This is a genomic window from Paenibacillus sp. NPDC056579, assembly GCF_042793215.1.
In the GTDB taxonomy this organism is placed as follows: domain Bacteria; phylum Bacillota; class Bacilli; order Paenibacillales; family NBRC-103111; genus Paenibacillus_S.
Map to the genome: position 1 here is coordinate 1 of NZ_JBHTVD010000002.1, position 115,343 is coordinate 115,343.

At 51.8% G+C, this 115,343-nt stretch carries 98 protein-coding genes, 2 tRNA genes and 2 riboswitches (1 of these 102 running past the window's edge); of the genes, 80 read left to right on the forward strand and 20 right to left on the reverse strand.

Going from position 1 to position 115,343, the window contains the following annotated elements:
* Nucleotides 1-622: 622 nt before the first annotated feature.
* The 4 genes from ACFQ88_RS07585 (at nucleotide 623) to phnE (ACFQ88_RS07600) (ending at nucleotide 3,967) form a co-directional block, all read left to right on the forward strand.
* Nucleotides 623-1,426: a lipid II flippase Amj family protein gene (locus ACFQ88_RS07585; RefSeq protein ID WP_239632392.1), complete on the forward strand. Its 804-nt coding sequence runs from the start codon at nucleotides 623-625 to the stop codon at nucleotides 1,424-1,426.
* A gap of 191 nt (nucleotides 1,427-1,617) precedes the next feature.
* Nucleotides 1,618-2,388: a phosphonate ABC transporter ATP-binding protein gene (gene phnC / locus ACFQ88_RS07590; protein ID WP_379453700.1), complete on the forward strand. Its 771-nt coding sequence runs from the start codon at nucleotides 1,618-1,620 to the stop codon at nucleotides 2,386-2,388.
* Complete coding sequence (gene phnE, locus ACFQ88_RS07595) at nucleotides 2,388-3,179, forward strand: phosphonate ABC transporter, permease protein PhnE (RefSeq protein WP_379453701.1); 792 nt, start codon at nucleotides 2,388-2,390, stop codon at nucleotides 3,177-3,179. The genes phnC and phnE (ACFQ88_RS07595) overlap by 1 nt, the downstream gene beginning before the upstream one ends.
* The gene (gene phnE / locus ACFQ88_RS07600; protein ID WP_379453702.1) at nucleotides 3,176-3,967 is read left to right on the forward strand and encodes a phosphonate ABC transporter, permease protein PhnE; all 792 of its coding nucleotides are present in this window, start codon (nucleotides 3,176-3,178) and stop codon (nucleotides 3,965-3,967) included. The genes phnE (ACFQ88_RS07595) and phnE (ACFQ88_RS07600) overlap by 4 nt, the downstream gene beginning before the upstream one ends.
* A gap of 226 nt (nucleotides 3,968-4,193) precedes the next feature.
* Here the strand turns inward: phnE (ACFQ88_RS07600) and ACFQ88_RS07605 are convergent, their stop codons facing one another.
* Nucleotides 4,194-5,153, reverse strand: a complete 960-nt coding sequence (locus ACFQ88_RS07605) for a phosphate/phosphite/phosphonate ABC transporter substrate-binding protein (protein ID WP_379453703.1) — start codon at nucleotides 5,151-5,153, stop codon at nucleotides 4,194-4,196.
* A 210-nt stretch (nucleotides 5,154-5,363) separates the two neighbouring features.
* Here ACFQ88_RS07605 and ACFQ88_RS07610 point away from each other — a divergent pair, with 210 nt between their 5' ends.
* On the forward strand, nucleotides 5,364-6,947 hold the full coding sequence (locus ACFQ88_RS07610; protein WP_379453704.1) for a bifunctional metallophosphatase/5'-nucleotidase: 1,584 nt from the start codon (nucleotides 5,364-5,366) through the stop codon (nucleotides 6,945-6,947).
* Nucleotides 6,948-7,485: 538 nt separating this feature from the next.
* Here the strand turns inward: ACFQ88_RS07610 and ACFQ88_RS07615 are convergent.
* Nucleotides 7,486-8,097, reverse strand: a complete 612-nt coding sequence (locus ACFQ88_RS07615) for a histidine phosphatase family protein (RefSeq protein ID WP_379453705.1) — start codon at nucleotides 8,095-8,097, stop codon at nucleotides 7,486-7,488.
* Nucleotides 8,098-8,468: 371 nt separating this feature from the next.
* On the opposite strand from ACFQ88_RS07615, the gene ACFQ88_RS07620 reads away from it, so the two are divergent.
* The 10 genes from ACFQ88_RS07620 to ACFQ88_RS07665 all read left to right on the forward strand — a co-directional run bounded on the left by ACFQ88_RS07620 (nucleotide 8,469) and on the right by ACFQ88_RS07665 (nucleotide 20,466).
* A complete protein-coding gene (locus tag ACFQ88_RS07620) occupies nucleotides 8,469-10,760 on the forward strand; it encodes a chondroitinase-B domain-containing protein (protein ID WP_379453706.1) in 2,292 nt (763 codons plus the stop codon).
* A gap of 311 nt (nucleotides 10,761-11,071) precedes the next feature.
* Entirely contained in the window at nucleotides 11,072-12,187 is a 1,116-nt protein-coding gene (hisC, locus tag ACFQ88_RS07625) for a histidinol-phosphate transaminase (protein ID WP_379453707.1), read from the forward strand.
* A gap of 125 nt (nucleotides 12,188-12,312) precedes the next feature.
* Entirely contained in the window at nucleotides 12,313-13,101 is a 789-nt protein-coding gene (locus ACFQ88_RS07630; RefSeq protein WP_379453708.1) for an alpha/beta hydrolase, read from the forward strand.
* A 3-nt stretch (nucleotides 13,102-13,104) separates the two neighbouring features.
* Complete coding sequence (locus ACFQ88_RS07635) at nucleotides 13,105-13,236, forward strand: hypothetical protein (protein ID WP_379453709.1); 132 nt, start codon at nucleotides 13,105-13,107, stop codon at nucleotides 13,234-13,236.
* Between the two features lie 332 nt (nucleotides 13,237-13,568).
* Complete coding sequence (locus ACFQ88_RS07640; RefSeq protein ID WP_379453710.1) at nucleotides 13,569-15,110, forward strand: spore germination protein; 1,542 nt, start codon at nucleotides 13,569-13,571, stop codon at nucleotides 15,108-15,110.
* A complete protein-coding gene (locus ACFQ88_RS07645; RefSeq protein ID WP_379453711.1) occupies nucleotides 15,107-16,207 on the forward strand; it encodes a GerAB/ArcD/ProY family transporter in 1,101 nt (366 codons plus the stop codon). Before ACFQ88_RS07640 ends, ACFQ88_RS07645 begins: the two co-directional genes overlap by 4 nt.
* On the forward strand, nucleotides 16,204-17,325 hold the full coding sequence (locus ACFQ88_RS07650) for a Ger(x)C family spore germination protein (protein ID WP_379453712.1): 1,122 nt from the start codon (nucleotides 16,204-16,206) through the stop codon (nucleotides 17,323-17,325). Before ACFQ88_RS07645 ends, ACFQ88_RS07650 begins: the two co-directional genes overlap by 4 nt.
* Nucleotides 17,326-17,361: 36 nt before the next feature.
* Nucleotides 17,362-18,462: a GerAB/ArcD/ProY family transporter gene (locus ACFQ88_RS07655; RefSeq protein ID WP_379453713.1), complete on the forward strand. Its 1,101-nt coding sequence runs from the start codon at nucleotides 17,362-17,364 to the stop codon at nucleotides 18,460-18,462.
* Nucleotides 18,459-19,574 carry a Ger(x)C family spore germination protein gene (locus ACFQ88_RS07660; protein WP_379453714.1) on the forward strand — a complete coding sequence of 372 codons (1,116 nt, stop codon included), beginning with the start codon at nucleotides 18,459-18,461 and terminating at the stop codon, nucleotides 19,572-19,574. Before ACFQ88_RS07655 ends, ACFQ88_RS07660 begins: the two co-directional genes overlap by 4 nt.
* A 604-nt stretch (nucleotides 19,575-20,178) precedes the next feature.
* Nucleotides 20,179-20,466: a CD3324 family protein gene (locus tag ACFQ88_RS07665; protein WP_239632427.1), complete on the forward strand. Its 288-nt coding sequence runs from the start codon at nucleotides 20,179-20,181 to the stop codon at nucleotides 20,464-20,466.
* Nucleotides 20,467-20,671: 205 nt separating this feature from the next.
* Here ACFQ88_RS07665 and ACFQ88_RS07670 read toward each other — a convergent pair whose 3' ends face one another.
* Together ACFQ88_RS07670 and ACFQ88_RS07675 are read right to left on the reverse strand one after the other, a co-directional pair.
* Nucleotides 20,672-21,433 carry a sulfite exporter TauE/SafE family protein gene (locus ACFQ88_RS07670; RefSeq protein ID WP_379453715.1) on the reverse strand — a complete coding sequence of 254 codons (762 nt, stop codon included), beginning with the start codon at nucleotides 21,431-21,433 and terminating at the stop codon, nucleotides 20,672-20,674.
* 451 nt (nucleotides 21,434-21,884) lie between these two features.
* Nucleotides 21,885-22,025, reverse strand: a complete 141-nt coding sequence (locus ACFQ88_RS07675) for an N-acetylmuramoyl-L-alanine amidase (RefSeq protein WP_239632432.1) — start codon at nucleotides 22,023-22,025, stop codon at nucleotides 21,885-21,887.
* Between the two features lie 141 nt (nucleotides 22,026-22,166).
* On the opposite strand from ACFQ88_RS07675, the gene ACFQ88_RS07680 reads away from it, so the two are divergent.
* A complete protein-coding gene (locus tag ACFQ88_RS07680) occupies nucleotides 22,167-22,544 on the forward strand; it encodes a gamma-glutamylcyclotransferase family protein (protein ID WP_379453716.1) in 378 nt (125 codons plus the stop codon).
* Between the two features lie 8 nt (nucleotides 22,545-22,552).
* Here ACFQ88_RS07680 and ACFQ88_RS07685 read toward each other — a convergent pair whose 3' ends face one another.
* Nucleotides 22,553-22,933 (reverse strand): hypothetical protein, encoded by a 381-nt coding sequence (locus ACFQ88_RS07685; RefSeq protein ID WP_239632436.1) that lies wholly within the window; start codon nucleotides 22,931-22,933, stop codon nucleotides 22,553-22,555.
* Nucleotides 22,934-23,146: 213 nt separating this feature from the next.
* On the opposite strand from ACFQ88_RS07685, the gene ACFQ88_RS07690 reads away from it, so the two are divergent.
* Both ACFQ88_RS07690 and ACFQ88_RS07695 read left to right on the forward strand, forming a co-directional pair.
* Complete coding sequence (locus tag ACFQ88_RS07690; RefSeq protein ID WP_379453717.1) at nucleotides 23,147-23,527, forward strand: response regulator; 381 nt, start codon at nucleotides 23,147-23,149, stop codon at nucleotides 23,525-23,527.
* Nucleotides 23,528-23,570: 43 nt separating this feature from the next.
* Entirely contained in the window at nucleotides 23,571-25,295 is a 1,725-nt protein-coding gene (locus tag ACFQ88_RS07695) for a diguanylate cyclase (protein ID WP_379453718.1), read from the forward strand.
* A gap of 111 nt (nucleotides 25,296-25,406) precedes the next feature.
* Here the strand turns inward: ACFQ88_RS07695 and ACFQ88_RS07700 are convergent, their stop codons facing one another.
* Both ACFQ88_RS07700 and ACFQ88_RS07705 read right to left on the reverse strand, forming a co-directional pair.
* A complete protein-coding gene (locus ACFQ88_RS07700; RefSeq protein WP_239632442.1) occupies nucleotides 25,407-26,447 on the reverse strand; it encodes a ribonucleotide-diphosphate reductase subunit beta in 1,041 nt (346 codons plus the stop codon).
* Between the two features lie 442 nt (nucleotides 26,448-26,889).
* Nucleotides 26,890-29,115, reverse strand: a complete 2,226-nt coding sequence (locus tag ACFQ88_RS07705; RefSeq protein WP_239632445.1) for a ribonucleoside-diphosphate reductase subunit alpha — start codon at nucleotides 29,113-29,115, stop codon at nucleotides 26,890-26,892.
* 507 nt (nucleotides 29,116-29,622) lie between these two features.
* On the opposite strand from ACFQ88_RS07705, the gene ACFQ88_RS07710 reads away from it, so the two are divergent.
* The 3 genes from ACFQ88_RS07710 (at nucleotide 29,623) to gluQRS (ending at nucleotide 31,266) form a co-directional block, all read left to right on the forward strand.
* Nucleotides 29,623-30,063, forward strand: coding sequence for an HAD domain-containing protein (locus tag ACFQ88_RS07710; RefSeq protein ID WP_379453719.1), 441 nt, complete (start codon nucleotides 29,623-29,625; stop codon nucleotides 30,061-30,063).
* Nucleotides 30,064-30,134: 71 nt separating this feature from the next.
* A tRNA-Asp gene (locus tag ACFQ88_RS07715) sits at nucleotides 30,135-30,211 on the forward strand.
* Between the two features lie 92 nt (nucleotides 30,212-30,303).
* Nucleotides 30,304-31,266, forward strand: coding sequence for a tRNA glutamyl-Q(34) synthetase GluQRS (gene gluQRS / locus ACFQ88_RS07720; protein WP_379453720.1), 963 nt, complete (start codon nucleotides 30,304-30,306; stop codon nucleotides 31,264-31,266).
* A gap of 109 nt (nucleotides 31,267-31,375) precedes the next feature.
* Here the strand turns inward: gluQRS and ACFQ88_RS07725 are convergent, their stop codons facing one another.
* Entirely contained in the window at nucleotides 31,376-32,173 is a 798-nt protein-coding gene (locus ACFQ88_RS07725) for a DUF2935 domain-containing protein (RefSeq protein WP_379453721.1), read from the reverse strand.
* Between the two features lie 165 nt (nucleotides 32,174-32,338).
* Between ACFQ88_RS07725 and ACFQ88_RS07730 the strand changes: the two genes are divergently transcribed.
* From ACFQ88_RS07730 to ACFQ88_RS07745, 4 genes are all read left to right on the forward strand, one after another.
* Nucleotides 32,339-32,956 (forward strand): class I SAM-dependent methyltransferase, encoded by a 618-nt coding sequence (locus ACFQ88_RS07730; RefSeq protein ID WP_379453722.1) that lies wholly within the window; start codon nucleotides 32,339-32,341, stop codon nucleotides 32,954-32,956.
* Between the two features lie 511 nt (nucleotides 32,957-33,467).
* Nucleotides 33,468-34,031: a nickel-responsive transcriptional regulator NikR gene (gene nikR, locus ACFQ88_RS07735; protein WP_379453723.1), complete on the forward strand. Its 564-nt coding sequence runs from the start codon at nucleotides 33,468-33,470 to the stop codon at nucleotides 34,029-34,031.
* 33 nt (nucleotides 34,032-34,064) lie between these two features.
* A complete protein-coding gene (locus ACFQ88_RS07740) occupies nucleotides 34,065-34,472 on the forward strand; it encodes a DUF2203 domain-containing protein (RefSeq protein ID WP_379453724.1) in 408 nt (135 codons plus the stop codon).
* A 35-nt stretch (nucleotides 34,473-34,507) separates the two neighbouring features.
* Nucleotides 34,508-36,190: a copper resistance CopC/CopD family protein gene (locus ACFQ88_RS07745; protein ID WP_379453725.1), complete on the forward strand. Its 1,683-nt coding sequence runs from the start codon at nucleotides 34,508-34,510 to the stop codon at nucleotides 36,188-36,190.
* A gap of 70 nt (nucleotides 36,191-36,260) precedes the next feature.
* On the opposite strand, the gene ACFQ88_RS07750 is transcribed toward ACFQ88_RS07745, so the two are convergent.
* Nucleotides 36,261-37,454, reverse strand: a complete 1,194-nt coding sequence (locus ACFQ88_RS07750) for an MFS transporter (protein ID WP_379453726.1) — start codon at nucleotides 37,452-37,454, stop codon at nucleotides 36,261-36,263.
* 143 nt (nucleotides 37,455-37,597) lie between these two features.
* Nucleotides 37,598-38,518: an aldo/keto reductase gene (locus tag ACFQ88_RS07755; protein ID WP_379453727.1), complete on the reverse strand. Its 921-nt coding sequence runs from the start codon at nucleotides 38,516-38,518 to the stop codon at nucleotides 37,598-37,600.
* A 158-nt stretch (nucleotides 38,519-38,676) separates the two neighbouring features.
* On the opposite strand from ACFQ88_RS07755, the gene ACFQ88_RS07760 reads away from it, so the two are divergent.
* From ACFQ88_RS07760 to ACFQ88_RS07795, 8 genes are all read left to right on the forward strand, one after another.
* Nucleotides 38,677-39,159: a hypothetical protein gene (locus ACFQ88_RS07760; RefSeq protein WP_379453728.1), complete on the forward strand. Its 483-nt coding sequence runs from the start codon at nucleotides 38,677-38,679 to the stop codon at nucleotides 39,157-39,159.
* An 89-nt stretch (nucleotides 39,160-39,248) separates the two neighbouring features.
* Complete coding sequence (lepB, locus tag ACFQ88_RS07765) at nucleotides 39,249-39,773, forward strand: signal peptidase I (RefSeq protein ID WP_239632466.1); 525 nt, start codon at nucleotides 39,249-39,251, stop codon at nucleotides 39,771-39,773.
* Nucleotides 39,774-39,916: 143 nt separating this feature from the next.
* A complete protein-coding gene (locus ACFQ88_RS07770) occupies nucleotides 39,917-40,429 on the forward strand; it encodes a DUF402 domain-containing protein (RefSeq protein ID WP_379453729.1) in 513 nt (170 codons plus the stop codon).
* 77 nt (nucleotides 40,430-40,506) lie between these two features.
* Nucleotides 40,507-40,577, forward strand: a tRNA-Gly gene (locus ACFQ88_RS07775).
* 368 nt (nucleotides 40,578-40,945) lie between these two features.
* Nucleotides 40,946-41,959, forward strand: coding sequence for a hypothetical protein (locus ACFQ88_RS07780; RefSeq protein WP_379453730.1), 1,014 nt, complete (start codon nucleotides 40,946-40,948; stop codon nucleotides 41,957-41,959).
* Nucleotides 41,960-42,412: 453 nt separating this feature from the next.
* Nucleotides 42,413-42,964, forward strand: a complete 552-nt coding sequence (locus ACFQ88_RS07785; protein WP_379453731.1) for a hypothetical protein — start codon at nucleotides 42,413-42,415, stop codon at nucleotides 42,962-42,964.
* Nucleotides 42,964-43,524, forward strand: a complete 561-nt coding sequence (locus ACFQ88_RS07790; RefSeq protein ID WP_379453732.1) for a HupE/UreJ family protein — start codon at nucleotides 42,964-42,966, stop codon at nucleotides 43,522-43,524. The genes ACFQ88_RS07785 and ACFQ88_RS07790 overlap by 1 nt, the downstream gene beginning before the upstream one ends.
* Before the next feature lie 557 nt (nucleotides 43,525-44,081).
* Entirely contained in the window at nucleotides 44,082-49,364 is a 5,283-nt protein-coding gene (locus tag ACFQ88_RS07795) for a cadherin-like beta sandwich domain-containing protein (RefSeq protein ID WP_379453733.1), read from the forward strand.
* 65 nt (nucleotides 49,365-49,429) lie between these two features.
* On the opposite strand, the gene ACFQ88_RS07800 is transcribed toward ACFQ88_RS07795, so the two are convergent.
* Together ACFQ88_RS07800 and ACFQ88_RS07805 are read right to left on the reverse strand one after the other, a co-directional pair.
* Entirely contained in the window at nucleotides 49,430-50,302 is an 873-nt protein-coding gene (locus ACFQ88_RS07800; RefSeq protein ID WP_379453734.1) for a TIGR03943 family putative permease subunit, read from the reverse strand.
* Between the two features lie 24 nt (nucleotides 50,303-50,326).
* Nucleotides 50,327-51,256 carry a permease gene (locus tag ACFQ88_RS07805; RefSeq protein WP_379453735.1) on the reverse strand — a complete coding sequence of 310 codons (930 nt, stop codon included), beginning with the start codon at nucleotides 51,254-51,256 and terminating at the stop codon, nucleotides 50,327-50,329.
* 443 nt (nucleotides 51,257-51,699) lie between these two features.
* On the opposite strand from ACFQ88_RS07805, the gene ACFQ88_RS07810 reads away from it, so the two are divergent.
* The 11 genes from ACFQ88_RS07810 to ACFQ88_RS07860 all read left to right on the forward strand — a co-directional run bounded on the left by ACFQ88_RS07810 (nucleotide 51,700) and on the right by ACFQ88_RS07860 (nucleotide 63,887).
* A complete protein-coding gene (locus ACFQ88_RS07810) occupies nucleotides 51,700-53,790 on the forward strand; it encodes a TerD family protein (RefSeq protein WP_379453736.1) in 2,091 nt (696 codons plus the stop codon).
* A gap of 414 nt (nucleotides 53,791-54,204) precedes the next feature.
* Nucleotides 54,205-55,470 (forward strand): class I SAM-dependent methyltransferase, encoded by a 1,266-nt coding sequence (locus tag ACFQ88_RS07815; RefSeq protein WP_379453737.1) that lies wholly within the window; start codon nucleotides 54,205-54,207, stop codon nucleotides 55,468-55,470.
* A 2-nt stretch (nucleotides 55,471-55,472) separates the two neighbouring features.
* The gene (locus ACFQ88_RS07820; RefSeq protein WP_379453738.1) at nucleotides 55,473-58,061 is read left to right on the forward strand and encodes a metallophosphoesterase; all 2,589 of its coding nucleotides are present in this window, start codon (nucleotides 55,473-55,475) and stop codon (nucleotides 58,059-58,061) included.
* 35 nt (nucleotides 58,062-58,096) lie between these two features.
* A complete protein-coding gene (locus ACFQ88_RS07825) occupies nucleotides 58,097-58,678 on the forward strand; it encodes an RNA 2'-phosphotransferase (protein ID WP_379453739.1) in 582 nt (193 codons plus the stop codon).
* Nucleotides 58,671-59,468 carry a TatD family hydrolase gene (locus ACFQ88_RS07830; RefSeq protein ID WP_379453740.1) on the forward strand — a complete coding sequence of 266 codons (798 nt, stop codon included), beginning with the start codon at nucleotides 58,671-58,673 and terminating at the stop codon, nucleotides 59,466-59,468. The genes ACFQ88_RS07825 and ACFQ88_RS07830 overlap by 8 nt, the downstream gene beginning before the upstream one ends.
* A 36-nt stretch (nucleotides 59,469-59,504) precedes the next feature.
* Nucleotides 59,505-60,731: an RtcB family protein gene (locus ACFQ88_RS07835; RefSeq protein ID WP_379453741.1), complete on the forward strand. Its 1,227-nt coding sequence runs from the start codon at nucleotides 59,505-59,507 to the stop codon at nucleotides 60,729-60,731.
* A gap of 98 nt (nucleotides 60,732-60,829) precedes the next feature.
* Entirely contained in the window at nucleotides 60,830-61,567 is a 738-nt protein-coding gene (locus tag ACFQ88_RS07840) for a tRNA(His) guanylyltransferase Thg1 family protein (RefSeq protein WP_379453742.1), read from the forward strand.
* Between the two features lie 2 nt (nucleotides 61,568-61,569).
* Nucleotides 61,570-62,013 carry an AAA family ATPase gene (locus ACFQ88_RS07845; RefSeq protein WP_379453743.1) on the forward strand — a complete coding sequence of 148 codons (444 nt, stop codon included), beginning with the start codon at nucleotides 61,570-61,572 and terminating at the stop codon, nucleotides 62,011-62,013.
* 616 nt (nucleotides 62,014-62,629) lie between these two features.
* Nucleotides 62,630-62,803 carry a hypothetical protein gene (locus tag ACFQ88_RS07850; RefSeq protein ID WP_239632500.1) on the forward strand — a complete coding sequence of 58 codons (174 nt, stop codon included), beginning with the start codon at nucleotides 62,630-62,632 and terminating at the stop codon, nucleotides 62,801-62,803.
* A 72-nt stretch (nucleotides 62,804-62,875) separates the two neighbouring features.
* Entirely contained in the window at nucleotides 62,876-63,337 is a 462-nt protein-coding gene (gene lspA, locus ACFQ88_RS07855; protein ID WP_239632502.1) for a signal peptidase II, read from the forward strand.
* A 34-nt stretch (nucleotides 63,338-63,371) separates the two neighbouring features.
* Nucleotides 63,372-63,887, forward strand: a complete 516-nt coding sequence (locus ACFQ88_RS07860) for a hypothetical protein (protein WP_379453744.1) — start codon at nucleotides 63,372-63,374, stop codon at nucleotides 63,885-63,887.
* A 27-nt stretch (nucleotides 63,888-63,914) separates the two neighbouring features.
* Here the strand turns inward: ACFQ88_RS07860 and ACFQ88_RS07865 are convergent, their stop codons facing one another.
* Entirely contained in the window at nucleotides 63,915-64,601 is a 687-nt protein-coding gene (locus ACFQ88_RS07865; protein WP_239632506.1) for a helix-turn-helix domain-containing protein, read from the reverse strand.
* Nucleotides 64,602-64,830: 229 nt separating this feature from the next.
* Nucleotides 64,831-66,531 carry a methyl-accepting chemotaxis protein gene (locus ACFQ88_RS07870; protein ID WP_379453745.1) on the reverse strand — a complete coding sequence of 567 codons (1,701 nt, stop codon included), beginning with the start codon at nucleotides 66,529-66,531 and terminating at the stop codon, nucleotides 64,831-64,833.
* A gap of 683 nt (nucleotides 66,532-67,214) precedes the next feature.
* Between ACFQ88_RS07870 and pheS the strand changes: the two genes are divergently transcribed.
* From pheS to ACFQ88_RS07890, 4 genes are all read left to right on the forward strand, one after another.
* Nucleotides 67,215-68,249: a phenylalanine--tRNA ligase subunit alpha gene (pheS, locus tag ACFQ88_RS07875; RefSeq protein WP_239632509.1), complete on the forward strand. Its 1,035-nt coding sequence runs from the start codon at nucleotides 67,215-67,217 to the stop codon at nucleotides 68,247-68,249.
* A 22-nt stretch (nucleotides 68,250-68,271) separates the two neighbouring features.
* Nucleotides 68,272-70,719: a phenylalanine--tRNA ligase subunit beta gene (gene pheT, locus ACFQ88_RS07880; RefSeq protein ID WP_379453746.1), complete on the forward strand. Its 2,448-nt coding sequence runs from the start codon at nucleotides 68,272-68,274 to the stop codon at nucleotides 70,717-70,719.
* Nucleotides 70,720-70,935: 216 nt separating this feature from the next.
* Nucleotides 70,936-75,459 (forward strand): hypothetical protein, encoded by a 4,524-nt coding sequence (locus ACFQ88_RS07885; RefSeq protein ID WP_379453747.1) that lies wholly within the window; start codon nucleotides 70,936-70,938, stop codon nucleotides 75,457-75,459.
* A 23-nt stretch (nucleotides 75,460-75,482) separates the two neighbouring features.
* Nucleotides 75,483-76,034 carry a CvpA family protein gene (locus ACFQ88_RS07890; RefSeq protein ID WP_379453748.1) on the forward strand — a complete coding sequence of 184 codons (552 nt, stop codon included), beginning with the start codon at nucleotides 75,483-75,485 and terminating at the stop codon, nucleotides 76,032-76,034.
* 76 nt (nucleotides 76,035-76,110) lie between these two features.
* On the opposite strand, the gene ACFQ88_RS07895 is transcribed toward ACFQ88_RS07890, so the two are convergent.
* Both ACFQ88_RS07895 and ACFQ88_RS07900 read right to left on the reverse strand, forming a co-directional pair.
* Complete coding sequence (locus ACFQ88_RS07895) at nucleotides 76,111-76,506, reverse strand: cytochrome c oxidase subunit II (RefSeq protein ID WP_239632517.1); 396 nt, start codon at nucleotides 76,504-76,506, stop codon at nucleotides 76,111-76,113.
* A gap of 319 nt (nucleotides 76,507-76,825) precedes the next feature.
* A complete protein-coding gene (locus tag ACFQ88_RS07900; RefSeq protein WP_239632519.1) occupies nucleotides 76,826-77,182 on the reverse strand; it encodes a phage holin family protein in 357 nt (118 codons plus the stop codon).
* A gap of 285 nt (nucleotides 77,183-77,467) precedes the next feature.
* Between ACFQ88_RS07900 and ACFQ88_RS07905 the strand changes: the two genes are divergently transcribed.
* The 29 genes from ACFQ88_RS07905 to ACFQ88_RS08045 all read left to right on the forward strand — a co-directional run bounded on the left by ACFQ88_RS07905 (nucleotide 77,468) and on the right by ACFQ88_RS08045 (nucleotide 108,663).
* The gene (locus ACFQ88_RS07905; RefSeq protein ID WP_379453749.1) at nucleotides 77,468-79,834 is read left to right on the forward strand and encodes an endonuclease MutS2; all 2,367 of its coding nucleotides are present in this window, start codon (nucleotides 77,468-77,470) and stop codon (nucleotides 79,832-79,834) included.
* A gap of 133 nt (nucleotides 79,835-79,967) precedes the next feature.
* Nucleotides 79,968-80,645 (forward strand): PspA/IM30 family protein, encoded by a 678-nt coding sequence (locus ACFQ88_RS07910; protein ID WP_239632523.1) that lies wholly within the window; start codon nucleotides 79,968-79,970, stop codon nucleotides 80,643-80,645.
* 124 nt (nucleotides 80,646-80,769) lie between these two features.
* On the forward strand, nucleotides 80,770-81,189 hold the full coding sequence (locus ACFQ88_RS07915; RefSeq protein WP_239632525.1) for a DUF350 domain-containing protein: 420 nt from the start codon (nucleotides 80,770-80,772) through the stop codon (nucleotides 81,187-81,189).
* A gap of 143 nt (nucleotides 81,190-81,332) precedes the next feature.
* Nucleotides 81,333-81,848: a hypothetical protein gene (locus tag ACFQ88_RS07920; RefSeq protein WP_239632527.1), complete on the forward strand. Its 516-nt coding sequence runs from the start codon at nucleotides 81,333-81,335 to the stop codon at nucleotides 81,846-81,848.
* A gap of 125 nt (nucleotides 81,849-81,973) precedes the next feature.
* Complete coding sequence (locus ACFQ88_RS07925; protein WP_379453750.1) at nucleotides 81,974-83,293, forward strand: MFS transporter; 1,320 nt, start codon at nucleotides 81,974-81,976, stop codon at nucleotides 83,291-83,293.
* 160 nt (nucleotides 83,294-83,453) lie between these two features.
* The gene (cysK, locus tag ACFQ88_RS07930; RefSeq protein ID WP_239632531.1) at nucleotides 83,454-84,383 is read left to right on the forward strand and encodes a cysteine synthase A; all 930 of its coding nucleotides are present in this window, start codon (nucleotides 83,454-83,456) and stop codon (nucleotides 84,381-84,383) included.
* Between the two features lie 814 nt (nucleotides 84,384-85,197).
* Entirely contained in the window at nucleotides 85,198-85,479 is a 282-nt protein-coding gene (locus ACFQ88_RS07935) for a hypothetical protein (RefSeq protein ID WP_239632533.1), read from the forward strand.
* Nucleotides 85,480-85,779: 300 nt separating this feature from the next.
* Complete coding sequence (locus ACFQ88_RS07940; protein WP_239632535.1) at nucleotides 85,780-86,271, forward strand: Lrp/AsnC family transcriptional regulator; 492 nt, start codon at nucleotides 85,780-85,782, stop codon at nucleotides 86,269-86,271.
* A 13-nt stretch (nucleotides 86,272-86,284) separates the two neighbouring features.
* Complete coding sequence (locus tag ACFQ88_RS07945; protein WP_275590456.1) at nucleotides 86,285-87,478, forward strand: aminotransferase class I/II-fold pyridoxal phosphate-dependent enzyme; 1,194 nt, start codon at nucleotides 86,285-86,287, stop codon at nucleotides 87,476-87,478.
* A 127-nt stretch (nucleotides 87,479-87,605) separates the two neighbouring features.
* Entirely contained in the window at nucleotides 87,606-87,872 is a 267-nt protein-coding gene (locus ACFQ88_RS07950; protein WP_239632537.1) for an aspartyl-phosphate phosphatase Spo0E family protein, read from the forward strand.
* A gap of 159 nt (nucleotides 87,873-88,031) precedes the next feature.
* Nucleotides 88,032-88,568 carry a hypothetical protein gene (locus ACFQ88_RS07955; protein WP_239632539.1) on the forward strand — a complete coding sequence of 179 codons (537 nt, stop codon included), beginning with the start codon at nucleotides 88,032-88,034 and terminating at the stop codon, nucleotides 88,566-88,568.
* Between the two features lie 54 nt (nucleotides 88,569-88,622).
* Nucleotides 88,623-88,821, forward strand: a riboswitch (cobalamin riboswitch).
* 219 nt (nucleotides 88,822-89,040) lie between these two features.
* Complete coding sequence (locus ACFQ88_RS07960; protein WP_379453751.1) at nucleotides 89,041-90,075, forward strand: ABC transporter substrate-binding protein; 1,035 nt, start codon at nucleotides 89,041-89,043, stop codon at nucleotides 90,073-90,075.
* 1 nt (nucleotide 90,076) lies between these two features.
* On the forward strand, nucleotides 90,077-91,114 hold the full coding sequence (locus ACFQ88_RS07965; RefSeq protein WP_379453752.1) for a FecCD family ABC transporter permease: 1,038 nt from the start codon (nucleotides 90,077-90,079) through the stop codon (nucleotides 91,112-91,114).
* A gap of 69 nt (nucleotides 91,115-91,183) precedes the next feature.
* Nucleotides 91,184-92,026, forward strand: a complete 843-nt coding sequence (locus ACFQ88_RS07970) for an ABC transporter ATP-binding protein (RefSeq protein ID WP_379453753.1) — start codon at nucleotides 91,184-91,186, stop codon at nucleotides 92,024-92,026.
* Nucleotides 92,019-93,080 (forward strand): nicotinate-nucleotide--dimethylbenzimidazole phosphoribosyltransferase, encoded by a 1,062-nt coding sequence (cobT, locus tag ACFQ88_RS07975; RefSeq protein ID WP_379453754.1) that lies wholly within the window; start codon nucleotides 92,019-92,021, stop codon nucleotides 93,078-93,080. Before ACFQ88_RS07970 ends, cobT begins: the two co-directional genes overlap by 8 nt.
* A 19-nt stretch (nucleotides 93,081-93,099) precedes the next feature.
* On the forward strand, nucleotides 93,100-93,699 hold the full coding sequence (gene cobU / locus ACFQ88_RS07980) for a bifunctional adenosylcobinamide kinase/adenosylcobinamide-phosphate guanylyltransferase (RefSeq protein WP_379453755.1): 600 nt from the start codon (nucleotides 93,100-93,102) through the stop codon (nucleotides 93,697-93,699).
* Between the two features lie 34 nt (nucleotides 93,700-93,733).
* The gene (gene cbiB / locus ACFQ88_RS07985) at nucleotides 93,734-94,723 is read left to right on the forward strand and encodes an adenosylcobinamide-phosphate synthase CbiB (protein ID WP_379453756.1); all 990 of its coding nucleotides are present in this window, start codon (nucleotides 93,734-93,736) and stop codon (nucleotides 94,721-94,723) included.
* A complete protein-coding gene (gene cobS, locus ACFQ88_RS07990) occupies nucleotides 94,696-95,529 on the forward strand; it encodes an adenosylcobinamide-GDP ribazoletransferase (protein WP_379453757.1) in 834 nt (277 codons plus the stop codon). The genes cbiB and cobS overlap by 28 nt, the downstream gene beginning before the upstream one ends.
* Before the next feature lie 84 nt (nucleotides 95,530-95,613).
* Nucleotides 95,614-98,508, forward strand: coding sequence for a cobyric acid synthase (locus ACFQ88_RS07995; RefSeq protein WP_379453758.1), 2,895 nt, complete (start codon nucleotides 95,614-95,616; stop codon nucleotides 98,506-98,508).
* On the forward strand, nucleotides 98,505-99,071 hold the full coding sequence (locus tag ACFQ88_RS08000) for a cob(I)yrinic acid a,c-diamide adenosyltransferase (protein WP_239632555.1): 567 nt from the start codon (nucleotides 98,505-98,507) through the stop codon (nucleotides 99,069-99,071). The genes ACFQ88_RS07995 and ACFQ88_RS08000 overlap by 4 nt, the downstream gene beginning before the upstream one ends.
* Complete coding sequence (locus ACFQ88_RS08005; RefSeq protein ID WP_379453759.1) at nucleotides 99,068-100,084, forward strand: RluA family pseudouridine synthase; 1,017 nt, start codon at nucleotides 99,068-99,070, stop codon at nucleotides 100,082-100,084. Before ACFQ88_RS08000 ends, ACFQ88_RS08005 begins: the two co-directional genes overlap by 4 nt.
* A 301-nt stretch (nucleotides 100,085-100,385) precedes the next feature.
* Entirely contained in the window at nucleotides 100,386-100,751 is a 366-nt protein-coding gene (locus ACFQ88_RS08010; RefSeq protein WP_379453760.1) for an arsenate reductase family protein, read from the forward strand.
* Nucleotides 100,752-100,814: 63 nt separating this feature from the next.
* Nucleotides 100,815-101,852 carry a site-2 protease family protein gene (locus tag ACFQ88_RS08015; RefSeq protein ID WP_379454351.1) on the forward strand — a complete coding sequence of 346 codons (1,038 nt, stop codon included), beginning with the start codon at nucleotides 100,815-100,817 and terminating at the stop codon, nucleotides 101,850-101,852.
* A gap of 65 nt (nucleotides 101,853-101,917) precedes the next feature.
* Complete coding sequence (locus ACFQ88_RS08020; RefSeq protein ID WP_379454352.1) at nucleotides 101,918-103,102, forward strand: aminotransferase class I/II-fold pyridoxal phosphate-dependent enzyme; 1,185 nt, start codon at nucleotides 101,918-101,920, stop codon at nucleotides 103,100-103,102.
* Between the two features lie 733 nt (nucleotides 103,103-103,835).
* Entirely contained in the window at nucleotides 103,836-104,918 is a 1,083-nt protein-coding gene (locus tag ACFQ88_RS08025) for a Gfo/Idh/MocA family protein (protein WP_239632561.1), read from the forward strand.
* Nucleotides 104,919-104,977: 59 nt separating this feature from the next.
* Nucleotides 104,978-106,000 (forward strand): Gfo/Idh/MocA family protein, encoded by a 1,023-nt coding sequence (locus tag ACFQ88_RS08030; protein ID WP_379453761.1) that lies wholly within the window; start codon nucleotides 104,978-104,980, stop codon nucleotides 105,998-106,000.
* Between the two features lie 148 nt (nucleotides 106,001-106,148).
* Nucleotides 106,149-107,087 carry an AraC family transcriptional regulator gene (locus ACFQ88_RS08035; RefSeq protein ID WP_379454353.1) on the forward strand — a complete coding sequence of 313 codons (939 nt, stop codon included), beginning with the start codon at nucleotides 106,149-106,151 and terminating at the stop codon, nucleotides 107,085-107,087.
* A 180-nt stretch (nucleotides 107,088-107,267) separates the two neighbouring features.
* A complete protein-coding gene (locus ACFQ88_RS08040; RefSeq protein ID WP_379453762.1) occupies nucleotides 107,268-108,149 on the forward strand; it encodes a 5'-3' exonuclease in 882 nt (293 codons plus the stop codon).
* 196 nt (nucleotides 108,150-108,345) lie between these two features.
* Nucleotides 108,346-108,663, forward strand: coding sequence for a cupin domain-containing protein (locus tag ACFQ88_RS08045; protein ID WP_239632568.1), 318 nt, complete (start codon nucleotides 108,346-108,348; stop codon nucleotides 108,661-108,663).
* 97 nt (nucleotides 108,664-108,760) lie between these two features.
* Here ACFQ88_RS08045 and ACFQ88_RS08050 read toward each other — a convergent pair whose 3' ends face one another.
* Nucleotides 108,761-109,054: a DUF3055 domain-containing protein gene (locus ACFQ88_RS08050; RefSeq protein ID WP_239632570.1), complete on the reverse strand. Its 294-nt coding sequence runs from the start codon at nucleotides 109,052-109,054 to the stop codon at nucleotides 108,761-108,763.
* 218 nt (nucleotides 109,055-109,272) lie between these two features.
* Here ACFQ88_RS08050 and ilvD point away from each other — a divergent pair, with 218 nt between their 5' ends.
* Nucleotides 109,273-110,958 carry a dihydroxy-acid dehydratase gene (gene ilvD / locus ACFQ88_RS08055; RefSeq protein WP_239632572.1) on the forward strand — a complete coding sequence of 562 codons (1,686 nt, stop codon included), beginning with the start codon at nucleotides 109,273-109,275 and terminating at the stop codon, nucleotides 110,956-110,958.
* 77 nt (nucleotides 110,959-111,035) lie between these two features.
* Here the strand turns inward: ilvD and ACFQ88_RS08060 are convergent, their stop codons facing one another.
* The gene (locus ACFQ88_RS08060) at nucleotides 111,036-111,347 is read right to left on the reverse strand and encodes a hypothetical protein (RefSeq protein ID WP_239632575.1); all 312 of its coding nucleotides are present in this window, start codon (nucleotides 111,345-111,347) and stop codon (nucleotides 111,036-111,038) included.
* 203 nt (nucleotides 111,348-111,550) lie between these two features.
* Between ACFQ88_RS08060 and ACFQ88_RS08065 the strand changes: the two genes are divergently transcribed.
* Nucleotides 111,551-112,567, forward strand: a complete 1,017-nt coding sequence (locus ACFQ88_RS08065) for an HRDC domain-containing protein (RefSeq protein WP_379453763.1) — start codon at nucleotides 111,551-111,553, stop codon at nucleotides 112,565-112,567.
* Nucleotides 112,568-112,753: 186 nt separating this feature from the next.
* On the opposite strand, the gene ACFQ88_RS08070 is transcribed toward ACFQ88_RS08065, so the two are convergent.
* Both ACFQ88_RS08070 and corA read right to left on the reverse strand, forming a co-directional pair.
* Entirely contained in the window at nucleotides 112,754-113,185 is a 432-nt protein-coding gene (locus ACFQ88_RS08070; protein ID WP_239632579.1) for a universal stress protein, read from the reverse strand.
* 154 nt (nucleotides 113,186-113,339) lie between these two features.
* Complete coding sequence (corA, locus tag ACFQ88_RS08075; protein ID WP_239632581.1) at nucleotides 113,340-114,275, reverse strand: magnesium/cobalt transporter CorA; 936 nt, start codon at nucleotides 114,273-114,275, stop codon at nucleotides 113,340-113,342.
* 555 nt (nucleotides 114,276-114,830) lie between these two features.
* A riboswitch (SAM riboswitch) is annotated at nucleotides 114,831-114,978 on the forward strand.
* A 117-nt stretch (nucleotides 114,979-115,095) separates the two neighbouring features.
* Here corA and metA point away from each other — a divergent pair.
* Nucleotides 115,096-115,343: the 5' end (the start) of a homoserine O-acetyltransferase MetA gene (gene metA, locus ACFQ88_RS08080; protein WP_239632583.1), read on the forward strand. 679 nt of this gene lie beyond the right edge of the window; only the first 248 of its 927 coding nucleotides appear in the window; it begins with the start codon at nucleotides 115,096-115,098; the stop codon falls past the right edge of the window.

Sequence of the window (115,343 nt, forward strand, 5' to 3'; positions counted from 1 at the left end):
AACGAAAATCCTCGTAAAATGCTGGAAAGAACAGCTATTCTACGATAGGCGTGAGTTATCTCAAGAACTTTCCGGAATTAGGGGGCCTAACCGAATTCTGCTACATTTGATGGGGAAATCACCCAATAGCGGATCCTATGTCCGATAGCACGCACGGAATGCCCCTTTTTGAGGAAATAACGGATGCTGTGTCCGTTACGCTTGAAGTAGTTGTTTGGAGTTTCGATCTCCATGGCAGACAGGTTATGCAGACTTAGAAGAAAGTGATGCAGACTCAGCAGAAAGTGATGTTGAATCCGACTACGCTATTATATTCGATTCGGAACGAATCGAGTTCGTGAGCCATTTGCGGTCCAAGTCACAAGTGCTCAAGGCTTCTTCGAAAAAGGTTCCACGAATGATTTCCGGCTGCCGAATTTATGCTCACAGAATAATGGTTGCCGGCTGCAGACTTAAGGGTCACAGAGGCATAGTTTCCGTGCGGAAGCACAGCGCATAGGATGAATAGGAGGTTGATCGTGTTGAACGATTGGAATCGGGAAAAAGCAATCCGGCTCTCCAGTCAGCCGCCGCTAAGTTTATATGCCTCCAGAGCCTTCTTCTATGGGGCGGTGACAAGCGGATGACGGATAAAGTGATTTGGGTCGCCGTGCTGACCCTTGTTATTCATGCGGTGGAGACATTGTCTTATGCGCTCCGTTTGGCCGGAGTGCGGACAGGCAAGCTGGCCGTAGCTTTGTCGCTTACAGGGATTGTAGTCCTCTTGTCGCGGACATCCAATCTCGTCCAAGGGCCGATGATGGGCAGCGTCATCGACCAGGCTAAGCGCGATCCGAGCGTATCGCTGGAGGCGCAAATGCACGTAATGATCGCCGGGGCGTCGCTTGGCACTTTGCTTGCGATCGTCCTGTTCCCGACGGCGGTGCGCATCTCGGCCAAAATGATTACGCGGCTCGAGGTTACCGGCTCGCTGCCGAAGCTCGTCCGCGATTCGGTGTCCATTCGCAGCCTGAAATATGCCGGCCGGCAGTTCAAGCTGCCGACCTGGTCGATGCTGTCTCGCTTGCGCGTCGGCGGTGTACCTAAACGGCTGATGCTGCTGAATATGCTCATTACCGGGATTTACACCGTCGGGGTGCTGTCCGCGCTCTACGCCTCCTTCCTGATGCCGGAGTACAGCATTGCCGCCTCCCAATCGTCGGGACTGGTCAACGGCATCGCCACGATTCTGATGACGATGCTGGTCGACCCGCAAATCGCACTGCTGACCGACAGGGCGATGAACGGGCAAGCGAGCATGAGCTCGATCAGCAAAATGTATGGCTGGCTCATGTTTTCCCGATTTTGCGGCACATGGCTTGCACAGCTCCTGCTTGTCCCGTGTACGCTTTTGATCCAATGGCTCGTCCCGCTTGTATCGCAATAATTCCAATACATAGCACGTCGTATTTGCCGTTCTCTCCATCCAGGGGGGCGGCTTTTTTGGCGAATTCATAAAAATGGATGCATTATATTAAGCTTTTATGAAAACCCTTGTAAAAAAGGAAATAGGAAATTTATGTCGAATTTTAAGGAGTAAAGATAGTCATTTTATACCAGAGGAGAACGTCGTTACCTATGATCCAATTTCAAAATGTTTCAAAGGTGTACCCCAATGGAACCATTGGTCTGAAACATATTAACCTGACTATTCATCCGGGTGAATTCGTCGTCATAGTCGGGCTGTCCGGAGCGGGTAAATCGACGCTGCTGCGGTCCATGAACCGGCTGCATGAGATTACCGACGGTCAAATACTGATCGACGGCAGGTCGATTACGAATGCGCGCGGTGCCGAGCTTCGGCGGATGCGCCGCGATATCGGCATGATTTTCCAAAGCTTTAATCTCGTCAAGCGTGTCAGCGTATTGCGCAACGTATTGTCCGGCCGGGTCGGCTACCATTCGACGTTACGCACGCTGCTCGGGATGTTCCCGAAAGAGGATATCGAGCTGTGCATGAAGGCGCTGGAGCGGGTAAATATTCGAGAGAAAGCTTATTCCCGTGCGGATGAGCTGTCCGGCGGACAACAGCAGCGTGTCTCGATAGCCCGGGCGCTCGCACAGGAAGCGAAAATCATTTTGGCCGATGAGCCGGTAGCCTCGCTTGACCCGTTGACGACGAGACAAGTTATGGACGATTTGAAACGAATCAATCAGGATCTGGGCATTACGACTGTCGTGAATCTTCACTTTATCGACTTGGCAAGAGAATATGCCACAAGAATTATTGGTTTGCGCGCCGGTGAAGTCGTATTTGACGGTCCGGTGGCCGAGGCGACGGACGAGAAATTCTCCGAAATATACGGCAGGGCCATCAAGAAGGACGAGCTGCTTGGGAGGGAAGACTGATGTCATCCGAGCAAGGGCTTAAGCCGCTGCGCAAGCCATCCCATACCAAATCGTACATGTCGACGCTGCTGATTATCGTCCTGCTCTGGTGGAGCGCGGTTAAGACGAATGCAACGATCGCCCAGCTGATCATCGGCTTACCTGAGATGGGCAAGCTGCTCGTCGAGATGGTACCGCCCGACTGGAGCTATATTGACGTCGTATGGAAGCCGATGATGCAGACGGTGCAGATGGCGGTCATCGGGACGACCGTCGGCGGTATAGTCGCTATTCCGGTAGCGCTGCTGGCCGCAGGCAACGTAACGCGTTCTCCCTGGATTTATCATCCGACACGGATTATTTTGAATCTGATTCGAGCGATTCCTGAGCTGCTTTATGCAGCCTTATTTGTTGCGATGTATGGAATTGGGTCAATGCCAGGTGTACTTGCATTATCTTTCTTCGCGTTTGGGCTGATTGCAAAATTAACTTACGAATCGATTGAAACTATTGACCCTGGTCCGCTTGAAGCAATGACGGCCGTAGGGGCAAACAAATGGCAGTGGATTCATTTTGGCGTCGTTCCCCAGGTTACGGCTCAATATATGGCCTATTTCCTTTACACATTCGAAGTCAATATACGGGCGGCGACGGTGCTGGGGCTGGTCGGTGCCGGCGGGATCGGCTTGTTCCTCGACCGGGCATTGCAGCAATTCCGTTATGATCGTGCGTCGTTAATTATTATATTGACGCTGGCAATCGTACTGATTATCGACTATATCAGCACGAAAGTAAGGGAGAGGCTGCTATGACAAATCCTTTAATGAAAAAACCGTTCCGTATCCGTTTTTGGCTGGTCACGGTTATTATCCTTGCCATCTATGTTTGGTCCATTGTCGGGCTCAATTTTGAAGGTTTAACAGAAAATGCCGGCCGTGATACCATGGCTATTTTGCGAGGCCTAGCTCATCCGGACTGGGGGTATGTATACCTTCCTGAAGGTGAGGATTTGCTTAGAGGGCTGCTGGAGACGCTGGCGATCTCCATCCTGGGTACCTTTATTTCCGCGTTGCTGTGCATTCCGTTCGCATTTTGGGCTGCCAATAATATGAGCCGATTCAAATGGGTTTCAGGCTCGGGCAAGCTTCTGCTAAGCTTGATCCGTACGTTTCCGGAAATCATTATGGCGATCATCTTTATTAAAGCGGTCGGTCCGGGGGCTTATGCAGGGGTACTGGCCTTGGGGCTTCATTCTATCGGGATGCTCGGCAAGCTGTATTCGGAAGCCATCGAGAGCTTGGATCTGGGGCCAACGGAAGCGTTGGTTGCGTGTGGAGGCAATCGGCTGCAGGTGCTCTGGTTTGCGGTTATCCCGCAAGTTCTTCCCTACTTTTTATCCTTTGCAATGTATCGATTTGAAATTAATGTTCGCTCCGCCTCAACTCTTGGTTTAGTAGGAGCCGGCGGGATCGGTACGCCGCTTGTTTTCGCCTTGGAAGCAAGAGGATGGGACCGCGTCAGCATCATTCTGATCGGAATTATCGTGATGGTTACGATCATCGACTACATTTCCGCGGCGATCCGCAAGCGGCTGGTGTAATCATCGATTGAGAGAACTTCTCACTAGCAAAGAGAAACAAAATCATAAAAAAACCGTCTCGTAAGCTGAATTCGGGCCAATCACAGCACCCTATTCAGTAAGGGACGGTTTTTTATTTAAGGGTACGGAAGCAGCTGTTTATCGGACCAGGACGGTTCTACAAACTGAGATGCACTTATCCCAACCCCAAAACAAAGCCACCCGGTTCACGGGTGGCTTTCATATATTATTGACCGACCAATTTGGAGTACTCACGTACAACGTCGAACTTCTTGTCGTCGGATTTCATGTATCCGCGGTGCGAGTATACGTCGAAAATGATTTTCGCGCCTTCCGGATCTTTACCGATATCGATGAACGCTTGCGCAATTTTATCTCTCCACGCTTGGTCCATATCGTTACGAACGGTAATTGTGTCGTTAGGGATCGGAGCAGTGAAAGCAAGCACCTTCGTTTTGGAGAATACGTCCGGTACATCCTTCACTACCGTGTTACGAGCGTCTTGGAAGATAGCGGCAGCGTCCACTTGGCCGTTAAGAACCGCGAGAACCCCTTTATCGTGCCCTTTTACTTCAATGCCGGTAACGTCCTTCTCAGGGTCAACGCCGGCTTTCTTCATTTCGCTTGCCGGCCATACGTAGCCTGCGGAAGAAGTAACGCCTTGCCAAGCGATTTTCTTGCCTTTCAAATCTTTAATATCTTTAATCGGCGAATCAGCTTTTACGATGATCATTGCTTTGTAGAAGTCCACGAGATCTTTCGTGTCTTTGCCTGTTGCATCCTCGATGCCGAAGCGTTGCGCTTGAAGCAGCAGGTCTGCCGCCTTCTTCTCGTCATGCGCCAGCACATAGGCGTTCGGAGGCAGGAAGCCTACGTCCACTTGCTTGGAGGCCATAGCTTCGATAACGGTGTTGTAGTTGGTCGATACGGATACTTTAACCGGAATGTTAAGCTTGTCCCCTAGCAGCTTCTCAAGCGGCTTAGCTTTTGCTTCCAGCGTTTCAGCGCTTTGGGAAGGAACGAATTGAACTCTCAATTCTTTAGGCACGAACCCTTTGGCAGCCGTTTCTTTCTTGTCTCCAGGCGCCGGAGCAGCCGGTGTAGGCTCGGGTTTCTTGGCACAGCCCGCTGCAATTCCCGCGGATAGCAACAGCGTTAAACTGATAGCTGTCATTTTTTTGAACATTCTTTTTGACCTCCAGTTAATATTGGAATTTATTTCTTTTTATACTATAGCACAGAATACATGGAGCAACAGTAAAAAAAATGTTAAGGAGCACCGCGAAGTTCATAAAAAATGTTAATTTTATGCCGTAATTGATTGCATGATTGTATTTTTGATATAGTGAAAACAATCTAAACTTGAAAAAAATGGCGAACGGAGCTGATTCCTGTCATGACGAACCGTCAAAGCTGCACGATCACAATTTTGGAGACAAGCGATCTTCACGGGTCGATGCTGCCTATCCAGTATGCGAACAATGCCCCGACCGAAAGCGGCTTTGCCAAAATAGCCCGGCTGATTGAACGGGAACGCAGCGTTAACGAGCATGTCCTTTTTATAGATAACGGCGATTTGATTCAAGGAACACCTCTGGCTTATCATCATGCCAAGAAGAACGACAAGGCGCCGAATCCGATGATCGCCTGCCTGAACGAAATGAAGTGCGACGCGGCGGTAATAGGCAATCACGAATTCAATTACGGCCTTCCTTTTTTGCACAAAGCAATACAGGAGTCGAGCTTTCCGTGGCTCAGCGCCAACATTGTCGATGCCGAGAGCGGCGAGCCGTTTTTCGGGCGTCCCTACCGTATGTTGGAGTTTCCGGAAGGAGTGCGGGTAGCGATATTGGGGCTGACGACACATTATATCCCGAATTGGGAGAAGCCGGAGCATATTGCAGGCTTGCGGTTTGAGGATGCGTTCGAGTCGGCTAAGCGGTGGGTCGCCTACATCAGAGAGCAGGAACGGCCGGATGTCATGATCGTTTCCTATCATGGAGGCTTCGAGAGGGATTTGGTCACAGGAGAAGCGATAGAGCCGCTAACGCGCGAGAATGTCGGATATGCGCTTTGCGCCGATATCGAAGGGATAGACGTGCTATTAACCGGTCACCAGCATCGAACGATTGCCGATTGCTTCATCCATGGGGTGGCGGTGCTTCAGCCGGGGAGCCAAGGATCCTTCCTCGGAAAAATGCAACTTCGCCTGGAGAAGAAGGAGGAGCGCTGGGAGATTGTGCAAGTCGAATCCGGGCTGCTGTCGCCGGTTGGGATGGAGCCGGTCGAAGCCATTACGGAGCTCGTAGCCCCGCATGAGAAGCTGACGCAGGAGTGGCTGGACAGCCCGATCGGCAAGCTGCTTGGCGATATGAGGATTACGGATGCGATGCAGGTGAGACTGAAGGAGCACCCTCTGATCGAGTTCATCAACCGGGTGCAGATGGACTTGTCCGGAGCCCCTATATCCAATACGGCTCTGTTTGATAATGTGTCTCCGGGCTTTCCGTCCGATATTACGATGCGCGATATTGTATCGAACTATATTTATCCGAACACGCTTCAGGTGATTCGAATAAGCGGGCAGGATATCAAGGATGCGCTGGAGCGCTCAGCCTCTTATTTCGAAACGTACGACGGGGGAGAAGTGAAGGTACATCCTTCCTTCAACGAGCCGAAGCCTCAGCATTACAACTACGATATGTGGGAAGGCATCGAGTATAAGCTCGACATTTCCCGGCCACCCGGCGAACGGGTCGTGTTCCTGCAAATTCAAGGCAAGCCGCTCGACAGGCAAGCGCAGTACGATGTCGTTATGAACAACTACCGTGCGGCCGGCGGCGGCAACTACACGATGTTTCAAGGGAAGCCGATCGTGAAGGATATTCCGACGGACATGGCGGAGCTGCTTGCTACTTATATAATGGAAAAGGGAACGATCGAAGCCGAGCTCAATTCGAACTGGGAAGTGATCTGGTAGGTCAAGGTTTACGGCTAACTCAGCCTGTGAAATGAAAAAGCTGGTGCATTTAATGCGCCAGCTTTTTCATTGGAGTAGGGCGATTACTTGCGTCTTTTCAGAAGAGTTAATTCGCTATGAACTAAACGGTGGGTCGGGTTAAGGTTTCCTCTCGCCGTTTTCCCAAAAACGCCAAGCAATGCGCTGCCAAGGACTCTAATTCTGACTTCAAATTGAAACACGCTGGAGTTCAGGTCGGTAGCTATGAAATTTGATGATCCTGGCGGGACAGTGAGAAGTCGGTTGCTAATCAGTCTTTTGCTTCCGTTTAACTGGAATACCAGAACTCTTACTCTCACGTTCTTGGTGCGACTGTTGTTTAACACTTTTGTAAAGACCGTCGTTGAACGATTGTTTGCCTGGTTCTCAAGTGGACCGGTTGAATACACTTTGATGCATGCCATTGTACATCGCTCCTTCATTTTGATAGGTACAATACAAGAGATGCAAGAGGATGTCTCTTTGATTGGACAAAGCATCTGGTATTATCGCCGGAATATTAACTGTCCTTCGTATGCAAATGGCGGGTATCGGCAAAGCTAACCCATTCAAATATCCTGCCCTTACAGCGTATCTCCGTTATAGAGCACTCTGCGATCAAGTGGCTTTGCTCCGCAATAAAATGAGGATGTTTAAGATACAATTCCTCCTCGCAGAACACATTGACCAAAAAATCGGTTATCAGCCCGCCGTGAGTTACGACGATCAAGTGATCCTCCGGATATCGCTCGGAAAGCTCCGACAGGCAGGAAGACAACCGTTCGCCTGCCTTCCTCGCAGAGTCGCCGACCGGCGGGGAGTAGTCGCGGTCCTGGGTGCACCGCTCCCACATCGCAACAAACGCCTCGAACGATTGTCCCGGCAAATCTCCCCAGTTAGCCCGCTCCCGCAGACGACGATCCTCTGAAACGGTAAGGTTTGTTGCTTCAGCAATCAACGCAGCCGTTAGCTTCGCTCTTCTCAGCGGACTGCTGACGATATGCTGTATGGGCAATTGGCGAAATCGCTCAGCCGTCTTCCGTGCCTGCTGTACGCCCTCGAGGGTTAGACCGACGTCCTGTGACCCCTTTTCTTTTATGGCATGTCTGACAAGGTAAAAAGTTGTGCTCATTATACCGGCTCCCGTCTTTTTCATGATGTAGTTCCAAAACTAATTTGATTATTATTAAATTTAAAAATCATCTAACTAGATAATACACTATTTTCCAATTGCTTAAAAGCTCCTGTTCATAACGACTCCTCATGTAGTGAATAATCGACAAATAGATCGGAGATTTGACTATGTCCATCTATCGTCAAGATGTCGTATATTAAAAGACAAGCTATGTTTTAGCGTATATCTTGAGCCATTCCATATTGCAACAGTTGTAAACGCTCCCATCGGAAGGCAAAAGGTATGATCCACCGCGAGCCCGATATGAACAAGGAAGGGCTCCAAGCTTCCTTATTACAACAATCATGTGCGAAAGGTTGGGATTGATTATGCGTAAAAAGGTTTTTCGCGTTCTCCAGTGCGTTTGCGTGGGGACCATGCTGCTGCCTGCAGGCATGGCGGCCGCTTCGGAGTCGACCGCTCCGGTTCAAACGGCTGCTTTGGTAAGCGCTTCATCGGATGCTTCCGTGCAGCAGGACAATGCCGTTCGTGTCACAACAACGGCCGAATTGACAGCCGCCATCAGCGCAGCCACGGCGGGAACGACGATTGTGCTTGCCGACGGGGTTTATTCACATACCGGCGCCTTCAGCATTAGCGGCAAGAACGGGACGCCGTCCGCCCCGATTACGATTAAGGCCGAAAACCAAGGCCAGGCTGAACTGACGGCACGCGCCGGGTTTAACATCAGCAATTCCTCTTATATCGTCATTCAGGGCTTCAAATTTACGGGAACGGCGATCGCCGTCAATATGAACAACAGCAACAACATCCGCGTTACCCGCAATACGTTCGCCATGGCCGTCGTTAATAATCCTGCAGGGTGGAAGTGGGTTCAGTTCGGGGGCAACAACAGCCATCATAACCGGATCGATCATAATGAGTTCGGCCCACGCGGAGATTTGGGTCAAATGATCGCCTTCCAGAACGGCGTCATGTCCCAATATGATGTAATCGAATACAACTACTTCCATGATGCGGCGCCTCAGACGACCAACGGAGGCGAGACGATTCGCGTAGGCTTGTCCGGATCGTCCATGAGCAACGGATATACCACAATCCAATATAATTTGTTCGTCAACTTAGACAGCGATCCGGAAGTCATTTCCGTGAAAAGCGGCAACAATACGGTTCGCTACAACACGTTCATTAACAATAAAGGGCAAGTAACCGCCCGTCACGGACATGCGAACAGCTATTACGGCAACTATTTCTTCCGTGTCGATGGAAAGTCGGGCGTAGGCGGCTTGCGTATTTACGCGAATGACCAAAAAATTTACAACAACTATTTCGAGAATATATCCGGTGCGATTCATATCGACGGCGGCGATTACGATGCCGGGCCGGACGGCAGCAATTACGACTCCAGCGTGCTGGCGAAGCATTGGCGCGTGTACCGGGCTCAAGTGACGAACAATACGATGGTGAATGCATCCAACGGCATCGTTGTCGGGAAGAGCTATACGTACGCGCCGGTCGACAGCGTAGTAGCGAACAATTTGGTGGTAGGATCCGGCGGTCCGCTGTACAGCGAGGTTAAGACGTCGAACACGTTCTTCGAAGGAAATATCGGCTACGGCGGAACGCTGGACAACGTCACGCGGGCTACATACGAAATACGCGAAGCGGATCCGCTGTTCGTGACTCTAGGCGGCTTGCAAAAGCTGTCTGCCGGCAGTCCGGCAATCAATACAGGAACCGGCAGCTATCCGTTCCTGAACGAGGATATGGACGGTCAGCCTCGGGATGCAATAGACGTCGGCGCTGACGAGTATTCGACGGCTCCGGCGCTCCGCCAGCCGCTTACTCCTGCCGATGTAGGTCCGAATGCTGTGACCGCGATCAAACCTCAAGCAGCGGGCAAAGACATCGCAGAATGGTATAACGGCAGCGTGAACGTTGCGCTCAGTGCGATGAATACGGAGTCTGGAACCGGGTCTATTGAATACCGGCTGAACGGCCAGCAGGCGTGGGCATCCTATACAGGACCGCTCTCCATTACTCAGGAAGGCAAGCATACGATTGCTTACCGGTATACCAACGAAGAGGGTCTCACGGAGCCTGAGGGCTCGGTGCAAATCCAAATCGATAAAACGAAGCCAACCTATCAATTGACATTGAACGGGAAGCCTTATGCATCGTCGTTAAGCTTTGCCGACACGGATACGCTGAACGTGCAGCTTCAGGCACAGGACGGATTGTCGGGACTGGCCAAGCAAAGCTTTACGGTTCTTGGAGCCACCTACGAAACCCAGGCGACCATTCCGCTGACAGCCCGGATCGGCCAGCAATCGATAAACGTAGACATTGCCGATAAGGCGGGTAATGTGACAGCACAAACTTTAAGCTTCCAGGTGACGCCGACTCTAGCTTCTTTATCGGGACTGGTCGAAGGGTATGCCGCTTCCGGAGAGTTGACAGGCTCTCTGGTTCCTCAACTGACGAACAGCCTGAAGCAGGCTCAGCATCATTATGATAAAGGCTCCATCGAGCAGGCGATCCAATTCGTTGATGACAACTTCCTGAAGCATCTTAACAACAAGGACGATCAGATCACCGCCGCAGCCAAGCAAGTGCTGCAAAATTATGCGCAGGCTTTGGTCGCCTTCTGGTCTAAATAATAAAAAAAAGAGTCGTGCCGTTAGCGGTACGGCTCTTTTTCGTGTGCCGGCTGCCCGTGACAGCCAGAAGATGGCCTCTCTGATGTCCTTGGGCGTAATGTGCACTTCCCTACCATGAGGCTGTAGGAAGACATCGGTTCTTATCTGTTGCCCTAAGGATAGGGCAGCGGTCTATCAGACATCGAATAGAGAATCTGCTATTTGCTAATTTTCAAGTGGGGATTTTAACGATTTAATACTTTACTTAATTAATGCATTAGTGTAATATCGAATTATCGTAATAAAGTACCAACGAAGGGGTGTTTTCACCAATGAGTCCAAACGAATCACAAGTACAAGCACGTCAAGCTCTGAAAAACTTGAAGCCGTATTCCCCGGGCAAGCCGACGTGGGAGGTGCAGCAGGAGCTCGGAATCGAGAAGGTCGTCAAGCTGGCGTCGAACGAAAATCCGCTTGGAGCCTCGCCTAAAGCTGTCGAAGCGCTCCTCGCCTACTTGCCGGAAATTCACCGTTATCCCGATGCGGCTACGAAAGGGCTGAACGAGGCTATCGCTGCGCAGCTGAATCTGCAATCCGATCAGCTTATTGTGACGAATGGAGCGGATGAGCTGATCAAGCTCGTCGCGGAAGCCTATCTCGATAAGGGCGATGAGATTGTAATTCCTCATCCGACATTCAGCGAATACGAGTTCGGCGGTCATTTGATGGGGGCTACGCCGGTCTTGGTTTCGTTTGACGATCAGTTCCGTTATGATGTGGATCGGCTGCTGGCAGCCGTAACGGAGCGGACGAAGATTGTATACTTATGCTCTCCTAATAATCCGACGGGGACTTACTTGCCGAAAGCCGATCTGCAGCGTCTCCTGGACCGTTTGCCGAAACGGGTGCTTGTAATGTTCGACGCCGCCTACAGCCATTACGCTTCGGCCGAAGATTATTCCGACGGGCTGGAGTACGTTCGGCAGGGATATCCTGTCATTGTGCTCCAGACGTTTTCGAAAATTTACGGGCTGGCCGGCATTCGGGTCGGCTTCGGCGCCGCGTCGCCGGACATTATCCGAACGATTTTGCAGGTGAAGGAGCCCTTTAACGTTAACGCGCTTGCGCAAGCTGCAGCAACAGCGGCCATTACAGACACGGAGCATGTGCAGGAATCCCGGAAGGTCAACGAGGAAGGCCGGGAGCAGCTGTATGAAGCATTCCGCAGGCTGGGGCTGAAGTTTACGGAGAGCATGAGCAATTTCATCTTGCTCGAGCTCGGTCCCGATGCCGGTAATTTGTATCAGCGGCTTATGGCGCAAGGAGTCATTGTCCGGTATGGCACCGGCTGGGGATTGCCGGAGCATATTCGCGTTACCGTAGGAACAAGAGAGGAAAACGAGTTTTTGATCGAATGTCTGGAATCGCTTCTCGTCCAGCAGGCTTAAACAGCTAGGTGTGAGGAGAAAAAAGATTGATTTTTCCAAACATTTCTTCAAGTATAACCCGGTGTATAGTATGATTTAAGCATGTACTCTTTTGCTTATTTTCATATCTATAGGAGGAATGCAGGATGAGTTTAGTATTATGGCCTGACGGCACGCCGAATGCTTTGGGGAACGAAGCGGAGGATGTACCGACGCTCGTGCCTTACCTTGTGGAAGGCGCTGAGCCTTCCGCAGCAATAATTGTATGCCCTGGCGGGGGCTATGCGCGTAGAGCGCAGCATGAGGGGGAGCCGGTTGCCCAGTGGCTGAATTCGCTCGGCATCTCCGCGTTCGTCGTTCATTACCGGGTGGCGCCGTACCGTCATCCGAACCCGCTGTCCGATGCGCAGCGCGCCATTCGTACGGTGCGCAGCCGTGCCGCCGAATGGAACGTGGATCCCGGCCGCGTAGGTATTCTCGGCTTCTCTGCAGGCGGCCACGCCGCTTCTTCCGCCGGTACGCATTTTGATTCGGGACGCCCTGACGCGGAGGACCCGATCGAACGCCAAAGCAGCCGTCCGGATCTGCTCGTGCTTTGTTATCCAGTCATCAGCTTCGGCGAATATGCCCATAAGGGATCGCTTAACAACTTGTTGGGCGAAGAGCCGGATGCGGCGCTCGTTGAGCTGATGTCGAACGAAAAGCAGGTGACGGAGCTGACTCCGCCTACATTTTTGTGGCATACGGCGGACGATGCCTCCGTTCCGGTGGAGAACAGTCTGCTGTTTGCTTCGGCGCTCAGCCGCAACAAGGTTCCGTTCGAGCTCCATGTATTCGAGAGCGGCCGTCACGGATTGGGCTTGGCTGCCGAACAGCCCGGCGTCAAAGCATGGACGGATGTATGCGCGTCCTGGTTTTGCCAGCGCGGATTTTAGCCGATGAACCGCAGCTACATCCGGGACCGGCTGGAACCCGCCGGGGCGGACGATCGAATAGCCTTGGCTCAAGCGGGATTGCCGAGACGCAGACCGGCAATGACCCGCTGGCTTTTCCCGGGAGCTGGCAGCTGATAGCCGAACGCAGATACGGCTGTTTGACCCTGAAATGGGAGAGGCCGTCGCTGCTGCAGGCCGGAGACCGGGTGCGCTTCGAGCGGTACCAGAAACAGAATTTATTTGTTTGTCTGTCCCCCTCAATAATTCCAAGGACGGTGCCTTTCACGGCACCGTCCTTTTTGACGATTGCGGCCTCTGCGGCCGGATGGAATACCTTCATCTTCCTCCCTTTTTGCCTATCTCCAAAAATCTCCGCAGCTGCCCGGATCTGCTAGCAGAACGAATAATTTTCCAATGAATTGGCATAGTAACCGTATGTCGAATTCTGAGATGGAATGGGATGGTCTATGGGCTTTCTGAGAAAATGGCTCACAGGGCTTATGCATAAAAGCCCGATTCAACAGCAAATCCAACAGCAGCCACAGCCGAACCTGATTAGCGGCGACCTGTCCCAAAATGTACTGAGCATTCGGGATATTTTCCGCGATACTCCCGATCTCATTGTGCGTCATCTCATTATTAAACAGACCGGCCAAAGAGCCGCACTCGTTTATTTGGAAGGATTAACGGACAAAAATTCGATCACAAACAACGTCCTCGATCCCCTTCAGCTTCAAACGGGGAGCAGTACGTCCGATCTGCCCGTCACAGTCGGCTCCGTAACGGAAATTACCGGCATTAACGATATCGAGCATGCGATACTGCACGGCCTTAGCGTGCTTATTATCAATGAAAGCACCGTAGCATACAGCTATGATACGCAAGGATGGCCGCAAAGGGCGATAGAGGACCCGCAGATCGAATCCTCGCTGAAAGGCGGACATCAAGGGTTCGTCGAAACGGCTTCGCAAAATATTGCTCTTATTCGCCGTTACATTCCCGATCGCGAGCTGAAAATGAAAAGCATCATCGTCGGACGGAGAGGCAAAACATCCGTTATCATCATGTATTTGGAGGATGTGGCGCATCCTGAGGTACTGCAGGAGCTGTATGACCGGATCAAGCTGCTCGATGTCGATGCCATATTAAATTCGGGAGAGCTGGAAGGGTTTATCGAGGATAACCCGTTTTCGCCGTTCCCGCAATTTATCTCCACGGAGCGCCCCGATGCGGTTGCATCGCAAATTTTGCAAGGGAGACTCGCCATTGTCGTCGATCGCTCTCCTGCCGTCCTGGTAGGTCCGGCGTCGTTTACATCGTTCTTTCAAAGCGTTGACGATTACAGCACACGATGGCTGGTCGCATCGTTCAACCGACTAATGCGGTTTATGGCTTTTCTGCTTGCGATCTGTCTTCCTTCGTTATATATTGCGGCCATTTCGTTTAATTACGAGGTGATCCCCGTAAAGCTAATCTTGTCTATTGGCGAGTCGAGGGAGCGCGTTCCGTTTCCGCCTTTTGTAGAGGCATTGCTCATGGAGATCACGCTGGAGATGCTTAGAGAAGCAGGTGTCCGGCTTCCGTCGCCGATTGGCCAAACGGTCGGCATCGTTGGAGGTATCGTCATAGGGCAAGCGGCCGTGCAGGCAGGAATCGTAAGCAATATCATGGTTATCGTTGTAGCCTCAACGGCCATTGCTTCCTTTATTATCCCGAATTACGACATGGCTTCGGCGATCCGCCTGCTGCGCTTCCCGATGATGCTGATGGCGTGGATGTTCGGCATCGTAGGGATTGTCATCGGACTGATGACCCTGATCGGGCACCTGATTGCACTGGAATCGCTCGGGACGCCTTACGGCAGTCCTTTTGCGCCGGTCCGCTTTTCCGATCTGAAGGATACAATCTTTCGTTTTCCGATATGGAAAATGACGAAGCGTCCTGTTAGTGCGCGGGCTACGCAAATGAGGCGGCAAGGCTCTAATCGGCCTAGGGGTGACGGCAAATGAAAAAGTATGCTCACAACGAAGTTACTTTTTTGCAATATATTTTCCTCATTCACGGTGCGCAGGTAGGCGTCGGACAGCTGTCTCTGCCGCGTATACTGGCGGAAAAGGGCGGTACGGACGGCTGGATAGCGCTGCTGATCGGTTGGGCCATCTCCCTGACGGCAGGCCTGTGTTTGATTCAGGCGGCGAAACGGTATCCGCAAGGAACTTTACTCGATCTGATGACGCATTGCTTTGGCAAAGCCGTCGGCAAGCTGACAGCCGTCATCTTCGCCATGATCTACATTGTCGGGGCAGCAGCGAATATGGTAGCGGCGGCTCTCATTATCAAGAGTTGGATTTTGCCGAATACTCCGCTCTATATTATTTTGCTGCTGTTCGCCTTGCCGTCCTTTCTCATTGCTAGAAACGGCTTTCGGATATTGGGCCGCTATGCGGAGTTCGTGTTTTTCTCATCGCTTCCGGTCATGCTGTTTTTGCTGATCCCGTCGCTCGAAGGCAATTGGCTTTATTTGCTGCCGCTGTTCAAGGATGGCTGGGGGCCGATATTGACGGCTGTGCAGCCGACGGCCTATTCATTTTTGGGCTTTGAGGTGGCGTTCTTTTTCTATCCGTTTTTACAAAAAAAACAATGGGCAGCAGCTGGAATCGTCATTGCCAATACGTTGTCATTGATCGTATTTTTGTATATTACGCTTGTGTGCTTCTTATACTTCAGTCCGGATGAAATAACGAATTACAACCAGCCTACGATCAATGTGTTGAAGTCCATCGAATTCCGTTTTGTCGAAAGGCTTGAAATCGTCTTTTTGTCCGCTTACCTGTTCGCCATATCAACTACCTGGCTTCCTTTTATCAGCTGCTACACGTACATTGTCGGGTGGTTGTTGAACAAGCAAAACGATTCCGTCTATGTTGCGCTATTCTTGCTTTCACTCGTTGCGGTCGCCTTCGCTTTCGATCCATCGTTTTCGACGAATGAGGAATGGATCAAAAGGATCAGCCAAGCCGGGTTGGTCTATGCATTGGCGTTACCCGTATGCCTTGCGGTCTACATAAAGCTTCGCGACCATGTTCAGAGGAGGCTCGGCAGATGAAGCGTTTCTTACCGATACTGCTCGGGCTTATTGCAGCGGCTATGCTCCTGGTTTCAGGCTGCGGCGACCGGCGCGATCTTGAGGATTTGACCGTGATCCTTATGACGGGAATCGATCTGGATGAAAAAGGAAATTTGCTCATCTATGAATCGAGCCCCGTATTCAGCCGGGAAGCCAAAGATAAGGAAGAGGAGTATGGTATCAAGGCATTGACACTCCGTCAAGCAAGGGTAAAGATGGATGCGGTTGTAAGCGCGCTATCGGTAGGAGGCAAAACTCAGCTGGTGCTGTTAAGCAAAAAGCTCCTGGAGCAGAAGGATTGGTTCCGGCTGTTCGATTCTTCCTTCCGCGATGCGAAAAACAGTATCAATGCAAGAGTGGTCGCAGTAGACGGACCGGTAGCGGAAGTCATCAAATTTTATCCTAGAGACAAGCCTCGTCTTCCGCTCCATTTGGTGAAGCTGATAGATACGAGCGCGCGGAGAAACTTAACCGTCAAAACGACGATGCAGGAGCTTCAGCGGCAAATGACGGATAAAGGATTGACTCCCTACATAACGGAGATCCGCAAAGAGAAGGAGATTAAGCTGAACGGAACGGCTCTTCTGAATGAGCAGGGGAACTATGTTACGCGTCTCGAGCCTCAGGAAAATATGCTGCTGCGCATGCTGCAAGGGCAGGGCAAGGGGGAAATGCCAATGACGGTTTCTATCCCGGACATACAGAGTACAGGACCCATTAAACTGAATGAGCTCAGCTTCGCGGTACGGAAGGTATCGACGAAGGTGAAGACGGGCTGGCAGGAAGACCGGTTCTCGTTTCAACTGGCGGTGAACCTGTCGGTAGTGCTGACCGAGAAGGCGATTCCACCGGGAGAGAAGCTGGATGAACAGGAGCTGGAGCGTATCATACAAGAACAGATGCAGAACCAGCTGACGGCTTTTGTTCATAAAATTCAGAAGCTGCGAATCGATCCGTTCGGGCTGGGCAATTATGCAAGAGCCTACCAATACGATCATTGGTCCAAGATAAAGGAGCGATGGGGCGAAGCGTTTGCCGAGTCCCGGGTCAACATTGCTTTGAAGGTGCGGATCAAGGATCTGGGGCCAATCAAGTAACACAGCATACCATGCAGCTAGATAGAGGTGGCTCATTTGAGGAAATACACTTATAACGAGATCACGTTCATGCAATATATAATGCTCATCCATGGCGCCCAGCTGGGTGTCGGTATTTTACAGCTTCCAAGGGAGCTGGCCGAAAAAGCCGGTACCGACGGCTGGATATCGATCGTCTTGGGCTGGGCAATGTCGATTGTTGCAAGCTTGATCATTATTCGGATCATGCAAAAAAATCCTGACGCCACGCTGCTCGATGCATTTGGTGTCTATTTCGGGAAATGGGGAAAAATCGGCGGCGGCGTGATCCTGATCGCCTATTTCGGCTTCCTGACGTTCATCATTATGGCGAGATCGCTACTGTTTATAAAAACATGGATATTGCCGAGAACTCCGGATGTTATGATTATGCTGCTGTTTGCCATTCCGACTTATCTTATCGCCAGAAACGGACTTCGCGTGCTGGGGCGGTACGCCGAGCTTACGTTTTATTTATTTCTTTCGATGGCATTTGTGTTTTTTATTCCATGGGGGGAAGCGCACTGGCATTATTTGCTTCCAGTCGTTAAAGAGGGGTGGAAGCCGATCCTGCTGGCAGCACAAACGACAGTCGTGTCCTTCCTCGGATTCGAGGTCGCCTTTTTCTTGTACCCCTTTTTGCAAAAAAAGCATTTGGCGCCGGCAGGAATTGTCATTGCCAACACGATATCGATGTGCATTTTTTTGTTAATTACCATATCGTGCTTCACCTTCTTCAGTCCGGAAGGAATCTTATGGTTCATGCAGCCTACGCTTAATCTGCTAAAAGTGGTGGAGTTTCAGTTCATTGAACGTTTGGAAATCGTGCTGCTGGCCTTTTATTTGTTTGTTGTGTTTCGCGTATGGGCCTCGTACTTGTTCTGGACCGTATATTGCACGACACAGCTGCGGGGAAAGGAGGACCATCGGCTGGATTTGAAGCTGTATTTACTCGGGATGGTGCTGTATCCTCTGATTTTTAATTTTACGTTCACCCAAAACGATAATTTGCAAAAATTATACGGTATGCTTGGCATTATATTCGCATTTGTGCTTCCGGTTGTTCTGTGGCTGTACACCTGCGGGTATGATTACGTCCAAAGAAGGAGAACGGGATGATGCGGCGTGTAGGGATGATCGTCTGTATGCTGGCCGCGCTAGTATTAACAGGCTGCAGCGACAGGTTGAATGTAGAGGACTTGACGCTGAGCTTGATGCTGGGAATTGATCTGGACAAGGATAATCAGCTGGTTTATTTTCTTTCGAGCCCAGTCTTCAACAAAGAAGCGGCCATCAAGTCGGAGGAGATTGCCGTCCATTCCGAGACGCTGTATCAAGCTAGAAGCAAGTTTGATCTGACGAGCACGGGACTCACGATCGGGGGCAAGATTCAGGTTCTGCTGCTCGGAAAGTCGCTGCTGCAGCATGAGGATTGGTTTCCCCTGATCGATATCGTTTACCGGAATGCCAAGGTTGCGGTCAATGCCAGAGTCGTCGTCGTAGACGGTCCGGTCGCGGACATTATCAACTTCCATCCGTCGGACAAGCCGCGTCTTTCCCTGCACATATTGAAGCTGATCGATACGGCGGATCAAAGAAATATTACGTTGAAAACGACGCTGCAGGAGCTGCACCGGCAAATGTTCGAGAAAGGCGTCACCCCTTCGATGTCGGAAATCAAAAAGGAGAAGGCCGTTGAAGTTATGGGGACGGCGCTGCTTAACGAACGGGGAAAGTATGTAGACAAGCTCATGCTGCAGGAAAGCGCGCTGCTGAAAATACTCCAGCATAAGGAGCTGGATGAAATGATGTTTACGATAGCGATTCCTGAGAAGGACGAGCTGGACGTGATTCCCGACAACAAGCTCACTCTTACTCCTAGCACAGTGAAGACGCTGATTAAGCCGTCGTATTCGCAGGGCCGGTTTCGCTTCGATATTACGGTCAACATTCTTTATAGCTTGACGGAACGGCTGTTTCCATTTAATGTGAAGGAAGAAAGGCCGAAGCTGGAGCGATGGATTAATGAACAGATGGAGCAGCAATTCCATAGTATATTTGACAAAATGCAGAAGCATCGAATCGATCCGGTAGGGCTCGGTCTCTATGCCAGAGCGTATGAATACCAGCATTGGAAAGAGGTTCAGGATCATTGGGGCGACGCCTTGGCCGACGCCGTTATTAACATCAAAGTCAAAACCGAAATCAAGAGCATGGGTCCGATAAAATAACAAATAAGTAGGCAGCGCAGGTGACGATCGTTGTCCGCCGGCCGAAGATGAAATTTATCCCTTGGATGAAAGTGGACAGGAGAGATTCATTATAATGATTCTTTCGCTTGAGAATCAGCTGTAAAAAGAAGTAAAATAAATTTCGTAGCAGGCCAGCTAACACTCAAAGAAAGGAGTGATCGCAGCAATGATTACGAAACCTGAGGTGGTCTCTGCGTAAGCAGAGGCTCCATAACAAAGGGGAGGCCTTCAAGCCTCCCTCTACTTTTCAAAAATCACGAATAGACACGATGAGCTAACATAAGGTATAATCAATTAGGAAGTAATTGGATCATGACACTTAGACGAAAGGAGTGGCTTCGATGAGCACAACAACTAATAAAGGGTTTTGGCTGAACTGAATAAGCATTTTCCCACCCTCACCTGACGTCATTGACATGAACCATGACATATAGTATGGCACCCAGGCACGAGTCGGTAGATCGTGTTTTTTTGTTTTCATGGATGACCCTAACGTTAAAACTCTTAGGAGGTGTAAAGATGAAAATGCTTATCTCTTTCACGGCGGCGCTTGCAACTAATGCACGGAAGGAGGATTTCATCGATGGGTTACAAAAACGGAAAGGATATTCTTCCCCCTAGCCTGCTTAAGCAGCTGCAGGACTACATCCAGGGCGAGATTATCTATATCCCGAAGAAGGAACAAACCCGCGCAGGCTGGGGTGAAAATAACGGTACACGGTTAACGATCCAGCGGCGCAATCACGAAATATATCGGCTCTACGAGAACGGTTCGAGCGTTCACGAGCTGATTCAACAATACCATCTGTCCGAGGACAGCATTCGCAAAATTATCGTAAAAACCCGTGTAGCCGTTGCCCGTCAGCTTTAAGCTGAGGGGACGGTCCATGGGTTCCATATAAACGAGCGGTCGATCCGCTATGAAAAAACCTCGCTGGAGGTTTTTTTCTTTTCCGCCGGGTCAGATGGACCGCCTACATACCCTATGCATCGGCGACAGCCCAAGGTCGCTGGATTGCGTACTTGCCGTGCGTTCCAGGCTCTAGCAGGAGGGAGTCGCCGTCCGGACGCCGGGATCAGATCAGCTTGAAGCCGCTGATTAAGATGATGGCGGCCATAATCGTCCGCAGCGGTTTGGCGGGCAGCTTCGCGGATAATCCGCTGCCGACGAGGACGCCGGGAATGGAACCGGCCAGCAGATTAAAGGCCAAGCCGTAATCGATATTCCCGAAGCCGGCATGCATCAGGCCCGCTGCGCTTACCAGAAGGAACGCATGGGCGATATCCGTGCCGACCAGCTCGGCGGCTCTCAAGCGGAAGAAGAACATCATCGCCAGTGCAAAAAGCGACCCCGAGCCGATTGAGGTCAGCCCGACGATAAAGCCTAGCAGGATGCCGATGCCGATCGTCATCCATCGTTTCTCTTCCATCGGCTTCTCCTGCCAGCGGTTGCTGTCGAGCCGTCCGATCCATTGCTTGGCGATGCTCAAAATGGCTACGATGATAAGGACGATGCCGAGCGTATGCTTCACGATCGTCTCTTGAATGCTATGCAGCGGCGGATACAGCTCAAGCAGCAAAATAGCCGCTACGGCGCTCGGGATACTGCCGAAGGCTAAATATTTGGTCAACGTAAAGTTGATCGTCTTTTGACGGTAATGCTGAAAACTCCCGAACAGCTTCGTTACGGAGTTATAAAATAAATCGGTGGCAACGGCAACGGTCGGCTGAATTCCTAACAACACGAGAAGAGGCGTCAGCAATGCCGCTCCTCCAACACCGGTTAACCCGACAAGAAGGCCGACGAACAGCCCCATAATAGCAATGCTCCAGTCCATGTATTCCACCCCATGCATTCGTATGCTCTGAAAGTCTATTTGCTTTATTATAAAACCAAGTAAGATTATCGGCAATATGTGTTTTTGGATTTTGCCATATTTTTTTCCAGAACTACTATATGAGGGCGAATGACCATAGGTGAATCACATTCATAGATGGATTCGTGCCGGGAACAACGCCAAATAACCCGCGGAAGCGTTACGCAGGAGGAAATGGCGTCAGAAAGCTGAATTAAGCGAAAGCCGGACTGAATTTGGACAAGCCTTGCCCACAAAAAAAACGGCTTCCGTGAAGCCGGTACAGGCTGTCGACAAAACCGGTTAACCCTGAAGTACCCGCCATTGAAAATCTCAATAGCTTCCAGAGAGGGATACCTCAACGGAGCTTGAAGATGAATTCAAACTATGTTTACTCGACAAGCCCCCGGCTTCCTTGAAGCCGAAGCGGCTCTTATTCCTCCGGTTGACCGGATGCTTTGCGAAGCTCATTGGCCAAACGATGAAACTCGGCTTGAGCTTCTTCCGAATCGGTACAGCCGTAGGCGGCGGATAAAAACAAAATGATTTTGTTAGCGTCTTCCGGACTTAACATTCGGAGCATCTCCCTTCGGGATGGTATGATGGTTTGGTACAAGCTGTAGCAAATGCTTGATGTAGTGTATCCTATGCACGATGCTGGCTGCCGGCCACGGCGGCCGTGGTGTTCAGCAGCTGGTAAAGGGAGGTGAAGCGGATGATTTGCGTCTTTGTATATGGCACCTTGCTGACGGGCGAGGTCAATCATCAAATCGCCGCTCCGTATTTGCGCCATGTGGAGCCGGGAGCGGTTTGCGGCAGGCTCTATGATTTCGGACCTTATCCCGGGCTTGTCCTGGAAGGGGAAGAGCGTATTGAAGGCGAGTGGTTTCAGTTGGATGACGAAGCGCTCGTTCATCTCGATGCGTTGGAGGAATACTACGGACCGGGCCAGTCGAACGACTACGAACGGGTATGGGTCCGTGATGCTCTGAGGCCGGAGCGGGAAGGCTGGATCTATGTATGGAACGACTCTCGTGGATGCGCTCCGATACGTGAAGGCTCATGGCGCGCCTATGTAAAGAAGAAAAGCTAACCTGGTGGTTAAGCTCTCCTAGATCGGCTCCAATCGTCCTGCTCCGATTTTTTTATAATTTCGATCATCCGGGAAACGACGGCCTGAACGTCCTCAACCCCATACACTTCCTGCAGCTGTTCATACGTTAAGTCAGCGTGCAGCAGGTTGCGCCGGACGGTCGTCTCTTTGTACCAGGCTTCGGTAACGGCGAACAGCCCGTCTTTTTGCAGCCATGCCTCATAATAGCAAATATCCTCTTTATTGTGCAGCTTCATCGTCATATAACAGGCCGAGATGGGGATTCGCGGATCGGAAATTCTTTGGTTGATCACCGAACCGGCAGCAACAGGCTGACCGAAGGAAACGTGTTTCGACACTTTTTTTATGATAGGGTCTAAATTATCCAAGGAAGCTTTCATCGCCTTTCCATAGTTCTAAATGACTAACTTTTCTAAATATTATCTAAAGATGATGAACGGATTTATTGTAACATAGTTCCTTGTGCGGATAAATCATCGTTTTTGATTTTGCCACAGGCTTGGGATCAAATTTTCCACCGAATGAGGTCGGAAAATGGTATAATGGAGCAAATTGTCAACGGACTTAAGGAGAATACTACGATGGCCAACTACCGTGTTTTATTAGCCGACGATGAGATGGCGCTGCGATTTTTACTAACGGAAACGTTATCCGATGAAGGATACGACATTACGGAGGCGGAAGACGGCAAAGAGGCGCTGAATGAAATTCGGAACCAACGTTACGATTTGATTATTCTTGACTATATGATGCCGGAATTGACCGGGGTGGAAGTATGCGAATGGCTGCGAAATCACGACAATCCGAATCGGCAGGTTCCGGTGATTCTGTTGACGGCCAAAGCGCTGGAAAAAGACCGCGAGCGGGCGAAGGCTGCCGGTGTCAGCACCTATATCGTGAAGCCGTTCAGTCCGCTCCAGCTGGTGGATACGGTTCAGAAGCTGATAGAAGAAGGGCAATAATCGAACTTCTTTATATATATTGAAACGACTGGAAGTGAAAGGTTTGCGTCAATTAACACCTGAGGATCGCTTGCAAAAGGAAGCCAGACTGATGAAGGAGGGGCGTAAGCGCTATGTGGAAGAGCTGCGAAAGCAGCTGACGGAGCTGAGCGGGCTGCTGGCAGAAGAACAGACGGATCGCTTGCTCGACACGGCAAACCGGATCTACCGGATTGTGCATACGATAAAAGGAAGCGCACCGATGTTCGAGTTTACACGGATCGGAGCGGTGGCCGAAAAGCTGGTAAAGGACTGGGAATGGACGCAGGTATCCGGTGTATGGACAGCGGAGCATACGGCATCCCGGTTTTACCGGTCGGCACTGGAAGGAACGCCTTCCATAAGCCAGCTGAAGCGGGAGCTCGAGCTGTATCAGCAGGAGCTGGAGCTGGACGAGCATCAGGAGCAGTACGGGAAGCAAACGCTTGCCTCGTCGGGAAGCCGGCTGCTGATTATTGATGACGACGAGGTGCTTCGCGCTTATCTCGTCCGCAGGCTGAAGCTGGAGGGCTATGACGTTGACGACGCAGCGGATGTGGAGACAGGACAGAGGCTGCTTCGCGAGCATAACTACGATCTTATTACACTGGACCTCATGATGCATCCGCAGTCGGGGTACGAGCTGTTCGAATTCGTGAAGGAAGACCCGACCCTGAAATGGATCCCGTTAGTGGTGCTTTCAGGCAGAAATGATCTTCAGGACAAGGTACGCTGCTTCTATTTGGGAGCCGACGATTTCGTTACGAAGCCGTTCCAATATGAAGAATTGAGCGCCCGCATTTACAGCCTGCTGAAACGAACGAAAAATTTTGAACAAATGGCTTTTCGCGACCCGTTGACGGGGATTTATAACCGGCGGTTTTTCGATCATCAGATTCAGGTGGAGCTGCAGCGGACCCGCCGTTATCCAGCCCCGATCTCAATGGTGTTTATAGATATTGACCGGTTCAAAAAAATCAACGACACGTACGGTCACCATGTCGGCGATTTGGTGCTGCAGGGACTTGCCCATCTGCTGCAAAAGCATGTCCGGTCCACCGACTTGATCGCGCGCTTCGGCGGCGAAGAATTCGTCGTCGTGCTGCCCGGCAGCACGGAGCAGGATGCGGTCAAATCGATCGATGCGATATTGCAGCTTGCCCAGACGGAGCCTGTAGCGCAGTTTGAGGGGCAGCCTTTCTATATTACGTTCTCGGCCGGGGTGGCCGGATGGACGGAAGGCTTGACGGTTGAGGATTGGATCAAGCGCGCGGATGACGCGATGTATGCAGCCAAACAGAGCGGCCGCAACCGGGTGCTCTTGTACGCTCAAGAGATGGATCAAAGCGAGAGTACGCCGGCAGATACGGCGGAGCGGAACCTCACGGTGCTGATCGCCGATGACGACCGGATCCTGCGCTCGATTCTCGTTTCCAAGCTGCAGCATTTGCCGGTAACGTTCCTTGAAGCCGAAGACGGCGAGGAAGCGTTCCGTTTGATTACGGAGCAGCAGGTTCATCTGTGTATATTGGACGGAGTGATGCCGAATTTGGATGGCCTGGATATGCTGGAAAAATTGCACCGAGAGGTGGGCAAGCCTTCCGACCTGAACATTTTGATGCTGTCCGGACGCAATCGGGACGACGACTTGTCGAGAGGCCATGCACTAGGAGTCGACACGTTTATGCATAAGCCGTTTTCGATGGTTGAACTGGAGTTTAAAGTGAAGCAGCTGCTTCAGCTGACCTAAAATGAGCAAGACCCCCTGTTCCGATGGGAATCAGGGGGTCTTGCTATATGCGGAGCAGGGTTACCCCACAGTACTAAACTTGGAGTTGGGGGTACCCTGCTCGTATGCTTCTTACAGATCGTCCCAGTTCATGTTGGACGATTTGCTGTAGTTGGTTACTTTTTGCTCGAAGAAGTCGGTTTTCATGCTGTTCATGTTGCTGAACGTCTCGACCCATTTCATCGGATGATCGACGATCTCCGGATACAAAATATCGAGGCCAAGCTTTCTCAGACGCTCGTTGGACAAATATTTGATGTACTGTTCGATAATTTCGTTGCTGAGGCCGTTGATATTGTTGTTCGTAATGTATTGGCCCCATTCGACTTCATGCTGCACCGCCGTCTTCATCATTTGGCGAAGCTCTTCAATGAGCTCATCCGTGAAGACTTCCGGATTTTCTTTGCGGATTTCCCGGAAAATATTTTGGAACAACGCCAGATGAGTCAGCTCGTCGCGCTGGATATATTTAATCTCGGATACGGTTCCGAGCATTTTGCCTTGACGTCCCAAAGCGTAGAAGAAGCTGAAGCCGCTGTAGAAGTAAATGCCTTCCAGAATATAGTTGGCCATGATCGTCTTCATCAGGTTCGGCGTAGAAGGATCCTCGATGAAGTTCTCGTACAAGTCGGTAATGAACCGGTTGCGGCGAAGCAAATGCTTGTCCTCGCGCCATTGATTGTAAATATCGTCGCGGACCTCGGCGGATACGACGCTATCCAAAATGTAAGAGTAGCTTTGGCTGTGCACCGCTTCCTGGAACGTTTGCACGGTCAGGCACAGGTTCACTTCGGGAGCCGTGATGTACTCGTTAATGTTCGGCAGGTTGGCCGTTTGGAGCGAGTCCAGGAAGATAAGGAAGCTGATGATTTTGTCGTAGCTTTGGCGCTCCTCCGGCGACAGGAACTTGTAGTCCTTCGCGTCTTGAGCCAGCGGAATTTCTTCCGGAATCCAGAAGTTGTTCATCATAGTACGGTACATTTTCGTAGCCCAATCGTACTTCACGTTGTTCAGCTCGATCAGGTTCGTCGTATTGCCGCCGATCATGCGGCGTTTGCCCCAGTCACGGTCCCCGTGTTCGTTAAACAGTTTTTTCTTTTGCAATTGATCCATTGGAAGGCTACCCCCTAAATCCCCCTGCAAGGGGGACCTCATGGGGCTTTGCCCCCTGGCCCCCTTATCAGTGGGAGTTACTTGTTTTCGGTTCTGAGCGCTTACGTGCCCCGGATATCGGTTCCGGCTTATAGCCTTTGCTTTGTATCCGGGGCACACGCTTCACGTTTGATGCGATGGTTCGTTCAGTGTCAGGTTGGTGGAGCTGGGCGCTTACGCAAGTGCTAGACTCATTTGCTCCGGCAAATGAGAAGGGGCACCTGCACGCTTAACGTCTTGAGGGTGAGCGCGAGAAGAGGGGCAGATCGCTTATGCTGCTGCCCCTAAAAACCGAACCCTCAGACAGATTGCTTCGCTCCTGCCCAACCCTTGCTTCAGCTTTGCTGACAAAGACAGAATCCCTATATAAGTACTTCATTATCATGGTTAAAAAATGATGTGATTATGCCGAGCAGCTTACGCAATCTTCCACTTCAAGGCTCTTGTTCCGCACGTAGTAAACGGTTTTCAAGCCGTTCTTCCAAGCCGCCATGTAGAGCTCCAGGAACTCTTTTGCAGACAGCTCAGGCGTAATATACAGGTTGAACGATTGAGCCTGGTCGATATGGCGCTGGCGGGCGCCTGCCGCTTTGATGCTCCAATGCTGGTCGATACGGTGAGCTTCCTTGTAGAACCACATCGTCTCGGCATTCAGATTCGGAGCGGTTTGCGGGATCACCGCATTTTTCTTCTCTTCCACGAAAAACTTGTTGAAGATAGGATCGATCCCCGCCGTAGAGCCTGCGATGAGCGAAGTGGAAGCGGTAGGAGCGATAGCGAACATCCAGCCGTTGCGGACGCCATGCTTGGCTACCTGCTCTTTCAGCTCCAGCCATTCCGGGCTGTTGTAGCCGCGCGCTTCGAAGTAAGCGCCGGTCTGCCATTCGCTGCCCTCGAACAGCTTGAATGCGCCTTTTTCCTTCGCAATTTCCATGGAGGCTTTGATCGCATAGAAGTTCATCCACTCATAAACCTCATCGGCTTTGGCTACATGCTCATCGGACTCCCATTGAATTTTCAGCTGGGCGAGCATTTGATGATAACCGCTGGAGCCGAGGCCGACAGCGCGATACTTTTTATTCGTAATTTCCGCTTGCGGAATCGGATAGTAGTTCAGATCGATTACGTTGTCCATCATGCGCATTTGGGTTGTTACTACGCGCTCGATGTCTTCTTTCGTATACACGCGTCCCAGGTTGGTGGAAGACAGGTTGCACACGACGAAATCGCCGCTCTTCACCTGGTTGGTAATAATGCCGTCCTCATGGTGAGTTTGGATCAGCTCGGTCGGGCTCATGTTCTGGCAAATTTCCGTGCACAGGTTGGAGCAGTAGACCATGCCCGCATGCTTGTTCGGGTTGGCGCGGTTCACTGTATCGCGGAAGAACAGGAACGGCGTACCGGTTTCGAACGAGCTTGTCATGATGCGCTTCATAATATCGATCGCCGGAATTTCCTCTTTGGAAATTTTGTCGTCGTTCACGCACTCCCAGTAGCGGCGCTCCCATTCCTCGCCCCAGCTGTCCTCGATGGAGTAGCCTTTTGCTTTGCGAACTTCATGAGGATCGAACAAATACCACGTTCCTCTTTCTTCTACGGTTTTCATGAACAGATCCGGAATGCATACACCAGGGAAAATATCGTGGGCTTTCATCCGGTCGTCGCCGTTGTTCGTCTTCAGGTTGAGGAAATCGAGAATGTCTTTATGCCATACATCCAAGTATACGGCTACCGCACCGGAGCGAACGCCCAGCTGGTCAACGGCGATAGCAGTATTGTTGTAGTTTTTAATCCATGGCACGACGCCGCCGGCAACGCCTTTGTATCCGCGAATATTGGATCCGCGGCTGCGCACCTTGCCTACATAAATGCCCATGCCGCCGCCGTGCTTGGAAACTTGAGCGAAGCTTTGGTCTACATTGTAGATGCCCCACAGGTTATCAGGCACCGTATCGATGAAGCAGCTCGACAGCTGGTGAAGCGGCTTGCGGGCATTGGCCAGCGTAGGCGTAGCAACGGTCATTTCCAGGCTGCTCAGCACATCGTAGAATTGCTTGGCCCATTTCAGCTTGTCCTCTTCCTTCATCGCCAAATGCATGGCGACACCCATGAACAGCTCTTGAGGCAGCTCGAGCACTTCCTTATCCAGGCCGCGGATCAAATAACGGTCGGATAAGGTCTTGAGTCCGATATAATTTAACAGATAGTCGCGTTCCGGTTTAATATAAGCACCCAGCTCTTGAATTTCTTCTTTGGAGTAATGCTCTACTATGTATTTGCCGTAAAGCCCCATATCCGTCAAGTAAGTGATAAGAGAGTACAGGTCGCCGTAGCCGAAATGTCCGTATTTGCGGTTCGTGCGGGCTTCCTTATACAAATCGTAGCTGAGCAGCTTTGCAGCGACGTACTGCCAGTTCGGTTGCTCCACGCTTGTCTTCTCCACAGCAACCTGGATCAGCAGACGTTGAATTTCTTTAGTGGAAATTCCGTTGCGGAACAGCGGCAGCAATGCGGTTTCCAGCTCCAGCGGATCGCACTCCGGGTACGTTTCGCAAGCGAAATCGATAACCTTTTTCATTTTGGAAAAAACAAGCTCTTCCTTGGTTCCGTCTCTCTTTACGATAATCATCTAAAACCTGCTCCTTTATAAGAAAAGATGGGAAATAAAAGCACATTGAAGAAGCATGCAGTCCTGCTCGAATGTGTCGAGCGCATGCCGTCCGTTGAAGTATGCTCTATGGTTGTTCATCGGTTCGTCGAATTACTGCGGCGCAAGCCGTAATGTCTATCATATCAGAAATCCGCGAATAATGTCATATGGAAATCATGTGTCCACAAGATCTAGTTGTCTTTGAAGATGTAAATTGAATTTAACTCAATATATGGTGTCTGTCAATCTATTAATTATTCGACAAAACGCACGTCAGCGAACGAGATTCGGACCATTTTTAGCGTTGAAATATAATGTAAGCAAGGTACACGGGGCTTCCCGGGCTTCAGGCTTCGTTCGCTCCTCAACGGATCACTTTTGATTGCTTTGCGAAAATGGTTCTTTATACCCAATTTGTGCTGAGTAGTGATATTATTTTAGGTAATAGGCGGGTTACTAGGGGATAGAGCGAGAGGAGAATGAATCATGAAGGTCATTTTTTTGGATATCGATGGGGTGCTGGTTACCACACGACATCTTGTCCAAAGTAAACGATATTTCGGACATGAGTTTGACCAAACGTGCGTCGAGAATCTTAATGCCATAGTAAAGTCAACGGATTCGCGCATCGTAGTAACCTCCTCTTGGAGGGAAGGCAGGACGCTGAAGCAGCTGCAATCTATTTTTGAAATCAACGGAGTTCGCCATGTGGTTGGAATGACTCCCCTTATTGAAGGTGTAATCCGCGGGCAAGAAATTCGGAGCTATATGGATCATGCCAAGGGTACGGAGTTGGAAGTAGAGCAATTTGTTATCATAGACGATGAAGAAGAAATGGGGGACTTGCAGCCGTATTTACTTGAAACCGAGTTTCAAACAGGCATCACGAGCCTAATTAGAGATAAAGCCATAAAAAAACTGATATGAGAGAATATGGCTTGTCAGATGTCTTATCATCGTGGTATTATTATCCTTGTGTATTAAAACATTTTAAGTGTGGAGCCGTGGTGTAGAGGCCTAACATGCCTGCCTGTCACGCAGGAGACCGCGGGTTCGAATCCCGTCGGCTCCGCCATTTATGCCCATTCGAAATATCTTTCATATACTTGGAGAACACGAGCAGATCTATTGTCTGCTCTTTTTGTATTCTTTAAGGAGCGTGTGAGGATGACTCGACGAGGAAGATTTGCCCCGACACCATCCGGATTGATGCATATCGGCAATGCGTTCACCGCCCTGGCTTCATGGCTGCAAATGCGGCAAGCCGGCGGCGAATTCGTGCTGCGAATCGAGGATATAGATATAGCCCGCTCGCGTCCCGAGTATGCCGAGAAGCTGCAGGACGATTTGCTGTGGCTCGGCATCGACTGGGATGAAGGTCCACGGATCGGCGGGAGCTGCGCGCCTTATGAGCAGAGCCTGCGGCAGCACTTGTACCGGGAAGCGCTGGATACGTTGCACAGTGCAGGGTGGCTGTATCCGTGCTATTGCAGCCGAAGCGAGCTCGCTTCGATAGGCAACGCCCCGCACGGCCTGGCATCGGAAGGCGCCGCATACCACGGCGGCTGCCGCTCGCTCTCGCCGGAGGAGCGGCAGGCGAGGGCAGCGAAGAAGACACCCGCCCTGCGGTTCATCATGCCGACTCATGCGATTGGCTTCCATGATATGCTCGCGGGACCGCATACTTATGAAGGAGATGCGCTTAGCGACTTTGTCGTCAAACGCGCGGACGGCATGTTCAGCTACCAGCTTGCCGTGACGGTCGACGATGCCGCCATGGGCATCACCGACGTGCTGCGCGGAGCCGACCTGCTGGACTCGACGCCAAGGCAGCTTGCGCTGTACGAAGCACTCGGGCTGAAGGCGCCGAGTTTCGCCCATGTCCCGCTGCTGGTCGATGCAAGCGGCCAGCGGTTGTCCAAGCGCGATAAGGCGCTGACTCTTGTTTCCCTGCGCGACACAGGAGTCACACCCGAGCGGCTTGTCGGCGCGTTCGCCTATTTGGCGGGCTGGACGGACCGGCCGGAGCCGTTAACCGCCCGCGAGCTGATCCCGTGCTTCGGTCTCATCCGCACGGCTGCCGACGGACTGACGACCGATCAGGTTCAGCGTCTGCTTGCGGTCGGGTAAGCATTATCACCGGCAAAACAGAAAAGAGCCGCGGCAATTGCGCCACGGCTATTTTGTATGTCCTTCTTGGCTTGGCTCTGGCTCGTATCGATGAAAATAAGTGAATAGGCTAGCCTTCGGTTCTTGGCTTCGCCGGATCGCAATTCGGATCGGGAATTAAACCAAGCTGGGCCAGCTTGGTAAGATAGTAACACTCCTCCCGCATCATATGGTCAGGAATAAGCGGACTTATACTGTCAAGGACTTCGGCTGACAATTCCAGTTCCTCAAGCTCCTGCAAAAAGGCCACAAAAAGCTTCATTTCAATATTTACGTCCGTGTGGAACTTCCGAAAAGCAGGGAAATTTTGCAGCTGTGTTCTCATATAACCGGCCATCTCGATGCTTTTTAAATAAAACAGATTAAAATGAATCTCGAACTGTGCACTTTTTTCAAGCAACCGGCTCTCGACCGCATCCAAATTGCTTGAGATGGAGGCGGCATGACCGGATGCATCCAACAGCCATAGCAAGTCGTGATGAATGGCATCGTAACGAGGAACAGGCCTTCCGGATACCAGTTCATTCAGAATGCGCAAATATTCCTCCAACTCGTTAAGCATATGATTCATAAACGTTGGCGTCAGCCCAATGGTAAGTTTGCCGGCCAGCATTCGTTTTAGCAAATCTAATTTAAACATCCGGAGTTGATTGGTTAGAACAAGAGCCTGCTGATTCAGCGTCATCAGCTCTCCTTCGGTTAACGAGCGCCGGGAATACTCCAGCAATATGTCGAAGGATTGCTTGAATTGCTGTGCCGTCTGAATAGATTGCGTTTCCTTGGGAGAGAGTGCGTTCCAGATGAAGCTGCTGTGGTCTCCTAATATTTGCAGCCAAAAACGGTGCTCGAATAATGCATCCTGAACCATAGACATACCTCCTCCATGTTCAATGTAAAAGTATGAGGGTGCAAACGGATATATACCTTCTCAAGAGACCGAAAGTGGGCTGCCCAGATATTGCAGCTTCGGAAGGAATCTTCAAAGAAATGGCGAATATATGTTCTTATATACCTGTTGAGGAGGAATCATCGGATGAACAACGAAACGAAAGCCAGCTTAGCCAAAGCCTACGATGCGGATGCAGCGAAAAGAGCAGCTGTGGTTCCCGCCGAATGGAAGGTGCAGGAGAGGGAGCGGTTCATAAGCAAGCTGCGCGAGGAGGGGAAGACGGCCGTGCTGGAAATCGGTGCAGGGACGGGAAAGGACAGCGAATATTTCCGTTCCGAAGGGTTCAGCATCACCTGCATCGATTTGTCCGAAGAGATGGTGAAGCACTGCAAGGCCAAGGGGCTGGATGCGGCCGTAATGGATTTTTACAACCTCCAATTTCCTGACCGGTCCTTCGACGCCGTCTACGCCCTGAACTGCCTGCTGCATGTTCCGAAGGCGGAGCTGGGTCAAGTGCTCGACGAAATCAAAAGAGTAATGAAAGAAGACGGATTGCTGTACATGGGGGTGTACGGAGGCAAGGACTCGGAAGAAATATGGGAGGACGACTGGTGCGAGCCGAAGCGGCTGTTCAGCATGTATACGGACGAATCCGTCCAGGAGGCTGTCCGCGTTCATATGGATATCGAATATTTTCAGACGGTTCCGTTGGAAACGGGTAAGCCGCATTTTCAATCACTACACTTGAGAAAGGTTAAGTAAGCCCGCACCGGGACGTGCCACAGCTATAGGCCATGCAGTGGCATGCTTGTAGCTGTAGCTCCCTTTAAACTTATTGCTGCAAGCTAATACTGTCACTTCCTGCGATTGAGGGACAGAAGGCACTCTCCTCGAGCACATCAAGCCCCTCATTGCCTTCTCTATATGACTCCCTGCATCCATAATATTTGCGCTTCCTCCGCCTGTCTCTTCTTCCTGTCCCGAGTAAGCCACGATACAACCGTTTTCTCCTGACATTTGAACGTTTAAAAGAAGGTTCCCTTCCTTCAGCTCGAATTGGCCCCAAATCAGTCAGCACACAAGCTTGGGACAGCTCCTATCCGTCCACAGAACTTGATTAAGCAAGCATACATCTTGGTTTGCCCTCCGAGAGTTTGACATTACGGTGAAAAGTTTGGTTAGGGTCTGCCGAGTATGCTACATTAAAGAAAAGTACATTGATTACGGCAAGCCAAATGGGATCCATGCCTGTAAACAAGAAGGGGGACCGAGTATGACTGAAAAAGATTCCCTTGTCCGGTTCGGTATTTCGATGCCGCAATCGTTAATAGAGCAGTTCGACGCCATGCTGGAGGAGCAAGGATACGACAACCGTTCCGAGGCGATTCGGGACTTGGTCAGGAAGGCGCTTCTGGCTCCGGCCCAGATTCGTCCCGAGCAGTATGCTGCAGGAACGATCGTGATGGTGTATGACCACCATGTGAGCGATTTGCCTATCGTGCTTACGGAGCTGCAGCATGACTATCACCAGGAAATCAATTCTTCGCTTCATATTCATTTGAATCATCAGCAATGTCTGGAGGTTATCGTCGTCCGGGGAATCGTTCAACGGTTAAGAGAGCTTCAGCAGCGCATTCAAGTATTGAAAGGCGTTGCCTACGCCGAGCTATCCGTTACCCATTTCGACGTTAACGGCCAAGACGGGCATCATACGGACCATCATCACGGTCATACGCATACACATTCGCTTCCGCACTCACACACGCATGAGCATCATCACGAAACCTCGCATCGGCATGCTGACGATGCTGACGCCAACAACGCCAACGGCAAATAAAATACGATCGATCGGATGGTAACGGAGGTATCCATGAGCAAAACGTACTATACATTGGAAGAAGCCAATGCCATGCTCCCTGTTGTCAAACAGGAATTGGAGAAGCTGCAGGAGATCAAACGCCAGTTCCGCGACAAGTACGAGGAGCTGTACCAATTGAAAGCTTTTCACAAGCAAAACGGCATGCTCGTAGAGGGAGATCCTTATTTTACGCTGGAATGCGAAATGGATTTTTTGCAGGTGGAAGGCAATACGATACTGCAGAGCTTTGAATTGAAGGGCGTGCAATTAAAAGATATAGACAGCGGACTCATTGATTTTCCATCGATCCGGGACGGGCAGGAAGTGCTTCTGTGCTGGCGTCAGGGAGAAGCGAGCATAGAGCATTATCACGGATTGTACGACGGCTTTGCCGGCAGAAAGCGGATTAAGGGAGAGTAGCTGCTCCCCGTTATGTTGAGGAGGATTTTACGTCCATGAGTAACACGTTCACAGCCGAGGGGAGTCGGCTAACTAGGATACAGAGACAATGGTTCATTCGTTTGCTCTGCTGCTTGATTTTGCTTGCCGGAATGATTGGAGCTGTGTTTCCGCACGGAGTATCGGCACATGCGGGCTTGCTGCAGTCGGTTCCTGCCGCTAACGATGAATTGAAGGACCCGCCGGATAAGATCGTCCTGACTTTTAACGAGAGACTGGAAGAAGGCGTCTTCTATATAAAGGTGTTCGACAGCAGCAAGAAGCAGGTCACGAACGACAAGGCACAGATGAGCGCCGATCGCTTGAGTGTAGAGCTGAAGCTGCCGCAGCTCGGCAAAGGAAGCTATATCGTTACTTATCATGTCATCTCGGCGGACGGCCACCCTGTGGAAGGGACGTACTTGTTCGCGGTCGGGCAAAGCTTAAGCCAACAGCCGGTCGAATCGTCGCCGATCATGGAGCATATGCATCCGCAGGGCTCTGGTTTATCTACCGGTCTCGGCTTTGTAGACATTTTGCAGTATATTTCGCGGATTTTATACTACATCTTCATGCTCGCGTTTACCGGGTGGCTGCTGTGGATGCGCTTTGGCAAGAGCAGTCTGAACGCAAGCGCCGAGACCAAGGTCCGGGAGCGCGGAACCCAGCTGCAGCAGGGCTATTTACTCGCCTTTCTATTCTTCATGTTTACGCACTTGTTTGCTCTTATCGGCGACGGGGGAACAGACGCATTCATCACTACGATTACAAAGACCAGCATAGGGTATGTGTGGCTGGCGTCTCTTGCTCTGTCGCTGCTTAGCTTCGTTATGCTGCACCGTTCGATAGGATTGGATTTGCTGTGGGTCGTTCTCATCTGGCTGACCAAAAGCTTCAACGGTCATGCGGCGGCCTTTCAGCCGTTGAAGCAGACTATTCTGCTTGACGTGATCCACTTGGGTGCTGCGGCGATATGGGTAGGCGGCGTGCTGATGCTGCTTTATTTGTGGAGTACGGATAAAGCGGCGGGGAAAGCTTTCTTTCCGCGGTTTTCCGGCGCAGCCTTTGCATCCATCGTCCTGCTTACGGCGTCAGGAATATTGACGACTTTCGTCTTTTTGCCGAATATCGAATATGTGCTGGAAACGAATTGGGGTAAGCTGCTGCTGGTCAAATCCGGACTTGTCGTCCTGGTAGTTCTGACGGCAGGAACACTGCGATGGTTGTTCCGCAAACGCGAGGACAGCATCAAGAGCCTGCTGCGAATCGACGCCTTGCTGGCGCTGCTCATCGCCGGGATTGTAGGGGTGTTCACCTATATGACGCCGCTTCCGGCCAATACGCCGCTGAACTGGCACGACATGGGCGAAACGATCCATATGACGACGCAAATTTCTCCGACTACACCTGGGGTGAATGATTTTACCGTCAAAGTATGGCTTCCGGAGAAGCTGGGCAAGCCGAAGCAGGTTATATTGAAGCTTCAGGATGACAAAGCGCCGGACATCGCGCCTCTAGAGGTGCCGCTGGTCTATACGGAGGATAACGTCGTAGAAGATAATTTCGGCGGCTTGAAGAAGCATACGTACAAAGCGCGCGGACCGTATTTGCCGTACCCTGGGTATTGGAATATCGAGGTGCGCGTCATGGACAGCAACGACGATGAAAAAGTATATAAAAAGCAAATTCGCGTATTTTAGCGAATAACAAAAATAACCCCAATCGGACTTTGATTAGATGTCCGGCTGGGGTTTTGTTGTACGGCCAGGCTTATCCGTTAGCCGATTTGGCTCCTTGCAGCTGGGCGGGCTGCTCTTGAGCCTCCGTCTCCTTGGACGCCCGGTATGTGAAATAGAAGAAGACGCGGCTCACGGCAATGATGATGAAGCAGCCCCACAACGGGAGGAACGATACCAAGGCTCCGGCTATGAGCGCACCGGCGGCGTTCCCCGCATTCATGACGAGCTGGAAATCGGAGAAGTAAGCCATCTCCTTGCGATGCTTGGAGGCTTCGTTCATCATGATCGTCTGCGATGCAACCTCATGAACGGCCAGACAGAACCCGACCCAGCCCTGGATGACGACGAGCAGCCAGAACGATTGAACAAACCCATAAGGCAGCACGGCCAGAGCCATCCCGATAACCGCGGTGCCGTACACCTTCAGAAGGCCGAACCGTTCCATGCAGCGGCGGGCGACAGGCAGCAGCAGCGTCGAGACGATACCTGCGATGATGACGAAATAGGCGATTTGCGAGTTGGTCAGCTTCAGTACGTTGACATGATAAATGACGAACAGCGGAGCGACCATGGCGATCCCGACATTGTTCAGTCCCATCCACCACGTTTTTCGGTCGCATTCCTGAAGCGGCTTCATCCAAGTCAGGCGGATCGGCTTCTTTTCCCGCGGTGCCAGCTCTGCAATGAGCGACATGCCGGCGAAGGTAGCGAGACAGCCTACGAGCATCGAGAACACGTAGTTTTTCGGAAACATCCAGTCGAAAGCGTCCAAATAATAGCCGATGCCGAAGCTCCCGAAGGTGACGATCACAATGCCGATAATTTTATTATTGCTAAAAATTTTGGGGAATTCGTCCGGCGCGACCCATTTGCGCATAATAGCCGGCTGCTGCGCTCCCGTTATCATGACGGCTACGGCATTGATACACCAGAAAAACAGCAGGAACGGGATAGGATGTGGCAGCAGCGCGGCAAAAGCCATGCAGAGGAAGGCCGCCTGGCGGACGTAGCCGCTAACGAGAAAAACGCCTCTGGTTACAGGCAGCTGTCGAGTAAGAAAGGCCAACGACAATGCGCAGAACAGAGGCGGAAGAGAGTTCGATAAGGCGATTTCAAAATTGCTCGCTCCGAGACGAGCGATAAGTACTTGGAGAAAAGTAAAGAAACTGACGCTTTTCATATTTTGCAGAGCCGCGTCCATGTAAATTCGTGTCGTAAGCTTCATCGGTTTCAAGACCTTTCCTTTAGCTAGCTGTGATGGGTGAACCCCGCTTTGATGCGTTCACGAACTAGCATACCGCAACACTGCAACCGAATAACATGGACGGTTCTGTCTAAAAACATGGATTTTTTTGCTTTGCCTAAAGCCTACTCTTTCCAGCTTTGCTTGTGCAGGTCGGACACAAATTCCGCCGCCGCTGCGTTCGAGATTACCTGCTCAGGGCTCTTGCAGCCCGGAATGACCGACGTTACGGCGGGATGCTTCAAGCACCAGGCCAACGCCCACGTAGCCATGTCCATGCCTTCAGGCACTTCGTTCTCGCGGATGCGCGCCGTTTCCTCCAGCTTGGCGATCGTTTGCTCCTTGTCGTGGCGGTTGCGCACATCGTTATCCGGGAATACGGCGCCCGGCTTGTATTTGCCGCTCAAATAGCCGCTCGCCAGCGGAACGCGCGCCAATACGCCCAAATCCTGCTCCTCGCAGGAAGGAAAAACCCGCTCTTCAGGGCGGCGGTCGAGACGGTTATAGACGACCTGAATCGCTTGGGAATTGACTTTCGTCGAAGCCGCGGTCTGATGGAGATTATCGTTGCTTCCGATCGATGTGCCCAGATGGCGGATTTTGCCCGCTTGCACCTGCTTGTCGAGCAGCGTCCACAGCTCGTCCTGATCGAACGCTTCGTCCGAGCCCGAATGGAACTGATACAGATCGATATAGTCGGTTTTCAAAGCCTTCAAGGACGCTTCCAGCTGGGTTAACACTTCCTGAGGCGACCAATGCTGCGTGCGCTCCTGATGACCGTGAAAATGATGCCCGAATTTCGTGGCAATAACCCAGTCCTCACGGCGTTTGCGTGCAACATAGTTCCCGATCAAGGATTCCGATGTATGGTCGCCGTAGCATTCAGCCGTGTCGATCAAATTGATGCCGGAATCTTTGGCTTGATCGAGAATCGCGTCCGCTTCCTCCTGCGTGAACGCCTTACCCCATTCTCCTCCGAACTGCCACGTGCCGACCCCGATCACAGAAACCTTCATATTCGTTTTGCCTAATCTGCGGTATTTCACATGAATCCCTCCCCGGAAATGGTTGCCTATCTCTTTCATATTAACGATAACACCGCAACGATGTCAAAAGAGCCCATTTGAATTCTCACTATAAGATGGAATAAAATAGGGCAAGCGGAACCAAATTAGGTATAAGGCAATTTAGGAGGTACTACGGTATGATGAAATTATTTTTGCGAGGGCCAGTGCTCATCCTTATCATCGCGGCTTTGGCATTGACTGCCTGCAATAAAGGCAATTCAGCGAATACGGGGAATCCGGCTGATGCCAAGCCGAACGATGCCGCGGCAATGACTGCGACGACCCTCCAGGGCGATTCGCCTCATTGGCGTGTCAAGCTGAACTATACGCCCAAGGGGAACAACAAGTTTCAGGAAGTTGTGGTCATAGAAAATAAGCTGGACGAGAACCTCGAAGAAGTAACGGTAACCATTGTCCGCAAAAACGGGGAAACCCAGAAAAACGATCTAGCCGAACCGTCGGTCATGAAACCGGGAGCATCCTTCACTCTGCAAAATATAAACGAGGTCGCAAGCTGGAAGGATACGGACCAGGTCCAAGTCGAATGGAAAGCCGATGGTCGCAGAACCAAAGAATATTTGACGGTTGACAATAAAACTGCAGCCGCGCCTGCCAAGTAGCGGGATTGTAAAAATTTTATGTTGCTTTAATCTTTCTTTTGCCGAATTGATGTAGAGTGGACAAAGAGACGGCAAAAGGAGCTGAAGAGATGCAACGAGTGAAACGGTGGATCAAAGAGTGGGTCCCTACCTTGGCAATCGCTGTGGTTGTCAGCTTTACGTTCAATACCTATGTGGCGCAAGGCATGAAAGTGCCGACAGGTTCGATGCTGCCTACAATCCAGCTGGAAGATAAAATATTGGTGGAGAAAATGGTCAAGCTGACCGATTTTCAATTCGGCGATGTCGTCGTATTTTACCCGCCTCTTCCGGATCAGGCCGATCAACGCTTCGTCAAGCGGTTAATCGGGTTGCCTGGAGATACGATTGAAATCAAGGACGGCACGCTGATCCGCAACGGGCAGAAGGTAGACGAGCCTTATGTGCAAGAGCCTATGAGCTACACGTTCGGTCCTGTAACGGTTCCTGAAGATAACTATTTCTTCCTGGGAGACAACCGAAACGATAGTCTCGATTCCCACCTATGGCCGACGCCGTTTGTGGACAAAAGCCAGCTTGTCGGGAAAGTACTGTTCCGCTACTACCCGTTCAATCATATAGGCAGCTTGGACTAATAGACGGTATGCGCAGACAGAGCGAAAAAACGAAGCACTTCCTGCCGGTAAGAGCACCGCGGGAGGTGTTTTTTGGTATAATGAACCAGTATGGTTGGTTAGAAGAAAGGCGTTATTAAGAGCGAGTTGCGAGGATGGGATGCATGGAGTCGAATCAGATACTTACGATCCAATCATTGAAGTACGGGGATCGTCTGCACTATGAATGGAACACTCGGCTGTTGGAGAGGACCGGGGAGCATTTATTTGTGTTAAGCGAAGCCGGACGGCAGTTGAAGCATTACACCAGGGGCAAAACATTTACAATGAACAACTGGACGATTGAGTTCTTTTCCTTCCATTCCTGGTTTACGGTCAGCGCGGAAGTGATTAATGGCCAAATCAAGCAGTATTACTGCAACATCAACCAGCCGGCCAAGGCTAACGGGGATGTGGTCTCGTTCGTCGATCTCGATCTGGATCTTATTTATAGAAACGGAGAGTGGAAAGTGGTCGACGAGGACGAGTTTGCGCTTCATTCGGTGCAGCTCGGTTACCCCGACGAGTTGATCCGCAGGGCCAGAGAAGAGCTGGAAAGCTTGCAGCGCCGGATTGCGGCCGAGCAGTTCCCGTTCGACGGCACGATAGAGCGATTTATTCCGCTGATCCCGGTGTAACAGGGGATTTCCTCTGGACAATGCCGGGGGAGAGGAATATAATGGGAAGTATCCGCTGAAACGGCGGAAGCGCTTGCGCGGGTGTAGTTCAATGGCAGAACTCCAGCTTCCCAAGCTGGTGGCGTGGGTTCGATTCCCATCACCCGCTTATGAGAAAAACCCTTGGATATCAAGGGTTTTTCTTTTTGTTGAAGTATTGACTGCGGTCTGTTTTTTTCCTCCAAAGTCGAAATGGGGACAAAATTTTTTTGGGGGGGGAATTGACCAAAACGATCCGCAGTTCATGTTAGTCTAGAATAATTATTGCAGTACTTTCAGTAAAAGCCATCGATGCCGTTTTTCTGCCGCCCGATATCTAATAATCTCACCGGTTCGGGCTATTTCTGACCTCTGAATTTTTCATATACGATACTATATTTACAATTTAAGTAAGTAAATGTTTAAACAATCCATGTAATATTTTGTAATATGCTTATTGATAATTTCAGAAATAAGCTAAGAGGAGATTAAAAAGAGATGTTAACAAAAAATGGTGTGATCAGAGTTTTGTTAGGTATGCTACTAGTATTTACATTTTTTTCCCATTCCTCAAACGTATTTGCAGCAACTGTTGGACAACAACTTATTTCACCAGAATCCGGTTGGCAGAGATTTGATGATAAGGATCCCCGTATAAGCTACTGTGGAACTTGGTCCTCATACGCAAATGGGGATAATTTATATAACGGGAGTTCAAATTACACTAGTACTGTGAACGATTGTGCTTTTTTTTCTTTTAGTGGGACCAAAGTGCGGCTAATTGCAGATACTTTTGATAATAAGACCAGAACAGCACAAATAACTATTGATGGAATTAAGGAAACTTTTAGTGAAAATATGATGATAAAAGGTTCTACTTTAGTTTACGAGAAAACAGGTTTGTCCGATGGAATTCACAATGTCAGTATTCAACTGATCAATAATGACGGAATGCTAACTATCGATGCAATTGATATTGAATCTACAGGATCTCTAATAGAAAGTAATAGCGGATTACGCTTAAATGCAACATCAAGCAATAATAATGTGGTACTTACATGGGGAGGTTTACAAGGTGCTACCGGATACGAAATCCACAAATCAACAACACAAGGAGGGCCATACAATAAAGTTACCACCGTTTCAGGTACAACTTATACTCTAGAAAAGAATGCGGTTGGAGTTGAATACTTTATTATTAAAGCAATTGGGGTAAATTGTATTTCGAATGAAGTAAGATCAGACTCGACATCACCAGATCCTATCGCGAACCGAGCACTTCTAACTATTACTTTCAACACAGGACTAGAAAAAGAGTATGATCTAAGCATGAAAGAAGTTAATGAATTTATTAGTTGGTACGAAGGAAGGGCAACTAGTATTGGTACAGTTTCTTACGCAATAGATCAACATAAAAACAATATTGGGCCATTCTCAAGTAGAAAAGATTATGTTATTTTCGATAAAATTTTAACGTTCGAGGTAGATGAGTATATTACAGAAGCCAGATAGTCTTCAAGGTGGATGCCTCTCGTAAAAGTTTTGTTCGATTAAGGTTTAGAAACACCAATCAAACCAAGCTTACAACTTGGAACGATTGGCGTTTTTTTTGCATTGAGCATGGTCCACATACCCAAATTTACTAAAAATATATATTCAATTAACAATGGACGAACAAAACGAAATTACAATACAAGAAAATACTATATAAAACAATGAAACAAATAATATTTTGATTGTTTTACATTGTTTTCTTTGAGGGGGAATATCATCCATATCGTGATGGCAATAGCAGAACGAGCTGATAATTATGCAAAACAGGAGCACAACCACATGAAACAATGGATAACAGGAAGATCATGGATATTTGTGTCATTACTAGCCTGGCTGCTTCTTCTTCCTAGTGGGGCAACGGCCCACGGGCCGTCTTTTGGGTATTCGCATATAACACTCCAAGAGGACGGGATGCGCTACGAACTGCTGCTTCTGCCGGACGAAATGAGCCCGCTTCTAAATCTCGATGTAGATCAGGACGGTTCATTCACAATCGAGGAAGCCAAGCAAAAGGAATCCGAATTGAAGGAGTTCGTGTCGCGAGGACTGTCCGTCAAAGCGGACGGAGCCGAGTTGCAGGCGAAGCTTGGATCTATGGAAATGATTGAGCAAGGGTTAGGAATTCCGATGATTAAGCTGAACTTTGACTACAATTTTGGGAAGGAAGTCAAGGAGCTGGCCATCAAGTACAATCTTTTGTTCACGAACGTCAGTCCGACACATCACAACTTTGCTACGATTACTTCGCTGGACGGTTCGACGAGCGAGCATGATTTTGACAGAAGTCATCCAATGTTAAAGCTGTATATGGATCCTCATAGTCCACAAGCAATCGTTGATCGGATGATCAAGATACCTTCATGGATCTTGCTCGTTTCGCTGTTGCTGCTGATTGCAGCGATTCTACTGGCAGTCCGGGGATTGTATCTGAAAAAAATGAAAACAAAAAGGAGAAGAAAATAATGGAAGTAGCAATTCCGGATTGGCTGTTTACATTTGGAAGTTATATTGCCTATGGGATGGAGCATCTGTTCACAGGGTACGATCATCTGTTATTCCTATTAGGCTTGGTCATTGTGCGTCTGAAGTGGAGTGAATATTTGAAAATCATCACTTCCTTCACGGTCGGACACAGTATCACTTTGGCTTTGGCAGCACTCGGAATCGTCCAGATCCCCGGGGCCATCATTGAGCCTTTAATTGCACTAAGCATTGTTTTTGTGGCAGTAGAAAATATGCTGCGCAAAGAGCATAAATGGCGCTGGCTGATTACGGCATGCTTCGGACTTATTCATGGCTTCGGATTCGCGGGAGTGCTGGAGGGCAGATTTTCAGGGAATGTTGCTCTTCCGTTGTTCTCCTTTAATCTAGGCATTGAGCTGGGACAGCTGGCTATTTTCCTTGTTCTTTTGCCAATTATCACTAAAATCGGGCGCACCCGCTGGAATGCTCCTACGGTCTATGGCATATCGGGCATCATCGGTTTGTTCGGTATTTATTGGTTCCTCGAGCGCGTGGTATAAGGCTTCATCTTAGTAGACTTCCCCTTCTTGTTTGCCATACCGTTGACTGCCGGCCAGCAGCATTGACGCTGCCTGTCGTTGTCGCCCCCACGATTCCGGCGATACCGAATTAGTCTCTATGCCGGCAGTCACACACAGCTGCCCCGTCCCCTATTTCTAGTCGCTTTCGCCTCCAATTTTACGCAAAGGATTGTTCGTTAATTGAACTCTTTTGCAGCTTCCTTTCCTATGCAAATGCTTACAATGGTTTGTCCGTCGGTTCTATCGCTGCCCTATAATTCGTACTCGACTTTACTTTACATATTTTAAGGTTAGTTTCGTGATGTTTACAAAATCATTAGATTGAATTAACATTCCGCAAACAAACCACGAATAAAATGCAATTGAATACTGCAAGAAAACAACTAATCAATGTAAATAAATTGTGGTTTTGTGTTGTTTTGTTGTACAAGGGAGGAATGCCTATCTTAAATCGCACGGAACCTTGTACCTTTGTCTTTTAGTCACTGTATAGTAGGCAACATGTCTCAAGTACTCACCATTAAGGAGGGCTCTTTTTGTTAAAGGCCAAGAAATTAATATCCGCATTAATGGCATGCACGATTGCCAGTACAGTCGTTCACTCAGCTGGAGCAGGCTATGTCTCGGTCGCATTAGCCGCAGCTGCGGTGGACACGCCGGTTGCCTCTTCACCTGCAGGACGCTATGAGCAATCCGTCAGTGTTGCGTTAAGCTCCAATACGGCGGGTGCGGACATATATTACACGTTGGACGGCACAATGCCTGACGAAACCAGCCTGAAGTATACCGGAACGCCGATCGTCCTCACGGAATCGACGAATGTTTCGGTGATCGCCTTGAAAGACGGCGTCTGGAGTAAGGCCGCTACTTACGGCTATATCATCAAATCAACCGAAAAACCGCTGCTCAAATTCGCTGCGATGTCGGATATCCATATTGGTCCCGGCACATCGGATCAGGATGCAAAAACACGCGGTAGATGGGCGAGCAATTTCGATGTCATTTCCTCCATCTTTCCTAATCCTGACGCGATTCTTATCGCCGGGGACGTCATCAATGACAACGGCAATGGCTTGGGACCGCACCACCAGTTTGCTCGCGATGTTCTCCAGGAGCAATTAACGCGTAAAAATTGGACAAACCTGCCTGTTCAAATTGCAATCGGCAACCATGACGCTAGCGTAGCCGAAGTGAAGCAATATTACCCGACGGATTGGTTTACGGATCAGACGAATGGCTACTACGAGAAAACGATCGGCGGCTATTCGTTTTTCTTCCTGAATGCAAACAATTATAACGGCGACACGGGACAAAGAAACTGGCTGAAGGGCAGACTCGCAGCATTGACGGCGGATCCGGCGAATCTAAATAAGCCGATCTTCATCACTTTGCATCATCCCGTTACCGGTACCGTCATGGACGGTCAGCAAGCGGCCAATCCGAACCTGTATACGGATTTGAAAGATTATCCGCAGGTGGTTGTTTTCTCCGGGCATTCGCATTTAAACATTAACGACGATCGTTCCATCTATCAGAAGGATTTCACTACCGTGAATGTTGGATCCATGTCCTATGTTGAGGTAGATCATGGCTACTCCGCTGTGACGGAAGAGGGCTTGATCGATGGGCGGTTCGAATTTCCTGTACAGCAATCGCAATTTGTCGAGGTGTACAAGGACCGCATCGAGATTGAGCGCATAGAGTATAACGGCGATGCAGGCTCGGTCTATGTTGGTGGCGTGTGGCAAGGAGCGGGCCAGCAGACTTCCTTTAGAAGCGCCGGCGCATTAGCGGGCAATAAATGGGTCGTGAAATTAGAAGGCGGCACCAAAGAAGAAATTAAAAGCAATTTCACGTATACGCAAACTAACCGCAACAAAACAGCGCCTCAATTCCCGGCAAATCCGGACCTGAAGGTGCTGCCAGGAACCAATAACGTGCCTGTGCTCTCCTTCAACCAGGCTAAGGACGATCAGTCCTTGCATCATTATGAAATTAAAGTGTACAACCAACGAACAGCTCAAGTAGCGAAATCGTACAATGTGTTGTCGGACTATTATTTTTCTCCGATTCCGAACGAAATGAATATCCCGATGACGGGGCTGAGCCCGGCAACGTCGTACGTCATAACCGTGGCGGCTGTTGATGCATACGGTAACAAAAGCGCGCCGTTGCAATCGTTCTATCGAACCGACGGCACGCCTCCGGAATTGACGCCGATCGATCCAAACACGATGTGGAACCAGCTCGTATCCGACATGAAATTCGACGGCAATCTGAATGAAGATGCTGCCGGCGTAACCGGCTTGGCTACGATGGCCGGCAATGTCACCTATATCGCTGGTAAATCCGGCCAAGCGGCCAGCATTGCGGCAGGCAATGCCAACTATATCGATCTTGGCGGCAGACCTGACTTAAACTTCGGCAACGGAGACTTTACGGTATCGTTCTGGCACACCGGCAATTTGGCAGGCGATCAAACGGTCCTCTCCAATAAAAACTGGAATTCCGGCAAGAATCCGGGATGGTATATCGGGCCTGCGACTGCGAACAACATGACGCTGAACATGGCTGACGGCACCAATCGTATCGATTATTCGGCTCAAGGTGTAGGAAGCGAATGGCACTACTTTACGATCTCGGTAGACAGAACGAACAAGATGGCCACTACTTATGTAGACGGGGTCATGAAGGCAAACAAGGATCTCACTGCATTAGGCGCGTCCAGCATGGACACTCCGTATCACATTATCCTTGGTGCAGACGGTAACAAAGGCAACGGTGGAGCAACCGTGACACTGGACGATTTGAAAATATGGAAACGCGCCTTGACGGCGACGGAAGCCAAAGCGCTATCCGACTCGTATCAGTCGACAACGCTGTACACCTTCAGTCAATTGACAACGCTGATTCAGGAATCGGAACAGTTCGCTGCCTATATTGCTGGAACAACCGGTTTGTCTCTTCCCGATCAAGCGAAAAACGAGCTGACGGCCCGGACAGCTTCCGCAAAAGCCTTGACTGCCGGCGATAGTGCGGCTGTGATCGATCAAGCTTATCTCGATTTGATGTGGGCTGTGCAAACGGCCAAGAATGCCGTTATGTACACGTTCATTCCCAAAACGTCGTTCTCGATTAACTCTTTCAGTACTGTAGATTTGGAAAACAATGTGGCAAGCAACATTTTGGACGGACAGGAATCTACCATCTGGCACTCCAAATGGGAGACCCCGGCTGCTCCATTCCCTCATTGGGTTATTATCGATATGGAGAGCACCTATAAATTAAACGGCATCCAGAGAAAGAGCCGGTTAAATCAAAGTGCGATGGAGTTTCCGAAAAATTTTGAGCTGTACGCCTCCGACAACCTGGCTGACTTGAACGATTCTGCATTCCTGAACAATGCGGCCAACAAAGCTTCCGGCACATTTGGCAAAACATGGACAGGAACGGTTTACAAGGACTATGTCTCTTTAGACAAAACCGTGCAGGGACGCTACGTGAAATTTGTTGTTACCGGAACCTATAATACGGATTTATCCAAAACGTTTACCAGCATGAGCGAAATTGATTTTACCGGCGATAAGGTTGCAAGCGGGAACGCGAGCCTATCGGATCTCCAAGTTAACGGCGTTTCACTTGAAGGCTTCAAGCCTGATAAGCTTGATTACTCTCTGAACGTTCCGAATACCGCGACGAACGCCAATGTTACGTATGCGGCTTCCGAGCCTCAGGCTGTAGTCGTTGTTACAGGCAATTCCAACCTGCAGGTTGGCGATAACATCGTCCATGTGACGGTGACGGCGCCGAACGGAAACGTCAAAACGTATGTCATTAACGTGAACCGTGCCGACATGCCGCCTTCCTTAAGCGATCTGCGCGTGAACGGAGTTACGTTAAGCGGCTTCGCATGGGACAAGCTGGACTATTCATTGTCGGTGCCTTATGAAACTACAGTTGCAGCTGTAACTTATACGGCAACCCATACAACGGCAACGGTAGTGGTTACTGGCGGCGACAAGCTGATTGTCGGTGCAAATCCGGTTACCGTCACGCTTACGGCTCCAGACCAGCCGATGAAGGTTTATACGATTCTCATAACCAGGAATCCAAAAGCGTCATCGTCCGACAGCTCCCTGCTTGATCTGCGAGTAAACGGAACGACGCTGGAAGGCTTCGCTTCCAACAGGCTGCAATATTCGTTGTCGGTACCTTATGAAACTACGGTTACACGAGTGACGTATACGACATCCGATCCGGCTGCATCGGTACAAATTCATGGCGGCGAGAATTTGGTTGTCGGCGACAATCCGGTTACCGTTACGGTTACAGCCCAAAACGGGACTAAGAGTGTATACGGCATTCTGATAACCAGACAATCTCAAGCACAGTCGTCCAATGCAAGCTTGAGCGATCTGCGCGTCAATGGGACTACATTGAGCGGGTTCGCACCGGACAAGCTGAGCTACTCGCTGGATGTTTCCTATAGCACAACCGTGGCAGAGGTGACTTATTCCACCGAGCATGCCTCAGCCAAAGTAACTATTACGGGTGACCGTAACCTGAGCGTCGGCTCCAATCGTTTCACTGTCCTTGTCACTGCAGAGGACGGCGCTACTAAGGAATATGTTATTGCAGTCAACCGCTATAATCATTCGTCGAGACCATCGGGAGGATCCGGGTCTTCTGCAACGCCGCCGGTGAAGCCGGAGCTGCCGGATAACGCAGCTGCCATCAAGGATGAGAGCTTGAAGTCCGACCTTACCACCGTGTCCGTTGAATTGACGGAAGGGAAAAATCAGGTTGCCATTCCGATGGCGCAGGCGGATCAGCTTAACGGACGTCCTCTGATCGTCCAGGCACCGAATGTGAAGCTGAGCGTTCCTGGCGATTTGTTGAAATCCGTTAGCAGCTTGCTGCCGTCCGCTGACGACTCTGCTGTAATTACGGTGAAAATCGATCCGATCGCAGCAGCTCAATCAGACCGGACATTGCAGGAAGCAAGCCGCAAAGATAACGCTGTTTATACGCTGGGCGGACAGGTGTTCGAGATATCGATCTTCGTGACCGACAAAGACGGCAAGCAGTATACAAAGAATGAGTTAACGAAGCCTGTAACGATTACGTTCCCGATTCCTGCAGGAATGGATCCGAAGCTGGCGGGTATCTACGAGATTCATAAGGACGGCAGCCTTGTATACCTGGGCGGAACGACCGTTAACGGAAATACCGCCATCGAAGTCGGGGTTAACCGGCTCGGCCAATACGCTGTGTTGTCCTTGGATAAATATTATAATGACGTAACCAATCAGCACTGGGCATTCTCGACGATTCGTGAGCTCTCCGCCAAACATATCGTAAATGGAGAGACAAACTCGAGCTTTGCACCGAACAAAGACGTTACCCGTGCCGAATTTGCGGCATTGCTCGTCCGGACGCTTGGCCTCACTTCCGATGTATCGGCTCCGTTCGGCGATGTAGCTGGGAACGCATGGTATGCCAAGGAAGTATCGGCAGCTTATAAAGCGGGTATCGTCACAGGCGATTCGCAGCAGACATTCGATCCGAATCGCAGCATTACCAGAGAAGAAATGGCTATTATGCTCGTCCGTGCTTATGAGCTTCGGACAGGAAAGAAACTGGATCAAGCCACTTTGGCAAGCTCCGATGCTTCGGAGATCAGCGACTGGGCACGGTCTTACGTGAACAGTGCGATGAAAGCAAAGCTGCTGTCGGGGCGCCAGGAAGGGCTGTTCGTACCGGCTGAGCACACGACACGTGCGGAAGCGGCTCAAGCTGTGTACAACTTACTGAAATAATAAATAACAAAAAGATCGCCAATCCCCTGTATGAACAGGCCGGATTGGCGATCTTCTTCATTTCCTCAGCTTCCGAAGTACGGATTGCCATATACATAAGGGCTTGTAGGCACCTGCTGCGTTTCAATCGATTTTGCTGCGATAGTCAACACGCTCTTGCCGTCGATATTGCGTTGTTCTATCGTTCCGAGAACGACCACGAACATATCGTTGTTCCATTGCTTGGGGTTATCGGCTTCCACCATAATGGCCATCGGTACGGAATCGGCGACACAGCATCGCATGGCGAATCTTCCTACGGCAAATTGATTTTCTTTCATGCTGTCGAGACGGTAAACATATCCTGCAATTTGTACCTTCTTGCCTAGAAATTGCTCCTGATACAAGTCCATCGATGTTAGCGACTCGATATAAATATCATCGTTAATCATAATGAGAGGCTGGCTGTACATATCCGCTGCCTGCTTGGCGTAAGGCTTCGTATAATCATTGGATGGGAACATTGTGCCGCTAGTCCCCGTATCGCCTGTAACGTTATCGGCATTGACCAATATGCTCGAGGGGGTTAAATTCAATCCTTTTTTGGTAGCCATCTGACTTCCCAATACGGCATCGGGCATTGAAAATGCAAGAACAAGCGGAATGATCAAAGCCCCATACATGACAACCACGCCAGGCTTCCATTGATCGTGACTGTGGGACGAGCAGGAGCAGCTGACTGAGGCTTTCTTTCGAGACACATCTCGAACCGCCAAGTACAGCTGGTGCATGGCCAACATGTACATGCCTAAGGCGAGACCTTTCACCCATAGATCCATTCTGGGAGCTACGTAATAAATCAGCGCGTCCGAGCGGCCAAGCTGTACGATGAACAACACGAATGCCAGCAAGATGAGAGCTCGAACCAGTCGATGAGCGAATACAGACCCTATCTTCATGCGTTTCCTTCCTCCAATCCATAATTACGAATACAGATGATCGAATGCGACTGTACTGAGCAGCACGATGACAGCCGATATGGCCATCACGGTCGCAACGGTTTTGAAGCGGAATACTTTCAGCAGCATCAAGGTGCTCTTGATGTCCAGCATGGCGCCGAATACGAGAAAAGCGAGCACGGAGCCCAAGCTGAAATCGGGAATGAAGGTAACGCCGACAAAGGAATCGGCTGTGGAGCAAATGGATAGGACATACGACAGCCCCATCATGAACAAATGCGGAGTCCAATTGCCTTCACTTAACGCAACAATCCACTCCTTGCTCACGACGGTTTGCAGCAAAGCCGTAACAGTGGCGCCCAATACCAAGTATTTGCCGACATCGAACATCTCAATGACCGCGTGCTCCAGCGTGTCATGAAATTTATTTTTCCAGGCCGGTTTCGGAGCTTTGACGGGAATTTGCCGCTTTGAGCCGGCGCTGGCTGCGGCGACATGCTCATGAGCATTGTTCAATGGAGTGCGAAGTTCAGTATCCCTTACTCTCCAAGCCGCCCAAAGACCAATGACGGCTGCAACCGCAAAAGCCAGTGCGATTCGGGCGATAGCCATCTCCGGATGCGTGCGAAACGCAACGAACGTGGACGCAAACACGACCGGATTGATGATCGGCCCGGCCATCATAAATACGATGCCGATATAGGGCGGCATGCCTTTACGAATCAGCCGGTGCACGACAGGAATGATTCCGCATTCGCAAAGCGGAAAAAGGATTCCCAGCAGGCAGCCGAACAAAATGCCGGGAATCGTTTTTTTGGGGATCCACCGCTGAAGTGTCTGATCGCTAATCAGCGTTTGCAGCAAAGCGGAAATGATGATGCCTAGCAATACGAATGGAAACGATTCCAGTAAGATGCCGATCATCATGGCGCGAAAATCGCTAAGAAAACTCATCAACTCATCCTCCTAAAAACTAAACAATCACAACTAATTGTTAATATTTTAATTTGTTTGTCGTGCATTCAGTTTTAAGTTTAGCGGTCGAATGTTATATCCACATCATCTCATTATTAAGTAATTATGAAGACATGTGCCCATAACTTTTTCATTTTCTAATCCGTTGTAATACTTTCGCCATGTTCGCAAGCTCCAATAGATGGGATGATACGTATCGAAGGCCGACACGACCTTCGAATAAGGTAAGCTTCAGGCTATTGCCATCCTTCCTTCTACTCCTAACCTTGAACTGTAGGGTGGCAGCTCTCCTGAAGAGACCGTCAGGCTATCGCATCTCTTCCTTCTCTTATATTTGGTCAATTATTGTAGAGATGCGAATTTCCTGATTCCATCCGATAGGGAGAGGAGGCATCTAGGCGTAGTACAGCCTAGAGTCATCAATGCGAAACGTTATTTATCTCAAAACGAAAAGAAAATTAATCGTGCAGCGCGGAAGCCACGTGCTCCCGCCTAAATATTTGGCTACCGCGATGAAGAATATAGAGTACCTGGGCTTCACGTTCTCCAAGCAGCTCATGGATGCGGTTCGGACCCTATCCATAGAAGAATTCGCGGCGCTATACGATCAACTTGTAACCGATCTGAAGGCGATGATAGGAGCCGATGTGATTTACAAGCCGATGTACCCGAATTTCCCGCAGCAAGTGATGCTGGCGAGTGAAGCGGAGCTGCATATCCATGCGATCATTCACTACATAACGTTGGCATTGCCGGATTATGAAGCTCTAGACAGGTTTCCGTTGCTGGATCAAGTCGGTTTGAGCATTATCGATCTGGGAAGCGAAGAGGATTATGTCCAAATGATCCGCGGTATCATCCAAGCGAATAGCTCCATCTCCCAGCAGGATAAAGAAAATGTGGAATGGGTAATCGCCAATCACGACAGCCTGGAAGCATTTCTCCCCGAAGCGATACCCTTGAAAGAGAATGTAGGCTTTGTTGTAGGAGCCTTGTTGAAATATGGTAAGGCAGAAACCCGTCTGATCGGCAGCTACGTAAAGACCGCTACGGATGTACTTCGCTTGGCAACAGCGCTATCGGACGGGGACGTGAGCCTAGCGGCGAACACGAAGTTCCGAAAATTCAAGCGCGCGGAAAGGCGATTGCTGTTGGGGCTGCTGGAGCAGTCCGGCTCCGCCATCGTGGAGGATATGCTGCGGTACAAGAACCGTTGGATCCGTCTGGGTGAAATTCTTCACCCATCGGAGTACCGAAACCAATATCCTCGCTGCAATGAGGTTTTTGATATCTTGCGCAACAATAAGCCATACGAGACGTTCGGAGCGAAGGTAGAGCTGTCGCTGCAGTATAAGGATGCGTGGCTTGCGGCGGATCTGTTGAAGCATCGGGCGGGAGAATTCGCGAGACGGCTGGATCATCTGCTAAGAATTACGGAGGAGCCTCTTTTGATGGTCTATGCGTTCGAGGATGTGGCCGATCAAGTCTCGACCCCCGTGCTGCTGCAGGTTATGACTCATTTCACCCATAGGAATGAGCGGCATGAATTGCGGACCTTCTTCCCCAAAGGAAATGTGGCCAAGGCGGTGGCTATTCCGAATACGCTGCCTGTGCTGGATCCTGAAGTTTGCGAGGCTGTCGTCGAAACATGTAAAAATACGCTGCTGAGCCGCTTCTCCAAGCTGCCTCCGTTGGGACGAGTGTACGTAGACGAGAGCTTGAAACGGTTTGTCGTACCGTTCTCCCAGAGATCGGCGAGCAAGGCGCTGCGGACCATCGTCAGGGGCAGCCGCCTCGAGATGCCTCCGGGAAGCACGATCCGCTTTTTTACATGGTGGAAGGAAGGAATGGTCCGCGGCACGCATACGGGGCGGGTGGACATAGACTTGTCCGCCGTCATGTACGACAAGAATTGGAACTATATCGAGCATATTTCATATACGAATTTGCGCTCCGGCAAGTACAAGGCGGCCCATAGCGGCGACATCACTTCGGCTCCTTCCGGCGCGTGTGAGTTTATAGATATAGACATCGCTTCCGTCGTTCAATACGGGGGCCGCTACATCGTAGCTTCTCTGAATTCGTTTACCGAGCAGCCGTACTGCGATTTGCCGGAATGCTATGCGGGCTGGATGATGAGAAAATACCCGAATGAAGGCAAAATCTTCGAGCCTTCGACGGTTGTCGATAAAATCGACATAGCGGCAGATACGCAAATTTGCATTCCCGTCATTATGGATGTCGTCGAACGAACGGTCATTTGGACGGATCTCGCCCTGCGCAAGCATCCCGACTACTACAATAATATAGAGGGCAATCAGAAGGGAATGACCTTGATGGGGAAAGCGATGACGTCCTTAGTCAAGCCGACCCTGTATGATTTGTTTAAGCTGCACGCCGCTGCCCGTGGACAGGAGACGGAGCGGGAAGACGACGCGCAAACGGTCTTTTCGGTAAAGCGGGGAGTGACTCCTTTTGACACCGGGACGATCTTGTCGGAGTATGTGGTGTAAGGATAAGCTGGAGACAATCAGTATAAACAACAATACGGTTGACATATTATGGATGCCGGTATACGATTTCCGTATTCCAACATTTCGGTGAAAGGGGTCAGATGAACATGCAATCCATTCCAATGCAGAGCACGCATCAAGCGAATGATCAACGTGATCTTGGCGCAACCATTTCACCCGCATATCGAATGGATACTTCATCGCCCCATACAGGTTTATGATGTCGTCGGCTTGCTGTACGTAAGGCAGCAGGTTAGCATATCGACATATACCCGGCCATGGACGCTTGAGTCCATGGTCTTTTTTGTATCCCGTAACGGCTGCTGATGGCTTCTCGTAATACTTTCGCCATGTTCGTATAAGCTGTTATCGATCAAAATAAGGTAAGAATTATAGATCAAAGGAAGGTGCATTATGGCTATCGTTCAATTAAGGTCCGCCAATCCGGGCTTTTCATTCCTTATTAAGAAAAATCCAAGCTCCGGCGCACAAATTCGTTCCATCCGCAAGGGAATTGCCTACGGCTGGTATACGAATGATGCCGCGTTCAACGTCTATTTCAAAGACGCGGACAATGACATTTCCTATAAGCAGCACGAGCAGGAGGAGTTTGAATATTTGAACGTTTCCCGTTACAACACTCCCCTGTTTCCGCTGAACGCGATCAATGAATTTTTCAACGCTGCTCTGAAGGCACACGACCCGAGAGATATCGAGGGATATGAGCACACGTTCTACATCCATATGATTCATATTGAGCGGCTGCAGTATATAGCATTTTTCGAAAAGCATATGGACGGCTTCACCTTCGAGCTTCAGCATCGGGCCCACAAAAGCTACTCGCTTACGGTAACGACAAAGCAAAGCCTATACCGGCTGCTGCATACGGTTAGCGTGCTGTGTTTGTTTCTCGCTGTCTTCGGCAACGAAAATATCGATATTTCGGACAGCATTTTGGATAAATACATCAAGAGCATCCAAATCATCGACGCGCCTTTCTACATTAGAAGCTTGTTTGTGAGAAACTTTCTGCCATCGAGAGAGCGGTTCAAGAAATACAAGGCGGAGCTGGAAAAAACACCCCGTTACGATATCCAGTTCGATTTTGGCGGAACGGCGATGCAGCGCAGAAATTATATCACGAACGCGCTGCCGTTCGATAAATCCATTTTGGATGTCGGTTGCGGTGAAGGGTTTTATGCCATTCCTTTTGCAGGAAAAATCGACGGCACTTACTATGCGGTAGATATTAATGAAGAAGTACTGCAATCCATGCTGCACAAAGCCGGGGCCAAAGAGCTCGATAACATTGTCGGGTTCCCGTCCGTGGATCGTTTTCTGGAAGAGTACAACGGGGAGCGGGTCGATGTGATTATGACCGAGGTTATTGAGCATATGAGCGAGGAAGAGGCCCAACAGCTGATTCGGCATATTTGCAGCCATGTCGATTTCGATCGGTTTGTTATTACGACACCGAACTTCGATTTCAATCCGTTTTACGAACTGAGCGGCTTCCGTCATGACGACCATAAATGGGAGATGAGGCAGGAGCCGTTCAGACAATGGCTGACGGAGATAATAGAGCAATTCGACCTGCAATGCGAGTTTGTGGCAATCGGGGACGGAGTGAACAATATTCAGACGACGCAAGGCGCCATTTTGAGGAAAAAGGGGGCATAACGATGGAAATTCGCACTCAAGTTCACACCATTTTTATGATGATCGGGGCGACGGAATGCGGCAAGACGACCTTTGCCAAGGAGGTTCTCATCCCCCAGCTGAAAAGCTCGGATGTAACCCGTAACGCAGTAACCAACGTGCAGTATATTTCCTCCGACAGCCTCCGCCAGGAAATTCTCGGGCACGATTACGACAAGTACGATCAAGTGATGCTGGAAGCCAGCGAGCAGGCGTTCCATCTGTTGTTCGAGAAGCTGAGGATGGTCACTTCGTTCCCCGTTAATGCAGAGTTTGTTGTGATCGATACGACCGGGTTGGCCGAGGAGTTCAGAAGCAAGGTCAGAAGCATTGCTCACGAAAACAACTACAATCTCGAAGTGGTATTGTTCGACTACCGGAACCGGGTAGATTACTACGCCTCGGAGCGTTCGAAAAAAATCATCAGCAACCATCTGAACCGGCTTAGAAAAGAGGTTCTCGGATCGCTGTCGAGAGAAGGGTATGCGAAGGTTCACAAAATTCGCAGCAAAGATTTTTATGGCGTTGAAGAGGGGACTGCCAATCCGGACTACAAGGTCGTGGTTGAGAATATCGGGGAATATAGGTCGACGATGCTTCCGCAGGATCAGAAATATATCGTAGTCGGCGACGTCCATGAATGCGTGAACGAGCTGAAGGGGCTGCTCCTAAGCCATGGCTTTCAAATCGAGAGCGGTAAGCTGCTGGCGGAGGGGAAGGCGGGAAATACGAAGATTGTGCTCGTAGGCGATTGGATCGACAAAGGAAGGCAGACAAGAGAAACGGTGGAATTTTTATACTCGAACCGGGAGCACTTCTTGTTCATTATGGGCAACCACGAAAATTTGGTTTACAAATATTTGAACGATGAAGTATCCGGCGTTGATCAGGAGCTGCTTCATACGTATTTCGACTCGATTCAGGTGCTGGCGGACGATCCGGACCTGCTGGACAAATTCAACGCATTGGTTCACCTATCCAAGCCGTTTTATCGGATGACGGGCGGTTCGGGACCGACGTATTACATTACTCATGCGCCGTGCAAGAACAAGTACATCGGCAAGCTGGATGCGGGCTCCGTCCGCCATCAACGCAATTTCCGGGTGGATCGTTCCATGCCGCTGGAGGAGCAGCTCTCGTTCTTGAAGCAAGAGGCGGTCAGCAATCATCCGTACCATATATTCGGACATATTGCGGCCCAAAGCGCGTTCCGATTGAAAAATAAGCTTCATATCGATACGGGCAGCGTTCACGGCAACCTGTTGACCTCAGTGAGCCTGTCCTCCTTCAAGCCTTTTTATAAGTCCCACAAGTCCAGCCGTGCTGCGATGACGGAAGAATTAACGACTTTGTTCAAGGGGGAGCGCAAGGTTTCGATTCAAGATTTGGGCGAGGAAGAAATGCGCCGGCTGCACTTCTGCTCCCGCAACAAAATTAATTTTATTTCCGGTACAATGTCCCCGGCCGATAAGGACGAGGCGGCTCAGGAGCTGGAATCGCTGAAAGCGGGACTGGATTATTTCAAACAGCACGGCGTGGATGAAGTGGTGCTCCAGCCGAAATATATGGGCTCGAGATGCAACGTGTATTTGCATAAGGATGTGGAGCAATGCTTTGCCGTCAGCCGAAACGGATACAAGATCCAGAGGGTGGACCTGACGGGCGTCTACCGCAAGCTGCTCGAGAGGTTCGGCGGCTACATGAATGAGAACCGGGTCGCCATGCTCATATTGGACGGAGAGCTTCTACCTTGGATGGCATTGGGAGAAGGACTTATCGAGAGGCAGTTCAGGCCGATAGAAAAAGCTTTGGAAAGCGAGCTGGATTTCCTGAAGCAAAACGGCTTTGAAGAAGCTTTCGGCAAGCTGGCCGGCGAATATGAGGCAAGCGGGTTCGAGAAGGATCAGTTCCATATGTCCAAAGAGGCGCTTAGCGACAAGTACGGAGCATATGTGTATCAAAACTATAAATATATGCATGATATTTTGGCCGCCTATGTTCCGCTCGATGTCCATAGGGAAGCCTATGCAATCTATAAGAAGCAGCTGGAGATCTATGCGGTAGAGGGCGAGCTTGAATACAAGCCGTTCGGGCTGTTGAAAATGATCTATGATAACGGGGAAGAAACCATCCCGAGCTGGTGTACGTCCGAGGTGTACGGGTTTGTATCCGGGGACGAAGCGTTGACGATTCGTCTATCCGATCCGGGCAGCTGCGAGCAGGCGGAGCCATTCTTCAAACGATTGACGACAGACCAGCAAATGGAGGGCGTAGTGATCAAGCCGGAGATGATGAACGGCAAATCGGCTCCTCATATCAAAGTTCGAAACCCGGAATACTTGTCAATCATTTACGGCTACGATTACCGGTTTCCGCACAAATACCGCAAGCTGGTGAAGCAAAAGAACACGAGCCGGAAGCTGCGTACGTCGATGAACGAATACCGTCTGGGGCAAAAGATGCTGTCCGTACCTTTCGAGGCTATTTCGCCGGATCATACCGCGTACAAGGAAATAGCGGCAAGCTTGTTATTCGAGGTAGCTCAAGAACGGGAAATCGATCCGCGGCTGTAATACAATAGATTTAATATCAGAAAGAGAAGTGAACAATGAATTCGCAATGGGAAACAAGCTTAAGCAAGTTGTTGACCAAAATGCTCCGGCATACGCCGGAGGATTTCGGTCTTATATTGGATCCGATGGACGGGTCATGTCCGTTGGAAAAAGTAGTAACCGCCGTGAAATCGGCAGGACCCAAATGGTCCTGGGTGCAGCGCGAGCATATAGAGCAAGTCGCCGCCCATTCGGATAAGCAGCGATTTGAAATCACCGGGGACCGCATTCGGGCGAGGTACGGGCACAGTCACGATAAAGTGCGCTACCCGGCCGCGACCCCGCCGGTCCGTTTATATCACGGGACGAACCGCATGGCGCTGTCGGCTATACTGCGTGAGGGAATACGACCGATGGGGCGGCAGTATGTGCATTTATCTGCCGGAACCCACTTCGCCTCCATGGCGGGAAGCCGAAGAGGGGAGCTCGTCCTGCTTGCCGTAGATACGGTCAGGGCGCAGCACGCCGGGGTAACCTTCTACTTCGCGGGCAATGAGGTATGGTTGGCCGGCTTCATCCCTCCTGAATGCTGCTCCGTATTCGAAACGCAAGAAAAGGGGAATGATTCCAATGAATAATCTGCCAATGAATAATCTAATTGATATCGGAGTCAATCTGATGCACCGCTCGTTTCACGAGGACCGCGACCAGGTCGTGGCCAGAGCGGAGTCATGCGGGGTGTCGCCGCTTATTATTACAGGAACAAGCTTAAGAAACAGCATCGAAGCGGCGCGTTACGCGAGCCGCATGCCGGGCAAATGTTATGCCACTGCAGGCATTCATCCCCACGATGCGAAGAGCTGCAATGCAGAGACGATACCGAAGCTTAAGGAGCTGGCTGTCCTCCCCCAAGTCGTAGCGATCGGAGAGTGCGGTCTGGACTACAACCGCGATTTCTCCCCTCGGGATATTCAGCGCAAATGGTTCGCGAGCCAGCTTCAGCTGGCGCAGAAGCTGAATATGCCGGTGTTTTTGCACGAAAGAGACGCCTTTCCCGATTTTGCGGCGCTGCTTCGAGAGCATAAGCCGGCAAGAGCGGTGGTCCATTGCTTTACGGGCAATGAGAAGGAGCTTATGACCTATTTGGACATGGGTCTCTACATCGGCATTACCGGCTGGATTTGCGATGAGCGCCGGGGCAAGCATTTAAAGGCGCTTGTCAAACGGATCCCGCTGGACCGTCTTATGATCGAGACGGACGCTCCGTTCTTGACCCCGCGGGATTTGCCGGCTAAGCCTGCCGATGGGCGCAATGAGCCTGCATTTTTGCCGCATATACTGCAATCCGTCGCCGGATGCATCGGCAAGTCCGTTGAAGAAACGGCCCGGGCGACTACGGAGACGGCGAAACGTTTTTTTGGCATATAATTGAAGCGATCAAATATAGATTCGGAGTGGATAACAGTGGCATACCAAACGATAGACGGCGTTCGCGTATGGGGATCGCCGGACGAAGGGGCTTTGTCCCAAGCGGTTACATGCGCCAGGCATGGGAACGTTGTTCAAGCATTGCTGATGGCGGATCATCATAAAGGGTACAGCCAGCCGATAGGAGGCGTCGTAGTGTACGACGGCCAAATCTCGCCGTCCGGCGTAGGCTACGATATTGCCTGCGGCAATAAGGCGGTGAGAACGAATCTTATGGTCTCCGAGGTGAAGCCGCACATCGCCAAGCTGATGGATCGGATCGCCCGGACGATTTCGTTCGGCATCGGACGTGTGAACAGCGAGAGGGCGGATCACGAGCTGTTCGATGACCCGGACTGGTCGGTCTATGCAGCGGTAGGCCACCAAGAGCACGACAAGCTGAAGTCACTGGCCCGGGATCAGCTCGGGACTGTCGGAAGCGGCAATCATTACGTCGACCTGTTCGAGGAAACGGCGACAGGGCGGCTGTGGATCGGCAACCACTTCGGCAGCCGCGGCTTCGGACATAAGACGGCAAGCGGATTTATCAATTTGGCGGCGGGCCGCAATTTCCTGGGCAATGCGCCGGGAGAGAAGATGGATCAGCCTCCGGTGCTGCTGGAGCTTACAAGCGAGCTCGGGGATATGTACTACCGGGCGATGAAGCTGGCGGGCCGTTACGCCTACGCGGGCAGGGATTACGTCATCCGGCAGGTGCTGTCCATTCTGGAGGCCGAGGCGGATTTGGAGGTCCATAACCACCACAATTATGCCTGGAAAGAGACGCACAACGGCAAGGAAACGATCGTCGTCCGCAAAGGAGCCACGCCTTCGGAACCGGGGCAGCTTGGTTTTATCGGCGGCAGCATGGGCGATATTTCGGTGATCGTCAGAGGCAAGGATACGGACGAGAACCGTGAGGCGTTTTACAGCACGGTACATGGAGCGGGAAGGGTCATGAGCCGAACACAGGCAGCCGGGAAGATGAATTGGAAAACCCGCAGCCGAACAGGCGGCCAAATCTCCGAAGCCCAAATGAAGGAGGCGGTCAAAGCCTTCGGCGTCGAGCTTCGCGGAGCGGGAACGGATGAAAGCCCGTTCGTATACCGCAAGCTGCAGCAGGTGCTGGACGCTCATGCGGAGACGGTCGAGGTGCTGCATGTGCTGAAGCCGATCGGCGTCTGTATGGCCGGAGCGGATGAATTTGATCCATATAAGGATTGACGGCGCCCGATTGGAACAAGCTAAGGGATGCAAGCTTTTGGTAATATCTCTAACGTTTGGCGCAGGTGCATGATTTAATGCAGAGAGGAGCTGGAGCCGTGAGCAAGGATGACTTCGGCAATCGGATGAAGCAATACGAGGACGCCTACCGGATGTATTTGCCGCGGCGTCTTCCGGTCGTACTCCGCATTGACGGCTGCTACTTTCACACGTTTACACGGGGGATGAATAAGCCGTTCGATGCTCAGCTTACAAGCGCGTTATGGGAAACGTGCAAATATCTCGCAGCGCAAATGATGGGCTGCAAGCTGGTCTATCACCAAAGCGACGAAATTTCCATCCTGCTGACCAACTATGACAAGCTGACAACGCAATCGTGGTTCGATAATAACTTGCAAAAGATGGTGTCCGTATCCGCGTCGATGGCTGCCGCCAAATTTAATCAAGAGATCGGGAAGTATTATCCCGGCAAGGAGCTTGCCGCATTCGACAGCAGAGCGTGGGTATTGCCGCACGATGAGGTTGCCAACTATTTTATATGGCGGCAGCAGGACGCGACGAAAAACAGCATCTCCATGATGAGTCAGGCTCATTTTCCGCAGAAGGAACTGCAAGGCCTCGACGGCAAGCAGCTACAGGATAAGCTTTTTACGGAGAAAGGGGTGAACTGGAACGATCTTCCCGTCTGGCAAAAACGCGGAGTGTGCATTACGAAACAATATTACTTGAAGGGGACCGTGCAAAGGAGCAGATGGGATGCCGATCCGGACACCCCTATCTTCACTCAAGACAGAAACTACATCAACCAACATGTGTACCTGGATAAGGATGAGTGACGGTGGAGTGTGTCATTTTTATAGGAATTCAGGCTTCAGGCAAATCGACCTTCTATAAGGAGCGGTTTTTCGATTCTCACCTACGAATCAACCTGGATATGCTTAAGACGAGACACCGGGAGGCTATTTATATCGCCGCTTCGCTCCAGGCCAAGCAGCCTTTCGTACTGGATAACACGAACCCGACGGCGGAAGACAGGAGCCGCTATATAGCGCTCGCCAAGGAGCATAAGTTTCTTATAACAGGCTATTATTTCGAGCCGGATGTCGCCGAGTCCCTGCGAAGAAATGAACTGCGATCCGGCAAAGGCAGAGTACCCGAGGTCGGCATCTTCAGCGTAAGAAAGCAGCTGCAAATGCCCGATTTTCGTGAAGGCTTCGATTCGCTCTATACGGTGGTATCCCAAAACGGTGAGTTTCAAGTTACGGAATGGCCCGAGCCCTAACTCCGATCGATCGTCCTGGGGGCATGAACGCCGAAAAGCCTCTCACTGAAGTGAAAGGCAATAATCGTAAGCATTCTTCTTTAGTCTACGTCCGGCCCGCAGCATAGCTGATATGTAGGTGGAGAACCGCTTGGAACAGATGGCATGATCAGTTGGAGAGGAAGCGAAGATGGGCTTCAACCGTTGATCAAGGTAGGATGCGGAGAGTGCCGTCGAGGGGAACATCGTGAGGAAGGGTTCGGGCTAATTCATAAAATGCTTAAGACGCATCAGTAAATCTATTAAGGCTCCCCCAATAAGAAAATAACTGATAACAAAGCTTAAAAGGACAAGAGATACGCTTTTGAAGATTTTACCAATAATTTCAACTCAGCTCCAATTCGAATCTAGTAACAAGAGAGTGCTAGACAGCACTTTGTATAAGTTACAATATCTAGAAGATTTTCGCAAGTTTTGCGCGCCGTCGCGCTCTCTGGTAACAAATGAGCCTTGCGGCAAGCGCTGCAAATCTAGACTTTATTTAAGCAAGATGGTTAAATAGAATAGATGATAGACTGCGGCTTCATAGACGATCAGACCCTACTAAACATACCTACTAAACATAGAGGATTATCGAATGAAAAATAAATTTGAGATCGATTCCGCCTGCTTGATTCTCGGCTTGCAGCTGGAGCTGGCGCTCAAGCACTTGGAGGAGCGGCAAATCGAATACCGGCAGCTCGATAACAAATATTATACCGATGAAAACGGACTAGAAGAGCTGGAGAAGCTCAAGCATACGAACGGTTAGGTGCTTTCGGCTTCAGCCGTTTGCATGCTCATGCGGCTCGGAAGGCTATCTTCGGGGAAAGAGGGGGACGAAATGCTATTTTACATTTTCGCCGTCTTGGCTGCGGCTGTCGATCAAGGCTCCAAACTATGGATCCGTGCCCACATGGAAGTCGGCGCCTCGACTCCTGTCTGGGATTCCGTCCTTCATTTCACGCATTATGAGAACAGCGGCATGGCTCACAGCCTGTTTCAGGGATACGGGCGTCTTTTTGCCCTCTTCGCGGTATTGTTTATAGCCGGTGTGCTGTATTATCGCAAGAAGGGCGAGCTGAAGGGAAGGCTCATAGATATCAGCATGGGGTTCCTGGTAGGCGGTGCCGCAGGCAATGCAATAGACCGGATATTATTCGGCAAGGTGACCGATTTTCTGGAATTTACGTGGAGCCATGGGATTATGAATCTGGCTGACGTGGCCATCAATATCGGTGTATTGCTGTTTATTGCAAGTACTATAGCCGGTGTTGTCAAAAGCAAAATAACCGACGCGGCATAACGGCAAGCAAATAAGCAAACAGGAGATAACAAGGATGGATAACAAGAAGCAAGTTCAAGCGATGTTGACCGAAAATCCGGATATGGTATTCGATGAGGTGATCCAAATAACGATTGCCGGCCAAGACATTGCGTTTTGGCTGAAATTCGCTTCCGAATGGGGCGGAGTCCTCTATTTTATGGACGACAAGAACACGAAACAATTCGAGCAGGGAATCATCGGACAGGGAGAGTATGAATTTTCCCGGAGAACGTACCGGCTCGGTCTTATAACGGTTACCGGTTTGTACGACAAGCTGACGGCGTGGTCCAAACAAAACGGCTCCGGCGGAGACTATACGTACGGCATGGACTCACTGGAATGTTATTTCATTCCGGCGTATTTGAAGGATTACAGCGGAGCCAATGCCGTAGTCAAAAAGCAGGGCGAAGCGTACATTCAGTCGATACAGCAGGCGTTGGGACAGCAAGACAAGCTGGAGGATAAGCTCGGGAGAATACAGGAGCTGGTGCACGAATACATTGCGAATATGCATCAGTATGTGAAGTGATAAAGGGGGCTTAACCGCCCCGGCTGATTACACGGAGATGAGCTTGTTGCTCGTGATGCCTAGAAATTGGAACGCCTTGGTGATCATCTCGCTCGGATCTTCTCCGTAAAAATGCTTGGATATGTGGCTCATGCCAGTCCGCTGGCCCAATCGGTCGAGCTGATTTTTCATCAGCTTCGAATTGCATAACACCGCTACCTTGAGGCAGTGCGGGAGCATCCACTTCTGCAGCTCCTCGATCTTCTCGTTCGCCTCCGGCGTAAATACGAACGGCTGACCGTCGGCTCTCATGCCCCGGTTATCAATCAGCAGCTTGATGTGGCCTTTGGAAAGATAAGTGCAGGCCAGCTTCAGGTCGAACGCAATCTTGTTCACATCCTCTACGCTCAAAACCCCTTTGATTTGCCACGAAATAACTTGCTCGTCAAAATCGATATTGTAGACGAATCGCTCGCTCAATGCTTTCTTGAACTCGCTTTTCAAATAAGCGGAATGCATGGAAAATCTCTCGTTGTCAAAAAAATAGCTCATGTCTACATCCAATGCATTGGTCAACTTGTAAATGTTCTCGAGAGAAACGTTCCGCTCTCCGCGCTCGACGCCGCCGATGTAGGAGCGGTCCAGTCCGGCACGCACCGCCAGCGCTTCCTGGGACATCCCTGCTTTAAGCCGAAGCTCTCTTACTCTTTGACCAAAATTGGACAAAATGTCCATACGACAGACCCCCAAACCCTTGTCGGAAAATGGTTTCCGGCATTCTATCTGAACTATTATAATGCTCATTATAATAAAATCTACAGCTTTAATATACCATTTTTTATGAAATTCCGTCGAATTTCGTCGTTTATTTTAGCGAGACGTGAAAAAGAGCTGTCCCTTAAACAGATTGTGGCCGTTTGCGGGACAGCTCTTTATCCAAACCGTTGTTACCTTCGGATTAGAGCTACAGTTTAAAAGCGTGGATCGTATGCTGCAAATTATCCGCCAGCTTGGACAAATGGGACGCGGATGCAGAAATCTCCTCCATGGAGGCGAGCTGCTCTTCGGTAGCTTGAGCGACGTTCTGCGAATTTTCGCTTGCGCTCTTGGCCAGCGATGCCGTAGACATGACCGAGGCGGTAATCTGTTCGGTCGCAGCAGCCATTTGCTCGGATGTCGCGGATACCTCCTGCACCTCGTGATTAATAAGCTGAATATCGTTCAAAATGTGAACGAACATATCTCTCGTCGTTTCAGCCACCTCAATGCCTTCGGTAACCTCCTTCGTTACGGAGGTCATTGATTCGATAGCCTGCTTCGTTTCGTGCTGGATTTCATTGATTAAGGAAGCGATTCGCTCCGCTTGCGCGCTCGATTGGGCGGCAAGCTTCTTGACCTCGGCTGCGACAACGGCAAAGCCTTTGCCGTCTTCTCCGGCCCGGGCAGCTTCGATAGAAGCGTTCAGCGCGAGCAGATTGGTCTGATTGGCAATTTCCGCAATCATCGACAGAATTTCTCCGATTTCCTCCGAACGTATGCCGAGGCGCTGGATGATGCCGGAGGTCGTCCCTGCGGACGATTGGATGGAGCTCATTTGCCGGACGACCCGCTCGATGGAACCGTTGCCTCTTTCCGCATGGCTCGAGGTTTCGATCGTTCTCTCGGACACGGCGGACGACGTTTCGGCGATGCGCCCGATGCCGACCGCCATTTCTTCCATAGCCCGGGCCGTTTCCTCGGTGCTCGCCAGCTGCTCGGCGGAGCCGTTAGACACCTCCTGCACGGATGCGGACACTTGTCTCGAAGATTCCGCGGTTTGCTCTGCACCGGCAGCCAGCTCCTCCGACATAGCCGCCACCTGCGACGACGTCTCGGCGGTCAGAGCGACGGTATGGCGCAAGTTGGCAACCATCGTCCCGGCAGCTGCTGCGAGATCGCCGAGCTCGTCCTTGCTGCGCGCGGTAACGGGCTGGACGCTCAGATCCCCTTCGGCAACCTGCACGATATGCCCGGTCACTTTCTTCAGAACGACAACGATCCTTAGATGCAGGATCCAGAGTACAATGCCGGCAATAAGCAGGCTCGCCGCCATAATGCAATAGATGAAGATGCCCCCGCCTTTATGGGTATCGGCCACTTCTTGTCCTGCGGCCAAAGCGCCGTCATGGTTGTTTTTTTTCATCTCGTTAAAGATCAGCTGCATGTCGTCATATTTCTTCTGGCTGTCATTAAGCAGCTCCACCGCCCGCGCCGCATTGTTGGCCCGGCTTGCTTCCAGGGTAAGCCGGTTCGTTTCTTTAAACGCGTTCCATGAGCTTTTTAGCTGCTCCATCTCTTTCTTTTCCTGATCCGTTGTTACCGTAGCTTCGTACACGCTCAGGTTCGTATCGAATTTATTGTACAGCTGCGTAATGCTGTTACTGAGCATGTCCATGCCCGCGCCGTCTTTCTCGTCCCTGTGTCTGTAAGTCAGGTTAAGCACATGCTCGGCCTCGAAATTCATTTCGTTGATCGATTCGACCCCAGGCAGCCAAATCGTCGTGATGGCGTCGACCCGTCCTTTCATGTAATCCATTGTCTTGACGGAAAAGTAACCTAAAACAAATAGTAAAACCAGAACAATGCCAAACCCGAGCATCAGCTTCTTGCCGACTGTGAATTTCATGACCGTCACCTCATAGTATAGTAGAAAGAAAGTTATCTATATTATTATTCGACAAATATCACGCTACAGTTTACAGTAATCTTATTGATTTAGGTTGATTATCGTATGGGTGAGGCTAGTAAAGGGAATGATGGTAAGGAAGTCTTGGATGTCGGGCAAGCTCGGATCCCCGTTTTTCGGAACTTGGGCTCGCAAAAGGAAGATCCTACTTGCAACGGCACCGCAATTTTCATATAATAATTTAAAGTTGCATACAGCAAAAATGCTTTGACGGAGAAGAGTACGCAGTGCCTCTTTACAGGGAGGAGCCGCCGATAGACTGAGAGCGGTTCTACAGATACAGGCTGCCGAAGTTCGCTCCCGAGCAGTTCTCTGAAACCACGGATGGACCGCGGCAAGTAGGGGATTACCGGCCAGAACGCGATCGCGTTTGGAACCGTTACATTCAATGAAGTGAGAAGGCATGATCTCCGCCCGGCATCGAATGCTGCGAGCGTGAGGTACTTAGGTCCTTCTAACAAGGGTGGTACCACGGCTTTTTCGTCCCTTATCCGGGATGGAAAAGCCTTTTTTGCGTTGGAGCGACGCAAGGGCTGTGCAGGCCGGGTAAGACGGCGGCAGGCGGGATAATGCGGAACAACCGCGTTACAGAGCATAAGCAAATCTTTGAAGGAGGATGACAAATGAAAGAGCGTTTGGAAGCTTTGAAGGTTGAAGCGCTTCAGGAGCTGGAGCAAGTAACCAACCAACAGCAGCTGGCGGAAATGAGAATCAAATATTTGGGCAAAAAAGGTCCGTTGACCGAAATTTTGCGCGGCATGGGTGCGTTGAGCGCGGAGGAGCGTCCTATCATCGGCCAAGTGGCTAACGATGTGCGCGGCGCGATTGAAGCGGTCATTGAGAGAAAGCAGGAGGAGTATCAGGCGGCGGAGACCGAAGCCCGCCTTCGCGCCGAAACGATCGACGTAACCCTTCCGGGCAGACCGGCTCCGGTAGGCGCAACGCATCCGATCAACAAGGTCATTCAGCAGATCGAGGACATTTTTATCGGGATGGGCTACACGGTTGCGGAAGGACCGGAGGTTGAGCAGGACTACTACAACTTCGAAGCGTTGAATCTGCCGAAAAACCATCCGGCTCGCGACATGCAGGATTCGTTCTACATTACCGAAGAAATCTTGATGCGTACGCAAACCTCCCCTGTGCAGGTCCGCACGATGGAGAAGATGAAAGGCGAAGTGCCGGTCAAAATCATTTGCCCGGGCAAAGTGTACCGCCGCGACGACGACGATGCGACCCACTCCCATATGTTTACGCAAATCGAGGGGCTTGTCATCGACCGCAACATCCGGATGAGCGACCTGAAGGGGACATTGCTGCAGTTCGTGCGCGAGCTGTTCGGCCAAAATACGCAAATTCGTCTGCGTCCGAGCTTCTTCCCGTTCACGGAGCCAAGCGTGGAAGTCGATGTTACCTGCGCCATGTGCGGCGGTTCGGGCTGCCGAGTATGTAAGCAAACCGGCTGGCTGGAAATTCTCGGTGCCGGTATGGTGCATCCGAACGTGCTGGAGAAGGGCGGCTACGATCCTGAGGAATACAGCGGCTTCGCTTTCGGCCTCGGCGTAGAGCGCGTTGCGATGCTGAAATATGACATTGAGGACATTCGTCATTTCTATACCAACGATCTGCGCTTCTTGAAGCAGTTCGCCCATTTGTAATCGAGAGGAGTGTTAACAGGACATGAAAGTATCTTATCAATGGTTGTCTGAATATGTGGACGTGAGCGGATATACGGCGGATGAGCTGGCGGAAAAATTGACGCGCAGCGGCATCGAAGTCGACATTGTAGAAAAGCGCAACAAAGGGGTGGAGAAAGTAATCGTAGGGTTCGTCAAAACCCGCGAGAAGCACCCGGATGCGGATAAATTAAGCGTTTGTACCGTTGACGTCGGTCAGGGCGAAGACCTGCAAATCGTATGCGGAGCGAAGAACGTGGACGCCGGTCAAAAGGTTCCTGTAGCCATCGTCGGCGCGAAGCTGCCGGACGGCTTGGTCATCAAGCGCGCGAAGCTGCGCGGTGTCGAGTCGCAGGGCATGATCTGCTCGGCCAAGGAGCTTGGCTTAAACGATAAGCTTCTGCCGAAAGAAATTCAGGAAGGCATACTCGTGCTGCCTGAGGATACGAAGGTCGGAGACAGCATTTTGGATGTGCTGGCGATTAACGACGAGGTGCTTGACTTCGACTTGACGCCGAACCGTTCCGACTGCTTGAGCATGCTGGGAGCGGCGTACGAAATCGGAGCGATCCTGGGTAGACCGGTGCTGCTGCCGGACGCCGAGAAGGGAATGGAAAGCCAAGGCTCCGCAGGTCAAGCGGCAACCAGCATTTCCGTCGAGATTACGGCCAAGGAGCAATGCTCCCACTATGCGGCGCGTTATATCGAGAACGTGAAGCTGGGACCGTCCCCGCTATGGATGCAAAACCGTCTGATGGCGGCAGGCGTTCGCCCGATCAACAACATCGTAGACATTACCAACTACGTTATGCTCGAATACGGCCAACCGCTTCATGCATTCGATGCGGATAAGCTTGCCGGCGGCCATATCGACGTGCGGATGGCAAAAGAAGGCGAAACGATTGTTACGCTGGACGGCGTGGAGCGCAATCTGGAGCCGCACATGCTGCTCATTACAGACGGTACGAAGCCGGTGGCGCTTGCAGGCGTTATGGGCGGCGAAAACTCCGAAGTAACGGACGGTACCGTACGCATTTTGCTCGAATCGGCCAAATTTGACGGAGGAACCGTACGCAAAACGTCACGTCAATTGGGTCTTCGTTCCGAGGCTTCCCTGCGCTTCGAGAAAGAAGTGAATCCTGAGGCGGTTATTCCTGCATTGAACCGCGCTGCTTCCCTGATGGCGCAATATGCCGGAGGACAGATTGCGGCGGGCATCGTTGAGGCGTCGACACAGCAGACGAAGCCGGTCCGTATCGAGTTGAGCGTTACCCGCATCAATCAATATCTCGGAACCTCGCTGTCGGCGGAAGAGGTAAATGCGATTTTTGAACGACTGAACTTCGCGGTAGAGGCGCAAGGCGAGACGTTCACTGTCCATGTACCGAGCCGTCGCGGAGATATTACGCGCACGGTCGATCTGATCGAGGAAGTGGCCCGTTTGTACGGCTACGACAACATTCCGACGACGCTGATGAGCGGAGTCACGACTCCGGGCTCTCTGACGAAGGAGCAGACGATCCGCCGTTTGACACGCCAAGTTTTGTCCGGCAGCGGCTTGCACGAAACGATCACGTATTCGTTCACCCATCCGGATCTAATCGGCGAATTTCCGGGCGCTTACCCGCAGGCGAAGCCGATCGCTCTGTCCATGCCGATGAGCGAGGAGCGCAGCACCTTGCGTACGAGCCTCATTCCGCATTTGCTGGACGTGGCTGCATACAACGGCAACCGAAATACGGCCGATGTAGCCGTGTTCGAGATCGGCAAAGTGTTCGTTACGGATGAAAGCACGTTAACGAATCTTCCGCAGGAACGCATGCTGCTGGCCGCTTTGCTTACCGGCAAACGCCACGAGACTCACTGGACCGGCAAAGCCGGCGATGTGGATTTCTATGATTTGAAAGGCGTATTCGAGCGTCTTGTCAGCTTTCTGGGCATTCAAGGCATCGGCTATAAGGCGGCCCAACAGGAAGGCTTCCATCCTGGCCGTACCGCTCACATTACATTGGAGACGGCTGAAGGGACCAAAGTCATCGGTACGATCGGCCAGCTTCATCCGGCATTGCAGCAGAAGAAGGATCTGGCGGACACTTATGTGCTTGAGGTGGAGTTCACTGAGCTTGCGGCTGCGGCTGATGAGCAAATTACCCATAAGCTGCTGCCTCGTTTCCCGTCCATCGGACGCGATATTGCCGTCGTGGTCGGCCGTGAGGTGCAGGTTGGCGACCTGATCGCCAAAGTCCGCGAAGTGGCGGGCAGTCTGCTCGAATCGATCCAAGTGTTCGACATTTATACCGGAGACCGTCTGGGAGCCGACAAGAAGAGCGTTGCTCTTGCTCTCGTCTACCGCACTCCGGAGCGCACGCTCACGGATGAAGAAGTCAGCGAGCTGCATGCCAAAGTTGTATCTGCACTGGAACAAACGTTCGATGCGGAGCTTAGAAAATAGCATTTTTCCGTTAACCCGGAATTTGTCATAAAGTGCCTTGCATACAGAAGGAAAAAGGGTTCCCCGTATCGAAATATTATGAGATACGGGGAACTTTTTTTTGATAAGTGCGCATTCGAAAAAGTCAGGGTTTCATCACCAAGAAGATGAGGAACGGCTTTTTTGAAAAAACGCAATAAGTTCTGCCTCTGTAACGTTCGAAAGGAGAGCTTGCTTGTGAACCCTGATGATAAAATCCGGATGACGGTAGACATATACGGCACCCCTTATAAGCTGGTTGCCAAAACAAGCGCAACCAACTTGAAGAGAGTCGTAATGCAAGTGAATGACCAGATGCACAAAATAGCCGCGGGCTCCCCGCGTTTGGATACACCGAAAATTGCCGTTTTGGCGGCAGTACATATGGCTGACGATTATTTCAAAATGCAGGACGATATGGAGCAGCTGCTCGAAAAGCAGAAGCAGCTGGAGAAATCCCGCGAAGAGCTTTCCCAGCTGAAAGAGCGGCATGCGGTTGTTCTGCAGGAGCTCGAGGTCGAGCGGGAAAAGCTGACGGAGCTCGAATCCGGACGAAGCAAGCTGGAGGAGGAATCAGCCCGGGCGCAGGCGGAGGCCGACAGACTGAAATCGGCGCTCAACCAGTCGGAGCAGGAACGGCAAAGGCTGCTGACGCAGGTCAAGGCCGAGAAGGACCGGAGCGGCGCCTTCGAGCAGCAGCTTGAGGAGCAGCGCAAGACGGTGGCGGAGCTTGAGGAGCTGAGCCGGATCCAGGAGGAGGAGCTTGCCGAGCAGGCCGAGCGCGCACGGGCCGAACAGGATTCGCTGCAAGCGGCCGTAGAGCAGTTGAAGCTGGAACGCGAGCAGTTCGAAGCTCAAGTATCGGCCGAGATGGATCGTCTGAAGGCTCAGACGGCGGCGGAACGTGAGCGTCTCGAAGCTCAGCTCGAGAGCGAGCGCGAGCTGCATGCGTCGGAAGTGAAGAGCGGACAAGAGCGGCTCCAAGCGGAGCTGCAGGCCGAGCGCGAGAAGCTTCAAGCGCTGATTCAGGCGGAGCAGGAGCTCAGCGGAGAGCTGGAGCAGCAGCTCGAGGAGCAGCGGAAGACGGTGGCGGAGCTCGAGGAGCTAAGCCGGATGCAAGAGGAAGAGCTGACGGAGCAAGCCGAGCAGGCGAAGGCGGAGGCAGCCCGCTTGCAGGAGTCCGTTGAGCAGCTTCAGCAGGAGCGCAAGCGTGTGGAGGCTCAGGCTGCAAGCGAGCGTGAGCGTCTCGAAGCCGAGCTCGAGAGCGAGCGCGGAAAGCACGCCGCCGATATCAAGGCGGAGCAGGATCGTCTGCAAGCCGAGCTGGAAGGCGAGCGCGAGAAGCTGCAAGTGCTGATCCAAGCAGAGCAGGAGCGCAGCGGAGGCTTGGAGCGGCTGTTGGCCGAGCAGCGGACGTCCGCAGCGGAGCTGGAGGAGCTGTTCCGCCTGCAGGAAGCCGAGCTGACGGCGCAAGCGGAGCGTGCCCGGTCCGAAGCTGCGAGGCTGCAGGAAGCGCTGGCGGAGCTGAAGCAAGAACGCGAGGAAGCGGAGCTGCAGGCCGTAGCAGAGCGCGAGCGGCTGGAAGCCGAGCTGGCGGCCGAGCGTGAGAAGCACGAGGCGGAGCTGCAGCAGGCGCTGGAGCGTCAGAAGCAGGTGCTTGAGGAAGCGGAGCAGAAGGTCGCAGCAGAACGCGAGCGGCTCGAAGCCGAGCTGGCGGGCGAGCGTGAGAAGCACGAGGCGGAGCTGCAGCTGACGTGGGATCTGCAAAAGCAGGAGCGCGAGGAATCGGAGCAGCAAGCGGCAGCAGAGCGCGAGCGTTTGGAGGCGCAGCTGGCGAGCGAGCGCGAGAAGCATGAAGCGGAGCTGCAGCAGGCGCTGGAGCGTCAGAAGCAGGAGCGCGAGGAAGCGGAGCAGCAGGCGGCGGCCGAGCGCGAGCGACTGGAAGCCGAGCTGGCGAGCGAACGCGAGAAGCATGAGTCAGAGCTACAGCAGGCGCTGGAGCGTCAGAAGCTGGAACGCGAGGAAGCGGAACGTCAAGCCGCCGAAGAGCGCGGACGTCTGGAAGCTCAGCTGGCGGGTGAGCGCGAGAAGCACGAAGCGGAACTGCAGCAGGCGCTGGAGCGTCAGAAACAGGTGCGTGAGGAGGCGGACCGTCAAGCCGCCGAAGAGCGAGGACATCTGGAAGCTCAGCTCGCGGGTGAGCGCGAGAAGCACGAAGAGGAGCTGCAGCTGACGTGGGATCTGCAGAAGCAGGAACGCGAGGAAGCGGAACGTCAAGCTGCCGAAGAGCGCGGACGTCTGGAAGCTCAACTGGCGGGTGAGCGCGAGAAGCACGAAGCGGAACTGCAGCAGGCGCTGGAGCGTCAGAAGCAGGAGCGCGAAGAAGCGGATCGTCAAGCCGCTGAAGAACGCGAGCGGCTCGAAACGCAGCTGCGCAGCGAGCACGACCGCATTGCTTCGCTGGAGCGGCAGCTGGAAGAGCAGCGCCAGGCAGCGGCGGATCTCGAAGAGTGGAGCCGGATGCAGGAGACCGAGCTGATCGCCCAGTCGCAGCGGGCTCAGAGCGAAGCAGCCGAGCTGCAAGCGGCGCTGGCCAAGCTGCGCGAAGAGCATCAGGAAGCGGCAGCGCAGGCAGCCGCTGCTCAGGAGCAGTCGCAAGCGGAGCTGGATCGTTTGGTGGCGGAGGCTGTTAGCGAACAAGAGAGTCTGGAGGCGCAGCTTGCCGGCGAGCGCGAACGTCTGGAAGCAATCGTAATGAGCGAACGCGAGCGTGCCAACGGCTTGGAAGCACAGCTGCAGCAAGAGAAGCTGTCGGCTTCGGAACTGGAAGAGCTGAGCCGGATGCAAGAGGAGGAGCTGACGGAGCAAGTGAAGCAGCTCCAAGCCGAAGCGGCCGGGCTGCAGTCGGAGCTTGCGCAGCTGAAGCATACACTGGAGCAAGCTCGAGAGCAGTCGCGAGCGGAGCAGGAACGCTTGACGGCGGAAGCCGCAGGCCAGCAGGCGCGGCTTGAGGGAATGCTTCGCGAAGAACGCGAACGTCTGGAAGCACAAGCGATAGACGAGCGTGAGCGGGCAGGAGCTCTGGAGCTCCAGCTTCAGAAGGAGCGGGACGCTTCCGGAGAGCTGATGGAGCTGAGCCGCATGCAGGAAGCCGAGCTGACATCCCGTGCGGAGCAGCTGCAGGCTGAAGCCGAGCGGCTGCAGCTGGCGGTCGACCAGCTGGAGCAGGAGCTCGAGCGCGGTCTCGAGGAGCAAAGCGAGCTGCAGGCCCAGCTGGAGCTCAAGGACAGCATGCTGAGCGAGCGGCAGCAGCTGCAGGAGCAATTCGAGCAGCAGCTGGACAAGCAGCGTCAGGAGCTGCAATCGCTGCAGGCGCAGCTGAAGGAACAGAAGAGCGAGTCGACGCAGCTGCAGCAGCAAGCGGAAGAGCAGCGGAAGCGGTACGAGGAGCTTGGATCGCTGAACGAGCAGCTGACCGTACAAATCGAGCTGCAGCAGCAGGCTTACGAGCTGCAGCTGGAGCAAAATCAGGTGCTGCAGAAGCAGCAGCGCGCCGAGCAGCGTCAGGCCGATTTGCTCGAGCAGCAGCTGCACGAGCAGCAAGAGCTGCAAAGTCAGCTGCAATCGGAGCTTAGCCGTTACGCCGAGGAAAGCGGGCTGCTGGAGTCGCGCTTGCAGGAGCAGCAGCAGCTTGCCGACAAGGCAGCGGCTGAGCTGCAAGCCGCACTAGAGAAGCAAGCCGACCTGCAGCGCGAGCTGGACGGTCAGCGTGAAGAAACCCAGCTTCATGAGGAGCTGTACAATGAGCTGCAAGCTCAGCACAGCGAGCTGGAGCGTCAGCTTCGCGAGCAGGAGGAACGCAGCCTGGAGACGCTGCGAGCCGGCGAAGAGCTGGCCGCATCGCTGAAGGAACAGCTGGAGCAGCGGGAAGCTCAGCTTGCACAGCAGCAGCAGCAGCTGGCTGCGCTGCAGGAGGAAGAGCGTACACTGCTTGCGCAGTTCCGCGAGCAGCAGGCTTATCAGCTGCAGCTGCAGGAAAGCGCGAGCCAGTGGCAACGCCGGTGCGAGGAGCTGACGGCGCAGTCGGACGAGCTGCGCAAGCGGAGCGCCGACCAGCGTGAAGAGCTGGAGCTGCAAGAAGAGCTGTACAAAGAGCTGGAAGGCGAGTTCAATGAAATGAAATCTCGCATGAAGCAGCAGGAGAACGACAGCCGCGAGCAGATCAGTCAGCTGGACGCACGGCGTCATGCTCTTCAGGAGCAGCTTCAAGGGCAGGCCGAGGCAGCCGCAGCGCTTGAGGAACAGGTGCAGAACGGCGCGGAGCGTCTCTCCGAGCTTGAGAAGCTTTATCTTGAACAGCTGGAGCGCAATGAAGTCTTGATCGGTGAGCAATCGCAGCAGCAGCGCCGCCTGGAAGAACTGGAGAGCAAGTACGGCCAGAGCGAGCGGCATAGCGGGGAGCTTGCCGGGGAATTAGAGCAGATCCGTTCCCGTTATTCGGCTAACGAAGAAGAGCTGCAGCTTCAGACCGAGCTCTATAACGAGCTGCAAGCTCAGTTCAAAGAGCAAGCTGATGAACATCGGGCGCTTCAAGAAGAATATAACGATCACCGTGAACGGGCTCAGCGCGTTTACACCGAACTGCAGGAGCTGAAATCGGAGTACGAAAAGCTGCAGGTCGAATATAACGAGTGGATTGAGCTGGTGGTTGATAATGATTAACGCTGACGGGCGGGCCTTATAATATGAATGGACTGGATTGGACGGCAGCGGCGCTTGTAGTATCGGGAACGCTGCTCGGCTACTACCGCGGACTTGTTAGCCAAATCGTTTCCGTTGCGGGGCTTATTATTGCGTATGTTGTCGCTTTTTCCTTCTACAAGCAGACGGCACCCTGGATCGCCGGGGTGCTTTCCCTGCCGGCCTACGAATCGTATCAGAAATTCGAATTTCTGGTTAAAGGGCTTCGACTGGACACTTATATGTACAACGCTATTGCGTTTGCCCTGCTTCTATTCGGTGTCAAGTTCGCCTTGAGCCTGATCGGCAGAGTGCTCAACTGGATCGCTCTGACGCCGGGTCTTAAGACGATTAACCAATGGAGCGGAGCGCTGCTTGGATTAGCCGAAGCGGCGGTGCTGCTTGTCGTCGCCGTGCAGGTAATGACCGTTATTCCGAACGATGCCGTGCAGCATTTGTTAAAAACCTCCAAATCGGCGCCCTATATATTAGAAGCGCTGCCTACGGTAACGGATAAGCTTCACGAGCTGTGGAACAAACAAACGGCCTCCGTTTAGCAGCAAGAACAAACAAAAAAGGAAACCTCCGGGACCCGCTTAAAAAAGCGGATTCGGAGGTTTTTTCCTTTGAGCCTTAAGCTTCAACAATCAGCTTGGCTTTCATGTTAATATGACCGGATCCGCAAGGGACCGAGCAAATGATTTCATAAGTGCCTTCTTTGTCGGCTTTGAACGATTTGGTTAGATTGCTTCCATCTAGCTTCACGCTCAACCCTTTAATTTCGACGCCATGAAGTCCTTCTTTGTTTTCCAGAGTGACCTTGATGTCTTGGCCTTTTTTCACTTTATATTCAGCCTGGTCGAATTTATAGTTCGAAGCGACCAGCTTCACCTCGCTGGAAGCTCCGGATCCTGCTGTAGCCGCTGCTCCGTTGGATGTCGATACCGGCTTAGCCTCCTCTTTTTTGCCGCAAGCGGACAATGCGAACACCAAGCTGACAGCCAGTGCCAATACGATGATTTTTTTCATCTGCGTTCCCCTCCATAAAATCTGGTAAAAGTGTTTACACCCCAAATCATACAGGATACCTGCATGGAATGCAGTGACAAACAGGTGAATTATGGAAGGCGAATTCATGAACTTATTTGTTGCTTGTGGCTTTGATCACATCAGAAATCGGCTTTTTGTGCTGTAAAGGGCGGCACAACCAAAAAAATCAGCCATGCGGTAGAAACCGCCGACTGATTTTTCCGGCATGGTCAGGCTATGGAACATCCGATGACAATGGCTTGTACAGCATTTTCCTACCGATCGATTCGCCCTTTGCTTATTGACGCGCTGCTGTCAACTAGCGTTCACCGGCGCCTTGCTCAAAAGGGGTTTTAACCGGAATGAACAAGTCGATGATCCCGATAACCAAAGCAGCCAGAATTGCACCGATAAAGCTCGTCGATACCCCGCTGACGACAAATTGGGCCAGCCAGATGATGACAGCACTCGTGATAAAGCCTACGATGCCTCGTCCGAACGGCGTAATTTTTCTTCCGAATATGCCCTCGATGACCCAGGCTGCGATTGCGATAACCAGAGCCAGGAAAAAGGCGCTCCAGAAGCCGCCGACTTTAAAAGCCGGTACGATAAAGCTTACAAACATCAGCACCAAAGCGGATACGATAAACCTGACGATATGTCCAAGCAAATGCATCGCCGATACCTCCCTTAGATTTGGCGAACTTGCGTCCGCAGCGCTTAAGTTTTAATGCCATGCTGTTCGACGAGTTACTCGGTGCAACTAGTATTATTGCCTTCGGCTGTCTGATTATGTGCACGGGGGACCAGCCAGTTTTAGGGATTGGGAACCATCCGCTATAGTATTGGGCAATTAAACATTCCGGAACGAACCGGTATAGTAGAAAATTAGCTAATCGTTGGGGCTTCGGATATAATATAATGAGGAATGTCTGCATCGGAACAGAAAGGAAGGACAGATTTGAACACCAAAATTTTAAAAACATTGGATTATTCCTCCATTTTAAATAAATGTGCACATCATGCGGCCACAGGGCTCGGCAAAGAACGGGTCGAGCAGCTGCTGCCAAGCGGCGATTTTGAAGAGGTCAAACGTCGTCTGAAGGCAACCGATGAGGCCGTGAACGTGAATCGTCTCAAAGGCGGGGCGCCTTTTGGAGGAATCCGGGATATTAAAACGGCGGTACACCGGGCACGCATCGGCGGCATGCTGAATCCGGCAGAGCTGTTTGATGTAGCCAACACCATTTTCGGCGGCCGGAGGCTGAAGCGGTTTTTGCATGATGTGCATGAGGACTATGCCATTGAATCGCTGCTGTTTTTGACGGAGCAAATTGCCGAGCTGAAGACGACGGAGGATAAAATCAAGCTGTGTATCGACGACAACGCCCAGGTAGTCGATTCCGCAAGCCCGGAGCTGGCGCGCATTCGCCAGGAGCTGCGCACAAGCGAGACCCGAGCCCGCGACCGGCTGGAGCAGATGGTTCGGACGCCGTCCATTCAAAAAATGCTTCAGGATAATCTGGTTACGATCCGCAACGACCGGTATGTAATCCCGGTAAAGCAGGAATACCGCGGCCACTTCGGCGGTATGATTCACGATCAGTCTGCATCGGGAGCGACCTTGTTTATCGAGCCGGAAGCGGTAGTGCAGCTGAACAACAGGGTTCGCGAGCTGAAGCTGAAGGAAGAGACGGAGATCGAGAAAATACTTCGGATGCTGACGGTACTCGTAGCCGAGGTGGCGGATGAACTGCTCGGTAATGTGGACGCCGTGTCCGAGCTTGATTTCACCTTCGCTAAGGCGGGCCTGGCTCACGAGATGAAAGCGACGCTGCCGATTCTCAACGATCGCGGCTTTATCAAGATCAAACGCGGACGCCATCCGCTCATTCCAATAGAATCAGTCGTACCGCTCGATATCGAGCTTGGCAACCGGTATACGACCATTATCGTTACTGGACCGAATACAGGCGGTAAAACCGTCTCGCTGAAAACGATCGGTCTGCTGTCCTTGATGGCGATGTCGGGATTGTTCGTCCCGGCCGAGGAAGGCAGCCAGCTGTGCGTCTTCGACGCGATTTATGCGGATATCGGAGACGAGCAAAGCATTGAGCAGAGCTTGAGTACATTCTCCAGCCATATGACGAATATCATTCGCATTTTGCGCGAAATGACGCCCAAGAGCCTCGTGCTCCTCGACGAGCTCGGAGCGGGTACGGATCCTGCCGAAGGGTCGGCTCTCGCCATCTCGCTGCTGGAGTATATCCACAAGATGGGCTGCCGCATCGTGGCCACGACGCACTACAGCGAGCTGAAGGCGTACGCCTTCGACCGGCAGGGCATCATCAACGCCAGCATGGAGTTCGACGTCCAAACGCTGAGTCCTACGTACCGCCTGCTTGTAGGCGTACCGGGACGAAGCAACGCGTTTGCGATTGCCGAGCGGCTGGGGCTGGCGAAATCGATCATCGACCATGCCCGCGGCCAGGTCGGTGAAGAAGACCAGCGCGTCGAATCGATGATTGCGACGCTCGAAGAAAACCGTTTGACCGCGGAAGCGGAGCGTCAAACGGCAGAACAGCTCCGCCGCGAGGTCGAGAGCTTGCGGGTGAAGCTCGAAGCGCAGCAGCAGCGCTTCGAGGAGCAGCGCGACCGCCTGTTCGAGAAGGCGGAGCGCGAAGCGCAGGACGCGGTGGCCAAGGCGCGCCGCGAGGCCGACGAGATTATCGCCGATCTGCGGCGAATGCAGCGGGAAGCGAACGAGGTGAAGGACCATCACCTGAGCGATGCCAAACGCAGGCTCGATCAGGCTGTGCCTGAGCTGCGCAAGAAGAAGGCCGGATCGCAGCCGGCTAAGCGCAATCCGGATAAGCTGGAGGCGGGCGACGAGGTACTCGTCACCAACCTGCGCCAAAAAGGCCATATCGTTGAAATCGTCAGCGATACGGAAGCGATGGTCCAGCTCGGCATCATGAAGATGAAGGTGCAGCTGGCCGATCTGGAGCTCGTCAAAGCCGCAGCGTCGGCTCCCAAAAAGCCTCAGCAAACGGCAGCGAGCTTAAAGCGGACGCGCGACGAGAATGCGCGGATGGAGCTTGATTTGCGCGGCTCCAATCTGGAGGATTCGCTTATCGAGGTCGACCGGTTTCTCGACGAATCGTATTTGGCCAATTTCGGCCAGGTGTATATTATTCACGGCAAAGGCACCGGCATTTTACGTACGGGAATACAAGAATTTTTGCGCAAGCATAAGCACGTCAAGAGCTATCGCATCGGCAATTACAATGAAGGCGGTACTGGGGTCACCGTAGCCGAATTGAAATGACAAAATTTTATATTTCATTGCGATGAAACTCTAGCGCCTGTTGCTTCGTATGAATATATGTAAACATCGATGTTACTGAATCAAGTTTAACCAGCTTTTTAAATACAGTGAAATTCATGGGAGGAATTTACTAATGGGAATCTTTAAACGGTTGAGAGATTTGACTATGGCTTCGATCAATGATCTGCTGGACAAAGCGGAAGACCCGGTGAAAATGCTGAATCAGTTCCTCCGCGATATGGAAGAGGATATTAACGAAGCGGAAGTGGCGGTTGCCAAGCAAATCGCCGTAGAGAAAAAGTTCAAGCAGCAATACGAAGAAGCTCAGGAAATGGTGCTGAAGCGTGAGGAGCAGGCTTTGAAGGCATTGGAGCAAGGCAACGAGGACTTGGCCCGCCGTGCCCTTCAGGATAAGAAAGAGCATCAGGTTCGTTTTGAAGAAATGAAAAAGCAATACGATGTGGCTAAAGGCAATGCCGACCGTCTGCGCAATCAGCTGTCGGAAATGAAAGACGAGTTCACGAAGCTGAAGAACAAGAAGGACCTGCTCGTAGCCCGTGCCGAAGCCGCTAAAGCTCAAAAGCAAATTAACCAGGCTATGTCCGGCTTCGGAACGGATAATGCAGCCAAAGGCTTCGACCGCATGTCCGAGAAAGTACTGCAAATGGAAGCTGAAGCGGAAGCAAGCAACGAGCTTCGCTCCAAGTCCCGCAGCTTGGACGACGAGCTGGATCAGCTCGGCAAGAACGACGGCGTGGATGATGAGCTGGCCGCGTTGAGAGCGAAGCTTGCTGCGAAGAAGGAATCTTAATCGCCATAGCGAAATAAAATAGAAATCGACGAGATGAGAGACTGGGCTTACTGCCTCAGTCTCTTCAACCGTTAATGCAGGTTGATTCCAATCCCCATGCTTTACCTTAAGGGAGGTGTCAATAATGAATGAAGAGGTGGATGTGTTGTTAAGTAATCCTTATGTGGAAACGTTAGCATTTTTCTCTGTGGCCGTAGTGGCCCTCATTGTATTTTTGGCTATTTTTGAGCTGGTGACCAAATACAAGGACTGGGAAGAAATCAAGAACGGCAACCTGTCGGTAGCAATGGCTACAGGCGGTAAAATTTTCGGGATATGTAACTTGTTCCGGTTTGCCATTTTGAACAATGACTCCGTTCTTCATTCGCTGATTTGGGCGGGATACGGCTTCGTGCTGCTGCTGGTAGCCTATTTTATTTTCGAATTTTTAACGCCTTACTTTAAAATCGACGAGCAAATCCAGAAGGATAATAAAGCGGTCGGCTTTTTATCGATGGTGATTTCCATTTCTTTATCTTATGTAATCGGCGCTAGTGTAACCTAATTGGTAGGACCGGCTGTTCATTCGGGAGGCATGCAATGAAGTACTTATGGGGCAGTTTGTTGGCCTTGGCTCTTGTATTTTTTGTCTGGGGCACTTATTATTTTATAAAACACGGCTGATAAGCCGAAGCGGAGGAATGTACGGTGTCTCAATCGAACGAGCAAGTGTGCCCATGGTGCCAGACCGAAATAGTATGGGACCCGGAAATCGGGCCGGAAGATAGCTGTCCGCACTGCTTTAACGAGCTTGGCGATTACCGCAGCATCAAGTTGAATCTGGGCGAAGATGAGAGGGATTCATCCGACGAAGAGGACGAAGAACCCGACGATCTGGACGAGGAGCTTGGTGATTTCGAAGACGATTACGGTGATATTGACGGCATGGACGATTACGAGGAAGGGGTTCAGCGCGTCTTGGATACGCAGGAGGACACGCCGGAATGCCCGACCTGCCACAGCTTTATGCTGCTGGCTGGAGCCGGGACGCTCTCCGACAATTATACGCCTGTCGTTCCGCAATCGTTGAACCAGCCTCTGTTGAAGCCGAAATTCGGCACGAGAGTTTTTGTTTGCCCATCCTGCTTCAAGGTCGAGCATGTGCTATCCGAGGCGGACCGCATGGCGATGGTCGAGCTGTTGAAGGAGCACGGCAGCAAATAAAACACCTGCTAAACCCAAAAGGGAATTCTCATTCGAGAATTTCCTTTTTTTTCATTTGGTCATGTTTTTCTCAGTTAGGGGAAGGTTAACTAGTACGTCATAATCCTACATAACAGGTGAGAAGCATGCATTCTGGAGTAAAAGATTTTCCGCACAAATGGGTGCGAAGCAAAGACCAGCGTCCTTCGTGGCGTTACGACGATCGGGAGCATTCCCCTTCCGGCAAGAAAAAAGGAGCATTGACGGGGCAAACCCGTCTGCTATTAACCGTCCAAGGCTTGGTGGCGGCAGCCAATGCTTTGTCCGGCACCTTCGTGAACGTCTATTTGTGGAAAGCGCGGCAGGAATTCGCCTTAATCGGCTGGTTTACGTTAATCAACCATCTGGCAATGGCGCTAACCTTCTGGATTGCCGGCAAATGGGTGAAGGAGCATAACAAGATGAACTGCTTGCGCGCAGGCGTGGCGGTATCGGCTTTGTTTTATTTATTGGTGCTGTGGTTTGGAAGCTCGGCCGTCAATTATTATCTGCTGCTGGGAGTCATTCAAGGCGTGGCGTCCGGATTGTTCTGGCTTGCCTTCAATGTCGTTTACTTTGAAGTGACGGATCCCGGCAACCGGGACCGGTTTAACGGCTGGGCGGGGCTGCTCGGCTCGGGAGCGGGGATGATCGCTCCTTGGATATCGGGCTTTTTGATCGTCCATTTGAAGCAAACGAACGGATACCGGGTTATTTTTACGATTTCGCTCGCTGTTTTCATTTTGGGGGTCATCTGCAGCTTTTTTCTGAAAAAACGCAAATCCGTAGGCCACTACGAGTGGTTTCTTACGCTGAGGTGTCTGAGGGAAAAGGGTACGATGTGGAGAACCGTATTCATGGGGCTTGTCGCTCAAGGCGTTCGCGAAGGGGTATTCGGGTTCATGATCGGCCTGCTTGTGTTCGTTCATACCGGCAATGAGATGAAGCTGGGTAACTTCTCTCTCATCACTTCCGCCGTTTCCCTGGTCAGCTTCATGATCGCAGGCCGCCTGTTGAAGCCGAAATACCGAAGAGGCGCGATGCTGATCGGAGCCATTGCGATGGTTGCTGTCATATTGCCTTTCTTCTGGAAAGTAAATTTTCTGACATTACTCATCTTCGGGATTGGAGTCGGCGTGTTTTTCCCGCTTTATTCGATTCCGATGACTTCATCCGTATTTGACCTCATTGGCGGGAATGCCGACAGCGTAAGGCTAAGGGAAGAATATATCGTTATGCGCGAGCTCGCGCTTAATATCGGGCGAATATCGGGGACCGCCATCTTTATTCTTATCGTCACCCTAACTTCGGCGCCGTCCGCCATGAACTGGCTGCTGCTCGGAATAGGCAGTACTCCGCTTGCCGCGTGGTTTTTCATGCGCAGAGTTGCTGGAGGTAAGGCGGCTCAGGCGGGGAACAAAGCCTAGCTCCTTAAGCTATGCTTCCTTATTCGGGTAAGCTTGCATGACCGCGCATGACATGAGTGCGCAAGCCTCTCGCCTTGACAAAACGTAGACCGCCGTTACAATTAGGACGATAAGGTGTTGCGTTCAGCAGGACGGAAAGGTACGGAAGGGGATTGGCATAATGACGAAAAACAATCGGATGGTTAATAGTATTACGGAGCTTATCGGAGACACTCCTGCGGTACGGCTAGGCCGGATGACGGGCGAAAACGACGCGGATGTATATGTGAAGCTGGAGTATTTCAACCCAAGCGGCAGCGTGAAAGACCGCGCGGCTTTCAATCTGATTTTGCAGGCGGAGAAAGACGGCATCCTGAAGCCCGGAGCGACGATAATCGAGCCGACCAGCGGAAACACGGGAATCGGTCTCGCCATGAACGCCGCGGCCAAAGGGTACAAGGCGATTCTTGTCATGCCTGACAATATGACGAAGGAACGTATTAACATATTGAAAGCATACGGCGCTAACGTCGAGCTCACTCCGGCGGAGGAAAGAATGCCTGGGGCGATCCGCCGCGCTTTGGAGCTGAGAGACGAAATTCCGAACAGCTTCATTCCTCAGCAGTTCGAGAACAAGGCGAATCCGGATATTCACCGGACGACGACCGCTATGGAAATTATCGAGCAGATGGAAGGCAAGCTGGATGCGTTCGTGGCGACGTCCGGAACGGGCGGGACGATTACGGGCACCGGGGAAGTGCTGCGGGAGAACATCCCCGGCATTAAGATTTACGTCGTGGAGCCGAAAGGTTCGCCGGTGTTGTCGGGCGGTAAGCCGGGTCCGCACAAGCTCGTTGGGACAAGCCCTGGCTTCGTGCCGGAAATACTTAATACGAATGTATATGATGAAATTATTCAGGTTGCCGATGAGGACGCTCTGCGTACGACCCGGGAGCTGGGAAGCAAAGAAGGCATCCTTGTAGGGCCTTCTTCGGGAGCGTCGGTATGGACGGCTTTGCAAATTGCCAAGAAGCTCGGCAAAGGCAAGCGTGTCTTGTGCATTGCGCCGGATACCGGAGAACGTTATTTGAGCATGGGCATTTTCTCATAAGGGAAGCCTGTGAAACTCGAAATGGACTGTAAGCTTCCGCGGCGGAGTATCAGTGGTGAATTTCCCATTTGCGCTGTTGTTGTGGAATCCTCTGGAGCGAATGTACAGAAATGTAGCCCGTCGAACTAGGGCAAGGCGAACCTATCGGACAGGAAATCCGCTATTTATTGGATTGATGCTGCTTTTGCAGTGCTATCGGACCGAGAGTCCGCTATTTGCAGATTTCACCCCAAAAAACAGTAGTTTTTGGTAATATAACGGATCTGTAGTCCGATCGCCCTGCAAATTGACCACTTTTTGATGGAATAGCGGATCTACGGTCCGATCACCCTGCTACAGAACGTTAGGATGTAATGGTGACGTAAGGTCTGTACTTGAGGGCAGCTTAAAGTATTGGATGCCGGCATCCCTCGCCACCCTAACACAAAAAAATTTGCTCAAAGCTCAGCGCCTCGTTCGAGGTGCTGTTTTTCTGTGAAACCCTAAGCACGGAAAAAGCTGCAAGGGTACCCGCGGGGACCTACCTCCAGCGGCAGCCTGCGCTCTTCCGGGAGATCCCCTTTTAGCATTTTCAGATAAACTGGGTTACTCCATAGATAAGTTTTTCGTAGGAAAACTGGTTTCGCAAGCAGAGATACCGCACGTCCCCTTGGGTAAAAAGGGGATCTCACAGCACAGCGCCTCGTCCGGGGCGCTTTTTTGCATTGAAAAATCGGGACGTAAACATTATGTAAATATGCTGAATAAGTATTGAATAAAAATACATGTACATGTATAATTATAAACATAAGAACTCAGTAGGAAGGTGATTGCTTTGATCATTGCATTGGATAATGTGCTTCCTGCACAAGGACAGCTACAGGAGCTTCTGGCTTCCGTCGAGGAGAATGGCAGCGAATCCGGACTTGTATATGAAACGTATTGCCAAAGCCGCTGCGTCGTCGCCGCTTACGATAAAGGACGTCTGGTCGGATTAGGCAGGCTGGCCGACGAGAGCGGAGCAGGTAATCATTATGAATTTACCGTGCTTCAGGATTACAAAAACAGGGATATTGAAGCCTACATGCGCAAGCTGCTTTCCATTCAACGCATCTGACTTGTAACAACAACATCCCCATAAGATACAGCCCCGGGCCGCCGTGTCCGCGGGCTTTTTTGCTTGCAGAGGGCGCGCTCCGGTTGAGGTTGCCGAGCACGGTGAATTTTATTTTGCAAAAAGTCTGCGGTTGGGTGTAATATGAAGTAATAATTTAGTTTGTATTTTTTTAGCGAAAATTTGAGAGCATGCTTAACGGGGACAGTTCTATGCCGGGTTGTGTGCCGGGTTCCCTGCAGCAAAAGGAATGGGCATCTTGTTTTCGCTTCGCAGGGTATATTTGAGGAGGGTTAACCACCGATGGAACAGTTTAAAATGCGTATTATTGAGCTGCTTAAGGAAGACGCGAGAAGAACGCCTGCTTTAATTGCGACCATGCTGGGAGCCTCGGAGGCGGAAGTAACGGAAGCGATCAAACAGCTCGAGGAAGCGCACGTCATTATTAAGTATGCGCCTATAGTAAACTGGGCGAAGGTAGACAACGAGAAGGTTACGGCCTTGATCGAAGTACAAATTACACCGGAGCGCGGCCGCGGCTTCGACGCTATTGCGGAGCGCATTTACTTATATCCAGAAGTCAAATCCGTTTACCTCATGTCCGGAGCGTACGATTTGCTTGTCGAAATCGAAGGCAAAACGCTGAAAGAGGTCGCAGGCTTCGTGTCGAACAAATTGTCTCCGATCGATCGCGTGTTATCGACCAAAACGCATTTTATTTTAAAGAAATACAAGCAGGACGGCATCACTTTTGAAGACCATGAGGACGATCGCCGTATGTTAATTTCACCGTAAAGGATGAATAGCGATGATCAACCAACAGCAAGGAACCACTTCCAAATCCATGTCGGATTACTTGGCGCCATTAGTAAGAGAGATACCGCCTTCGGGCATCCGCAAGTTTTTTGATCTCGTCAGCGCGAGCAAGGACATTATTTCGCTCGGCGTCGGCGAGCCGGACTTCTGTACGCCATGGCATGTGCGTGAAGCTTGTGTGTATTCGTTGGAGCGCGGCAATACGAAGTATACGCCCAATGCAGGCATGCCCGAGCTGAGGGAAGCTATCGCCGAGTATTTGTACGATTCGTTCCATACGCCGTATGAGCCGGCAGATGAAATTCTCGTTACGGTTGGCGGCAGTGAAGCCATTGACTTGGCATTGCGGGCTTTGATCGTGCCAGGAGATGAAGTGCTCGTGCCGGAGCCGTGCTACATATCCTATTCACCGATTACACGGATCGGCGGAGGGATTCCGGTAGGCATTGAAACGTTCGCCAAGGATAACTTCAAGCTGACGCCGGAAGCGTTAAAAGCGAGCATCACACCGAAATCGAAGGTGCTGATCCTCTGTTATCCAAGCAATCCGACCGGTGGCATCATGACCTACGAGGATTGGCTGCCGATCGCCAAAATCGTCGAAGAGCACGATTTGATTGTTATTTCCGACGAGATTTATGCCGAGCTGACCTATGAGCAAAAGCACGTGAGCTTCGCATCGATTCCGGGAATGCGCGACCGGACGATTCTCGTCAGCGGCTTTTCCAAGGCGTTCGCCATGACGGGCTGGAGAATGGGCTATGCCTGCGGTCATAAGGATTTGATTTCGGCGATGCTCAAAATTCACCAGTATACGGTAATGTGTGCTCCGGCGATGGGTCAGGTGGCAGCTCTGGAAGCGTTGAAGAACGGGATGGAAGAAAAGGACCGCATGGTAGAGTCTTATAATCAGCGGCGCCGTCTGGTTGTGCAGGGCTTCCGTGAGATCGGTCTGGAGTGTCATGAGCCGCAAGGCGCATTTTATGCATTCCCTTCCATTGCGTCTACAGGCCTAAGCTCGGAGGATTTTGCCCAGCGTCTGTTGCATGAAGCGAAGGTTGCAGCCGTGCCCGGGCACGTGTTCGGACTGGGCGGGGAGGGCTTTGTACGCTGTTCTTACGCTACTTCGGTCAACCAGCTGCTCGAAGCAATTGACAGAATAGGTAATTTTATCCGTAAATTATAGTTTCGACAAAAGTAGTCATTTCCAACCTCGTGAAAAACTGGTATCTTTAATAGTATAGAAGTTTCATGCCATTATTCTCGTATGAGACTTCTGAGTCTAAAGATATGCTTTTGAAGGGGGGATGAAAATGGCTTTTCCTGAATATCGGCTTAGGCAGTATATGGATATTAGCTGGATTCGAGAGAAAGATGATCGAGCCAAGTGGATTTTTGGAAAAAAGAAACAGTCTTCATCTGCCTTATCTTTAGAAGAAGAAATTTATAATCTGCGTTTGGAGCTGGAGCAGCTTGTTCAGCGCGAGAAAAGTCTGACTTCTCCGAACGTCGTAGAGATCAGCATGATGCTGGATAAAAAAATCAATGAATATATGAATCAATACAAGAGGAACCGGTGAGGTTCCTTTTTCGTTGCTGACGAAACGGTAAGGCGAAAGCGATTTGTGCAACACATATTCCCTTCTTATCTTTTTTGATACAACCTCGACTTTTATGATATGATGAGGGCTAGAAATAGAGAGGAATTCTCGCGTAAAGATTGCATAAGGAGAGGGATCATGAGAGGCAAAATCATGCTTATGCTGATGCTGCTGGCAGTGCTTGCCGGCTGCGGCGGAGGGCCGAAGGCCGACGTACCGATGTTTATGATGGGGTCCAATGGCATTCCTGCCGAGGTGGGAGACAAGCTGCAGGCGGCATTGCAGACGAAAGTCGGAACGGCGCCGACCGTTAGCATCGTGACGACACCGATTTTTTCTATGGAGAAATTAATAGTGGAAATCGCTGCGGGGGAGAACGGCATCATTGTCGTACCTACGGAGCAATTCAAGCAAATCGGCCAGCAGGGCGGCTATGTCAGTCTGGATAATGTGGCGAAGCAGGAGGATTTCCCTGACGGTGTGCTGGAATTGCCGGTAGACACCAAAGACGGGGCTGCGAAAAAAGAAAAGCATCTGTACGGGATTCCTTTGGAGCAGTCCAAATGGTTCACGGAGCTGAAGCTGAACGGCAAGGATTTGGTAGCTTTCGTCCCGGCCAATGCCAAAAATCAGGATAAAGTGATGCAAGTGATGAAGATCATCGCTCAAAAATAGGCAAGCGACATACAACAGTGATAGTTCAAGGTGCTACCAGGTATCGGATTCATAATTTCATAGATTCGAAGAGGTGCCTGCGAGCAGGAAGCTTGCTTGCGGGTTAAAAGGGAAGCCGGTGACAATCCGGCACGGTCCCGCCACTGTATTTGGAGTGACCCTCATGAAGCCACTGTACCCTGTCACGGGAATGGGAAGGCGAGGCGTCGCAAGATCCATAAGTCAGGAAACCTGCCTCGTTCGAATACCGACCGACCTTTTCGAGGAAAAAAGGAGCGTCACGCACAAACGGTTCTCGGTTGAGAGCCTGATTGCCGTTTGATAAGCCGTAAGCCCTCTGATTCCTTTTCCACAAATGAATCAGAGGGATTTTTTTGCTGCTTTCCAAGCCGGTTTCCGGTTTTTAGTTAATAGCAATACAATTGATAAGATTCCGGGGTCATCTCGGAAGAGAAAAGGGAGTTATATGGATATGACAAGCAATCATTCACGTAAAAGCACGAAAAAATGGCTGGCCGCCGTACTGGGCCTTGCGCTGGTATTCAGCGCCGCCGGCTGTGCGCCGAAGCAACCGCAGCAAACACAGCCTCCGGCAACCGGCAATTTGGTTGATCCTCCCAAGGCGGGCGGGAATCAAACCGGTCAGCCGGCCGCTCAAGCCAAAGCGACGGTATATCCGATCAAGGTGAAAGATGCGACAGGCAAAGAGTTTACCTTCGAGAAAGCGCCGTTCCGTATCGTATCGGTATCCCCGAGCGAGACGGAGACGCTGTTCGCTCTGGGCTTGGGAGATAAAGTGGTCGGGGTATCCGATTTCTGCGATTATCCGGCGGAAGCGAAGTCGAAGCCGAAGATGGGCAGCATCGTGAAGCCGAATGAAGAGGCACTGATCGGTGCTAATGCCGATGTCGTACTGACGGGCGTATCGATGAAGGTTCCTGTCGTGGAGCAGCTGAGAGGCTTGAAGGTCAACATGTTCAAGGTGGAGCCGAAGACGATCGACGACGTAATGAACAATATTATTATGTTCGGCCAAATCTTCGATAAGCAGGAGCAGGCGGAGAAGCTCGTCGCTTCGATGAAAGCGGATCGTCAGAAGGTGACGGATGCCGTGAAGGATTTGAAGCCGGAGCAGAAGAAAAAGGTGTTTATCGAGTTCTCTCCGGGCTGGACGGTAGGAAAAGGCGAGTTCATGGATGAGCTGATCACTCTGTCCGGCGGCATTAACGTATCTTCCAACGTTACGGGTTATGCCAAGCTTAACGAGGAAAAAGTGATTGCGGACAACCCGCAGGTCATTTTGTACCCGAAAAACCTGATCGACGAGCAATCGAAAAAATCGATGGATCAAATTATTAAGGAGCGCAGCAGCTGGGCTTCGATCGACGCCGTCAAAAACAACAAGCTGTCCGGGGTGGACAAGGACACGATCAGCCGTCCGGGGCCGCGCATTACGGCAGGTCTGCTGGAGGTTGCCAAGGGCATCTATCCGGAATTGGTGAAATAGGATGAAACGGAGGCTAACCGTTTGGGGAGGAGCGGGGATTCTGCTCCTTCTTCTTTCCGTGACGATCAGCTTGTCGATCGGTACGGTTCATGTGCCCATTGTGCACGTGTGGAAAATATTGCTGCATCACGTGCCGTGGATCGGCACATCCGTGCAGCCGGACTGGCAGCCGGCCTCCGAGCAGATCATCTGGCGCGTCCGATTCCCGCGCGTGCTGTTAGGGCTGCTCGTCGGAGCCTCGCTCGGCATTGCGGGAGCCGCCTTCCAAGGAGTGCTGCGCAATCCGCTGGCCGACCCGTATACGCTCGGCGTTTCCTCGGGCGCTTCGGTCGGCGCGTCCTTTCTCATTTTGTTCGGTTTGCAGTTTGCGCTGCTGGGCATCTGGACGGTACCGGTAGTGGCGTTTTTCACAGGCGTCCTGTCGCTGGTGACTGTACTCTTGCTGGCCAGGACCGACGGAAAGCTGCGCATGGAGGCGTTAATTTTGTCCGGCGTCGTCATGCAGGCATTTCTCGGCGCCTTCGTGTCGCTGATGGTGACCATGTCGAAGCAGGTCATTAATGAAATCGTGTTCTGGTTAATGGGCAGCCTCGCGCTTCGGGGGTGGTCGTTCTCGCTCGTACTGCTGCCTTATTTGGCAGCAGGCGCGCTGATTTTGCTCGGATATGGCCGAGCTATGAATTTGCTTGCGCTTGGGGAGCAGCAGGCGGCCTACCTGGGCATCCGTGTCGAGAGGACGAAGGTGGTTGTGCTCACATGCGCAACGCTGGTTACTGCGGCAGCCGTGTCCGTATCGGGCGTCGTAGGCTTCGTAGGACTGATCGTCCCGCATTTGCTGCGACTGCTGGTCGGGCCGGATTACCGGCTGCTGCTTCCTTTATCGATCATTGGCGGCGCTTTCTACGTATTGTGGGCGGATACGCTGGCCCGAACGCTGCTTAGTCCGACGGAAATTCCTTTAGGGGTAGTGACGGCTTTTATGGGGGCGCCGTTTTTTGCTTATTTGCTGAAAAGAAACAAGCGGATATCCGGAGGCTAGTCGATCGGATATCGCTGACGGAGCTCGCAGCTCTGCGCTGCGACTGATAAGTGAAGGGGGGCGTAAGGGATGCCGAACGAGATCATCGAGGCAGACGATGCCGGTCTTGCCTATAACGGGCAGACCGTATTGAAGCAAATCCGGTTCTCCGTACAGCAGGGGGAATGCTTCGGCATCATTGGGCCTAACGGCAGCGGCAAATCGACGCTGCTCAAGCTCATTGCCGGCATCGAGAAGCCGGCATCCGGCCAAGTGCTGCTGGAGGGCAAGCAGGCGCATCTGTATCCGCGCAAGCAGCTCGCGCAATGGGCCGCCGTGCTGCAGCAGGATGCGCTGCCGCCCCTTGGCTTCACGGTGCGGGAGATTATCGGGATGGGACGGTACCCGTTCCAAAATTGGCTTGGCGACGAGAAGGGAGCTTACGATGCGGAGCAGCTGATCGACGGCATCGTCGAGCGGCTGCAGCTGCAGGAGCTTCAGCACCGCAGCATCGACCGGCTGAGCGGCGGTGAGCGGCAGCGTGTGGCGCTTGGCAAGGTCATGGCGCAGCAGCCGCGGCTTTTGCTGCTGGATGAGCCTACCACTTACCTGGATATCGGATACCAGGTGCAGATGATGGAATGGATCCGGTCGTGGCAGCAGGAATCCGGGTTGACGGTGGTAGCCGTCCTTCATGAGCTGAATTTGGCGTCGCAATATTGCGACCGGCTGATGATGCTGCAGGAAGGGCTGATCGTCGGCATCGGGAGACCGGAGGAAGTGATCCGCAGCGAGCTGCTGGAGCAGGTGTATCGGACTCAGCCGATCGTGCTTAAGCATCCGGTATCGGGTGTACCGCAAATATTGCTGCAGAGCGCCGCAGAGGGCGCTGTGTCTAATAAAGCTAGGGAGAGGAGTCATACGGATGTCTAAAGCGTCATTGTATCAGCTTGCGGCCGAAATAGGGCCGCTGCATTCATCAGCCATCGAGGCGGCGGGCCGTCACCTCGATCAATTGACCAAGCCGCCGGGGAGCCTCGGCAGGCTGGAGGAGGTAGCCCGGCAGCTGGCGGGCATTACAGGAGAGACCGTACCGTCCTTAGGGAAAAAGGCGGTTATCGTCATGGCAGGCGACCATGGAGTGTGCGAGGAAGGTGTGAGCGCATTTCCGGCGGAAGTAACGCCGCAGATGGTGCTTAACTTCCTGAACGGCGGAGCGGCCGTCAATGTATTGTCGCGGCATGCCGGAGCGGATGTCGTATGTGTCGACATCGGCGTTAATGCCGAGCTGGATCATCCGCAGCTCTATTCGCGCAAAGTGCGCAAGGGGACGCGTAACATGGCGAAGGAAGCGGCGATGACGGAGGAAGAGGCTCTGCAGGCGATTCAAGTCGGCATCGATCTCGTCAAAGAGCTCGTCGACGACGGCTATTCACTGTTCGCTACAGGCGAGATGGGGATAGGCAATACTACGGCGAGCTCCGCTCTGTTAGCCGTGCTTACAGGCACGGACATCGGGACTGCGGTCGGCCGGGGGACGGGCATCAACGATGAGAAGCTGCTTCATAAGCAAGCGGTCATTGAGCGCGCGATTAAGCTGAATCAGCCCGATGCGGACGATCCGATCGATGTGTTAGCCAAACTGGGGGGGGTGGAGATTGCCGGTCTCACCGGCGTCATTCTGGGGGCTGCGCTGCATCGCCGCCCTATCGTCATCGACGGCTTCATATCGTCGGCTGCGGCTCTGATTGCCAGCCGAATCGCTCCGCAGAGCGTATCGTATATGATCGCCTCGCATTTGTCGCAGGAAACGGGGCATGCGCGCCTGCTGGAAGCTGTAGGCTTGTCGCCGATGCTGCATATGGATATGCGGCTCGGAGAAGGGACCGGAGCCGTACTGGCTTTCCCGCTCATTGAAGCATCGGTGAAGGTGATGAAGGAGATGGCTTCGTTCGCTTCGGCGGGGATATCCTCATCCGATCAATAAGTGAGAAGGAGGAGGACTTATGCTCGTTTTGGTAACGGGAGGAGCGCGCAGCGGCAAGAGCTCTTTTGCCGAGGCATACGCTTCGAGTTTAGCCGGGGAGGGCGTTTACATCGCCACGGCCCAGGCGTATGATGAGGAAATGAAGGATCGGATCGCATTGCACAGACAGCAGCGGGATGAAGCCGGCTACCGGTGGACCACCGTGGAGCAGCCGTATGAGCTTGCGGGGGCTCTGATGCAATGGGCGTTGAATACGGAAACAGGGGCAGAAAAAGCTGCCGGCAGCCCGAAGGCTCCGGTAGTTCTGATCGATTGTCTCACCTTATGGCTGTCCAACTGGCTGCTCCGTTATGAGCAGGAGCCGGATGCGGAACAGCGTGTGAAGGGAGAGCTGGATCAGCTGGTTGCCGCCTGCCGGCGTTTCGCCGATAGTGGCCGTAATCTCGTATTGGTTACCAATGAAGTCGGGTACGGTCTTGTGCCCGAGTACAAGCTGGGCCGGCAATTTCGCGATTTGTCGGGCATCATGAACCAGCGGCTGGCTCGCGAGGCGGAGCAAGTATTCCTTGTGACAGCCGGCATTCCGATAGAACTCAAGAGCCGGGCTTTTAGCTTGTAGCGGCTTTCGGCAATAGAGCGGGCGGTGGACGAAGGTGTTGTTTTATTCCTGGCAGGAGACGGCATGGATGCTTGTCGCTGCCATTGTTATTGATTGGTGGGTCGGCGATCCGCGCTGGCCGACGCATCCGGTTATCCGGATCGGACAGTGGATTCGCTGGGTGGAATCGAAGTTGCACCCGTCAGGGAGCTCCCGCGACGGTTCTCCCGCATCGCAGCGTCTGCGCGGGGTGATGCTGACCGTTTCCACTCTGGCGGTAGCATTTGCAGTGATAGGGCTTCTGCTATGGGCGGCCAGAGCGTTTCACCCGTGGCTCGGTTATGCGGTTAACACATGGTTCATCTCGACGACCATTGCCATCAAAGGGTTGAAGGACGCTGCGATGAAAGTGTTCATTCCTTTGTCGGAGGGACGGATGGAGGAGGCCCGTACCTACACAGGCTACATTGTAGGACGGGATACATCGCAGCTGGGCGAAGCTGAACTGACAAGGGCTACGGTGGAGACGGTAGCCGAAAATACGGTGGATGCAGTCGTATCTCCGCTGCTCTATGCTTTAGTAGGAGCGGCTCCGCTTGCTATGCTGTATCGTGCGGCGAATACGCTCGATTCCATGGTTGGCTATAAAAATGACAAATACCTATATTTCGGCTGGGCGTCAGCTCGCTGGGACGATGTAATGAACTGGATTCCGGCACGCTTGACCGGATTGCTGCTTGTGGCGGTCGCCGCCTGCCGGAAAGGCTGCTCGGCGGTTAGGGCAACCAAGGCGGTGTTCCGCTTTGCCCGTCTGCATCCGAGCCCGAACAGCGGCATCCCGGAATCGGCGGTTGCGGGAGCGCTCGGCATTGAGCTGGGCGGCACCAACGTATACCACGGCCGGACCAGCGAACGGGCCCGGATGGGCTGGCCGCTCCGGGAACGGCGGATGGACGATATTGTCCAGACCGTACGTCTGCTGTACGGCGTAAGCATTTTGATTGCGGGAGGGCTGTTGTGCGCACTTGGCTGGACTTTATGGTAAAAGGGTTGGCGGGCTGTGCCGCAGCCTTTCAATTTTTGACCCGGCTTCCCGTTCCGGTGACACTGCATTACGACGATGCGCTGTTTCGCCGAAGCGTCGTATTTTATCCGCTTGTCGGAACGGTTCTGGGTGTGCTGCTCGGCTGCGCCGGATTGCTGTTTCAAGGCTGGCTGTCTCCGGGCGTTACGGCGGCGATTATGCTCGTATGCTGGATCGCTATGACCGGAGGCTTGCATCTGGACGGATTGATGGACACGGCGGACGGCATTTTCAGCTACCGGTCGCGGGAGAAAATGCTGGAGATTATGAAGGACAGCCGGGTGGGAGCCATGGGAGTCATCGCCTGCGTCCTGCTGCTGCTGTGCAAATGGACGCTGCTCCAGCAATGGCTGCCTCTGAGCTGGGAAAGCACCTTGTTTGCCCTGCCGCTAGCCACATTGTGGAGCCGTTGGTATATGGTCGTTGCGATAGCTTGCTGGCCTTATGCCAGACAAGGGCAGGAAGGCGGGGGAGGGCTCGGATCGTTTTTTCGCGGGCTTGGAGCGAAGCATTTGGCGATCCATACGGCGGTTGCGCTGCTGCTGTCTTGGCTGCTGGTGGTTTGCCTGGGGAAGGGTCCTTTTTCCGTACATGGACTGATTATCGTCGGCTCGGCTGTATTGACCAGTGGGCTAGGAGGGGCTATGATCAGCCGGTTTCTCAGCAGCAAGCTGGGAGGTCTTACCGGCGATACTTACGGGGCGTTGAACGAAGTGCTGGAGACGGTGCTGCTGCTGGTGCTGTACGGCGTTATCCGCTATGTGTGAGCTTCGTTCGGCAGCATTGTCCGAGCCCGAAGTAAAGGATGAAGGGATATATATAATAACCTATACGAGAAAGGGGGATTCACCATGCTGGAACGGCACGGTCATGGAGGCGATCTGTGGACGGCGGCGGAAATGTTCGGGAAAAGCAAGGACGAATTTCTAGATTTCAGCTCGAATATGAACCCGCTGGGGCCGCCTGCGGCTGTCCAGACGATTTTGCGGGACCGCTGGCGCGACGTGATCGCTTATCCGGATCCTGCGGTTCGCGAGCTTATCGGTAAGCTGGCGGAGAAGTATAATATTCCGACGGAGTCAATTCTGGCAGGCAACGGAGCGGCGGAGCTGATCGATCTTGCGGTACGCGTCATTCGCCCGAAGGTGACGGGATTGGCGCGGCCGTCCTTCTCGGAGTACGAGGATGCCGTCAACAAAACGGGCGGAACCATCCGTGAAATCCGCTTGGATGAAGCGGACGAATTCACGCTGCAGCAGCAGGAAGTACAGGAGGCGCTTGCCGATTCGGATCTTTTGTTTCTCGGCTCTCCGAACAATCCGACCGGTCGTCTGCTGCCGCAGGATGTAAGAGAGCTGCTTGCAAGAACGGACAAGCCGGTCATTTTGGACGAAGCATTTATTGATTTCTGTCCTAATGAACAGAATATTTCGTTAATCCGCCAAGCCGCTCGGTCCCGGCATTTGATGGTCATTCGTTCGATGACGAAGTTTTACTCGATCCCGGGACTGCGGCTTGGCTTCATCGTTGCCCATCCTGATCGCATCGCGGAGATGCGCGCCCAGCAAGTACATTGGAGCGTCAATACGCTGGCTCAATTGGTTGGAGCCGCCGTGTTGGATGACGACGAGTTCGAACGGCGCACGCATGCTTGGCTTTTGGAGGAGCGCCCATGGCTCGTGGCAAGACTGCAGTCGCTCGGCTTGATCGTAACGCCCAGCCAAACGAACTATTTGTTGTTTTCGCTTCGTGGTCTGAGACTTCAAGTCAAAGAGCTGCAGACGGAAATGGGAAAGAGAGGCGTACTTATCCGCGACGCATCGCTGTTTCCGGGGCTGGACGAGACTTATGTCCGGGTTGCCATTCGTTTGCGGGAGGACAACGAGCGGCTGGTTCGCGAGCTTCAGGCATCGATTCTGGAGCTGCTCGGGCGTGGTGACGGAAAGCCGTTGCATGTGGAAGCTTCGGTTGTTTCGCTTCCAACGGCGCCGCCGATCGTTCAAGCCTATCGTGAGGAAGCCGCAGGGGCAGGCGGGGCTTTGGCAATACAGAGTGGAACGGGCTCTATCGATTCTGTTAGCGGGACGGAGCGGAGCGCGGGCCTTTCCCCGGCTGTCGTCGGTGCTGAATCGTCACTAGCTGCAACGCTTATGGTGCAGGGAACGTCCTCGGATGCGGGCAAAAGCCTTATTACTACGGCGCTATGCCGTATTTTGCTGCAGGACGGCTTGAGCGTAGCTCCCTTCAAATCGCAGAACATGTCGCTCAATTCGTACGTGACTCCCGACGGCAAGGAGATTGGGCGCGCTCAAGGGATGCAGGCCGACGCCTGCCGTATTCCCGCGACTACCGATATGAACCCTATTCTGCTGAAGCCGAAAAAAGATATGGTTTCCCAGGTGGTCGTACATGGGAAGCCTTACCGCGATTTGGACGCAAGGACGTATCGCGAGAAATATTTGGACGAAGCGGAGATCATCGTCAAGGATTCGCTGCGAAGACTAAGACAATCGCATGATGTTGTTGTGCTTGAAGGAGCGGGGAGCCCTGCGGAGGTCAACCTGAAAAGCCGCGATATCGTCAACATGCGGCTGGCAGGTTGGGCCGATGCGCCGGTTGTGCTGGTCGCCGACATTGATCGCGGCGGTGTATTTGCTTCCCTTGTCGGTACGCTGGACATTTTGAGCGAGGAAGAACGGGACCGTGTAAAAGGCTTTATCATCAACAAATTCCGCGGCGATGTGACGCTGCTGCAGCCTGGGCTGGATTGGCTCGAGAATCGTACCGGCAAGCCGGTGCTCGGCGTCGTTCCTTACTTGCCTGATCTGGAGCTGGAGGATGAGGACTCGGCTTCGCTCGACCGCAAGCTGGCTACAGGCGTGCTGACTAGGGGAAGATCAGCTAGTGCAGCCGGCATAATGGAGACGGAAAGTGCGTCCGCATCGACTCTGGATATTGCAGTGATCCGTCTGCCCCGGCTGTCCAACTTTACGGATATCGATCCGCTGCTGTATGAATCCGACGTCAGCTTGCGCTTTGTCCAGACGCCGGATGAGCTGGGACAGCCTGATGCCGTTCTGCTTCCCGGCAGTAAAAATACGGTCGACGACCTGCTCTTTTTGCGCCAGACCGGGCTGGAGCAAGCGCTGCTGAACCATGTAGGGCAAGGCGGCCGGATGGTCGGCATATGCGCAGGATATCAAATGATGGGCGAGCGGCTGCTCGATCCGGAGCTGGTTGAATCGGACCGTCCGGAAACGGCAGGACTGGGCCTTTTTCCAACCGAAACCGTGTTTACCTCAGACAAGCGTACCGTTCGTGCCGAAGGCTGGACGCAGCTGTACGGAAACCAGGAAGGCATCTCCCCTCAGGAGGAGCGTTACCCGATCCATGGCTACGAGATTCACATGGGCCGAACCCGCTTTCTGCAGCCTGTAGAGCACCCGTTTCAGCTGCTGGACCCCGATGGGGGTACGGGCGTCCATGCGGATGGCGCCGTAACCGGAGACGGCAAGTGCTGGGGGACGTATGTGCACGGAATTTTGCATAACGACGATTTCCGCCGGGCGTGGCTGAACGAGCTCCGCCTTAGCAAGGGACTGGAGCCTGCTCCTGCGGAGCTGCGGTTTCAGGCAAGACGAGAGGCGGCGTTCGACCGGCTGGCGGATCACGTAAGAAGCCACTTGGATATGGAGCGTCTCTATGAGATGATGGGAGTACGAAACTTGAAGGAGGAGAACGTGTGAGAATTTATACGCGAACCGGCGATGCCGGACAAACCGGGGTCATCGGAGGCCGAGTCGACAAGGATGACGTGCGAGTGGAGGCTTATGGCACGGTCGACGAGCTGAATTGTTTTGTCGGTCAAGCGATGGGATTCCTTGATCCGGCGATATTCGCCGATTTGTTGGCTGACTTGCTGGAAGTGCAGCACGAACTGTTTGACTGCGGGTCCGACCTGGCGCTGCTTAAGCAGGAGCTGCGGCCTTACAAGGTGACGGCCGAGATGGTCGACAGGCTGGAGACATGGATTGATAAATATGACGCGGAGACGCCGGACATTAAAAAGTTCATTTTGCCCGGAGGGGTTCAGGCTTCATCCGCTTTGCACGTTTGCAGGACGATCTGCCGCCGTGCCGAGCGCCGGGTGGTGACGCTTGCCAGAACCCAGCCGATCAACGAGCAGGTTCGCCGTTATTTGAACCGGCTGTCGGATTTCTTCTTTACGGTCGCCCGGCTGGCCAATGTGAGAAGCGGTGTTCAGGATGTGGAGTATGCACGCAGCGCCGAGGTGTTTCGCCGTAAATGAAGCCTTACTATGAACCGCTTGTCTATCATGTCTCGCCTGAAGAAGAAGGAATTTTTCTCAAGACGATTTTGCAGAGCCGGATGGGGCTGTCGCGCAAGCTGCTTTCCCGGCTGAAGCTGACGGAGCAGGGCATCACGGTCAACGGGGAGCGCAAGTATATCAGCGTGCGTGTCCAAGCGGGAGATGTCGTGGAGGTTCGGATGGAACAGGAGCAGTCCGACGATATTTTGCCGCAGGACCTGCCCTTGACCATCCTGTACGAGGACGACCATCTGCTGGTCCTGAACAAGCCTGCTGGGATGATCGTTCATCCGACGCACGGCCATTACGTGAATACGCTGGCCAACGCCGTTGTGTACTATTGGCAGCAGCAAGGCTGGAATTACCGGTTCCGGCCGATCCACCGGCTCGATCAGGAGACGTCGGGCACACTTGCCGTAGCCAAAAATCCGTTCATCCATCAGCAGGTTTCCGAACAGATGCAGGCCCATGAAGTGAAAAAGGAGTATCTCGCGCTGGTTCACGGAGCTGTCGCCAGTGACGAAGGTACGGTGAACGAGCCCATCGATCGAGACCCGGAGCAGCCGCATCTCCGCATCGTAACGGAGAGCGGGTATTCGGCGGTAACGCATTACCGCGTCGAGCGCCGATTCCGCGAAGCGACGCTTGTGCGGCTGTGGCTTGAAACCGGAAGGACGCATCAAATCCGCGTACATATGAAGCATTTGGGCCATCCGCTGCTTGGCGACAAGCTGTATAAGCTGGAAGCGGGCGGGTTGGGCCGCAGCATGGAAAGCCCGTCCGATGATGATCAAGCCTGCAGCGGAAATAAAGCTCCCGACGGAGAGTTAGGCACGGCGGCTCAGGAGGATGCCTTCGGGCTGGAGCGCCATGCGTTACATGCCTGCTCCCTGGGCTTCGTCCACCCTGCTACCAAGCAGTGGATCGAGTTTCAAGCGCCTTTGCCGGAAGATCTGGAGCAGTGTATCCGCCTGCTGCATGATCTTGGATGAGGAGACTTTGCGGAAGCTGCAAAGTGAGCTTGTCGAGAAGTTGTATAATCCGGTGGGGTATGCCCCTCGCTGTTGAAGCCTGTGAAACTGATTATATTTAGATGTAATTTCACAGGTTTCAAAGGCGGACGTAAACTCCTCCAGGGTTTCTCGATAGCCTGAGACTTTGCGGAAACCGCAAAGTCTTTTTTTCGTATATATTGAGACACGCGCTTCCATATTGGGGTCAACTTGACAATAGACCGGCTTTAGCCGAAAATTTAATGAAAACCATTGTGTTCCAGAAGGAGTAATGACCACCATGAGCAAAACCGTTACCGTATACCAATATCCCAAATGCGGCACGTGCCGAGACGCTATGAAATCGCTCAAAGCCAAAGGGCTGGAAATCGAGCCCATACACATATTTGATACGCCTCCCAGCGTACAGGAGCTGAAAAAGATGATAGCCGACAGCGGCCTCGACATCAAAAAATGGTTCAACACGTCGGGTGAAGTATACAAGGAAATGCAGCTGAAGGATAAGCTGCCGCAAATGACCGACGAGCAAAAAGTCGAGCTGTTAGCCTCCAATGGAAGGCTTATCAAACGGCCAGTCGTTACGGACGGCACCAAGGTGACGGTCGGATACAAAGAAGAGCAGTACGAAGAGGCCTGGGGCCGCTAATGGACTGTAGGAAGGAGCGAATCACTGTTGCAGCCTAAAAATCAAAAGAAAAATCCTTTATGGATGATCGGCGCGGCCGCAGCCTTTATTCTCGCTCAGGGCAAATGGGTTCTGTCGCTACTGAAGATGGGGAAATTCGGCGGTGTCCTCTTGTCCATGCTGCTGTCTATCGGAGCGTATGCGTTATTGTTCCCATGGGGCTTCTCCGTCGGGTTTGTGCTGCTGATTCTGATCCACGAGCTAGGGCACGTTATCGCCGCCAAGCAAAGAGGGCTGCCGGTCAGCGCGCCGGTATTCATCCCGTTCGTAGGGGCGATGATCAATATGAAGCGTCATCCGAGAGATGCGGTCACGGAAGCTTATGTAGCGATCGGCGGACCGGTGCTTGGAACGGTAGGCGCACTTATCGTCTTTGGTCTCGGCATCTATTTCGATCATACCTCCGTCGGCAAGCTGTTCTATTCCCTGGCGCTATCGGGGTTTCTCATCAATCTGTTCAACCTTCTGCCGATCCATCCGTTGGACGGAGGTCGAATCGCCACCGCGGTTTCCCGCTGGTTATGGCTCGTAGGCCTGGTCGGGGGCCTCGTTCTTATCATTTATCATTTTAACCCGATCCTGCTGATCATCTGGGTTATGTTCGCTTACGATTTGTATAAAAAATTCGTCAAGCAGCGCAAGCACGGGGAGCAGCGTCTGATCAACGCAAGCTTCCTCATTCCGGCCGAGCCTTTGATTGAACAGGGCTATTTAATTCCCGGCGAAGAGCACAAACGGGATTTGCCGTTCGTGACGTACTCCGATTTGGATGGACAGCAGTATGTTCGCGTTGTCTGGGATAGCTTGAGCTTTCAAGGGACGATTCCGCTGATGCAGCAGGGAATCATAAGACGAACGCACGTTACTCGGCTGGAAAGGATTCAAAAAGAAGACGGCCTGCATCTGATGATTCACTGCCAGGTCGATTATGAGCCTTTCGAAAACGACAAATATTACGAAGTACCGAGTGCGGCTCGCTGGAAATTCGGCATCGCCTACTTTGCTCTTGCGGGCTTCCTGTTCTACATGATGTCGCTCGTTCATAAAGTCGGCAACATCTAAATGCCCGGTGAATTGCCATGGAATGTTAAGCAGAAGTTCATTATATGAGAGAGGTTACACAACCGATGAAAAACTACCAATCCAAGCGGCTATCCCAGTTGGGATCCGCTATTTTTTCTGAAATGGCGCAGTGGAAGGAAGAGGTCAGAGCGAGCGGAATGGACGTCATCGATCTCGGGATCGGAAGCCCTGATCGTCCTCCGTCCGATAAGGTCATTCGCGCCATGGAGCAGGCGGTCCGCAAGCCGGAAGTATACGGATACCCGACCTCCGAAGGCAGCCCTGCTTTTAGGGAGGCCGTAGCCCGCTGGTACAAGCACCGTTTCGAGGTCGAGCTGGACGCCGAATCGGAGATTGTCACCTTGATGGGATCGCAGGACGGACTTGCCCACCTGGCGATGGCTGTGTGCGATCCGGGTGACGTCGCTATGGTACCGGACCCCGGCTATCCGATCTATTCGGCCAGTCTGGTGCTTGCCGGCGTCGAAGCGTATTTTTTGCCGCTTAGAGAAGAGAACGGCTATTTGCCGAAATTGCAGGAAATACCCGGGGAAGTATTGCGCAAGGCCAAATTCATCCTGCTGAATTACCCGAGCAACCCGCTGTCGGCTGTCGCAACGCGGCCGTTCTTTGAAGAATTGGTTGCTTTTGCGAAGCGGCACGAGCTGTTGGTCGTCCATGACTTGGCCTATTCGGAAATGGCGTTCGACGGCTTTCGTCCCATGAGCATTTTGGAAGTCGAAGGGGCCAAAGAAGTAGCGGTTGAGTTTCATTCCTTGTCGAAAAGCTTCAATATGGCCGGCTGCCGAATCGCCTTTATGGTGGGGCAGAAGGACGCCGTTCGCGCGCTCCGCGTTTTGAAGTCCAATATTGATTACGGTGTGTTTTTGGCAGTACAGGAAGCGGGAATTGCTGCATTGGAGGAGGATATGGAGCAGCGGGAGTCTGTGGCGGGCTTGTATGAGCGCAGACGCAATATCGTGATTGACGGCCTTGCAGCAGCCGGCTGGACCATTCCCAGGCCGAGGGCGACGATGTTCATTTGGGCGCGAATTCCCGAAGGCTGGACAGCTCGACAAATTTCCCGGGAAATCCTGTATAAAGCAGGCGTTGTCGTCATACCGGGAGATGCTTTCGGCAAAGAGGGGGAAGGCTACGTACGAATCGCTCTTGTCCAGGAAGAGGATCGATTGCGTGAGGCTGTGCGGCGCATCGGGGAGTTTTTGCAAACGGTGAGGCCTTCGAAGTGAAGCTTTGCGGACATCCGATACAGTGATTAGTCCGAAAGGGATCTTGTAAATGCACGCCATGGTTTCTTATAAGATTAGTAAAGTAAAATGTTTAGGAGTCACATGAGTGGCTCCTTTTGTTATATTTAAGACAGGTTAGAAATATGGAAACAAACTTTCTAAAGCAGATTCTATTCGATGATCACAGATAATTGGATAAAGTTCGTGTCGTGGATTCGCGAAACGGTTCCTCATTTCTGAGATTGAGATGATGAATGAAGGGGATTCCGCAGTTTTATTGCGTAGCGCAACTCTCAGAGTAGAACAAGAGAGGGAATGGGTGTGGGGTGGAGGAGCGGCAGCGTCCGCCTTTGAAGCTCGTGTTCCTACCGCGACAAGCCTACAATTCAAAGGAACACGACTTCAACAGCGGCCGCAATCCCATACCCTATTCCTCCCTACGCACAAACGTACATTTTACATCAAGGACGCCATGAGGTGCTAAAGCTACCACAATAGAATCGTTAACGTTCCGAGGTCATCGGATGTGAAATTTCTATTTGGCGATAAAAGCTACCTTGAAACGCGGTCGCTCCGCTGTGAAACGACCTCGATAGAGCTTTTTCTCCACGTTAAAAATATGTTTCCGGACGTCGCAATTTTGCACTTCTGCTTGTCATTTATTTGAAATTTAAACGATTTTTCAAACATGCTAAGATAAAGCCAAGTCGTTATTTCAAAGGAGAGATATCTGATGTCCGCAAAGCTAAAAGTAGGCATTATCGGCTGTGGAGGCATTGCCAAAGGCAAGCATCTGCCAAGTCTTGTGAAGCTGGAGCAAGTGGAGCTTGTCGCTTTTTGTGACATTATTGAGGAACGGGCTCAACAAGCAGCCGATAAGTACGGTGTCGCCGGAGCCAAGGTGTATGACAACTATACGGAGCTATTGAGCGACCGTACAATCGACGTAATCCATGTATGTACCCCTAACGATTCCCATGCTGAAATATCCATCGCTGCTCTGGAAGCGGGCAAGCATGTCATGTGCGAGAAGCCTATGGCCAAAACGGCGGCAGATGCTCGCCGGATGGCCGATGCGGCGGAACGTACCGGCAAAAAGCTGACGATCGGCTACAACAACCGGTTCCGCTCGGACAGCATGTATTTGAAGCAAGTATGTGATTCAGGCGAGCTAGGGGATATTTACTATGCCAAAGCTCACGCTATCCGTCGACGTGCGGTACCGACCTGGGGCGTATTCCTCGACGGGGAGAAGCAAGGCGGAGGCCCGCTGATCGATATCGGGACGCATGCGCTCGATTTGACGCTGTGGCTGATGAACAACTATGAACCGAAAGCGGTTTTGGGCACAACGTTCCACAAGCTTTCGCAAAAAGAAAACGCTGCCAACGCATGGGGCCCATGGGATCCTAAGAAATTCACGGTCGAGGACTCCGCCTTCGGCATGATTACGATGAAGAACGGCGCGACCATCGTCTTGGAATCGAGCTGGGCGTTGAATACACTGGACGTCAAGGAAGCGAAAAGCACGCTGTGCGGCACCGAAGGCGGCGCGGATATGGAAGACGGACTGCGCATTAACGGTGAAAAGCACAGCCGGCTGTTTATGAATAAGGTGAGTCTGGATGCAGGCGGCGTCGATTTTTATGACGGGAAAAAGGAAAGCATGCAGGATACGGAAATTCGCCTCTGGATCGATGCGGTATTGAACGACAAGCAGCCGATCGTGACTCCGAAGCAAGCTTGTGTCGTGTCGGAAATTCTCGAAGCCATTTACAAATCCGCCGAGACCGGCGAAGCGGTTTATTTCGATTAAAATCCATTGCAGCTTCGATACCGAAATGCATTATACTTGAATAGACGGAGGTACATATCATGATCAGAGTAGCGATGTTGAGCTTTTGGCACGTTCATGCCAATGACTATGCCCGCCAAGCCACCGAGCATCCCGGCACCGAGATTGTGGCCGTATGGGATGAAATTGCCGAACGCGGCCGTAAGCAGGCTGAAGAACGCGGTGTGCGGTTCTACGACGATTTGAACGAGCTGCTGGCGCAGGACGATATCGACGGAGTCATCGTCGATACTCCGACGAATATGCACCGGGACGTGATGGTAGCGGCCGCTCAGGCCGGCAAGCACATTTTCACCGAGAAGGTCGTTGCGACTACATTGAAGGAATGCAATGAGATTTTGGCGGCCGTCGAGGAAGCCGGGGTCAAGCTGACCGTATCGCTGCCTCGATTGAATGCGGACTATACGCTGGCGGTGCAAAACATTTTGCGCGAAGGCGTTCTTGGAGAAGTGACGCTGGTCCGCACCCGCTTGTCCCACAACGGAGGCGTGCCTTCCGAGCGCGGTCAGCAAGGCTGGCTGCCGGCTCATTTTTTCGACAAAGAGCTATGCGGAGGCGGAGCTATGATCGATTTGGGCTGCCATCCGATGTATTTGGCCCGGCTGTTCCTTGGGGTACCGGACACGGTTTCGGCGAACTACGGTTATGTTACCGGCCGGGAGGTGGAGGACAACGCGGTTACGGTACTTAGGTACTCGAACGGTGCTTTGGCGGTAGTCGAAGCCGGCTTCGTAAACCGGCACTCTCCGTTTGTGATCGAGGTACACGGCACGGAAGGAAGCTTGCTGTACTCCACTCATGACAACAAGCTGCTAGTTCGCAGCTCGAAGCTTGGGGATGAAGCGTCCAAGGAATGGCAGGTGCAGCAAGGGCTTCCGGAAAACCGCCCTTCCGCGTTCCATCAATGGGTTAGCCATATCGAGAACGGCACGAATGCCGATGAAAATATTGAACTGGCCCTGGATTTAACCCGATTAATGGAAGCGTCGAACCTGTCGGCAGGCAAGGGCGAGCCTATCAAGCTGGCCGATCTCGCGCAATAATGCTGTAATGAAGCTTCGGGGAAAGGCTGTTCTTGCCTTGCTGCGGCAGGCTTGGACGGTCTTCCCCATCTATGCTTTTGCTTAAGGAGTGTGGATGCATTTGGAGTGCTCATCGAGAGTTATTTCTAAACCTTATGCTTTTGAGCTGATGCTGGAGCAGCCTTCCGCACTGGACCGGCTGGACCTCGAATTCCGTTGGGGGAATTACGGGATCCGTATGCTGCGGTTTCATCATACGAGCTTTCCTCCAGGCCGCATTATTAATTTCCACAAGCATTCCGATTACGAATTTCATTATATTCCCCGGGGAAAAGGCACCGTCGTACTGGGCGACATTCCATACCCGCTGCAGGAAGGCATGCTTTACTTGACTGGACCGAACCTGCTTCATTATCAGGAAGCGGACCCGCAGGAGGCGATGGATGAGCTGTGCCTGCATCTGGATATCGTCAAGCTGGAGCCGGGATATTCTCCGTCCAACGGCGCTGCAAGCGCGGAGGACTGGGGGATGAAATGGGAGATTGCCGAAGCCGAAGCATGTATCCAACAGCTTCAGTCTTTGCCTGCACGACCGGCCGCCGATCAATACCGCGCGATGGATTGCTTCTTGACAGCGTACCGGGCTTGGTATGAGAATCAGCCTGGGCTGTTTACGGTATTGAAGCAGTCGATCATTCAAATATTGCTCCGTACCGCACGCTCCTATGCGTCTGTTCCGCAATCGGATTTGCCTTCGCGGGACATGAAGCATTACCGTTATCAGCTTGCCGTTCAATTTATTAAAGATAACTATATGGAGCCATTGACCTTGGAGGTAGTAGCCGAACGGGTGCAGATCAGCCCGCGACAGCTGCAGCGAATTTTCCGCGATCATACCGGATCCACGTTCAGCGAATATATCGAGCAGGTGCGCTTGACCCACATCTGCAGCGAGCTCAGCCTAAGTACGGAAACGATCGACCAGATCGCCTTTCACAACGGCTTCTCCAGCTCCAACTACCTGCACTATGTTTTCAAAAAGAAATTCGGCATGACCCCCATGCAATACCGCCAGCAGCACCGGATCTTGTCTCCATCGACTTCTTAAGTCGTCTGCCTTTGCAGTTGTATGAACCTGAACAGAGAGCACCGCTTATACGCTAGGTGTCCGCAACGTTTCTTCAAGGCGGCTGGAGCGAATAAGGGGTGTTTTTCGCGTGAAACTCCCCCATAACCGGCGGAGCCGTGTTATACTGGATGGGAGATTAACGATTGGGAGAGATACTTAGTGACTATACATACGGAACAATCGGGACCGGTTCTGCTGGTGGACGGGATGGCCTTATTATTTCGCGCTTTTTACGCGACTTCTTATAGCGGTTATATTATGAAAACAAGCGCCGGACTGCCTACGAACGCCGTATTCGGGTTCGTCAAATATTTTTGGGATGCGGTCCAGACGTTCAAGCCTGAGCACGTTATTTGCTGCTGGGACTTGGGGAGCAAGACGTTCCGCAGCGAGAAATTCGCCGACTATAAAGCGAACCGGGTCGACTGCCCCGAGGAATTGATTCCTCAATTCGACCTCGTCAAGGAGGTTGTCGAGAGCTTCGGCGTGCCTAACGTCGGATTAGTCGGCTACGAAGCGGACGATTGCATCGGGACGCTGGCAGGTACATACGGCAAGGAGCGGGACGTATACATATTGACCGGGGATCACGATATGCTGCAGCTTTTGCAGGAGCGCGTCAAGGTCGTCATTATGAAAAAAGGGCAGGGCAATTACGCCGTATATACTCCGGAGCTGTTGATGGAGGAGAAGCAGCTGACGCCGGAGCAGTTCATTGATCTGAAAGGCTTGATGGGGGATACGGCGGACAATTATCCCGGAGTAAAAGGAATCGGGGAGAAAACGGCGCTGAAGCTGCTGCAGGAGTTCGGCTCGGTAGAGGGCATTATCGAGAATATGGCGCTTCTTCCGAAAGGCGTCAGGGCGAAGATCGAAGCCGGGCTGGAGATGCTGCATCTGTCGCGGGATTTGGCCCGGATTCGGTGCGACGTTCCGGTGGAGTGCGAGCTGGCGGCAACCAGCTGGGAAGTGGACCGGCCCAAGGTGATCGCGAAATTCGAGGAGCTGGAATTCAAAGGCTTGTCGAAGCTGATCGGCTAACCGGCGTACATAACGGAATCGCAGGAGGGACCGCAGCTGTCGTTTTTGACGGACTGCGGTCTTTTTATCCGGCCTTTCCCTGCAGGCGCAGCTGGAAAGGAATAGCCAAGCATCCCGTTTATCAGGTATACTAGTACACGTTAGCAATGTTTAGCAATTATTTATGAAAGCGCTAAAAAAGAGGAGGCACATTCGGATGAGCAATATCGGAGTATGGGAAAATGCAGAGCCGGGCGTGAAACGGAAAATTTTCGAGCCGGGCCAAACGATTATGATGATGGAAGTCCATTTTGAGCAAAATGCGGAGGGCTATCAGCACAGCCATCCTCATGAGCAGTTTTCCTATTGCCTCAAAGGAAAGCTTGAATTTACGGTCGACGGGGAAAAGAAAGTCATTTCGCAGGGCGAGACGATCTACATTCCAAGCGGTGCCAAGCACGGCTGCCAAGCGCTGGAACCAAGCATCCTGCTGGATACGTTCACACCGGTTCGCGAAGATCTAGTTAAGCGCTGATTCTTATCGGCCGCATACATGACAAAAGACCGCAACAAGCTGATCGATTCAGCCGGTTCGGTCTTTTTCTTTGTTCCATGCTTGGTGAAGCTGTCCGTTAAATATCGGTAAAGTTAATAGCACCGACGATTTGCGATAAAAAGTGAGTCAGCTCAACAGCTTCTTCTTCGGTCAATTTGTACACGTGCTCCAAATAGCCCTCTTCTTCCAGGTCGTCAGGGCCGATGACCGCTGTGCGTCCGGATTGAAGATCGGTAACGAGCTTCTTGCCGTAAAAACGGTTCGTATTCGTAATGGCGAGGTCAAACCGCCGCATCGATTCGCCTACAAAGCACACGAAGCGGGTCGTCGTATCCTCGCTGGAATCGTATAAATAGTCTAAATCTGACATGTCGGGTCACTCCGTTCGTTGTTAGTTCGTTACCATTATACATGAAGAGAGGAGTGCCGGCAAAAGGCGGATAACCTGCTCCCAATCGACATGGAAAGAAACTCTCTCGATTATAACATTTTCATTTCTCGACAAACATGATAGAATTTAAAGAATGATAGAACGACGAAAGTCTTCGCCTTATATCGATACTACTAAACTGGGAGGCCTTACCACATATGTCTAAACCAAAAATGAGAAGCGACATGATTAAAAAAGGTTTCGACCGCGCCCCGCACCGCAGCTTGCTGCGTGCAGCCGGTGTTAAAGAAGAGGATTTCGACAAGCCGTTTATCGCGGTATGTAACTCCTACATCGATATCGTTCCGGGTCACGTTCACCTGCAGGAATTCGGTAAAATTGTCAAAGACGCGATCCGCGAAGCAGGCGGCGTTCCTTTCGAGTTCAACACGATCGGCGTAGACGACGGTATCGCCATGGGACACATCGGAATGCGCTACTCGCTTCCAAGCCGTGAGATTATTGCGGATTCCCTGGAAACCGTAGTATCCGCTCACTGGTTTGACGGTATGGTTTGTATTCCGAACTGCGACAAAATTACTCCGGGTATGATGATGGGCGCGCTGCGCGTGAACATCCCAACGATGTTCGTTTCCGGCGGACCTATGAAAGCCGGTAGAACGAGCGACGGCCGCGCGATTTCCCTGACCTCCGTATTTGAAGGCGTGGGCGCATACCAAGTAGGGAAAATCGACGAGAAAACCTTGACCGAGCTGGAGCAATACGGATGCCCGACATGCGGTTCCTGTTCAGGTATGTTCACAGCCAACTCCATGAACTGCTTGGCCGAAGGCCTTGGCTTGGCACTGCCTGGCAACGGAACGATCCTGGCTATTTCTCCTGAGCGCAGAGAGTTCGTTAAACGTTCCGCTACCCAATTGATGGAATTGATCAAACAAGACATCAAGCCTCGCGATATCGTGACCATAGACGCTATCGATAACGCATTTGCATTGGATATGGCTATGGGCGGATCTACGAATACTGTACTGCACACGTTGGCACTGGCTCATGAAGCCGGTTTTGAATATCCTATCGAGCGCATTAACGAAGTAGCTAACCGCGTACCGCACTTGGCTAAAATTGCTCCGGCTTCCGATTACCATATCGAAGACGTGCACAATGCCGGCGGCGTGAGCGCGATCATCAACGAGCTGTTGAAAAAGCCGGGCGCTTTGAACGGCGACTGCATCACCGTAACAGGCAAAACGCTTCGCGAAAACGTAGCGGGCTGCGAAATTTTGGACAAAGACGTTATCCATCCATTGGATAACCCGCACTCCGAGCGCGGCGGTCTGGCCGTATTGTTCGGTAACCTGGCGCCAAGAGGCTCCATCATCAAAGTCGGCGCGGTTGACAAATCCGTAGGCGGCTACCATAAAGGTCCTGCTATCTGCTTCGACTCGCAAGACGATGCTCTGTACGGTATCGCCAACGGCAAAGTGAAGGAAGGCCATGTCGTCGTAATCCGTTACGAAGGACCGAAGGGCGGACCGGGTATGCCGGAAATGCTGGCTCCTACTTCGCAAATCGTAGGTATGGGTCTTGGGGCAAAAGTCGGTCTGATCACAGACGGACGTTTCTCCGGCGCATCCCGCGGTATCAGCATCGGACATATTTCTCCGGAAGCGGCCGAAGGCGGACCGATCGCTTTCGTTGAGGATGGAGACATTATCGAGCTGGACTTGGAAAACCGTACGATCCAACTGATGATCTCTGACGAAGAGTTCGAGAAACGCAAAGCGAACTGGAAAGGCTTCGAGCCGAAAGTAACTTCCGGTTACTTGGCTCGCTACTCCAAGCTTGTTACGAATGCAAGCACCGGCGGAGTTATGAAAGTGTAAGTTAAGCCTTGATCATAGAACAGGCAGCGAGAGAATCATCTCTCCTGCCTGTTTTTTTTTGATTATCGCACCGCAGCTTACATGCCCTCTTCTTCGTCTGTGCGATTGTCTCCGCTGGAATCATGGGTCGGATGAGCTCCAGGATAACCGCGTGAAATTCCCGCATGAAGCTCCCTGTTTTCGTAAGTGAAGCTGTTGGGGGAATGCTGGGATTCTCTCCATGGGGAGCTTTTGCCTAGTGTCTCCTCATGCAGGTTGGCGCCGTAAGGCCCTTCCGGAAACTCTTCAGCCGTAAGATCGTTGCGCTGGGATTCGACGGTTTTCAAATCAGTGTATTTATGACGGTCTTCCTCGATAAAGCCATCTCTTTCCAAATCGTTGTCTGCCATTGCTACTAGCACCTCCGTGTATCCATCGTTGGTTTTAGAATGCCCCTACGCAGGTTTTAGCTATTCGGTGTTGCTTATGAGGAGTAATTATGCTAATATGGTAATAATTTCAATGTACAGAGGAAGCACCTCTTCTACCGTGTGTAGGAGGGGTGCTTTTTGCGTTGAAATACTAATTTCTAACTTTTCAGGAGGGGTGTCGAATGAAGGTATTATTTTTGCACAGCTTGGAGAAGAAGGTGGGGGAGGATCGTACCCGTCAAGCACAAGCATCCATCGGAGAGAATAAAGGGCAATGGGTAGCCGGATGGCAGGAAACGAAAGAAGACGGCAGGCTATCGCACGAAACCTGGTTTGAAGGAGCCGCTTGGGATGAGATGATCGTATCGTTTCGCGAGAACTTGCTGGCCAAGCAGCTGGGCGGATTTTTGCCGATTTTCGATATGGGCTGGCTGGCCGAAGGCGGATCGTTCGACACCAAGACGGCTAAGCTTCAGCTGCTGCAATATTACAGTGAGAATAATCCTAACGAAGTAATGTATGAGGAGCTGCGGCAGTGGCGGTTGAAGCAGGCGAGCGCGGAAGGCAAATCGCCGTTCCTGGTTGCGACGAACCGTCTGCTGCGGATGATCAGCACCTTCCTGCCGCAGTCGGAGGAGGAATTGCTGCAGCTGCCCGGCTTCGGCTCCAATAAAGTTGCTTTGTACGGAGCAGAGCTGCTCCGGTATACGCAAAATGTGGAGCGGAGCACGTCGTTCCCTCTTGGATGGGTTCAAGATCAGATCGATCCCGTGCAGTTTTATGCATGGCAGCAGCAGGAGAAGGAGAGAAAGCGCCAAGCGGAGCAGAGTAAGCGGGAAGTGAAGCTCAAGCTGTTGGAAGCTATTACCGGGGGAGACAGTCTCGAACAACTGCGCGAGCAGCTGCAGCTGCAGCGCAGAGACCTGATGATATGGTTAGAGGAGCTGGACCGGGAAGGCTACGATTTGGAGTCCTACATTGAGAAAGGGCTGCAGCAAGTGCCGAGCGAGGAGCTGAGCCTTGCTTGGACGGCATTTGAGCTGAAAGGGGACCGCTATTTGAAGCCGATTCTGCAAACGCTGTATAATCAGGACGAGCTGGAAGGGAAAGACATTGACCACGTCTATGAATGGCTGCGCCTGCTTCGGATGAAGTTCCGCAGGCATCAGATGAATAAGGAAGCCGCGGCGGCCGTGTAATAGAAATCGGCTCATAGGCAGCCTATTGACTAGTCGACATAGCAGGAAAGCAGCAAAGAGGACGGCCTCGATCCATTACCCGCTTTCAGGTATTGTAATCGGAGAGTCCGTCCTAAGGTATTCCCTTTCTAAACAGCAGATAAGCTGGTTAGTTAATGGGGTTTGCATGCTTATGCTTAGCGCGAGTTATTTAACGACAAGTACCGGCAGCTTGGCATGCTGAACGATGTCATAGCTTACGCTGCCGAGCAGCAGCTCCTTGAACGTGCCCAATCCGCGGCTGCCGACAATGATCAAATCGAAGCGGTGATTGTCGGCATATTCCAAAATCACTTTTGCAGGAGCGCCTCCTTCGAGCAAGGTCGCCGTTGCAAGCGGCAGATGGGAAATGCGATGCCTTACTTCATCGACAACGTCCTCCGCTGCCGCTTGCAGCTCCTCCTGAACAACGGCAGCGCCGGTAATAAAAGCGTCGCCAACAACGACATTCGTGAGTTGAGCTACGTGAACGACTTCAAGAATGGTGCTGTCCAGCATCGTTTTTATCGAGATGGCTTTATCCAGAGCATGTCTTGCCGTTTCCGAACCGTCGTAAGCAAGCAGTATTTTGCGGAACATCTCAATCACCTCGGTTTACTTATGGAATTATGGATTTATTACACCGGGGCCTTGGCCAGTGAAACGGTATACGCAAAAAAAATCTTGCCCAAGGGATGATCTAACGCCCCTGAACAAGATTTGGTTGTATAAATCGAATATAACATGGCTGGTGTCACAGCCAATCTTTTTTACGAAATAATACAAACATCGACACGCCGACAATGCACAAAATAATGACGGTTGTGAGTCCGCCATATTCCCAGTGCAATCCGGGAATCGACTCGAAATTCATTCCGTAAACCCCGGTAATGAAGGTGAGCGGCATGAAGATCGTCGTTAATGCGGTAAACACGCGCATGATTTCGTTCGCCCGGTTCGATAGACTGGACTGATAAGCTTCTCGCAAGTTGCCCATCAAATCGCGGAACGTATCGAACGTTTCCTGAATCTTCACAGCGTTCTCGTAAATATCGCCGAAATATTTTTTAAGCGGCTCGCTAATGAACCGCAGCTCTTTTTTGTTTAAAGTCGCTATCACTTCTTTTTGCGGAACGAGCACTTTTTTCAGCCAGAGGATTTCGCTTCGCAGACCGATGATTTCATTCAGGTGCGATTTCTTCGTGTGCATTAATATATCTTCTTCAAGCTTTTCGATCTTCGCTTCGATCCGATCTCCGACATACGTATAATTATCGACTACTAGATCGATCAAGTGATATAGGAACCGGTCGGGCGCAGTTACTTCTTCTTCCCACAAGACCGGCTTCAACGCGCGCAGCTCGTTAATTTTTTGCCGGGTTACCGTAATGATGTAATGCTTGCCGAGAAATATATTCAAGCCGCGAAGGAAAATTTCTTCATCGTCGAATCGAATGCTGTTAACGACAATGAAATAATGAGTATCGTACAGCTCGATTTTCGGACGCTGTTCCTCTTCGGCTAAACAATCCTCTACCGCCAATTCATGAAGATGAAATAAGGGCTGTAAAATCGTTAAATCGTCCACATCCGCATCAATCCAATAAAAACCGTGCTCAGGCGGTTCCATCGTTCGGGTAATATCCTCAATTATAGTAAAAATGCCGTCCTGTACCAAACGTGCTTTCATCTTATCCACCCCTTCACATGGCTTGTGAAGAGCTCATTGTTGCAGGAACAAGAGCACTTCTGTGAGCTCGTGAGGAATGCAGACGGAAGAAACGTCACTCGTATCGGTACGAACGGAATTCACCTGTGCAGTCGTATAGGAAAACGGCTATTTCACATCATGCAAAGGAAAGTCCGGCGCATGCGAACGAGCAGCGTAAGCCGTTGGCATTCCAAACGAAATATTCAGTTGTAGTTGAACGTAGATACTACTCCTCGGGTCTCCGTCCATTCGTTTGGTGCACCCCTTTGCTAGTGTTGTCGAATTACTTGTCTAGTATAACTGTTCAATTGCAGTGTATCAAGCTGATTTGTACGATTTCATTCTACAAAAAATCTATAAATTCGGTGAAGAGATAGACGTTTTTTGGCATATGTTACAGTATGCGAGCATTGTGAATTGGTGTGCTGGCTGCTTTAGGCAAGTGCCTGAAACTCATAAATTTACCGTCTTGACGGTATTGTATTTTTCGTATAGAGTATGACTATAACATTAACTGAATATTTCAGCTTCAAACTCTTATCAAGAGCAGGTGGAGGGACTAGCCCGATGATACCCGGCAACCGACAAACCTTACGGCATTTCTTGTTCTGCGGAACAACGAAATGGAAGGGATGCACGGTGCTAAATCTTGCGGAAGCGTACAGCTTCTGAGAGATGAGAGAGGACATTTGTTGAAACGACAAGGCCTTTCTCGTGTGCGCGAAAAAGGCCTTTTTTAGTGCCTTTTTGCAGGAGTTTGCGCAAGGACAAAACACCTACAAAAAAGGAGTGACTTACTATGCCAATCAAAATTCCCGATCATTTGCCGGCAAGAGAAATCCTACTGAATGAGAACATCTTCGTGATGGATGAGACGGTGGCTTTCCACCAAGATATTCGTCCGCTGCGAATTGCCATATTGAATTTGATGCCTACAAAAGAAACGACAGAGACGCAAATCCTTCGTTTGATCGGCAATACGCCGCTTCAGGTGGAATTCGTCCTGCTGCATCCGAAGACGCATACGTCCAAAAACACATCGGCGGA

Excerpts from the sequence above, each read along its gene's own strand:
- ACFQ88_RS07670 (WP_379453715.1), bottom strand. The coding sequence starts at position 21,433 with ATGGACTGGAGCATTGCTATTATGGGGCTGTTCGTCGGCCTTCTTGTC.
- lepB (WP_239632466.1), top strand. The coding sequence starts at position 39,249 with ATGCAACGAGTGAAACGGTGGATCAAAGAGTGGGTCCCTACCTTGGCA.
- ACFQ88_RS07960 (WP_379453751.1), top strand. The coding sequence starts at position 89,041 with ATGACAAGCAATCATTCACGTAAAAGCACGAAAAAATGGCTGGCCGCC.
- ACFQ88_RS07645 (WP_379453711.1), top strand. The coding sequence starts at position 15,107 with ATGAAAAAGTATGCTCACAACGAAGTTACTTTTTTGCAATATATTTTC.
- ACFQ88_RS08015 (WP_379454351.1), top strand. The coding sequence starts at position 100,815 with ATGATCGGCGCGGCCGCAGCCTTTATTCTCGCTCAGGGCAAATGGGTT.
- ACFQ88_RS07830 (WP_379453740.1), top strand. The coding sequence starts at position 58,671 with ATGAATAATCTGCCAATGAATAATCTAATTGATATCGGAGTCAATCTG.
- ACFQ88_RS08045 (WP_239632568.1), top strand. The coding sequence starts at position 108,346 with ATGAGCAATATCGGAGTATGGGAAAATGCAGAGCCGGGCGTGAAACGG.
- ACFQ88_RS07665 (WP_239632427.1), top strand. The coding sequence starts at position 20,179 with ATGGGTTACAAAAACGGAAAGGATATTCTTCCCCCTAGCCTGCTTAAG.
- gluQRS (WP_379453720.1), top strand. The coding sequence starts at position 30,304 with ATGACTCGACGAGGAAGATTTGCCCCGACACCATCCGGATTGATGCAT.
- ACFQ88_RS07680 (WP_379453716.1), top strand. The coding sequence starts at position 22,167 with ATGATTTGCGTCTTTGTATATGGCACCTTGCTGACGGGCGAGGTCAAT.
- ACFQ88_RS07790 (WP_379453732.1), top strand. The coding sequence starts at position 42,964 with ATGGAAGTAGCAATTCCGGATTGGCTGTTTACATTTGGAAGTTATATT.
- ACFQ88_RS07640 (WP_379453710.1), top strand. The coding sequence starts at position 13,569 with ATGGGCTTTCTGAGAAAATGGCTCACAGGGCTTATGCATAAAAGCCCG.
- phnE (WP_379453701.1), top strand. The coding sequence starts at position 2,388 with ATGTCATCCGAGCAAGGGCTTAAGCCGCTGCGCAAGCCATCCCATACC.
- ACFQ88_RS07950 (WP_239632537.1), top strand. The coding sequence starts at position 87,606 with ATGGCTTTTCCTGAATATCGGCTTAGGCAGTATATGGATATTAGCTGG.
- ACFQ88_RS07945 (WP_275590456.1), top strand. The coding sequence starts at position 86,285 with ATGATCAACCAACAGCAAGGAACCACTTCCAAATCCATGTCGGATTAC.
- cobT (WP_379453754.1), top strand. The coding sequence starts at position 92,019 with ATGTCTAAAGCGTCATTGTATCAGCTTGCGGCCGAAATAGGGCCGCTG.
- ACFQ88_RS07815 (WP_379453737.1), top strand. The coding sequence starts at position 54,205 with ATGGCTATCGTTCAATTAAGGTCCGCCAATCCGGGCTTTTCATTCCTT.
- ACFQ88_RS07635 (WP_379453709.1), top strand. The coding sequence starts at position 13,105 with ATGAACCGCAGCTACATCCGGGACCGGCTGGAACCCGCCGGGGCGGAC.
- nikR (WP_379453723.1), top strand. The coding sequence starts at position 33,468 with ATGACTGAAAAAGATTCCCTTGTCCGGTTCGGTATTTCGATGCCGCAA.
- ACFQ88_RS07615 (WP_379453705.1), bottom strand. The coding sequence starts at position 8,097 with ATGAGCACAACTTTTTACCTTGTCAGACATGCCATAAAAGAAAAGGGG.
- ACFQ88_RS07865 (WP_239632506.1), bottom strand. The coding sequence starts at position 64,601 with ATGGACATTTTGTCCAATTTTGGTCAAAGAGTAAGAGAGCTTCGGCTT.
- ACFQ88_RS07610 (WP_379453704.1), top strand. The coding sequence starts at position 5,364 with ATGACGAACCGTCAAAGCTGCACGATCACAATTTTGGAGACAAGCGAT.
- pheT (WP_379453746.1), top strand. The coding sequence starts at position 68,272 with ATGAAAGTATCTTATCAATGGTTGTCTGAATATGTGGACGTGAGCGGA.
- corA (WP_239632581.1), bottom strand. The coding sequence starts at position 114,275 with ATGAAAGCACGTTTGGTACAGGACGGCATTTTTACTATAATTGAGGAT.
- ACFQ88_RS07825 (WP_379453739.1), top strand. The coding sequence starts at position 58,097 with ATGAATTCGCAATGGGAAACAAGCTTAAGCAAGTTGTTGACCAAAATG.
- ACFQ88_RS07605 (WP_379453703.1), bottom strand. The coding sequence starts at position 5,153 with ATGTTCAAAAAAATGACAGCTATCAGTTTAACGCTGTTGCTATCCGCG.
- ACFQ88_RS07995 (WP_379453758.1), top strand. The coding sequence starts at position 95,614 with ATGCTGGAACGGCACGGTCATGGAGGCGATCTGTGGACGGCGGCGGAA.
- ACFQ88_RS07705 (WP_239632445.1), bottom strand. The coding sequence starts at position 29,115 with ATGATTATCGTAAAGAGAGACGGAACCAAGGAAGAGCTTGTTTTTTCC.
- ACFQ88_RS08035 (WP_379454353.1), top strand. The coding sequence starts at position 106,149 with ATGCTGGAGCAGCCTTCCGCACTGGACCGGCTGGACCTCGAATTCCGT.
- ACFQ88_RS08070 (WP_239632579.1), bottom strand. The coding sequence starts at position 113,185 with ATGTTCCGCAAAATACTGCTTGCTTACGACGGTTCGGAAACGGCAAGA.
- ACFQ88_RS08025 (WP_239632561.1), top strand. The coding sequence starts at position 103,836 with ATGTCCGCAAAGCTAAAAGTAGGCATTATCGGCTGTGGAGGCATTGCC.
- cobU (WP_379453755.1), top strand. The coding sequence starts at position 93,100 with ATGCTCGTTTTGGTAACGGGAGGAGCGCGCAGCGGCAAGAGCTCTTTT.
- ACFQ88_RS07890 (WP_379453748.1), top strand. The coding sequence starts at position 75,483 with ATGAATGGACTGGATTGGACGGCAGCGGCGCTTGTAGTATCGGGAACG.
- ACFQ88_RS08065 (WP_379453763.1), top strand. The coding sequence starts at position 111,551 with ATGAAGGTATTATTTTTGCACAGCTTGGAGAAGAAGGTGGGGGAGGAT.
- ACFQ88_RS07800 (WP_379453734.1), bottom strand. The coding sequence starts at position 50,302 with ATGAAGATAGGGTCTGTATTCGCTCATCGACTGGTTCGAGCTCTCATC.
- ACFQ88_RS07850 (WP_239632500.1), top strand. The coding sequence starts at position 62,630 with ATGAAAAATAAATTTGAGATCGATTCCGCCTGCTTGATTCTCGGCTTG.
- ACFQ88_RS07785 (WP_379453731.1), top strand. The coding sequence starts at position 42,413 with ATGCGCTACGAACTGCTGCTTCTGCCGGACGAAATGAGCCCGCTTCTA.
- ACFQ88_RS07690 (WP_379453717.1), top strand. The coding sequence starts at position 23,147 with ATGGCCAACTACCGTGTTTTATTAGCCGACGATGAGATGGCGCTGCGA.
- ACFQ88_RS07870 (WP_379453745.1), bottom strand. The coding sequence starts at position 66,531 with ATGAAATTCACAGTCGGCAAGAAGCTGATGCTCGGGTTTGGCATTGTT.
- ACFQ88_RS07770 (WP_379453729.1), top strand. The coding sequence starts at position 39,917 with ATGGAGTCGAATCAGATACTTACGATCCAATCATTGAAGTACGGGGAT.
- ACFQ88_RS07675 (WP_239632432.1), bottom strand. The coding sequence starts at position 22,025 with ATGTTAAGTCCGGAAGACGCTAACAAAATCATTTTGTTTTTATCCGCC.
- ACFQ88_RS07710 (WP_379453719.1), top strand. The coding sequence starts at position 29,623 with ATGAAGGTCATTTTTTTGGATATCGATGGGGTGCTGGTTACCACACGA.
- hisC (WP_379453707.1), top strand. The coding sequence starts at position 11,072 with ATGAGTCCAAACGAATCACAAGTACAAGCACGTCAAGCTCTGAAAAAC.
- ACFQ88_RS07900 (WP_239632519.1), bottom strand. The coding sequence starts at position 77,182 with ATGCATTTGCTTGGACATATCGTCAGGTTTATCGTATCCGCTTTGGTG.
- ACFQ88_RS07745 (WP_379453725.1), top strand. The coding sequence starts at position 34,508 with ATGAGTAACACGTTCACAGCCGAGGGGAGTCGGCTAACTAGGATACAG.
- ACFQ88_RS07810 (WP_379453736.1), top strand. The coding sequence starts at position 51,700 with ATGCGAAACGTTATTTATCTCAAAACGAAAAGAAAATTAATCGTGCAG.
- ACFQ88_RS07730 (WP_379453722.1), top strand. The coding sequence starts at position 32,339 with ATGAACAACGAAACGAAAGCCAGCTTAGCCAAAGCCTACGATGCGGAT.
- ACFQ88_RS07630 (WP_379453708.1), top strand. The coding sequence starts at position 12,313 with ATGAGTTTAGTATTATGGCCTGACGGCACGCCGAATGCTTTGGGGAAC.
- cysK (WP_239632531.1), top strand. The coding sequence starts at position 83,454 with ATGACGAAAAACAATCGGATGGTTAATAGTATTACGGAGCTTATCGGA.
- ACFQ88_RS08050 (WP_239632570.1), bottom strand. The coding sequence starts at position 109,054 with ATGTCAGATTTAGACTATTTATACGATTCCAGCGAGGATACGACGACC.
- ACFQ88_RS07915 (WP_239632525.1), top strand. The coding sequence starts at position 80,770 with ATGAATGAAGAGGTGGATGTGTTGTTAAGTAATCCTTATGTGGAAACG.
- ACFQ88_RS07895 (WP_239632517.1), bottom strand. The coding sequence starts at position 76,506 with ATGAAAAAAATCATCGTATTGGCACTGGCTGTCAGCTTGGTGTTCGCA.
- ACFQ88_RS07940 (WP_239632535.1), top strand. The coding sequence starts at position 85,780 with ATGGAACAGTTTAAAATGCGTATTATTGAGCTGCTTAAGGAAGACGCG.
- ACFQ88_RS07620 (WP_379453706.1), top strand. The coding sequence starts at position 8,469 with ATGCGTAAAAAGGTTTTTCGCGTTCTCCAGTGCGTTTGCGTGGGGACC.
- ACFQ88_RS07860 (WP_379453744.1), top strand. The coding sequence starts at position 63,372 with ATGGATAACAAGAAGCAAGTTCAAGCGATGTTGACCGAAAATCCGGAT.
- ACFQ88_RS07740 (WP_379453724.1), top strand. The coding sequence starts at position 34,065 with ATGAGCAAAACGTACTATACATTGGAAGAAGCCAATGCCATGCTCCCT.
- ACFQ88_RS08010 (WP_379453760.1), top strand. The coding sequence starts at position 100,386 with ATGAGCAAAACCGTTACCGTATACCAATATCCCAAATGCGGCACGTGC.
- ACFQ88_RS07660 (WP_379453714.1), top strand. The coding sequence starts at position 18,459 with ATGATGCGGCGTGTAGGGATGATCGTCTGTATGCTGGCCGCGCTAGTA.
- ACFQ88_RS07805 (WP_379453735.1), bottom strand. The coding sequence starts at position 51,256 with ATGAGTTTTCTTAGCGATTTTCGCGCCATGATGATCGGCATCTTACTG.
- phnE (WP_379453702.1), top strand. The coding sequence starts at position 3,176 with ATGACAAATCCTTTAATGAAAAAACCGTTCCGTATCCGTTTTTGGCTG.
- ACFQ88_RS07780 (WP_379453730.1), top strand. The coding sequence starts at position 40,946 with ATGTTAACAAAAAATGGTGTGATCAGAGTTTTGTTAGGTATGCTACTA.
- pheS (WP_239632509.1), top strand. The coding sequence starts at position 67,215 with ATGAAAGAGCGTTTGGAAGCTTTGAAGGTTGAAGCGCTTCAGGAGCTG.
- ACFQ88_RS07955 (WP_239632539.1), top strand. The coding sequence starts at position 88,032 with ATGAGAGGCAAAATCATGCTTATGCTGATGCTGCTGGCAGTGCTTGCC.
- phnC (WP_379453700.1), top strand. The coding sequence starts at position 1,618 with ATGATCCAATTTCAAAATGTTTCAAAGGTGTACCCCAATGGAACCATT.
- ACFQ88_RS08060 (WP_239632575.1), bottom strand. The coding sequence starts at position 111,347 with ATGGCAGACAACGATTTGGAAAGAGATGGCTTTATCGAGGAAGACCGT.
- ACFQ88_RS07700 (WP_239632442.1), bottom strand. The coding sequence starts at position 26,447 with ATGGATCAATTGCAAAAGAAAAAACTGTTTAACGAACACGGGGACCGT.
- ACFQ88_RS08005 (WP_379453759.1), top strand. The coding sequence starts at position 99,068 with ATGAAGCCTTACTATGAACCGCTTGTCTATCATGTCTCGCCTGAAGAA.
- ACFQ88_RS07750 (WP_379453726.1), bottom strand. The coding sequence starts at position 37,454 with ATGAAGCTTACGACACGAATTTACATGGACGCGGCTCTGCAAAATATG.
- ACFQ88_RS08030 (WP_379453761.1), top strand. The coding sequence starts at position 104,978 with ATGATCAGAGTAGCGATGTTGAGCTTTTGGCACGTTCATGCCAATGAC.
- ACFQ88_RS07820 (WP_379453738.1), top strand. The coding sequence starts at position 55,473 with ATGGAAATTCGCACTCAAGTTCACACCATTTTTATGATGATCGGGGCG.
- ACFQ88_RS07650 (WP_379453712.1), top strand. The coding sequence starts at position 16,204 with ATGAAGCGTTTCTTACCGATACTGCTCGGGCTTATTGCAGCGGCTATG.
- ACFQ88_RS08020 (WP_379454352.1), top strand. The coding sequence starts at position 101,918 with ATGAAAAACTACCAATCCAAGCGGCTATCCCAGTTGGGATCCGCTATT.
- ACFQ88_RS07925 (WP_379453750.1), top strand. The coding sequence starts at position 81,974 with ATGCATTCTGGAGTAAAAGATTTTCCGCACAAATGGGTGCGAAGCAAA.
- lspA (WP_239632502.1), top strand. The coding sequence starts at position 62,876 with ATGCTATTTTACATTTTCGCCGTCTTGGCTGCGGCTGTCGATCAAGGC.
- ACFQ88_RS07965 (WP_379453752.1), top strand. The coding sequence starts at position 90,077 with ATGAAACGGAGGCTAACCGTTTGGGGAGGAGCGGGGATTCTGCTCCTT.
- ACFQ88_RS07760 (WP_379453728.1), top strand. The coding sequence starts at position 38,677 with ATGATGAAATTATTTTTGCGAGGGCCAGTGCTCATCCTTATCATCGCG.
- ilvD (WP_239632572.1), top strand. The coding sequence starts at position 109,273 with ATGTCTAAACCAAAAATGAGAAGCGACATGATTAAAAAAGGTTTCGAC.
- ACFQ88_RS07970 (WP_379453753.1), top strand. The coding sequence starts at position 91,184 with ATGCCGAACGAGATCATCGAGGCAGACGATGCCGGTCTTGCCTATAAC.
- ACFQ88_RS07585 (WP_239632392.1), top strand. The coding sequence starts at position 623 with ATGACGGATAAAGTGATTTGGGTCGCCGTGCTGACCCTTGTTATTCAT.
- ACFQ88_RS07910 (WP_239632523.1), top strand. The coding sequence starts at position 79,968 with ATGGGAATCTTTAAACGGTTGAGAGATTTGACTATGGCTTCGATCAAT.
- ACFQ88_RS07725 (WP_379453721.1), bottom strand. The coding sequence starts at position 32,173 with ATGGTTCAGGATGCATTATTCGAGCACCGTTTTTGGCTGCAAATATTA.